Consider the following 96,496-nt stretch of genomic DNA (forward strand, 5'->3'; position numbering starts at 1 on the left):
TCGCGCGCCAGGCGCGTTTTCGCGCGCCCAGCTGAAATCGCGAGGGCCCGCCGCCCACGAGGCACTCGCCAGCACCCTCACTCCCCAACCTCGCTCCCCAACCATGCCCACTGTTCGATCGACATGGCGAGCTTTTCTCAAGATGTGCGCGCATTCATTCGACTCTCGATTCAGCAACGCACGCGGTCGCCTCGCTCGCGAAGTCGGGCGATCACCGGTACCAATGACGCTGCTCAACCGCCCGCGGCATCCGCTGGAAAGCCCTTCGAAATGAGCGGACCAATCGTTTCCCGTGCACAGTGTCCACGAGATGCTGAAAGAGAGTGACGTCACACCAACCATCACGGATGCTGCTCAGACGTCGGGACCCTTAGTGCACCGGATGAGACGGCCACACCGCACGATCAGTGCTGCTCCAACAACGCCTGCAGCTGTTCGACGATCAGGTCGGGACGAGAGATGAACGGATGGTGCCCGGTTGGCAGCTCGACAGAGCGTGTCGCCCGGTTCGCGTGGAAGCGTTGCAACTCCACCGACGTGCTGCGATCCTGCCCGCAGATGATGTACGTGGAATCGATCCCCTCCCAGCCGGCAGCACTCGTCGGGGTCATGAAGGCCCCGGCGGCCTGTGCCGTCACCCGCTCCCACGCCTGGCGCTGGGTCTGTTCGTCGGCGTCCTGAAGGAATCGAGCGCCGAACGAGGTTTCGTCGTAGCCAGACACGCTCAGCGTGCCGTCCCCATTGTCGCCAATGGACACCGGGTCGCTCTCACCGCTCATGAGCGCGCCCTGAGACTGTCCGATGTCGGGCAAATACGACGATACGTAGAGCAGGTGCGCAACCGCGGGATGCTGGCCTGCTTCGGCGATGACGGTGCCGCCGTAGGAGTGACCAACGACGATCGCGGAGTCGACATCGTCGAGTGCGCGGCGAAGGGCCAGTGCGTCAGCAACCAGGCCGCCGGAAACCTCCTCGGGCCCGGTCTCGCCACAGGAGGGCAGCAGAACGGCTCTGCTTTGGATTCCGGTGCGTTCCCGGAGCAGCTCCGCGGACCGCTGCCACCACCACTGCCCGTCACGCACTAAAGCACCGTGGACGAAGATCAGTTCCATTGAGGGTTCCTTCCGTTTCCGTGAACCGCACGCTCGTTCAGCCTGAGCGGAACGCTCTGATCGGGACGATGGCGCACGTTGACGGTATCGCTCCAGTGACAGTTACGTGAGAAATTCAGCTCACGGCAGCAAAAACTCATACTTCGCACGGGGCAATGGCGCTCGCGAAGCGGACAGCGAGCTACGGGCAGGTTTGCCAGAGCGGATGAGTCGCTCGCCGTGTACACCCGAAAGAGCGCCGAATCGGCGGCCCGGCTCAAAGCTCTCCGAGTTAGTCATTGCGCAGGGGCGACGAGGCTGTTAGTGTCGAACCGGTTCGATTCGAACCGGTTCGATAACTAGTCAACGGAGACCTTCATGGCGACAATCGGAGATGTAGCTCGCGCCGCGGGCGTGTCGCGGAGCACCGCGTCGTACGCGTTATCGGGCAAGCGTTCCATCTCCGCGGAAGTGCGCGCGAAAGTCGAACAGGCAGTTCGCAATTTGGGCTACACGCCGAACGCAGGAGCCAAGGCACTAGCGACCTCGCAGACGAAGGTGATCGGCCTGCTTGCTCGCTTTCTTGAGGATGAATTCGCTCCCGCGATGCTTCAGTACATCCTTGGAGTCACCAACCGTGCCCGTGAACGCGGATACGACACATTGCTTCTCACCGATGAAGACGGCGTCTCCGCGCTGAAGCGCATCTCAGATTCGCGGATGGTCGACGGCTTCATCCTGCTGAACGTCGCCGAAAATGACGACCGCCTCGGCATACTCCGCGATGCCGCCCAGCCTGGCTCCCTGGTGGGGCTCCCCGGCGATCCGACGGGCATCGACGCGTTCGACCTCGACTTCGTCGCTGCGGGACGTCTTATGGTCGAGACGCTGCAGGGTCTTGGCCACCGAAGCATGATCCTCGTCTCGCAACCTGAACATGTGCTCGAGCGCGGAGGAGCTTACGTCTGGCGTCTCGCAAACGCTGCGCAACAGCGCGCCGAGGAGCTCGGGGTGGAACTTCACCACCACTTTGCCTCGTCGAGTCAGCCGCAAATTGGGAGCGAACTTGCCGCACTGCTCGACGCCCATCCCTCCGCGACCGGCCTGCTCCTGAATAACGAGGCCGCAGCAGCTGCGCTGCCGAGCGTGCTCCAGGCTCGCGGTCTCTCCGCACCGGCCGACATCTCGGTCATCGGCCGCTATTCCGACGATTTCGCCCGCACGTTCTCGCTTCCATACTCAGCAATCGACAGCGCCGCCGACGAGCTCGGTCGCCGCGCGGTCGAGAGCCTGGTCTCACGCATCGAAGGCACTGCAGATGCGGAATCAACCGTCGTAGATCTGATCGCACCCAGGATCGACGATCGCGGCAGTACTGCGGTACCGCCAACCCGCCACTGACACACCAAGAGACCCGGGACCCCGGGCATGTTCAAGGAGGAACACATGATCACCAAGAAGCTTCGAGCGCCGATCGTCGTCGCCATCGCAGCACTCGCCGTCGGCACCCTCGCCGGCTGCTCTGGCTCGAACGGTGCCTCGTCAACCGACGCCGCCGGCACCTACTCCTGGTGGGACCCGTACCCCCAGCACGAAGAAGGCTCCGACTGGGCGAACCGCGTGCAAGCCTGTGGCACCGACGCCGGAGTCACGATCAAGCGCACTGCTTACGACACGACGTCCCTGACGAACCAGGCTCTCCTGTCCGCCCAAGAGGGCACGTCCCCCGACGTCATTCTCCTCGACAACCCAGCTGTCTCCACGTTGGCCGACACAGGGATGCTCACGACCACCGACGAGCTCGGGCTCGACACATCAGGAGTCGACGCGAACCTGCTCGCCGCAGGCGAACTCGATGATGAGGACTATGGCGTGCCTGTCGGGGCGAACACCCTCGCCTTGTACTACAACACCGACATCCTGACGGCTGCCGGCGTCGACCCTGCCTCAATTACCAGCTGGGCCTCGTTGACCGACGCCCTGGCCAAGGTGACGGCGGCCGGACACAAGGGCATCACCTTCGCGGGCATCAACACCGAAGAAGGATCCTTCCAGTTCCTCCCGTGGTTCTGGGGCGCCGGCGCCGACCTCACCGAGCTCGACTCGCCAGAGGCCGTCCAGGCACTCCAGTTATGGACCGACTGGGTGAACAAGGGCTACGCCCCGCAGTCTGTGATCGGCAACTCGCAGAACACCAGCTGGGAGGAGTTCATCACCGGTGACTTCGCATTCGCTGAGAACGGCACCTGGCAGGTCAACAGCGCCGCCGAGCAGTCCTTCCCCACCGGCGTCATCGAGCTGCCGGCAGTCGACTCCGGCGTAGCACCGGCCCCCACCGGAGGCGAATTCATCACTGCACCGGTGCAGAAGGACACCGCCCGCTATGAGACGACGAAGAAGATCATCGACTGCATGACGACGCCGGAAGGTTTCGTCGAGACGGCCAACACCTTCGCCTACTACATCCCGCCGACCAGCGAGGGTCAGGACCAGCTGCTCGAAGAGCACCCGGAACTCGGCACCTGGGTCTCGGCCGTGCAGGCCGCGAAGGGACGCACCAGCGACAACCTGGGCACCAACTACCCGCTGATCTCAGAGCAGCTCTGGACCGCCGTGCAGAGCGCGATCTCCGGGGCTTCCTCGCCGCAGGACGCGCTGGCCGCAGCTCAGCAAGCCGCATCCGCAGCGACCGACGGCAAGTGACCCGAGGTTCCGGGGCGGGCCTGCCCGCCCCGGAACCCCTGATGAAGGACATGTGATGACGATCTCAACGGCGCCGTTGGCGCCGCCGACACCCAAGCTGACCACAGTCCCCCGGCCCCCGGCACGGCGACGGCGGTCCGGGCTGAGCGGCTCCCGCTGGGTCGCGGCGGCCTTCGCCGCTCCCCTGCTGGTCTACCTGGCCGCGTTCTACGCGTATCCCCTGATCCGCAGCATCGACCTCAGCATCCATGACTACACCGTGCGCGCTTTCGTGCAGGGCAACGCGGAATTCGTGGGCTTGAAGAACTACATCGACGTCGTTTCGTCGCCGCTGTTCAGCCAGGCCCTCTGGAACACCGCGGTGTTCGTCGTGGGCTCGCTGATCTTCCAGTATGCGATCGGGCTGGCACTAGCCGTGTTCTTCCGCAACAACTTCCGGTTGAGCGGCATCCTGCGGGCCCTTTTTCTGGTGCCATGGCTGCTGCCGTTGATCGTCTCAGGGTCAACATGGGCGTGGATGCTCAACAGTGACAACGGCATCGTCAACTCGGTCCTGCATGCGTTCGGAATCGGCCAAATCAACTGGCTCACGTCGCCCGATACGTCGATGCTCGCCGTGGTCATCGCCAACATCTGGCTCGGCATCCCCTTCAACCTCGTCATCCTCTACTCCGGTCTGCAAAACATCTCCGGAGACGTGTACGAGGCGGCCTCCTTGGACGGCGCCGGCCCATGGCGGCAATTCTGGAGCATTACTTTTCCACTGCTGCGGCCGGTCTCTGCAATCACATTGCTCCTCGGGCTCGTCTACACCCTGAAGGTGGTCGACATCATCTGGATCATGACCAACGGCGGCCCCGCGAACTCCACCACTACGTTGGCGATCTGGTCGTATCGCGAAGCATTCGGCACCGGCCAGCCCGACCTCTCGCCGGCTGCCGCCGTCGGCAACATCCTCATCGTCATCGCGCTGATCTTCGGGTTCCTTTACCTGCGGATGCAGCGACGTCAGGAGAACTCATGACCGCCCGCCGATCGTGGTGGAAGACCGCCCTCGGAGTCGTCCTCACCGCCCTGATGCTCTTCCCCGTCTACTGGATGGTGAACGTCTCGTTCACCAAGACCCAGGACCTCAGGCTCAGTCCACCCCACCTCTTCCCGGTGGACCCGACCTTGGACGGATACACCGAGGTGCTTCGGCAGCAGCTGCCGAACCTCGGCACCAGCCTGCTCATCGCGTTAGGGTGCGTCGCGCTCACCGTGGTGATCGCGGCCCCGGCAGGCTATGCGATCGCTCTCCTGAACCTCCGAGGCGGGCGCACGCTGAACTTTGTGCTGCTCGTGGCGCAGATGATCCCTGGCGTGGTGATGGCCATGGGGTTCTATGCGATCTACGTACGGCTGGGTCTGCTCAACAGCATCGGCGGTCTCATACTGGCCGACTCAACCATCGCCATCCCGTTCGGGGTGCTGCTGTTCACCGCCTTCATGAGCGGCCTGCCCGGTGAGCTGCTGCAAGCGGCACGGATGGATGGCGCCGGCGCCTGGCGCACCTTCACGTCGATCGTGCTGCCGCTCAGCCGCAACTCGGCGTTGACGGTGGCGTTGTTCGCCTTCCTGTGGGCGTGGTCTGACTTCGTGTTCGCCTCGACCCTTGCGCGGAACTCGGTGTTGAAGCCGGTCACCCTCGGCATCTACTCCTACATCGGTAACAACACAACGCAATGGAACGCCATCATGGCCACAGCTGTGGTCGCCTCGATCCCGGCAGCGGTCCTGCTTATCGTCGCCCAGCGCTACGTCGCAGCCGGTGTCACCGCCGGCGCAGTGAAGGACTAAGAACGTGACTCTTCCTGCACCGAACGCCCTGTCGGCGTTTGCTCCCCGTCGGCCGACTGCTGTGCCCGTGGCACCGTCTGCAGGAGCACGCCATGGCGTGGGCGTCACCGATGTAAGCCTGAGCCCGGCCGGCTTCTGGGGCAGTCGGCAGAACGTCAACGCAGACGCCACCCTCGGGCACTGCCTCGAGTGGATGGAGCGCCTGGGGTGGATCGAGAACTTCGATCGCATCGCGCGCGGCGAGACCACGCGGGACAGGCCTGGATGGCAGTTCTCAGATTCGGAGATCTACAAACTTCTGGAGGGGATGGCCTGGGAGCTGGGCCGCAGCTACAACGCCGCACTGGCAGCGACTTTCGATGCACTGGTCGAGCGCATCGGCGCGGCGCAGGACGACGACGGCTACCTCAACACCGCTCACGGACATCCCGGGCTCCCGCCTCGCTATTCCGACCTGGCGATGGGTCACGAGCTTTACAACATCGGCCACCTGTTGCAAGCCGCCGTCGCACGGCTCCGCACCGGCCATGACGACCGGCTCGTGCACATCGCTCGGCGAGCGGCCGACCAGATCTGTGAAGAATTCGGAGCGACCGGCCGCGAAGCGGTCTGCGGTCACCCCGAGATAGAGGTGGCGCTCGTCGAGGCGGGGCGCGCATTCGGCGAGCACCGCTACCTCGAACAGGCACGCCTGTTCATCGAACGCCGGGGCCGCGGCACCCTGCCAGTGCGGCCGCTTCTGTCAGCGGAATACTTTCAGGACGACATCCCGGTGCGAAACGGCACCGTGCTGCGTGGGCACGCCGTCAGGGCCCTGTATCTCTCAGCCGGCGCTGTCGACGTGGCCACCGAGACCGGAGACGACGATTTGCTCGACGCCGTCGCACGACAGTGGGAACACACGGTCGCTCGACGCACCTACCTCACCGGCGGCATGGGCTCCCGGCATCAGGATGAAGGCTTCGGTGGCGACTGGGAGCTTCCCTCCGATCGCGCCTACTGCGAGACCTGCGCTGGCGTGGGATCGATCATGCTGGCCTGGCGGCTCTACCTGGCGACGGGAGATGTGCGCTATCCGGATCTCATCGAGCGAACCCTCTTCAATGTCGTCGCCACCTCGCCAAGTGAAGACGGCCGATCGTTCTTCTACGCCAACCCACTGCAACAACGGGAAGCCGGGGCTGCCGCGAGCGACGGCGTGAACAACCGGGCTGAGGGCGGGGTGCGGGCTCCCTGGTTCGACGTCTCCTGCTGTCCGACAAACGTCGCCCGCACTCTCGGTTCGCTCGGCTCCTATCTGGCATCCGTCGACGACGAGGGGATCGCAGTTCTCCAGTACGCGGCGGGCGAGATCCGCGCGGGCGCTTTCGTGCTCCAGATCGAGACTCTGTACCCCGACGCTGGGACGATCGCCGTGAGGGTGCTGGATGCCCCGTCGACCGAAGCACGACTCCGGCTGCGCATCCCCGGGTGGGCGGATGCCGCCACAGTGAGACTGAACGGCGGCGACCCGACGATCGCCACCCCCGGATGGGCAGACATCCGGCGGTCGTTCCAGAGCGGTGACCTGGTTACCCTCGAACTGCCTGTTGCCCCGCGGCTGACCTGGCCCGACCCGCGCATTGACGCCGTGCGCGGCACTGTCGCCGTCGAACGCGGGCCGCTCGTCCTGTGCCTGGAGTCGACGGATCTGCCCGCCGGCATCGACCTCGACCGAATACGGCTCGTTCCCGACGCGGGTCTGCGTGCACACGGCGACGGGGCACTGGCCCACGGCACACTCAGCGACGTGCCGGAAAGCTCCGAGCCCCTTCCTTACCGAGCCAATCGGCCACAGCCCGCTGAGCCGCGACCGATCGAACTTACCCTCGTGCCCTACCACCGCTGGGCGCAGCGCCGCCCATCCACGATGCGTATCTTCCTTCCGGTGACCGGCTGACACTCGCCGGCTCGACCCACGAGCGCCCCGCCACTCATCGCACTATCACGCAAAGGAGCATGACGATATGAGCCCCCATTCATCCACGGCACGAAGGGGACGCGGCTTAAGAGCCACTTCGGTCCTCACCGCCCTGGCGGCCACCATCGCGGGTGCGGCTATCAGCGCCCCCACCGCCCAAGCCGCCCCCACCGCAGCGAACACTCTGGTGGTGCACGCCGACCAGCCGTTCCGGCCGGCTACCCACATGGCATCGGGCAGCCTCTATGGCATCGCCGACGCCGATTCACCCTCCAGCGAGCTGATCTCGGCGATCAAACCGCACACCTTCATCCAGATGCCCTTCGGCGGCAAGCAGCAGCCCACAGGCGATATCGGCGACACCTGGCAGGTCGCGGCCGACCACGGCGCGAACGTTGTTATCCGACTCTCCGACTACTACGCCGGTTGGCCGTATCAATTTGATTGGGCAACCTGGGACCAGATGGTCACCGATCAAGTTCGTCAGGCCAAGGAATCTGGCATGACGAACCTCGCTGCCTGGGCGCCGTGGAATGAGTCGACCGGAACGTGGAACGCCGCGAAGAACGGATCGTTCGAAGACTTTTGGGTGCACACCTACCGACTCATCCGCAGCCTCGACCCCGACACTCCGATCCAGGGTCCGAGCTACTCTGACGACATTTCCGAAGCCCGGCAGTTCTTCACCGTGGCGAAAGCCACCGACACCATCCCCGACATCCTGGCGTGGCACGAGCTGATCCGATCGTCGAAAATCGTCGGCGACCTCGCGACGATCAATGGCATCCTGAGCGACTTGGGCATCGAGGAACGGCCGATCTCCATCGAGGAGTACGCAGCACCTGCGGAGGCCGGTATCCCCGGGGCGCTGATCGGCTACGTCGCAAAGTTCGAGCGGCTCGGCATCCACGACGCCGAACTGCCGTTCTGGAACCAGTCCGGCACGCTCGGCGACCTGCTGACGAAGCGCGACGGAGTTCCGAACGGCGCCTATTGGATGTACACCTGGTACGCCGATATGAGCGGCGATATGGTCACGACCACCCCGCCGGGGAACACCAGCTTCGACGCGGCCGCCTCCGTGTCAGACGACAAAAACCAAGTCGAGATCATCACCGGCGGCAACAGCGGCGCGACCGCCATCACCGTCGACGGGCTCGACACACTCCCGGTCGCCTCAAGCGGAAGCGTGAACGTCAAGCTGGAGTACACGCCAAGTTACGGTCGGACCGTCGCCGTCGACGGACCCATCACCGTCTCCACGACGACGTACACGGTCGGTGCCGACGGATCGATCAGCGTGCCGATCACAATGAACCCCGCGTACGGGTACCACATCGTCGTGACGCCTGCCAGCGGGTCCGACGACCTGAGCGGCGCCTACACCGTCACGAACGTGAACAGCGGCCTTGCACTGGACACCGCTGACGCGGCCCCGGCAGCGGGCACCCTGGTGAAACAGCACACTGCGGCGAGCAGCAGCAGCCAGACTTGGAAACTGGTCTCGGCCGGGTCGGGCCTGTACAAGATCGTGAACAGCTCCAGTGGGCTTGTTCTTGCCATGCAGACCGTCGACACAAAGAACAACACCAAGGTTGTGGTCGCTGCCGATGCCGGTACCGACGACCAGCTGTGGCAGCCGATTCCAGATGGGAAGGGCTCCTACCGGTTCGGCAACTACGCCACGGGCCGCGTGCTCGCGGTCGCGGGCATGAGCATTGACGACGGCGCACAGGTGGTGCAGTGGCTGGACGGGAACCCGTCGTCGAGCTGTACCGCCGCTGGGCCGCGCCAGCCAGGGAAGCTGGGGAATGCCGTGAATTTCTGCGGCACCAGCGCCTATGTGGCACTCCCCACCGGGGCCGTGAGCGGCCTGACGGGCGACTTCAGTGTGTCGACGTGGGTGAATCCCGCATCAAACGGCACCTGGCAACGCGTGTTCGACATCGGCACGGGCAGCCAGAAGAGCATGTTCCTGACCCTGAACGACGGGTCCAAAGTGCGCTTCGTCATCACGACCAACGGGGCAGGCGGCGAGCAGCGGCTCGTGAGCAGTTCGGGGAGCCTGCCGCTGAATCAGTGGTCTCTGGTCACCGTCACGGTGTCGGGCACGACGGGCAAGCTCTACGTGGGCAATCAGCTCGTGGCGACCAACACAAGCATGACCGTGCATCCGTCGGACTTCGGGCAGAGCACGCAGAACTATCTCGGCAAGTCGCAGTACTCGTCTGACCCTGCCTACAACGGCCTGATCGACGACTTCAACATCTACAACCGTGCCCTGTCCGCTGATGAGATTCTGAACCTCTCCACTGGCGTCGCAGGCACCGGCAACGTGGTGAAGTACAGCTTCGATGAGAACACCGGCGCCACCGTGCCGGACTCCTCCGGCACTGGCCGCAACGGGACGATCGTGAACGGAGACACTGCAGGCAGTGGCACCAACGCAACCACAACGTCGACGGACGCGCAGACCGCGGATCATTTCTGGAAGCTCTCCCCCGTGGTGATCGAGACGCCCGACATCGAGAAGCCGGATGCGGTTCTGGTAACACCCACCGCTGCCGGCCCGTTCTCATCGTTGGCGCTGCAGGTAGATGCCAGTGACGATCGCGGTCTGAAGCGGATTGTGGCGAACATCTACAAGGACGGCAAGCTCGTCAAGAGCACACAGTCCGCGGTCGCCGACGGGGCGCTCACCGGGTCCCACCAGTCGACGGTACAGCTGCCAGACGGCGCATACACGATCAAGTACAACGCCGAAGACCTGGCCGGCAACATCGCGCGGACGGGCACGTTCGCCGTGACTCTCGACGCCACGGCCCCGACCGCGACGGTCAAGACCGGAGACATGTTCACGCGCGGAGCAGACGGTGTCTACGACCTCGTCAGCTACAAGCTGAACGATGCCGGGCTGATCGACAAGGTGACCATCAACGGCGTCGTGAAGGATCTGACGGACAACGCCTGGTCTGACGTCAATTTCATCAAGCCGGGAGTGTTCGGTGCGGTCACGGGCGCCAACACGTTGGTCGTCTACGACGTGGCTGGAAATGCGACGACGATCCAGACCTCGCTGAACTGATCACCTGATCCCTGTGGCGCCCGGCTGTGGGTGCGGGCGCCACAGGGATCAACAACCACCAGGAGAAACACCCCATGACATCGCCCTCTGCATCCTTCTTCGACATCAGCGAGATGCCGTACAGCCGGCGTGGCTCATGGCTCGACATCTCGCCGGTCGTGGCGCTCCACACGGTGCGCGAGAGCCTGCACCTCGTCTCTCACCAGACCGGCATGCACGCGATCTTCGTCTTTGAGCCCCTGCACAACGGTGTGCCGGTCACGGCCAAGATTGAAGCGACGCCTTCGACCCTTCGATGGACCACGCCGACCGGCGTCATCGAAGCCGTCTTCGAGAACGAGAGCACCGTGCGACTGCGCGGTCGGACGTCGGAGCTGCGCATCGCGGACGCTGCGCCTGGGCTGACACCGTTCACCGGAACCTATTTCTTCACAGACCCGGTCGATGGCGCGGCGGTTTTCACCTCGTATGAGTCGGGCCGTCGGTACCGGGTCACGTCGCTGACCGGCACTCTTACCACCACCGGGACCGAACTCCTCGGAGCCGGCGAACGGTCGATCGTCGCACGCGGCGACGAATGGGAACTCGCTATCGAAGAATACGAGACCGCCAGAGCTCCCTATGTGCCCGCCTTCTCCTTCGACGATGTGGTCGCAGCAGTCGCCGCAGAATTCGACGAATACGTCGACCGCATTGCGCCGTGGAGGAGCGACCGCACCCCCGCTGCGTCGATGGCGTGTTATGTTCTCTGGTCAGCGACCGTCTCGCCGCGCGGGTTCCTCCAGCGCGAGTCGATTTTCATGTCGAAGCACTGGATGGACAAAGTGTGGAGCTGGGATCACTGCTTCAACGCGCTCGCCCTCGCGCCGGGGTTGCCCGAGGAAGCCCTCGATCAGTTTCTCGTCGTTTTCGACTTCCAAGACGCGGCCGGCGCGCTGCCAGACTCAGTCACGCACTCGGAGGTGCTCTACAACTACGTGAAGCCGCCCATCCACGGCTGGGCGTTCCGCCGACTCAGGGCCGCACTCGAGAGCCCGCTCAACGAGCAGGTGCTGAATGAGGTCTACGACTCGCTCGTACGGTGGACCCGGTTCTGGCTTGACCGCCGGCGCGTGCCCGGGCATCCGCTTGCCCACTACCATCACGGCAACGACAGCGGCTGGGACAACTCCACCACCTTCGACAACGACCGCGTGATCGAAGCCCCCGACCTCGCCGCCTTCCTCGTGGTGCAACTGGACGTGCTCGCCGAGCTTGCCGCCGAAATCGGCCGCACCGATGAGGTGCCGGAATGGCGGCGGGAGGGCCGCGCGATGCTGGACGCCTTGCTCGAGCTGTGGGACGGGGATACCTTCGTCGCCAAAGCGGCGACGGGCGGCCGCCCGAGCAAGAAGACATCGCTTCTAAACAACCTGCCGATCATCGCCGCCCCTCATCTTCCGGACATCACAAACAGCCTCATCACGGCCAGGATCTCGCGACACCTCACCAAATTCGGGCCCTCGACCCAACTCGTAGACAGCGACGAGTACGAGTCGGACGGCTACTGGCGCGGCCCCATTTGGGCACCATCGACGGCGCTCGTCGAAGACGGACTCCGTCGAGCCGGTCACAGCGAGCTCGCCGATCAGATCAGCGAACGGTTCCGCCGCCTCTGCGAGCGGTCTGGCTTTGCGGAGAACTTCGACGCTCTGACCGGCGAGGGCCTCCGCGACCGCGCCTACACCTGGACGGCGAGCTGCTATCTGATTCTCGGCCGGGAATTCGAGCAGCGCCGCCCGCCCGCACCCGCTCAAAGTTGAATGTGGCGACCGCGACCACCGTCATGCTGCTTTCTTTCTCAACCGCGTGTGAAGCGTCGACGAATAAGGTACGCCGCGGCGCCGAGGAGCAGAAGCACGACACCGGCAGCGAGGATGCCGCCAACCTCGGTTCCCGTTGCGGCGAGCGCCGATACCGCCGCTACCGACGTCGCGACCGCCGCCGTCGCGACAACCGCCGCCGGGTCAACCGGCGCCGTACCAACCGGCGCCGTCCCAACAGCGAAGGTGTTCGACGCTACAACCGCGTTGCCGGCGCTGTTGCCGGCAGAATCCGCCACACCCGTCAGGTTCACAGAGATCACGTTGCTCGTGGTGGCGGTGTTCGGGTCGGGCGTGAATGTAGCGGTGAAGGTGACCCCGCCATCGGTGGATGCCACAGGCGACAGCGTGCCGTTTGCCACAGTCACGTTGGCGTTCGAGAACCCGACGACCGCCCGCGAAAAGCGGAACGTGACGACCGAGGTCTCCCCCGCGCCGATCGCTGTGTTGGAGACCGTGATGACGAGAGTCAGTGGCGCCGCGGCCACGGTGTCGACCGCGTAGTTGTTCGAGTCAACTGTGCCGACGCCGGTGTTGCCGGCGAGGTCGCTCACACCGGCCAGAGCCAGCATGATGACGTTGGTTGCATCGGAGATGTCAGCCGTCGGGGTGAACGTGGCCGTCCAGGTGATGCCGCCGTCTGAGGAATTCACGGATGACAGGCCGCCGTTGGCCACGGTGAGGGCAACGTTGTCGAAGCCAACCACGGCCTCGGAGAAGGTGACCGTCACCGGCGAGGTCTCACCGGCGGCAAGCGAGGTGTCGGCCACCAGGACGACCACCGTCGGGCGCACGGTGTCAACTGAGTAGACGTTCGAGTCGGTCGCACCGGAGCCCGCATTGCCGGAGAGGCTCACGACCCGGGCAAGGTCAAGCGTGATCAGATTGGTGGAATCCTCTACGCCGCCATATGGGGTGAACGTGGCCGTCCACGTGATGCCGCCGTCGATGGACGTCACTGCGGACACGGTGCCGTTGGCCACGGCGAGGTCGGCGTTATCGAAGCTGGTGACAGCCTCGGAGAAGGTGACCGTGACGGGTGAGGTCTCGCCGATAATGAGGGAATCGTCAACCACGAGGATGCTCCCCGTGGGCCGCACGGTGTTGATCGTGTAGTTGCTGGAGCTGGTGGTGCCCGTGCCCGCGTTTCCGGCGCGGTCGGTCAGCGCTGCAACATTGACCGACACGCTGTTGGTTGCTTCACGAATCCCGGTCGTCGGCGTAAAAGTGCTGGTCCACGTGACACCGCCGTCAAGCGAGGTCACGTCGGAAAGGGTGCCGTTGGCAACGGTGAGGTCGGCGTTTGTGAACCCGGTGACGGCCTCGGAGAAGGTGAAAGTGAAGACCGAGGTCTCGCCGGCGGCGAGGCTGGCATCCGACATGCTGATGCTCACGGTCGGGGGAATGTGGTCGATCACGAAGTTGTTCGACGTGGTTGTGCCGGTGCCCGTGTTGCCAGACATGTCCACGACGCCGGTGGTGTCGAGGATGAGCTCGTTGGTGGTGCTGTTAAGACCGGCGGCCGGGGTGAAGGTGGCGGTCCAAGTGATGCCGTCACCCGCCGGGGCCAGCCCGGACAGGGTTCCACCGGTGACGGCGAGGGCGGCGGCGGTGAAACCGCTCACTACTTCGGAGAAGGTGATCGTCACGAGAGAGGTCTGGCCGATCCCGAGCGCGCTATTGGCCACCACGATGGTCGCCGTCGGGGGCAGAGTGTCGATCGCGTAATTGTTCGAGTCGGTCGAGCCGGAACCCGCATTACCGGCGATGTCCTCGACGCCAGCGAGGTTGAGCGTGATCACGTTGCTGGAGTCTTGCACGCTGGCACTGGGGGTGAACGTCGCCGTCCACGTAAGGCCGCCGTCCCAGGAGCTCACGGCGGACAAGGTGCCGTTCGCGACGGCGAGGTCGGAGTTGGTGAAGGCTTTGACAACCTCGGAGAACGTGATTGTGACGAGCGAGGTTTCCCCGACGAGGAGCACGGTGTCCGCAACGACGACGGACGCCGTCGGGCGCAGAGTATCAATCGCGTAATTGTTCGAGTCGGTCGAGCCGGAACCCGCATTACCGGCGATGTCCTCGACGCCAGCGAGGTTGAGCGTGATCACGTTGCTGGAGTCTTGCACGCTGGCACTGGGGGTGAACGTCGCCGTCCACGTAAGGCCGCCGTCCCAGGAGCTCACGGCGGACACGGTGCCGTTCGCGACGGCGAGGTCGGAGTTGGTGAAGGCTTTGACAACCTCGGAGAACGTGATTGTGACGAGCGAGGTTTCCCCGACGAGGAGCACGGTGTCCGCAACGACGACGGACGCTGTCGGCGCAGCGGCAAACGCGGCACCCGGCCAACCAAGTGTCAGAGCGAGTGCGGCGATGGCGGTGATTGCGATGGGGCGAAGGCGCACGTAGATATCCCTGTCTAGGAGGAGACGGGGACCGACAACATCGTCACCGCGAATAGTACTTATAGTATTGGTCGCCGCTCGCCCATCAGCACGTGAACGACGCGGCCGAAAAGTCGAAAAAGTCCGGTCTTTTCAGACACGAGCAGGACTACGACCATCTACATCCAGTCAATAGTGGTAGGCCGCAGAGCAGGTCTGCTGATTGGCGGTCTGGCCTCGCAGCCCTTCGATGACCTCGGGGGCGCCGTCCGCAGCAGGGTCAGTTGGCGCGGCATCGTCAAGAGGTGGGTCGCCGGCATCCGCTTCGGGAAGTGGTGCTTCGTCTATTGGGGCGGGCGGCACGACGGTCACTTCCGCTCCGAGAGCGCTGTCGTCCAGGCCGAATGGTTGGTCCGCCTGGATCTTCTCCATCAGCCGGTCGGCCAGTTCAGGATCGGGAATGACCTTGTTCTGGTCGTCAGGGTCGGTCATGTTCGGGAACTGAACGAAGACGAGCTTCTCCAAATCGAGATCCTTCAACGTCATCGCCATGCTGGCCATTCTGGTGAGGTCGGCCAGCGAGTCCGAGAGGCTGACATTCTCCGCCGCGGCGTTGGCGAGCTTCAGCACCTTCGACACGTCGGTCAACGTCTCGCTGCTTTTCATCACCCGCATCAGCGATGACATATAGGCCTGTTGCGACGAAATACGGGAGAGGTCGCTGCCATCTCCGACGCCTTTGCGAGAGCGCAGATACGACAACGCCTGCTGGCCAGACACATTGGTGACTCCGGCGGGAAGGTCGAGCCCCGACAGCGGGTCGTTGACGGCCTCGTCCAGGCAGATGGGCACGCCGCCGACCGCGTCGCTCATCGCCACCGTGCCCGCGAAAGTGAATGTGGCAGCGTACGGGATCGTGAGGCCGGTGAGCTCCTCGACGGTGGCGCGCACACAGCCCAACCCGCCCCGCTCGAAGGCCGAGTTCAGCGGCTGGGCGGACATCGCCCCAAACTCTTCGCCACTGGCAGGGTCGACGCATTCGGGATGAGGGATGACGAGATCGCGGGGCAGACTCAGGACGACAGCGCTCTTGTGATCGGCCGCGACGTGGAAAACCATGTTCACATCGTTCAGGATGGCGTCGCCGCGGTCGCCGTATTCTTCGCCTTGCTCCGTGGAGTTGTCGGCGCCGACCACAAGGACGCTGAAGCCGCCCTCAAACGCGCCCAGGGCAGGAAGCGGTTCATCGTTCCCGTTCGAGATATCGACCGCGTTGCTGGAAACGCTGGCTCCCAGCTGCCAGACCGCGAACGCTGCCACGCCCGCCCCACTCACCAGGATGACGGCTAGCGAGGCGGCAACAGTCTTCAGGGCCGGCAGGCCGATCGCTCGCCAGCGGGACAGAGGCCGCTGATGCCGCGGTGTGTGCACGGCTGGCGTGCCGGGGTTTGCTGTGCTGCGGTTCTGTGGGGCAGGGCTGGGTGCTGTCTTGACTCGTTGCCTCGTCATCACGCTCCTTTAACGCACACTCGCGATCGCACACAGGAGACTAACGTGCTGCTCGCACGAACATGTCGTAGTCCGTGCGGAGCGTCGGTTCTTCGCGAAGACGCTGGCCCTAGGTGGAATGCCCGCGGGCAGCGTGGTGTCAGTGGGCGTTCGACGGCGCCTTTCAACCGCGGACCCCGGCGCTTTGGCCGGGGTCCCTTTTATTGCGTCCCCTCGGGCTCTTTAGGTATCGCAGCCGATGCCGTCCTTGTCGCGGTCGAGTTTGGTGCTGTAACCCGGTTGTCCTGCGTAGAGCGGAGCCGCTCCCGCAGCGCGCACAGCGTCGCAGTTGGCGTAGTAGACCTCGACTGGTGCAGGTGCAGGAGCAGGAGCAGGTGCAGGAGCAGGGGCTGGTTCAGGAGCTGGAGCAGGGGCTGGTTCAGGAGCTGGAGCTGGCGCCGGTTCCTGAGGTGCAACAGCGACAACAGGAGCCGGTGCCGCAGCGAACGAGGAGGTCAGTGCCAACTCGTCCGGGCAGGAGCCGAGGATTCGGCCCATAGCGTCGTGCTCAGCCTGGGTGACCCACAGACCGTAAGTCGCTTTCACTGATACTTGGCGGGCGACATAGCCACAGCGGAACGCCTTGTTCGACGGCAACCATGTCGCCGTGTCTCCGTCGCCCTTTTGTGCGTTGGAGCTGCCATCGACAGCGAGGAGGTTAATAGGATCGTTTGCCAGCGAAACGCGCTGGGCTTGAGTGAGCTGCTGAGCGCCCGTCTGCCACGCATTCGACAGAGCTACTACGTGGTCGATCTGCACGAACGCTGACGTATCCTGACCTCGAACGAACGCGATCGAGCCGGCCGTGAATGGCGAGACAAGGTTGCCGGTCATTACTCGGCAGGATCCCGACTTGGTGATTACAGTCAGGTCTCGAGCGAGGATGTCGTTACGGGTGTCGCACCCGTTGCGATCAACGTCTATCCAGGCAGCGCCGAACATGCCGGTGCGGTCGTAGCCGGTCTTTGCGGCTTTGCCCTTGACGGGGAGAGTTGCAAGGAGAGCGAGCGCTGTCGTGTCGGTGATGCTTGTGTCAACGGCTACGACTGATGCGTTCTCCGCCGGCGCGGAGACGGTCGAAGGGTCAACCGGTGCTGCTTCGGAGAATTCCGGCGCGGGTGTTGTTGTCGGGGTCGGGGTTATTGTCGGGGTCGGGGTTGCACTGGATTGCGCGCTAGTGGCGGGCCGCTCAGCCACACGAGCTTCACTTCCACCAGTCGCCGCAGCGGCGACGCCACCTGAGATGAACAGGGCAAGACTGGCGACCAGCGCAATCGCAGCGGTCTTACGGGCTGGAATTGACGCCCCTGTCCGCCGGCCGGTGACTGTCACGTACACAGCCGTCACCAAACCGGCCATCCCAAGAATTACGAGAATCGCTGGGAAGCCGCCGACGATCGCGTACATCAGCGCGAAGAAAGCGACCAAGCCGCCAAGGATCCCGGTATTGAGAGTCGGCTTGAACCGTGCCAGCTTTGAGGTAGATACCTCAGGGAGCTGAGTCTTCGCTACCTGGTCTGTCCCGAGCATAAGGGCATCGAGCACGCTCTTCACTCGGGCACCCTCGCCGCGGGACATGCGGAAGTCGACGGCATTGCCTGAAGCAATCAACGACACTTTCGCCTTCAAGAACCCATCTGGCGAAGTCGTGACACTCGTCATGCTCGTGACGGGGATCGTCTCGGTCACGCTCTTGCCGCCCCTGATGCGAGCCACCAGCCCAGCTGCGGACTTCCCATCAGTTTTGTTCCGAGGCCGCGTCCACTCGATTCGATCCCGGAAAACGGAGACGGTGGCGTTCTTGTCGTCGATTCGAGCCGCAAGAATAAGGAATGGTGTTGTGTCGCTTGTTTGAGCCTTCATCGGCTCTCGTTGTTGCTCGTTAAAGTCAGTCATCTGATCCCCTATTTCACTGCACTCAGTCCCGAGTCCAGGTATGCCTCTTTGAACGTACTGGAGGCAGAGATAGGCCGAAGACCGGGCGCACCCCCCAGAAAGGGACGCAACCGACGCTGGTGTTGGGGCCGTTCGGCTCCTGGCTATTCGCGAACATCGAGTTGTTCAGCTGGCAACAGACCGACACGCCCAGTTCCCCGGTAACGCCTTTTTCTTGCTCTTCGCCGTGCTGGCTCTCGGCCGCCTGGGTGACCCCGCCAGACGCGCACCTCCCCCGGTGCGGTGCCCTACTCCTCGACTACGGGGATCGGTTCCTTCGGGAGCTTCCGCACCTTGGTGCGCCGACGACGGCGTTCGGGCACCATCGAGCGCATCTCGTCGAGCTTGCCGAAGCAGAGCAACCGGTCGCTGGCCTCAAGCACGAGGTCCCCCTTGGGGTTGGGCACGACCGCGGTCCCACGGTGCAGCGTCAGCACGGTGATGTCCCGCTCGCCCAATCCGGAGTCGGCCAACCGTTTTCCGACGAAATCGGCGTTGCTGTAGACGATGATCTCTGCGACGCCGTACCCCGTCGAGACGCTGAGCCGCTGGCGCACGTCGATCTCGGGGAAGCCGACCTGGTCGGCGATGTAGTCGATGATCGCACCGGCCACATCCAGGTTCGTTGCCCGCTCGATACCCTCGAGACCTGGCGACGAGTTGACCTCCATGATCAGGGGCCCATCGTTGCCCTCGAGCATGTCGACACCCGCCACGCGCAGGCCCATTATCTGGGCGGCTCGCACGGCAGCACGGGTGTACTCAGGGCTCAGCTCGACCGCCTCAACCGTACCGCCGCGGTGCACGTTCGAGCGGAACTCATCGCCGCTGGCCACCCGGCGCATCGCCGCCACCACGCGGTCCCCCACAACAAGGGCACGGATGTCGCGGCCGCGGCTCTCCGAGATAAAGCTCTGAATCAGTACGTTCTGCTTCGTCGAGTGCAGTGTCTCGATGATCGCCTCTGCGACCTTCACCTCAGGTGCGAGGATCACGCCAATGCCCTGGGTGCCCTCCAGCAGCTTGATGACTACGGGGGCACCGCCTACTCGTTCGATGGCCAGGCGAACATCCGCTCTGCTGTGTACGAATGCCGTCGCCGGCATGGCGATGTCGTGCCGGGACAGAATCTGGCTGGCCCGCAGCTTGTCGCGCGCGTTAGTGATGCCGTTCGCGGTGTTGGGTGTGTAGACATCCATCTGCTCGAACTGGCGAACGACGGCGGTGCCGAAGTAGGTGATCGAGTTGCCGATGCGGGGCAGGATGGCGTCGTAGTCCGACAACAGTCGACCGCGGTACTGCAGGTCAGGCTCTGCGCCAGACAGGTCGATCGCGAAACGCAGCGTGTTCAGCACCTTCACCTGGTGCCCGCGCTGCAATCCTGCCGCTTTGAGCCTCTGGGTCGAATACGACTGTGGGGCACGCGAGAGGATAGCCAATTTCATCGGTGGAACCTGCCAAGATAAGTGAGTGAGCGAACCGATCTATTCAACCACTATTGCGGGCTGGCGCGAGTGGATCGGCCTACCCGGTATCGGCGTGCCGTGGATCAAAGCGAAGTTCGACACTGGCGCACGCAGCTCGGCCCTGCACGCCTTCGACGTCGAGGAATTCACCCGCCCAGCCGATGTCGACAACGCAGGCGAAGCGGATGGCGCATCCGTCGACTGGGTGCGTTTTCGGGTGCGGCCCTGGCAGCGGTCAGAGAACGACGACGTCGTTGTCGAATGCCCGGTGCACGATCGACGCGTGGTGCGCAGTTCTTCTGGACACACCGAGGAGCGCATCGTCGTACTGCTCGACATCGAACTCTTCAATCGGACGATCACGGCCGAGACGACGCTGAGCAACCGCGACCAAATGGGCTTCCGGATGCTCATCGGCCGCGAGGCGCTGAGCCAGGGATTTTTGGTGGATGCCAGTAAGTCATTTCTCGGTGGGCGAGCGCCGAAAGAGGTCCGCCGCCACAATCGCGGGCGTTCCTGACCGTTGGGGCCCTTCCCCCTGTTCAGTTTTTCGCCCCCGAGACCAGGAACGGATGCGACCTGCTTCCATCAGCTTGACGTGACCGGTGAAGCCACCGCGGCTGAAGCACCACCCGTAGCTGACGCCGTAGTACGCCATGCACCATTTCACACCCCTGTTCTGATCGCCTCCTCCCCCAACTGCACCACCTCACGGATGCCGCTAGGGTCAGGTGTGCTCATCTTGGATATGGATATCGCCCAGTCAATGCTGTGGTTCTGGACGGCCTACGTTGTCGTCACCGCCGTCGGAATCGGCCACACGGTCTTCAACTGGAAGGTCCTCGGAATGAACGACGAGGGCGTCACAATCACGTCGGTGTACGACATCTCGTCGTACCGTCTTACGCTGCCGTGGCATCCGTTGTACAACATCCTGTTGTTCCCTCCGGCTGCGATTGCGTACTTCGCGATCGTGCGACCGGATGACGTCTGGGCTCACGCATGGACGTTGGCCATTGGCTGGGCGGTGCTCGCCATTGTCGTCGACGTGATCGGCTGGGTACTCATCCGGCACCCCTGGAGCATGACCTGGCATGGCATGTATGTGGCGTACCAGCCGTGGCTGACCCTCATTTATGCGGCGATCTTCGCCGCTCCCCTGCTGGCTGCGGTGCTTGTGTAGCAAGCCCCCGTTGGCGGATGCCGCCGCCTTGCGTCTGACTCCTGACGGTTGGGTGGCACCATCAGAAATTTAGTGACCGCCTCGGCGAGCGCGTAGCCTGCGTACGTGACCGACTTCCCGCAGCTCCCCGACAGCGCACTCGCGATGGACGCGTTGGAATTCGCATCGACGCTGGAACACCCTGCAATCTTGGCGCATAGCGTCCGGGTCTTCCTTCTCGGCCGGCTGATCGCTGACCGACGAGGGTTTCGCCAGGGGGCGGACTTCGACGCGGAGCTGTTCTTCGTTGCAAGCGTCTTCCACGACATCGGGACCACCGAGCGTTTCAATGGGCCGCAGCGGTTCGAGGTCGAAGGCGCCGATGCGGCTAGCGCCTTCTTGACCTCGCACGGGTTTTCCGGGTCTGACGTCGACGCGGTCTGGGAGGCGATCGCTCTGCACACATCGCCGGGAATCGCCGAACGGCGCGGACCACTAACCACACTCGTCCGCGCGGGCGTCCTGACGGACTTCACGACGCGGACGGAAGTACCCGACGATGCGGTTGCCGCCATAGAAGACGCCTACCCCCGCACTGCGATCGAAGAGGTTCTCGGCTCAGCAGTCGTGACTCAGTGCATCGCAAACCCAGCCAAGGCACCTGCCTCTTCATGGCCGGGAGATCTCTACCGCGCCCACTTGGCTGACCCGGCCCACCGTGGTGTCAATCCAGCCTTCTGACTCGGCGCCCGCGTTCCCGGCACCCCGGCTATCAGAGCGGGCACGATGCCCGACGAGCTATTTGCCTGACGCCGCTACGGCGTCGTTGGCGCCTGCCCGATTCCGAGCCAGCCGCCGGACGCGGCACCCGGTGCGCCCGTAGTACCGGCGCCGCCAGTCCCCTGCGACTTCATCGCCTTCAGTTGGCGCTCGATGTCGGATCGTGACGCCAACTCGGACAGCTGACGCTCGATGTCGGCATCCGGTGCCGCTGTCAGGTCCTGAAGGACGCCGCTCGACAGCAGCTCGTCAGTGGCCTGCGCGCGGGCCTGCATCTGGGCGACGCGATCACGGGCCCGATCGAGGCTGGCGCCGACCAACTTCGATATAGTTCGGGCAGATAAAGGCTGCTTTCCAGCATGTTGCCTGCACCTCATCGGAAATAGGGAGAATGTTGGCAATCAAACCAATCCATCGTGAACTGCGAACACTCGGTGAGCTAGTAGCTTCAGCTGTTTTGGACTGGCCGGTGTGGGCGCATCGCAAGGTCGAATCCTTGTCACTTATGGAGGGCGAGCGCGCTCGCCGACGTGTCTCAATCGACTGTTCACCTCTGCCAATCCCGTGGCCACGAAGCATGTCCAGGGTTCGCAGAGGGCAGCGTCGCGCCCGCCAAATCGTGCTCCCACTGACTCTGATGGCGAAGGGTGTGATGCGTGACCTCGACGTCACCGACCATCAGGGCTCCCCCCTACCGATCCTCGGCAGACGAGAAAACGCCTTGCTGGCGACTGCAGCGATGTATGTCTTGATCGACGCAGAGAGTGAAATTAGTAATCCAGAACGTCTCTGGGCCGACCTGCTCTACATCGCAGAGCAACCGGGCGACCTAGCTCTACCTGCTGCTCGACTCGTCACTACTCGAATGGCACTCAGCGAAATGGTAACGGCGGTGATCCTCGACCTCTCCGAGAGCTTTCTCCTCTGCGCCCTTGTTCCACGAGAGTTCGCTGGCACCCGCCGCGTGGTCAAGTATTCCTACCATTGGGAACAAGGTCATCGCGGAGGATTTTGGGGACGAATTCGCACAGTTTTGGCGGGGCTGGGATTTTGCTCAACGATGATTGCAATTGAAGTCAGCGGCGCCGACAACGTCGATAGTTATCATCTCGAGATTCCAGCGCCCGACGGCCTAACGGTCTCGGCTGTGAAACTCTCTGAGAAGTCGCTCAATAACAACAAGAACAAATCGAGACCGTCAGTTGTTGGCCATGCCCAAGCAAATTATCCGACCGGCAACATAAGCGGTGACGCAGCGAAAGCATATTTGCGACTCTCGTCCAGAGGGCTCCAACCGACGGTGAGTCTGTACTACCTCTTAGCGGTTGCTTTGCTCCTAACGCTCCTTCTGATGCCCGACACCATTGACGCCGCATCGAATCACTCAGATGCGGCGACGGCGCTCTTGGTGCTAGCCCCTGCGTTGTTATTCGGATTCGCCGCTCGCGGAGCCGAGAATGCCATCGTCTCGCAGCTCTTACTGCCGCTACGGACATTGTCAGCGATCCTCTCGCTCCTTTTTGTCGGTCTCGCAGGAGTGCTAATTGTCGCCGAAGGAGCTGACCTCGTTCGCTCATATGTTGCATTCGCATGCCTAGGAACTGCCGTCCTGACAGCAGTTCTTTTTGCCGGCTGGATCACAACTCTTATTGCAGTCAGGAGGCGATAATGCTGACCCTGATGCGTGGCATTTGCCAATTTGTCATTGCGACAGTGCATAATCAAGCTATGGAAAAGTCAACGAGCAAGCGCGGCGCGTTCTTGGTCGTAAAGTCTGCAGAAGGCAAGCGATCTACTTTGGTGCGCTCATTGCCCGCTCGAAAAGTTGAAGCCCAGCGCAATGCACTTGCTAGGGCTGGAATTAGAAGAATCCAGCCTGCGCTTCCTCGCTGAACCGCATTCGTAAGTTGCAACCGACCGTGAAACAGCAGATTCGGCGGCTCTTGCCTTTCGACCGCACCCTATCCCTGCCGTCCTCACACGTTGACGCATCGGCTACGGCGTCGTCGGCGCCTGCCCGATTCCGAGCCAGCCGCCGGACGCGGCACCCGGTGCGCCCGTAGTACTGGCGCCGCCAGTCCCCTGCGATTTCATTGCCTTCAGCTGGCGCTCGATGTCGGCTCGTGACGCCAACTCGGACAGCTGACGCTCGATGTCGGCATCCGGCGCCGCTGTCAGGTCTTGGAGGGCGCCGCTCGACAGCAGCTCGTCGGTGGCCTGCGCGCGGGCCTGCATCTGGGCAACGCGATCACGCGCCCGATCGAGGCTGGCACCCACATCGTTCATGTTCGCGCCGACCCCAGCAACAGCCTCGTTCGCCCGAACCTGAGCCTCGGAGGCGCTGTAGGTGGCCTTCATCGTCTCTTTCTCGACGCGGAACGCGGCAATCTGCTCGGCCAGCCGACGCTCCCGCTCCTGCAGCTGGGACATCTGCTTCTGCAGAGAACCGTGCTGCGCCTGCAGCGCCCCCACCTGGCCTTCGAGCGCGGCGCGGCGTTGAAGGGCCGTGCGGGCGAGATCCTCGCGCCCCTGCTCCATCGCTTCGATAGCCTGAGCGCCCAGGCGCCCGTAGCGCGCACCCATCTCCTCCCCCTGCAGCTCGATGCGCTTCTTCGCCGTTGCAACTTCGGCGACGGCCTGGCGCACCTGGTGGAGCAGCTTCACCTGTTGCTCGTAACTGTCATCGAGGGCGTCGCGCGGGTCCTCCATGCGGTTCAGCGCCTTGGAGGTCTTGGTGCGAAAGATGGTGCGCACCCGTGCGGTGTTGTCACTCATGACTGGACTCCTCTGGTCTGGAAGCGATCAGTTGATCGGTACTGGGTAGTGGTGTCGGGGCGGACGTCGCCGCCATTCAGGTGCGCCAACTCGATCAGTCCCTCGTGCAGGGCAGCCGTCTCCAAGTCGACCTCGGCATGCAGGGAAGAGAGCGCGGCGCCGTTGGGGTCGCCGAGTCCGTCGGCAACGGATGCCCGCAGCTTGCGAATCATGTCGGAGATCTGGTCGACCGCCAGGCCCGCTGCGGCCAGTTCATCGGTCAGTGCGGCGGCATCCGTCTCGCTCTCCATCAGGCGCAACTGTGCCCGCAGGGCGGTCCCCTCTGCCTCGATGCGCCGGAACAACCGGGGAAGGTCGCCGCGACGGCCGTTGCTGCGAACGGCGAGGTCGATCGCCGCCCGTCCGCTGTCGAGGGCCTCATTGAGCTGCATCTGCAGCGCGAAGACCTTGCGTCGTGGACCCCAGCTCCACTGCGCGCGACTCTTTAGAACCGCCCCGTTTATCGTGCGGCTTCGGCGGATGCGGCGATACAGCATCCGCACAATCAGGAAGAAGGTGAGCGCCGAGACGGCAATGATGACCGCGAAAGAAATCAGCACTCCGAACAGGATGTCCATGATTTCCTCCCGCACCGCGTCGCAAGCTTCGAGTCCATGAGTTGCACCTCCGTGTTGTCTCGCGCGCGACCCCAGTGTCGCAATCGCGATATATCTCAACTTACGCGTTCGGGAGCGCGAGCGAAAGGAGTCTCGACAGATCCTCAGTGATGAAGTAAGGGAGCAATGCTTGAGGCCGGCGGAGTTCTGTCGGACGGGCAAGCGCGCACTATTCGACGGCCGTGCTCACCGGCGTGCCATGCGACTCTGAGACGTCGCCGGCGGAGCGTTCATCAGCTGGACACTCAACACAATCACCGCGTTAGCTACTTGGTCACAGCTACGCAATATTTTCGATCTTGAGTTGCGCCGCCTTCCGCAGGTCGCAACTGCTACTACTCGCTCAGACAATCCAAAGCTGTACCCCAAGGAGAAGCAATGACCGCCGAGATCACCATGGCCGGCGCAGCACCGGAGTCGTCTCCGAAAACTCCTCATAGGTCGAGCGAGCGGCGCCCCGGTCACCTCTTATGGTGGGGAATCGGACTCGTCGCCACCGCGAGCGCCGTCGGAGCGATCTTGGCCTTGAGCTCAGGCATGCCGTTCTTTCAGCCCTTGGATGACGTGTGGCGTCGAGCGGTGGGTGAAAGCCCCGATAGCGGGCTGCATGAGACGATCGTGCCGCTGTTTCTTGAGCAGCTCGGGGCGCTTTGGGGCGGCCTGATCTTCCTAGTCATGCTCCCGATTGGTGGTGTCATAGCTCTGGTCAGCGGTGACACGACACTGTTTATGACAATCGCCAGCGGTCTTCCAGCGCACTGGGGAGCGCTGCTGATTGTCGCCATCATGTTTGCAGTCCCCCTGTTCATCGGCCGCTGGCGATCGACACTCTTCCTGCTTAGCTCGATTGTGATGGCCGGCGTGCTTCCACAGATCCTGAAGAATGTCGCAGACCGTCCCCGTCCAACCGAGGATCTAGCAGCCGGACTCTTCGGCCCGCTCGGTCAGATCGACCATGGCTCGTTTCCTTCTGGCCATGCGGCGATGGCCGGCGCAATAGCCGTCATGATCGTCGCGCTTGTTTCCTCCGCTCACCGCCTCGCTGGCAGGATCGGGACCATCATTGCGGTCATGCTCGTCCTTGGAATGATGTGGCAGCGAACACTGGTGAACGCTCACTGGCTATCCGACACCTTCTTTGGATCGCTTCTCGGCATCGGTGGCGGGCTTTTCGTGTGGTGGCTGTTCTGGCCTTTGCTTCAGCGCGACAAGATCCGGCCGATAGGGTTTCTCCGCTCACCGACGTTGGGACTTCAGCAGCCCCGTTGACGTTCTTGTAGATCGTGTTCCACGTCGTGAACCGACAAGTCGCCTCCTCCTCGAGTGTGAACCGCGTCTAGCTGCAACAAGTCATGAGGTTAGTGAACCTCGGCTGAGCAACGAGTAGGGCCAGCGACAACCCCTTCGGCAAAGCCAAGGTTAAGCAGTAGCCGGCTGCGTGGTGGAATACGCGCATTGTTTACGTTATCCCCGGCTCCTGCGAAAAATGTCAGCTCCCGTCACGACGGATGCAATTGCTCCAATGACCGTGAATGCGAATTTCAGCCGCCCAAAGTAACCGCCGAGCTAGCCGCGAGCCCTGCGACTCCCGTGGAGAACACAATGCACCGCGCTGGCGGGTTGGGGTGCTCGGTCGCGACGGCCAGGGCTGATCACCGCTCCATGACTTCACCACAGACGCCCGCTCGAGAACCTAGCGGAATAATCTTCCAGTTCTCAATGGCCAGCGGAACGTTTGTTCCATTTGGCACGCGGGACACCGCGTGGTAACCATCGATTCGTAGCTTGGCAAGCATGAAGAGCACGATCGAGCAGGCCGCGACCACCGGGGCCGTCGGCCGTGCCGCCGTCTCCATCGACGTTCTCGAAGTGCTTCGAGCGGCGCTGCCGAACCTCTCGGCCCGTAGCCGCCAGAGTGCGCAGTTCGTTCTTGAGTACCCCGATCGCGTCGTCGGGATGTCCGCCGCCCGCCTGGCCGCCGAGACCGGCACTTCGGTCGGCACTGTGGTGCGTCTCTGCCACCAGATCGGGCTGCCAGGCATCCAGGCGCTCAAGCTGCGCCTCGCCGCCCAACTCGGTCACGGCCGCGTTGCCGACCTATTGACGGACGACCGTGTGGGAACGGTGATCCTCGCGCACATCCTCGAGGACATCCGTCGCACCGCTCTCGCCGTCGACCATGCTGCGATCGAACGCGTCGCCGCTTCGCTGCGCGACGCAGATCGCGTATTGATCGTCTCCAGCGGAACGTCGCAGCCGCTGGCGATCGATTTCGGCAACTGGCTGAGTTCGGCAGGCCGCGCCGTCTCCTACCCGACCGATGGTCGGACGCAGGAGGCCGTCGCCCAGCAGCTCAGGGCGGGCGACTTCTGCTTCGCGATCAGCCACTCAGGGAGCACTGCCGCCACGATGCGTCCGGTGCAGATCGCCGCAGATCGGGGCGCGTTGACCGCCGCCCTGACGAGCTACTCCGGTGCGCCGCTCGCGCGCCTCGTGGACACGGTCGTCACCGCCGGCGCCGCGGGTGACGGCATCCGCGGCGAGGACATGGCCAGCCGCATGGTCCACCACGCAGTGCTGCAGGTGATCACTTCTCTTGTTTCCCCTTCGTCCACCATCCACCAGGTTCCACTTCAACCAAGGAGCAACTGATGTACAAACGAATTCTGCCAACCGCTGCCGCCCTCCTGCTCGCCACGGTGGCGCTCACCGGCTGCGGCGCAAGCGCCGCAGGTAACGACACGGCTGCGGCCGCGGGCGCGATGCCCGACAAGATCGTCATCTCCGCGATCCCGACCGAGGATCAGACGGCCCTCGATATTGAGAGCTCGGTGACGTTCAAGGTGCTTGAGCGCGAGTTGGGAATCCCGATCGAGTTCCACGAGGCCACCAGCTATGCCGCGACCATCGAGGCGCAGCGTGCAGACAAAGTCCAGATCGCGACGTACGGCGCTTTCTCGTACGTCCTCGCCGCGGACAGCGGAGTGGATCTCGACATCATCGGAACGCTGATCTCTGCCCCGGAGGCTGAACTCGGCTACTACTCGGTCGCCAGCGTGGCCGCCGGCTCCGGCATCAAATCGCTCGAGGATGTCGCCGGCAAGACCGTCTGCTTCGTCGATCCTGCATCCACCTCCGGTTATCTGTTCCCCTCCGCCGGCCTGCTCGACGTCGGCATCGACCCCGAGACCGACATCACCCCCGTGTTCGCCGGCGGCCACGACGCTTCGGTGCTCGCCCTGGCCGATGGGCAGTGCGAGGTGGCGTTCAGCACGGAGGGAATGGCCACCAAGCAACTGATTGAGTCCGGGCAGATCGCTCAGGGGCAGCTCACTCAGATCTGGAAGTCAGAGCTGATCACCCCTACGCCTGTCACGGTCAGCAAGAGTCTGCCCGCCGCCCTGCGTGAGCAGATCAAGACGATCTACCTCGAGCAGCTCAACGTCGACGCGTTGAAGGCCAGCGGCGACTGCGACGAGACCGCGGAAGACGGCTTCTGCGGCATCGGGGGCTGGGGCTATGTCGCCATCGACGATGCGGCCTACGACGGCGTACGCAAGGTGTGCGAGGTCACGAAGTCCGACGCCTGCGAGATTACCAACCTGTAAGCAGCGAACGATCACCCAGCCGAGCAGCACCAGAGGAGAACAGACATGACGCATACGCCTGGCGAGACCGCCATTCGGCTCCGCAACGTGACGAAGCAGTTCAATGAGGACGTCCGCGGCCTCGATGATGTCTCTTTCGAAGTGCCCAAGGGGCAGCGACTGGTGCTGCTCGGCAAATCCGGTTCGGGCAAGTCGACGATGCTGCGAAGCATGAACCGGCTTCAGCAGCCGACTACCGGGATCGTCGAGATCTACGGGCGCGACATCAACGCCGCCAGTCGGCGCGACCTGCGTCGCACCCGCAGGGAGATCGGCTTCATCTTTCAGAACTTCCATCTCGTCGGCAGCATCTCCGCCCTCGAGAACGTCTGCACCGGGTTCCTCGGTGGGCTCGTCGGACCCCGTTCCGGGCTCTGGATGTATCCGAAGTCGGATCGGCGCACGGCCCTCGAACTCCTGGATCGCGTTGGCCTCGCCGATCGCGCATTCCAGCGCACCGACACTCTCTCTGGCGGGCAGCAGCAGCGCGTCGCGATCGCCCGCGCGCTGGCGCAGCGCCCCTTGATCCTCCTTGCTGACGAACCCGTGGCATCTCTGGACCCCGATTCGAGTGCGGCGGTTCTCGACCTGCTCACCCGCATCAGCGACGAGGATCAGCTGACGGTGGTCTGCAGCCTGCACCAGGTCGAATACGCGCTCGCATTCGGCGAGCGGATCATCGGCCTGAAAGATGGTCGGGTCGTGTTCGACAAGAACACTGACGGGTTGAGCCGCGAAGAGGCGATGACGATCTATCGCGAGCCGATGAGCGCCACAGGTCTTCCCACCACGGCGCAGATCACGCAAGTGGCACAGCCCAATGCGGCAGCAGCGATCTGACCATGAGCACACTCCTTGAGCGCACCCCGGTCGGTTCGACCGGTGCGCAGCCTTCAATGCCCACGAAGCCGCCGATGTCGTGGAGCAAGCGCGGCCTCATCGTCGTGATGCTCGGCGTGCTCGGCCTGGGAATCTGGTCGACCGTCGAGCTGCGCATCAACATCGCCACCTTCATCGACGGCTGGGACAACGCCGTCGACTTCCTCAGCCGCACAGTGCCGCTGAAATTCCCCGAGCCGATGCGGATCGTGGAGATGATCGGGCAGACGGTTGCGATCGTCGTGCTCGCCACCGTTCTCGGGCTCGTGCTCAGCCTGCCGATCGCCTTCCTCGCGGCGAAGAACACCACCGTCAACCCGACGGTGCGCGCCGTCGCCCGGTCGCTGATCGTGCTCGAGCGCGCCGTGCCCGACTTCATCATCGCCATCTTCTTCGTGCGAGTGTTCGGCCTCGGAGCTCTCCCCGGCGTCCTTGCCCTCGGCATCGGGTCGATCGGTTTCATGGCGAAGCTCTTCGCGGATGCCATCGAAGAGGTCGACCCCGGACCCCGCGAGGCGCTGCGCGCCGCCGGCGCCGGGATCTTCCAGCAGATCGTTGGCGGGGTATTGCCGGGGCTTCGCCCCACGCTCGTCGCCACGACGCTGCACGCCTTCGACATCAACCTGCGCGGCTCGGTGATCCTCGGCTTCGTCGGCGTCGCCGGCATCGGGATGTACATCTCAGCGGCCCTCGACACGATGAACTACCGGCTCGGCCTCGGGCTGACACTGATCCTTCTGATCCTGTGTCTGCTCGCCGAACTCGTCTCCGGCCTCGTGCGCAAGGCCCAACTCGGACACCAGTCATCGTCGTCGCCGAAGTCGCGGCGCTGGCTCGCCGTATTCCTGCCGCATCTGCCGGAGAAGGGCTGGGCGAAAGGCAGGTCAACGCCGGCCGAGCGCCGCGCGGCTACTGCGGGGCGCATCTCGCCGCCCTGGAATCGCCAGCGCATCAATCGCACCCTGTGGACGGTCCTCGCCGTGCTGCTCGTCCTCGGCTCGGCGATGGCATCCGGCATCACGCTCGATCAGCTCACCGGCGGCCTCGCCAAGGCGCTCGCAACCATGGGGCTGTACTTCCCGCCGTCCGACGGTGGCATTCCCCTCAAGCTCCTGAACTCCATGGTCGAAACCGTGCAGATGGGGCTAGCCGGCACCGTCATCGGCCTCATCGTCGCGATCCCATTCGGTCTGCTCTCCGCACGCACGATCGCGCCGAACGACACGGTGGCCGCGATATTCCGTGGCATCGTCGTCACCATCCGCGCCATTCCCGGCATCATCGTCGGCATCTTCTTCGTGGTGATCACCGGTCTCGGTGCCACCGCCGGCGCCCTCGCGCTCGCAGTGGGAGCTATCGGGTTCTTCAGCAAGGTGATCGCCGATTCGCTTGAGGAGGTCGACGTACGTGTGGCGCACGCCATCCGCTCTTCTGGTGCCAGCAGCTCTCAGACCTTCTTCGCCGCCACACTGCGCCAGGTCGCACCGGCGTTGTCGGCCCACACGCTGCACCAGCTGGACTCCAACCTGCGAGCCGCAACCACCCTCGGTGTGATCGGTGCCGGCGGCATCGGCTTCTACATGATGAACGCCTCCCGCGTACTCGACTACGGCGTCGTCACCACCTGCCTCCTTCTTGTCGTGATCACCGTGCTGCTCTCCGAAGCACTCGCGGTGTGGGCGCGGCGCGAAATCCACTAACCCTGCTCCACACTCCTCGCGGAGAAGAAAGGTCGAAATGACAGACACACTCACGAGGTCGGAGATTGTCTCCGAGCTCAACATGGCGAATGCCGCCGAGGTGATCGCACTCTCTCACCTCTGTCTCGAAGACGATTCCGACGTCGTGGTCACCCGCCCCCCGGTCGTCGGCACCGTCGTCACGCAGGTGCGTGAGCCGATCGCCGAGGAGCGCTTCATCCTCGGTGACGTGATGGTCACGCAGTCCGAGGTGCGCCGTCGCGGCGTCGATGGCTGGACGATGCGGATGGGTTCTGACCGGCTCGCCGCGCTCGCCGCCGCGATCTGCGCGACCGAGTTCCACGCAGACGGCCCGCGCCGAGAAGAAGTCGTCGCGCTGTGCGAGAGCACCAGGGCTCGCCGCGTCGCCGCCCGCGCCGTCGAGTGGGAGCGACTTTCCCCATCCATCGTCGAGTTCGAGGAGATCCCGTGACCACCATCGACACCACTCTCGCCCCGGTTGTTGCAGACGAATGGCAGCAGCTGCGAGAGCTCACCCCCACTGCTTCACAGCAGGTGTTCCGCGGCATCATGAACGCCTTCGCCCGTCCAGGGACGGTGCATCGGCTTCCAACCGGTGAGCTGCCGGCCGGCGTCTCGGCCGCGATTCTGCCAATGCTCGCCCTCGCCGACATCATGACCCCGGTGAGCGCGCTGCGCGCGACCGAGGCAGGTTCGGGCACGCAGTCCGAACGCGGCTCTGTGCCCGACGAGGCGACGGATGCTGTGGCCGCGATCGCTCGCATCGTCGGTGCGCCGGTGACCGCGGCATCCACCGCGCGTTATGCGCTTGCACTCACCGAATCCACCGAGATGAACTTGCTGTCCCCCGGCACGCACTGGTCACCGGAAACCGCGGCCACGCTCGTGCAGCGCGTTGCCGCAATCCACACAGACGCAATCCACACAGACGCGATCCGCACCGACGATGTCACCTCTGGCTGGCGCCTCACCGGCCCCGGCATTCCCCCGCACTCCCCCGTCGAGATCGCCGTTGCCGGGCTCAGCACGCAGTTTGTCGCCGTGCGCGCCGCGCTCATCTCTGACTACCCGGCTGGCATCGACAGCATCCTCGTCACCGACGACGGAACGCTCATCGCCCTGCCGCGCACAACTCGAATCGAGGAGATCTGATGTACGCAGGAACGAACAAGGGTGGCACTGAGGCGATCATCGCCGCCGAGCGTCTCGTGCTCGAGCGTCGCGCGCAGCTCGACTCCGGACTGACCGCAGAGTCCGTCATCGCGAGCTTCCCGATGGCGATTGACCGCATCATGGGCGAAGGTGGGCTCTGGGACCCTGCCACCGCGGCCGCAGCCTTCCTGCAGGCCAGTGGCGACATCTCCGAGGCCGTGCATCTGATTCGCGCACACCGCTCGACGCTCCCGCGCCTCGCGCACAGCGACCCGCTGCGGCCGCGCGAGATGAAGCTCCTCCGCCGCGTCGTCTCGACGCAGCGCCAGCCAGACGGCCCGATATTGCTCGGGGAGACGGTCGACTACACCGCCCGCATCCTGCACGACGGCCCCGAACTGCCGCTGCCGATCGTCGAACCGCTCGACGACACGCCGCTGGAGCATCCGGCTGATGAACCGTTCCGGCGCTTCCGCGACTACCTCTTCGACATGGGTGTGCTGGTGGACCGCACGCTCGAATCCGACGAGGAGCCGTTCGACATCCAGATGGTCGCCGCCCGTCTGCCCGCGAAGCGGTCCGCAGTACTGTCAGCCTCCGCGCAGGCTGACAGCGGTGCGCTGATCAACATCTGGTACCAGTCGGTGCTCGGCCCTGACGACTACGCCGCTGAGCACGTGACGCTCGGCGAGGTGCGTCACGGCCGGCTGCCGTTGCGGGTCGCCGATCCGCACACCGGCGAGCTGGTGCAGATCGGCGAGCTGCGGGTCTCCGAGTGCGAGGCGGTCTCGCATCTCGGTTCGATTCGCGGTGAGGACCCGACCACCTACGACATCGGTTACGCGATGGCATTCGGGCACAACGAGCGCAAGGTCATCGCCGCCGCGAGCCTCGACGTCTCCATCGTGCGCTACTCGGGCATGGAGGCCGGCCGGCGCCTCGAGCAGGTCATGCTCTTCACCACCGATGGCCTTGCCGCGAGCGGATTCCTCGAACACCTGAAGCTGCCGCACTACGTCACCTTCCAGTCGATGCTGGATGCCTCGATCGCTGCTCGCGACGAACAGGGCGCTGCCCTCGAACGACTCCTCGCCTCGAACGGCGACGACCACGCATCCGATTGCGACTGCGAGAACCACCAGGAAGGAAACAGCTGATGACCATGCTGACCGAATCACGGGCAGGCGACGTGGAGGACTCGGGTGTCGCGGCATCCGCTGCCATGCTGACCGCGCTGCTGCCACCTGACCCGCATGCAGGACGCCCCATCGTGATGGACGAGCAGGCCAAGCGCGAGTCGCGCCGTGCTGTCATCGCGGGCATCTGTGTGCCCGGGTACATCGTTCCATTCGGCTCACGCGAGATGCCGGTCGCCCGCGGCTGGGGCTCTGGTGGACTGCAGGTCACGCTCGCCATCGGCGGCAGTGACGACAATGTCAAGGTCATCGACCAGGGCGATGAGGAAGGCGTCAACGCGGTGAACCTGCGCCGCCTGATCGTCGGCACGCTCGGCAGCGGGTCGACCGCGGACACCGACGAATCCACCATCGTGCAGTCCAGGCACCGCGTCCCAGAGGAACACATGGGCGCGCACCAGACGCTGGTGCTGCAGGTGCCCCAGTCAGAGCCGCTGCGCGCCGTTGAGAAGTCCGTCTTCGAATGCAAGCGTCGTCACGCTGAAGCGGACTACGCCAAGATGTGGGTCGCGCTCTACGAGCAGCTTGCGCTGACCGGTGTGATGGGTGCCGGGGCTGGTCACCCGGTGCTCGTGCATCACCGGCACCTGATGTCGCCGAGCCCGATCCCGCGCTGGGATATTCCGCGACTGCACCAGAGCGATCATCTGACACTCCTCAGCCACGGCCGTGACAAGAAGATCTACGCTGTGCCGCCGTACACCGACGTCGAGCCGCTGAGCTTCGACGATGTCCCGTTCGAAGTGGAGCACACCGAAGGAGTGCGCTGCGCGAAATGCGGCACGGAGGAATCGTTCATGGTCGAGACGAAGACCAACGAGTTCATCTGCTCCGACGTGCAGTTCTGCCTCAAGGTGCGTGCGGGGGTCGCCGATCTCGACGCCCACGAGCGCATCATCCCCCGTCAGTACTACCCAGATCCCGCGCTGCGCGTGCGTGCCAGGGCGAGCGTCGAGGTCGGCATGCCGAGCGCTCCCGCGAAGGGCCAGTCGGCCCCTGGGGAGGAATGGTCACTGAAGGTGGAGCGCCTCGGGAAGGTCTTCGCCGGCAGCCGCGCGTCCAGCGAGGTCATCGCTGCGGCTGACGTCTCCTTCGACGTCGCCCCCGGCGAGGCGCTCGGCGTGATCGGCGAATCCGGTTCAGGCAAGTCGACGGTGATGAAGTGCATCATCGGCGACGAGGCGGACGCCACCGGATCGGTGCGTATCGGAGCAGTGGGCGATGGGAAGATCAACCTCCTCGACCTCGACAGCTCTGCGCGCCGCCGACTGCGCACCAACACACTCAGCGTCGTCTACCAAGACCCCGCCATGGGGCTCGACCTGAACATCTCGGCGGGCGGCAACATCGCCGACGCCCTGATCGCGGCCGGGTGGCGCTCGTACCACGCGATCCGGGCCAGGGCCGCCGAGCTGCTCACCCGGGTCGACGTTCCGCTGGAGCGCATGGATGACGTGGTCGGCCAGTTCTCCGGCGGCATGCGCCAGCGTGTGCAGATCGCCAAAGCGCTGGCCACCGACCCGCAGGTGCTGCTGCTCGACGAGCCGACCACGGGACTGGACGCCTCGGTCGCCGCCGGAGTCCTCGATCTGCTGCGCGAACTGCTGAACGAGCGCGAGCTCGCCGTGGTCGTCGTCAGCCACGACTTCTCGGTGATCAAGGCGCTCACCGACCGTGCCGTCGTGATGCGTCAGGGGCACGTGATCGAGCAGGGCCTCACCGACCAGCTCCTCGCCGACCCGCACCACCCATACACCCAGCAGCTCGTCGCTGCCGCGCAGAGTTGAGAGGAATCATGAACACGAGCATCCAGAGGCCGATCCTTTCGGTTCGAGAGCTGACCAAGTCGTTCACCCTGCACGCGATCGACCGCACGGTCGCCTCGCTGCGATCGGTGTCGTTCGACCTCATGCCCGGCGAGCACCTCGCGCTCGCCGGGGCCAGCGGTGCGGGCAAGTCCAGCCTGCTGCGCTGCATCTACCGCAACTATCTTCCCGACTCTGGCACCGTCGTGCTGCACGACGGTGAGCAAGACTTCGAGCTCACGTCGCTCGATGACCGCGCGATGGCGCGGATCCGGGGTCGTGACTTCGGTTACGTGTCGCAATTCCTGAATGCCCCGCCACGGCAAGGGCCGCTCAAGCTCGTCGCGGCGGCTGCCCGTCGGCGCGGTCTGGATGATGCGGATGCCAGGGATGCCGCGGTCGGCTCACTGCGCAAGCTCGGGATCGAGGAGCGATTGTGGGATGTCGACTGTAGCGTGCTCTCCGGTGGTGAACGTCAACGGGTGAACCTGGCAGCGGGAACCGTCAGCCCACCGCGCCTACTGCTGCTCGACGAGCCGGTGTCCGCACTCGACCCGGCCAACCGCGTGCTCGCTCTCGAGGTGATCGAGGAACTCCGGCACCGGGATGTCAGCGTGCTGGCGGTGTACCACGACATGAACATCATTCGCCGGGTAGCCAACAGAGTGATCTACATGGAGGACGGCGCGATCACCGCGGACGGCGAGGTCGACGAGGTCTTGGATGCCGGGCACCGCGTACTCGAGGAGGTCTACGCATGAGCGGCGTCATCGCTGAGGCGCGGCTCGAGCCGACGGAGCACGCAACCGGAAATGCGCGCTGGGCGCTGGGCGCAAACCCGGCGAGCTACGTTCTCGGCGATGTCCGCGTCGTGCTGCCGAACAGGGTCACCGCCTCGGCGAGCGTCGTGGTCCAGGGCGGTCGCATCGTCGACGTCGTCGAGGGCGGCGCACTGCGGGCGGATGTCGCGGGCTCGGGGCTGCTGCTGATGCCCGGGCTCATCGACGTGCACAGCGACGCCCTCGAAAAGGAGCGGGTGCCGCGTCCGGCGGCGCCGCTGCCCCTGGACTTCGCGATGCGCTCATTCGATGCGAAGGTGGCGGCGGCTGGCATCACGACGGTGTTCCACGGTGCGGGCTTCCACAACAAGGTCGCCGACGGCGTGACGCGCACCCCGGTAACGGCGCTCGAAGTGTGCGTCGCGATCGACGCCTACCACAGCGACCGCGTCGACCACCGTGTGCTGCACCGCTTCGACGTGCGTGCGGCCGAGGGAGCAAAGCTGCTGCGCGCTCGCCTGGACGCACTGCCTGCAGATGCCGAACCGATCCTTCTCTCGCACGAGGATCACACACCCGGCCAGGGGCAGTACGCCGACGTCGATCACTTCATCGAGATGCTCGTCGCCGGCGGCGAAGACCGCGACGTCGTGAGGGAGAAGGTGGCCCAGCGCATCGCTGACGCCGAGCTCACCGATCCGATCCGCGACGAGAATCTGGCATGGGCCGGCAACCAGGCACGCCTTGGACGCGTCCGACTCGTCGGGCATGATTCCGACTCAGCCGCGGAGATCGATGCGCTCGTCGAGCGCGGGGGGTCGGTCGCCGAGTTCCCCACCACGATGGAGGCCGCACGGCGTGCGCGGGATTGGGGATTGGTCACGGTCGCTGGCGCCCCCAATGTGCTGCGAGGCAGCTCGCACTCTGGCAACGTCTCGGCGGCCGAACTCATCGCCGAGGGACTGGTCGACGCATTGGCGTCCGACTATCTGCCGAGCAGCCTGCTCACCAGCGCGATGCTGATCGCCCGAGACGGTCTGCTCGATCTTCCTGCAGCTGTCGCGTTGGTCACCTCGGGGGCCGCGAGAGCGGCTGGGCTATCCGACAGGGGCGCGATCACAGCGGGTGCGAGGGCTGACTTCGTGCTGGTCAATGATCGTGGGCCATGGCCGACCGTCGTGACGACATTCTCCGCACCGAGAGGCGTCGAATGCTGACCCCGGTGATGGGCGCCGAGGTGCGCCTCCCGAATGGCGTGGATCAGATCCTGGTCGACACCTGTCGAGCGGCGGCTCGTGCCGCCGCCGGCGCATGGACGAGCTTGAGTCGCGAGGAGCGTGCACGCGAGGTGCGGATGGGCGCAGACGGCACCCCGACGATGATGATCGATCAGCTCGTCGAGGATGCCATCCGCGAGGAGACCGATCGGCACCGCGTGAACCTGCTCAGTGAAGAGGTCGGGTTCATCGACCACGGCAGCGCGCGCACGCTCGTGGTCGATCCCCTGGACGGCTCAGCGAACGCCGCCGCCGGTGTTCCGCTGTCGTGTTTCTCGGCGGCCATTGTCGAGGACGGCGTTCCGGTAGAGGCGCTGAGCTTCTGGTTGGAGGGTGGCGCGGTGACGTGGGCCCGACGGGGAGAGGAGCCGGACTTCCGCACGTCACGCCGCACGGGCCTCACCGGGTCTGCGCTGTCGATGCTGCGCCCGAAGCTCGGTCCGCTCGGTGACAGCACGTCCGCCTGGCTCGACCTGTGCGAGGGTGCAGGTCGCATCCGCGTGTTGTCGTCGAGCTGCTTGGAGGCGATGCTTGTCGCCGACGGGTCGATCGATGCCTTCGCGGATCCCGGTTCGGACACGCATCGCATCGTCGACCTGGTCGCGGCGATGGTGCTCGTCCCCGCCGCTGGCGGATGGGTGCAGGACGCGTTCGGCCGCGAGCTGGAGATTTCTACCGATCTGACACTGCGCTACTCGGGCGTGGTGGCAGCATCCCGTGAGCTTGCCGACGAGATCAGCGAGGTGATCGCTGCCTGGGCCTCGATCCCCGTCATCGATTCCCCCAGTATTCCGACCGCCAACAACGAAGGGCTCTCATGAAACGTCGTCTCCTCCTCATCGGTCTCGACGGGCTGCGCGTAGACCGCGCGTTCGGCACGGGCCTCGCCCCCACCCTCGATGCGCTGGCCGCGCGTGGCAGCATGCAGGCGGCGAGCGTTGAGGGGCCCACGATTTCGGGCCCCAGCTGGGCCAGCATCCTCACCGGTGCCACCCACGAGCAGCATGGCGTGTTCGACAACTCGTTCCACGAACACCGAATCGAGCCGGATGGTGATCTGCTCAGTCGCGCGTGGCGAGCGGATGCCGCCACGAAGACCCTGTCCGTCACGAGCTGGCAGGGACTGGCGCACCCGGAGGGCCCTGGCCCGATCATCGCGAACCGGCCGGAACAGATCGCCTCCGGCATCCACCGGGTGATCCTCATCGAACCGGATGCCCCACGCGACGGCGCACTCGACGCGGAGGCATGCGAGCGCGCCATCACCGAACTCGACACGGACGTGCCCGACGTAGCCTTCGTGTACTTCGTGGACTGCGATGACGCGGGTCACACACACGGCGGTCTGCACCCCGAATACGATGAGGCGGTACGCGCGACCGATGCGAATGTCGCGCGAGTGCTCGACGTGATCCAGCGCCGTGCCTCTGAGTCAGGCGAAGAATGGATCGTGGCGATCACGACCGACCACGGACACACAGACGCCGGCGGCCACGGTGGCGACTCGGAAGTGGAGCGGCGCACGTTCCTGCTGGTGGATGCGATCGGCACCGACGCGGTCGACGTGCCTGCCGGCATCCGTCCTGTGGAGTTCTCGCCGTTCCTCTTGGCAGTCCGCTGACCCACGCAACCTCGGGCAACGAGTGACTCAGCCGGGCGAGACCCGCCGAGCCTACTTGTTGTGCCACTGAAAGCTTGTCACTCGTGTTTCTTGCCGCCGAGACCTGGCACCGACGTGACCTGTTTCATCCATGCCGCGATCTGGGTTTCGTCGAGGTCGTCCAGGGACGTGAGCTCCACGCCCCGAGTCGACTTGCCCATGCCCACCGGCGTCACCGGCGGAACCGGGTCGAGCGATGCACCATTGACGAACATGAGCTTCACGTGACTGGCGAAGCCTCCGCAACTGAAGCACCACCCGTCGCCGACGCCGTAGTACGCCATGCCCCACTTCACGGAGCGCTGGAGGCCGGGCAGCGTCTTGGCCGCGAGCGCGTCGACCGCCTCGGCGATACCGCGCTGCGGCTGCGGCAGGCTGGCGATGTAGGCGAAGACGGGCTGGTCGCCGACCGCTGCTTTCGCGGGACTTGCCCGGCCGGTCATGGCTTCCGGCAGCGTCCAGGCGGCATCGTCTTGTGCCGCGGCATCCGTCGCCGGTTTCTTGGCCTCGTTCTCGCCGCTCTCCCTGCTGTCCACGGTGGGATATTACTCCCGACGCGTCGCGAGCAGGGGTGGATGTCGAGGCACTCGACAGGCGACGCTGAGGACTGGTGGCCACTGACTGGTGGCGTTCATAACTCAGGCTATTGTCCCGGAGCCATTTCGACTGCCCTCTAATTCCGCGGAAGTATCGCGCGCGACGTCGCCGCCAGTGCTAAACAGCCGGAGTTATGGATACGGCGCGGCCATGCCTCGACACGGCTCGGAAGACTGCGGTCTCGCCAGCGCCGCCGCATCCGCGTAGCGTGGATGCACCGCAACAGTGCGAACGAGGAGGTTCCCATGGCCGAGCTCTCACCCATCCAGCCGTGTCTGTGGTTTGACGATCAGGCCCGCGAGGCGATGGAATACTACGTCGGCGTGTTCCCGAACTCCCGAATCCTTTCGATCGACGACTATCCCGACGAATCGCTCGACGAACATTTCGTCGGCATGACCGGCAAGGTGTTGAACGGCCAGTTCCGTCTGAACGGCGTGGACTTCGTCTGCCTCGACGGTGGGCCGGCCTTCACCTTCAGCGAATCGGTCTCATTCGTCGTGTCCTGCAAGGACCAGGAAGAAATCGACCACTACTGGTCGCGGCTCTCACACGTGCCCGAGTCGGAGCAGTGCGGGTGGTGCAAAGACAGGTTCGGGCTCAGCTGGCAGATCATCCCCGCGAACATGAGCGAGTTGATCCGTAGCCCGCAGCAGATTCAGGTGATGATGCAGCAGAAGAAGATCGTGATCGCCGAGCTCAGGAACGCTTGATCGGCGTCGCAGACGTTTGCAGCATCGGAGGCCCGATGACTGCTCACCCGAGACCGCGGGCTGCTCTTCCGCCGAACCGTGCACGACGGAGCGCTCATCCGCTCAGGCGACGTGGACGCGCAGCTGGATAACGACCTCAGCCGTTCGCCCCGCGGCTCGTGCCGCGGACACGGTGCCTGCGCTGCGGGGCGCTCCTCGCCGAGGTGCCCGCCGCAGAGGTCGCGGCCCAGCTTGAGCCAGGAAAACTTCGCACCTATCGCTCGTTTTAGCGGTGTACCGGTTGTGATCGGGTGTACTGGTGCGGCGCGCACAGCCAACGACTTGAGGCGCAGACACAGCCAGGGGCGAGGGCTCCCGCGTTGAGAGCGCCACCACCACCGGAACTAGTCAAACCGCCCCAGAAGCTAAAAATCGCCCCTGATTCTCATCAGGAGCGATTTCTTGTGGGCAGTTTGAACAAAGCGGTTCGCTGCCGCCGATTCTATCTGGTCGGTTCTGGTCGTTTTTCAGTCGCTGCGACGGCGGCTGGCGTCGTAGTCCGGCGCCGGGCGAACCCGAGTCGAAAACTGATCACCAGTATCCACAGCAGGACCAGCAGGAACGGCCAGAGGAAGCCATCCTCGCCAACAGAAAGCCCGGTTGCGGCGAGCACGACAATGTTCGTGGCGCCGATTGCGATGCCGACCCAACTCAGCACCCGTCCGAGCGTTCGGGTCACCAGCGCTGCGGCAGAAGCGAAGAGCGCAAACACTCCAAATGGCAAAAGTTGTACCAGGTGTCCGGATCCATCAACGTCTGTCAGGGCCCGGGCCAACTCCGGTGAGATATCGTCCCGAAGGACGAACACGGTAATCACCAGTGTGACAGATGTGAGATTCACAAAGATCGCGGCGATCCCTCCGATGAGCGCCGTAGTCGCGAACCACCCGGAGTCCCGCAGGCGCGAACACAGGTATCCAACGAAGATAATTAAAGCCAGCTGCGCGAGGATCAACACAGCAAACGCTACGTTGGTCCACGGGTTCTCGACAATCCTCTGCTGCTCATCCAGAATCCGCTGTCCGGGTGATCCCGCACCGGTGGAACCCTCACCCACTATCGCGCTGCCAATGAGAGCCAGCAGCACGTACGCCGCTCCGCTGAACGCTCCAACCCTATCCATGGCGTTCACGCGTCGCCGCCCCCCTGCTAGCCCTCGCTCGGCTCCACTAACGACCCCAACTCCATCCATAACAGCCACGGTGTGATCCGGGCGTTTGGTCGTAACTTTGCTCATGATGGCTCCTTCCGATGCACAGCACGTTACGGGTGTTGGGGATCCCAGCGGCATCGTGCTAGCCCGAGAGTCGTTGGAGGAATTCCGCAATTCATCTGGGGCAGATCCCCCGGACAGCCGCATGCGGTCGGGTCTATCATGGAGGTGCAATGGCCATGCGTGCGCGGTCCGACGAAACGCCCGGTCTCCCCGCGTGCGGGGGTGCGAGCGCTGCCGCTGTCGTGCGCCGCACTGGGGCGTGGGCGATCGTCGGGGCGAGCACCGTCTGCTGGGTGATCGTCATGGTGGTCGGCCTTCCGAGGTATCCGCTCTACCTGCTGCCGTGGATGCTCGTGTACGGGGCAGCGGTGGCCGTGGCCTTGGTAATCCTGATACGGATGCCGTGGCATCCGCTCGCTCTCTGGCTAGCCGTCGGGTCACTGATTACTGCGCAGGACGTTGTCCTCCCCGTGCTCGAAGTAGAACTCGCCTCCGCCGCACCCGCGACCTCGATCGCACTGTCGAACCTCGTAATGCAATGGATTTCGCTGCTGCCCGCCATCGGCATCGCCCACGTGCTTGGACTGTTCCCGGATGGTGAAGTGCATCGTCGCTCCGAACGAGCGACGCTGCGACTGACCTGGCTGATCCTGGTGATTCCAGTTGTGCTCCTTGCCTGCAGCCCGACCGTGGTTACCCCGTTGACCGTCGAGGGCAACGCGCCGATCGCGAACCCGTTCAAGATCCCTTTCGTGAACCTTGACGTGGGGGTGGTGACCGCGTTGCTTGACGTCTCGGCGCTGGCGGTCGTGCTCGCCGGCGCCGCGCTGCTCGTAGTGCGGTACCGATCTGCGGACGCACGGACGCGCCGGGCGATGCGGTGGCTACTCGCGCCGGTCGCGCTTCTGCCGATTCCGATCGTCGCACAAATCCTGCTCATCGGCGACGCCGACGTCATCATCTCGCTGTGTTGGGCGGCTGTCATCGTATGCTTCATGGTCGCGCCCGCCGTCGGTATTCTGCAGCCGTCAGGCCTGAACGCCGACCGGGTCGTCCGCCGCTCGATCGTGTACGGCTTGTTGTGGACATCGATCACCCTCGTCTACGTGATCGTCGCGGCGACCGTGGGCGCTGCTGCGGGAACGTTGCTGCCGGTTGGCTGGGCTGTCGCTATTGGACTGATTGTGGCCGTCGCCTTCCAGCCGGTGCGCACCCGGCTCGAAGGGCTTGCCGACCGCTGGGTGTTCGGGTCGAAGACGGACGCCGCCCAGCTGGTCGTGGGTCTCGGCGAATCACTGGCCGGCACCTATGACCTCGACACTCTGCTGCCGCGCATGCGCGCGACGCTTGAGGACGGCATGGGCCTTCGCTGGGTTCGCATCCGGCTCCTGCCAGGAGTGGGTGAGATCGAGCCGCCGAACGCCGACCAACAGTCGGTGCTGACCTTGCCGATCGAGGTGGATGGGGAGCGGATCGGTCTCATCGAGTGCGGTCCCAAACTGTCGGGGCACCTCAGCTCGGCGGATGCGGCCATTCTCGAAACGTTCGCACGACAGGCGGGGATGGCCGTGCGCAACGTGCGCCTGAAGGAGGACCTCGAGGATCAAACCGCCCTGCTGCGAAGCTCACGCGCGCGAATCGTGCATGCGCAGCAGCAGGAACGCCGTCGCATCGAGCGCAACATCCATGACGGCGTGCAGCAGGACCTCACGTCCCTCATCGGGCTGGCCGGACATGCGCGCTTGGAGTTCGAGCACGACCCCGCGGCAGTCGGGGATGACATCGAGGTGATGCAGGAGGGTCTGCGCCGTGTGCTCGCAGACCTTCGCGACTTCGCGCAGGGCATCCATCCGTCGGTGCTCAGCGACCGGGGCCTGCTGGTAGCGATCGAGACGCTCTCGGGTCGGCATCCCGTTCCCGTGTCCATCCGAGCGGATGCCTCGCTGCGTGCGTTGCGCCTACCCGACGAACTGGAGGGTGCCGCGTACTTCACGATCGCCGAGGCGTTCGCCAACACCCTCAAGCACGGCCGGGCCGACCGACTCGACGTCGAACTGAGCGAGAACGGTGACCGTCTCATCGTGCGTGTGAGTGACGACGGCACAGGATTCGACGCCGCTCGGGCACGGGGCTCGGGCTTGGCGAACCTCCGCGACCGGGTCGCCGCGGTCGGCGGTGCGCTCCAAATCGACACCTCGCCCGGTGCAGGGACGACCGTTATCGCCGAGTTCCCGCTTCCCGGCGAAAGGCGCGGTCAATGACCGGGCGGTTGCGCGTGGTCGTCGCCGACGATCACTACCTGGTGCGGGAGGGCGTGCGGCGCGCGCTCGTGAGCGACAGTTCGATCGATGTCATCGCCGTGGTCGGTGACGCTGCGGAACTTGAGCTTGTGGTCGACCGGGAACGACCGGATGTGGTGGTGACCGACATCCGGATGCCGCCTGGTCATAGCACGGAGGGTATCGAGGCCGCTCATCGCATCCGTGAGAGCCATCACGGCGTCGGCATCGTCGTGCTGTCGCAGTACAACGATGCCACCTACGCGCTGGACCTGCTCCGCAATGGCACAGCCGGGATGGCCTACTTGCTCAAGGAGCGCATCGGCGATCCGCGTGCGCTCCTTGAAGCGGTCAAGGAGGTCGCATCGGGAGGGTCGCGCATCGATCCCGACGTCGTGGCATCACTCGTCCATGCCGGGCGATCGTCGTCGCGACTGGCTGACCTCACCGAGCGGGAGCGGGACGTGCTGGCCCTCATGGCGCAAGGTCGCACCAACGCGGCGGTGGCCCAGGACCTGCACCTGTCCGAGTCGTCGATCGAGAAGTACGCCTCGTCGGTATTCGCCAAGCTCGGCCTGTCCGACGAGCGACACGTCCACAAGAGGGTCGCGGCCGTGCTGGCCTATTTGCAGGACCAGCAGAGCGCGCAGCCGTTGGACGGGTGACGAGAACCGGGACTTCCGTGCCACAAGCCGTCAGCATCGCTCAGGCGCCGAGACGCGCATCTGAAGCCCGATGCGACGAACCATTCAGCCAGTTGGCCCAGCGAGCGCTCATCTTGAGCAGGCACGATGTCGAGGTGACGCACGTCATCGTCGAGGTCGATCCTTCACTTCGGTCCCTGCTCCCGAGGCGAGACCGGGGAGACCGCGTCGTACGTGACGCTGCTCCCACAGAGACGGTGGCGCACGTCCTCCAGATCGTGGGCGTGCCGGTGACCGAAGTCGGGACCGCATCAGTGGACGGCCACCGGATCGGCCACGAGGCACTTCGTACGACGCACATCGGATCCTCGTCGACGCTCAACGTCGAAGCTCGGGAACGACCGCAGCCAAACTCCGGTCGCTTCCTGCTCGACGTGCACCTGGGCACGCTGGCGCGACGGATGCGGCTACTCGGCCTCGATGTGGCCTACGAACCTCAGAACGACGACTCCACCCTTGCCGTCCGTTCCGCCGCCGAGCAGCGTGAGTTGCTCACCCGAGACCGCGGACTGCTCTTCCGCAGAATCGTGCACGACGGTGCGCTCATCCGCTCAGGCGATGTGGATGCGCAGCTGGATGACGTCCTCAGTCGCTTCGCCCCGCGACTCGCGCCGTGGACGCGGTGCCTGCGCTGCGGGGCGCTCCTCGCTGAGGTGCCCGCCGCAGAGGTCGCGGCCCAGCTTGAGCCAGGGACCCTCCGCACCTATCGCTCGTTTTCACGGTGCACCAGTTGTGGGCGGGTGTACTGGCGCGGCGCGCACAGCCAACGACTTGAGGCGCTCGTGAGTCGGGCCACCAGACACGAGCCAGGGACGAGTTTCTCGCGGTAGCCACCAACATCGACGCATCGCGAGCCGCACGCATTTCCCCTAAACACCGAACGGCGCGTTCCTGGTGCAGCCGGTCCTTGCCGGACACGGGCCGACGTTGCTTGCCGGTCTGCATGAGCGCATCCAGCTCGAACTCGTGGACCGCCATGAGTTCCGGTCGGGGGCAGTCGCCCTGCGATACCGGCCCACGCAAGTGGCAGCTTGACGTGATTGTCCTGGCACGTTGGCTTGCTCAGTTGAGTAGCGAAACCGCCCGAGCAATGACTAGGGCGAGGAGGACGAATCCTCCGGCGGCTTCCAGGCCCATCATGACTTTTGCCCTGCCCGAGAGCGGCATGGTGTCAGTCGGGCTGAAGGCCATGGAATTAGACAAAGAGAAGTACAGGTAGTCGACGAACGACGCCACCCACCCTGTCCGCTGGGAGGACCGCGCCGCCACCTCGTCGATTGCATCGTGGTCTTCGTCCTGGGGGAACCGAAAGTCTGCCACCGGCATGTCTTTGCGGTCCGCGTGCCGGCGTGAAACCGGTCCGCCGCGATCCAGCTCCCAGAAGACCAAGGCGAACGAAATGATGTTCGTGACCCAGATCTGCAGGGCGGCAAGCAGGATGGTGGGTCCGTCGCCATTGCCGGAAGTGGTGAGCAGAATAATCAGCTGCACCAGAGCCACCCCGTTCGCCGCGACAAGAAGCAGCGCCTGCCCAGTGGCGAGGTTCTTTGACCACCGGGTTTCCTTCTTGAGCCGGTGGGGGTTCAGAAGCAGGAGCGGGATCAGCATAGCGAGGCCGACGAAGACCACCACGTACCGCAGTGCCGGAACGAAAGCACTGGGCAACGTGGCGTACAGACCAAGGGCGATCAACAGCCCGATGACCGCCGGCCAGCGGTGCTCCGCGCGCACTTCTGTATCGGAGCGCACTTCTGTTTCGGTCTGAGGCATTGCCTGAGTCTATTGGTCCCCAAGCAGCCGCTCCCGCCATGGCTCGAGCGACTGGCGCCCTGACAATTCAGCCGTATACAACGGAGCCGCTCGGCGACCCGGACCGCTCGAATAGAGGAAGATTGACGTCGTGAAGATTCTCTCGATTCAGTCCGCCGTCGCATATGGTCACGTTGGCAACTCGGCGGCGGTGTTCCCCCTCCAGCGCATCGGTGTCGAGGTGCTGCCGGTCAACACGGTGAACTTCTCCAATCACACGGGGTATGGCGCGTGGCGCGGATCCCTCATCGCCCCCGAGGATGTGCACGATGTGATCCTCGGTATCGAGGAACGTGGCGTGCTCCCCCAGATCGACGTGGTGCTCTCTGGGTACCAGGGCGGCACCGGAATCGGCGACGTCATCGTGGATGCGGTGCGCAGGGTGAAAGCGGCGAACCCCTCGGCCATCTACGCGTGTGACCCCGTAATGGGCAACGCAAAGTCCGGGTGCTTTGTGGCGCCCGAGATCCCCGACCTGCTGCGGGATCGCGTGGTCCCCGTGGCCGACATCATCACTCCGAACCAATTCGAGCTGGGGTTCCTCACCGGAACCGAGCCGACAACGGTGGCCTCAACACTCGACTCCGTCGACCTCGCCCGGGCGATGGGACCGAGCACCGTTCTCGTGACGAGCGTGGAGCGCCCCGACCGCGAGCCCGGCACCATCGAGATGCTCGCAGCGGATGCTGCGGGCGCGTGGATCGTGCAGACTCCCCATCTGCCTTTCAAAGCGAACGGCTCGGGTGACGTCACCGCGGCGCTCTTCTCGGCGCACTACCGCGCGACAGGTGACGCCGCTGCAGCGCTGGAACGGACCGCATCCAGCGTGTTCGACCTCATCGAGCTGACGCATCAATCGGGTGAGCGAGAACTGCAGCTCGTGCAGGCTCAAGACTTCTACGCTCACCCGCGGATGCAATTCACCGCGCAACGCGTGCGCTGAGAAATCAGTCCTCAGCTTGGGTAGCGCCTCAGGACTCTGAGGGCACCTTGGGCAGTTCGGCTCCGTAGTTCCACGACAAGATGGCCGGCTGCTCGCGGTAGTAGCTGAGCACGGAGACCGATCCAGCGTCCAGGGTGATTTGAGCACCGAATCGAGGGGCCAACCTGAGGTACACGGCTGTCAAAATGCGCAGGAAATGGCCGTGTGCGATCAGGGCGACATCTCCGTGCTCCAACGCGGGCAGCACACGCGTGAGCACCCGCGAAGCGCGGGCGGCGACCTCCTCGACCGTCTCACCGGGCGTGTCACCACGAATCACGCCGTGGGTGAATGCGCTCCAGTTGTAGCCGAGCTCGCTGCGGATTTCGCGGGTCGTCCGGCCCTCGTACCCGCCGTAGTCCCACTCAACGAGAAACGGGTCGACCTCGGCATCAAGGCCCGCGAGCTCAGCGGTGTGCCGCGCACGCTGCAGCGGCGAGGTCAGTACGAGCGAGAAATCGTATCCGGCCACGAGCCGGCCCGCGCCGCGGGCAAGGTCCTCTCCCCTGGCCGTGAGCGGGACATCCGTGAGCCCTGTGTGTTTTCCAGTCTTCGACCACTCCGTCTCTCCGTGGCGCAAGAGAATCAGCTTCCCTGTCGGGTTGTCCGGAGCGGGATGGTTGGGCAGCGGATCGATTATGGACATACGGCAACAGTAGTATCGCGCCCCCGATCCCAACCGAGAGATGGGACTGTCCGTTGAGCGTCCGGCATGGGGGCGTGACTTGACGGGGCTGTCAAACCCGTGGCTGCCGGGCCGCACTCGGCGTAGCGTGGGCGGAGGTGCCGCGTCCGCGGTTCCTCGTCGAAGGGTGGCCATGAACCTAGGGGCTTGGCACGACAGCACTCGCGGCACTCACAGCGCTCACAGCGCTCACAGCGCTCACAGCGATCCGAGTCGGCGCAGAGGCTCGATCTCTTCGCCCGCGCTCCGCGAGGCCGGAGGCGATGTGCGGTCTGCCGACGTCCCCTTCATCGGCCCCGTGGCCGCGCCCCGGATGCACGTGATGACGCTCAATGTGCGCCGACGAACGCATTGGCCCACCCGTGCCGCAGACCGATGGAGCACTCGGCGCCCGCTCCTGCACCGCGTGCTGGAGGCCGAGCGACCGACCATCCTGGGCCTGCAAGAAGTGCTGCCCGCACAGTCGGGCGATATTGACCGGATGCTCGGGCGGCGATACGCGACCGTGGGCAGCGGTCGAGGCGCGAACCACGATGGCGAGCGCTGCGAGATCCGATTCGACATCACACGCTTGCGCCTTCTCGGCTCGCGAACGTGGTGGCTCTCTGATCGCCCCGATGTGCCCGGCTCCCGCTCCTATGGGAACGTGTTGCCCCGGATCGCGGTGCAGGCAGAGCTGGAGGACAACGAGCTGGGCACGCGATTCCACGTCATCGTGACGCACCTCGACCACCTCTCCGGACGGTCGAGGCTGGCGTCGGCTCGCCACATCCACGGGGTCGCGAGCGCCCTCGACGGGCCCAACATCGTGATGGGCGACTTCAATGCCGGACCCTTCTCCGGCGTATCCCGCGAGCTGTGCGCAGATCGCCTTCTCTCCGACACGTGGCTCACGGCCTCCCGGCGGCTGAGCCCGGCGTGGGACACCTACTCGAATTACGGACCTCCTCGTCAGGGCGGCCGCCGTGTCGACTGGGTGCTCGTGAGCGCGAACGCCCGGGTGGAGGCCGCGGGGGTGAACGCCGTTCGGTTCGGTTCCGTAGCTGTCTCCGATCACGAACCGGTGCATGCGCTCATCCGCTGGGAGGCGAAGCCGTGAAGTTCGCTGCACGCCGTTCGGAGGGAGGAGCCGTGATCGAGACCTTTCTGCGACCACCCATGCTCCCCGGCGAATACCTCGCGGACGGCATCCGCATTCTCGTTGTGCTGAGCGTCGTCGGGGCCGGATGGGGATGGGGAGCGGTGCAGGTCGCGATCTTCATGCTTGCACTGCTGGGGGCGTTGGTGCCCCGGGCGCTCGGTGTGCGTTCCGCGGTCGACGTCGCCACCGGGCTCGTTGTGCTTGTCGCAGCGTGGAGCAACGTCTTTGACCTGTACACCGAGGTCTTCGGCTGGGACAAGCTCATCCATTTCCTCCTCATCGGGCTCCTGGCTACTCTGGCCACGATCACCGCGCAGCGCGGCGGGCTGCTCCCGGCCAGTCCCGGCCATCGCAGCGGGCTGGTCGTGGTCACGGTCGCATTCGGGGTGGCGGCGGGGGCGCTCTGGGAGGGGCTCGAATGGGCCGGCTACACTCTCGCAATCGCCCCTGTTTATGTCGGCTACAGCGACACGATCGGCGACCTTGCCGCCGATGCCCTTGGGGCACTCGCGGCGGGCCTGGCCCTACCGTTCCTTGCCGCGAATGGCGCCGCTCCCCCGGGAGCATCTGCTCTGGCCGATTCCGGCGCGGCCGTTGTCAAACGGCGCGAATTCACGTGACCGTCGGCATCTCGTGGGCCGGCGCCCCCACGTGCGGCCGCCCTCATGTCGATCCCTTTGCGGGCCGGGCCGTGGTGTGAGCCCTTTACCAGGGGACGGTGCCGTTGCGGTCGGTGTATGTCCCGGTGGGTGTTTCGGCGCCGAGGCCTTAATTCAGTCGTTGCCGAATGTCTCCGAAAGCCCTCGGATTCCCTTCAGCCGATGCAGCGTCAGCCGGCACCGGTGAATCCGAGCTGGAATTCCTCAGCGTTCGTTCTCGCCGGAGTTGCCGAGAAAACCGCTGAACAAGTGGCTTCCTTGACCCTCGCGGCTTGCGCGCTCGACTTCCATCGGGTCCGGGTCTGGGTCACCGTCGGATAGCGGAGCCAGCGCTTCTGGCTGTTCGACCGGCGTGCGGGATGCTTTGGCTTCTTTCTTCAGCCGTCGCTTCGCTGCCTTTTCGACGAGGACGGGAACGAAGTCACGGACCCGACCGTCATCCAATTGCCCGTGCTCATCTTGGACGACATCCGCTATGTGTTCGCGTTCTAAGCTCGGAAACCGTTGCGTCAGGCGGTCGATCACCTGGTCGATGGCCTGAGTTTCGTCTTGCTCGCTCATGAGGACATTCTTTAGCGCGAGTGCTCCCGCAGCAACGGTCTGAAGGTGAACTTTCGCTGTGTGTCGGGATCGAGTAGTGGAATCCCCTCGATCGCTCCTCCGGATGCGAACTAACGGAAGGGGACAGGGATGCTCGCCGCCCTGGCCCACTCAAAACGCACCTGCTGGCCTCCGCTTTCCTTCCGGACGCCAGCCTCCAGACGAACCACGCGTTGGGCCATGCTGGCCAAATCGGTTCCGACGATATCGAACTGGTACTTCCGCAGCCGTTCAGTCACGAGGACGGCCCCGACACCAGGGAAGATCACGAACATCTGGTCCGTGAACAAGAGAGTGTGTTCATAATGCCGGCGAAGGTTCCGACCCAATGCAGGGAAAGCGTAGAGCGACTCAAGCGGTCGCACGGTAACTGTCATAGCGATCATGGGCTCAGAGTCCGCCATCAAGGTAAGCACCAGGTTAACTCCGGATGGGTGTCTACTGGGAATCTAGACGACTGTACGCCCACCTGCCAGGCACGCCCTAAGCGCTTGACGACTTCGCCCGCGTTATCGCCCGACGCGACCGCTTCAGGCCACCGCGTACAGGCCCTCGAGTGCGCTGGTGATCGAGTCGAAGCTGCCAATCGGGTGCGTCTCGTCATTCCTCACCAAGTAGCCTCGTGGGGTGCGTTGGATGACGCCGGCCAGTTCATTGGTGACTTCATGCCGCACCTCCCACAGTGCGGGGCCCGCCACGACAACTGAGAACAGCTCTGCGTAGTTCATCGAAATCCCTCACTTGTTCGATTTCCCCAGCGGATGTCTTCCACAACACAAGCTTGATACCGGTTCGTGCGGGACGTGGTTGTCCGATGGAAGAACAACAGATGACGAGTGTCTGATTTAGACCACCGCAGATTCAACGATCGCCATCGTTGAAGTGTTCCAGCGGCGAAGTAGCTGAGGGGCCGCCGCGTTGTTCTCCAGACGGATTTCTGGGCGCCCCCGGTTGTTCGCTGAATGTCTCCGGTCGTTCACGAAGCGGATCTATCTTCAACCTGTTCCGCGTCTGCGGGAACAAAGAGACCCCAATGGAGAATCCGTGAACCCGTTTAGACCCCTCGGAGCCGTCGCTGCCGCGGCGATCATGGCGACGATGCTCGCTGTGGCGCCTGCTGCCGTCGCGTCTGGCCCCACCGTCGTCACCACGTATGACGAGCTTAAGGCCGCGGTCGCGGCGGCGACCGACCCGAGCGTGCCGACCGAGATCGTGCTGTCGGGCGATCTCGTGGCTGACGCGATCCTGAAAATCTCCGGCAATGTGGTGCTCGAGGCGGACCACCCGGTCACGCTCAACCTCGGGGCCTCCACGGTCGAAGTCGGTCCTGGCTCCGCCCTCACCATCGACGAGAACGTCACGATCTCGCAGCCCGAGGTGGGCAACACCCACCCCGTCCGCCTGCTCGACAACACCCACCTCACCGTGAAGGGTCGCATCCTAAGCGCCGCGACGGGCCGCAGCGTCTACACGGTCAACGCCGGGGGCGCGGGCACCCGGGTGGACGTTATCGGCGGAGAGGTCACGACCGTCAATGGCCGCGCCCTTTACAGCAACGACGCGGCGAATGTCTGGACCCTCGAGGGCGCCACGATCACGGCGACCGGCACGGGGGCCGCCACCTACCGTGGCTGGTACGTCGTCCGCGGCGACACCGCGATCACGGGATCGGTCGGCGGCGGTGCGCAGTACTACGACTTCCGTGGCTACCAAGTGGACGCCTCCCCGGCGCCCCGCGCCTTCGAGAGCGGCGACCTCGTCGCCCTTGCCGGCAGTGGTTCTTCGAAAGATAATGCGGTTGACGCGCAGCTCTTCTATACAACGGACGGTAGCGACCCGGCCAGTTCCGCCACGACGAAGCCCTACACCACGCCCTTCCCCATCGCGGTCGGCACCACGGTGACGGCGACCTTCATGAAGGACGGCTACCGCGGACAGAACGAGGCCTTCGTCTACGATCGCGACAACGACTCGGAGCCCGGCGCTCTCGCCTCGGTGCAGTCCTTCGCGCCCCTCACGGTGCCTGTCGGCACGCCCGTGGACGAGATTCCGCTCCCCGAGCTTGCAACCGCGACCCTGACCGACGCACGCACCAAGGTGCTCGCCATCGACTGGGACGATACGGCCGTCGACGCTTCGGTGGAGGGGACCGTCGAACTCACCGGAGCACTTGTCGTCACTCCCTCCCTCAGCAACCCGCAGAACATCGCGGCAAGCATCGTGCTGCACGTGGGCGAGTCGGCCATCTCGGAGTTCGCTCTCACGCGCGAGCCCCTTCTCACCGCTGGCAAGAGCAACACCCGCGCCGGCACCACTGTAGGCTCCTTCTCCGCCGAGGGCGGCGATAGCACCTCGTACGCCTACACCCTCACAGGTGGTGCGGATGACGCCTCCTTCACGATCGACGGAGGCCGCCTCGTGGCCGCGCAGGACCTTGCCGGACGCGTTTACACCGTCGAGGTGAAGGCCGCGAGCGGCCGTCAGGAGCTCACACGGTCCTTCACTCTCTCTGTCGCCCCCGAGGGCGAGCCGCTCGCGATCGCCGATCCCTATGAGGGCGTGGACTGGGAGACCGTGCAGCAGCTCAAGGCCTCGTTGCACAATCACACGGAGAACTCACGCCGCGAATGGCCGAACGAAGGCTCTACCGGCAACGTAGCCTCGCGCATCGGGGTCTACGAGGGTCTCGGCTACGGTGCCGTCGCGATCACCGATCACGACTTCGTGTCCTATCCCTGGGATAACTGGGGTCTCACACGCTCGCCGGTCATCGCCATCCCCGGCAACGAGGTAAGCAAGAACGCCCACATCCTGAGCTTCTTCTCCACCTACATGGACAGCCCAGGGCAGGGACCGAATCACACCGTGGGGATGGACCAGAATATCCAGAACACAGGCGCCCTCGGCGGCTTCCTCTACATCGCGCATCCCAGCCGTTCCGGCGGCGCGACGGAGGACCCGAACTACACTCAGAGCCTGCTCGAGGAATACCCGCAGGTGCGTGGCTTCGAGGTGCTCAATGCCGGTCAGTTCACGAACAATCACAGCGAGGAAATCTGGGACGACCTGCTCACCAAGATGATGCCCGAAAGGCCCATCTACGGCACGTCCTCGGACGACGCACACGGTGACAGTATGTCTGCCATCGGCACAGGATGGACCAACATCCTGGCCGCTGAGAAGGATCAAGCCTCGGTGCGCGACGCGCTCTTCAATGGGCAGACGTACTTCTCCACTTACCGTGTCGACCCGGCCAAGGATGACAATAAGCCCAACCCGGGCGTGCCCGCCCCCCGGATCGACAGCATCGATGTCAGGGGTAGCACGATCACGATTGCGGCGACCGGCGCGGAGGCAATCCAGTGGATCAGCGCCGGCGGCAAGGTCGTGGCGACCGGTCCGAGCATCGACGTGAACGACGTCGCCGGGGCCTCGAAGTACATCCGTGCCCGTCTCTACGGGGAAGGCATGCAGACGCAGACGCAGACGCAGCCCTTCGGCCTCTTCGAGCAGAGCACCCAGGACACGACTGACCCGGTCATCACCCTGAGTACGGAGCCTGCCACCACGGTCGAGCCTGGCGACGAGCTCGACGTGCCTGCGGCCTCAGCGATGGACGACCGGAGCGGTGCCCTCGCGGTGCCGTCCACGGTCATCACGCCCGAGGGCGACCGCGTGCTCGCGATCGACAACCGCTACACACCCGCTGAGGAGGGCGCATACACGATCGAGTACGCGGCGACGGACGCGGCGGGCAACCGTGCGATCGTCACGCGCACGGTGACGGTCTCGGACGAGCCCGGCGCTGGCGAGCCGGGTGATGGCGAACCGGGTGCTGGCGAACCGGGTGCTGGCGAACCCGGTGCCGGCGAACCCGGTGCCGGCGAGCCCGGTGCCGGCGAGCCGGGTGCTGGCGAGCCGGGTGCTGGCGAGCCGTCCATCCCGGCGGCACCCTCCGAGGACGACCTCACCGACACCAACCGCGGCGACGTGAGCGCTCCGGATAGCGTGCAGCTCGGCCAACCGTTCACGCTCGTCGTAGGCGAGGAGCACTCGGGCGACCCCGTGCGCGTGTTCGCCTTTTCGGAGCCGAAGCTCATCGGCGCTTTCACCGTGGCGGCGGCCGGTTCGCTGCGGATCGCTCTGCCGGAGAGTCTGTCCGTGGGCGAACACCGCATCGCCGTGCAGGCTGTGGACGGCACGATCATCGGCTGGACCGAGATCACCGCGACCGCTGCGGCCCCTTCAGGCAGCGGTGGACCCGGCGTCGGAAACGGCAACGCAGGAAGCGGAAGCGGATCTCAGGGTGACCTGGCCACCACGGGTGGTGAGCTGCCAGGCGGCGTGATGATCACGACCGTGCTGCTGCTCGCCCTCGGCGGCCTGTTCCTGTTGCGTGCGCGCCGCCGCGCTGCGCGCGACTGATCGCCTCGGCATCCTGACACCGGCCCGGTCGCTCCCGCAGAGCAGCCGGGCCAGGGAACCGGGCGGTTCGCTGACTCCGATTGCACTCGGTCAATTCGGGTCGACTTGTCGCCTTCAGCCAAACCTTCGCCGCTGGGGAGAACCCGAGCTCGGCGCGTCGCCATCTAAGCTTGACCTTCTGCCCACGGAAGGAATCTCAATGAGCATGGAAGGCGCGGCCTGGAGCTCGCTGCACAAGATCTCTAGCGCCCGGGACGGCAAGCACGGCTTCTCCCGTGAGTCCGTTCGGCGGATCCTGACGTTCGCGGTGCCCTACCGGTCGAAGCTGCTGACCTTCATCGCCCTCTCCACCGTGGGAGCTTTCCTCGCGGTCGCGACGCCGGTACTCGCCGGCCAGGTGGTCGACGTCATCGTCGCCCAGGGCGCGGTCACCACAATCGTTTGGCTCGCCGTCGTCATCGCCCTCGTGGCCGTGGCCGACGCCGCTGTGTCACTCCTGACGCGCTGGTACTCGGCGCGGATCGGCGAGGGCGTGATCCTGGACCTCCGCACCGCCGTCTTCAACCACGTGCAGAAGATGCCGATCGCGTTCTTCACCCGCACGCGGACGGGCGCCCTCGTCAGCCGCCTCAACAACGATGTGATCGGCGCTCAGCAGGCCTTCAGCGGCACGCTGTCCGGCGTGGTCACGAACCTCGTGGCGCTGATCCTCACCCTGATCGTCATGCTCAGCACGTCCTGGCTCGTGACGGTGCTCGCCGTGATCATGCTCCCCATCTTCCTGGTACCCGCGCGCCGCATGGGCAGCCGCCTCGCCGCGCTGCGCCGCGAGGCCGCCGATCACAATTCCGCCATGAGCACGCAGATGACCGAGCGCTTCTCGGCGCCCGGCGCCACCCTCGTCAAGCTGTTCGGCCGGCCCGACGAGGAGGCCGAGGAGTTCCGCGTCCGCGCCGCCCGTGTGCGCGACATCGGGGTCCGGACCGCGATGCTGCAGTTCGTCTTCTTCACCGCACTGATGCTCGTCTCCGCTCTCGCCCTCGCGCTCGTGTATGGGCTCGGCGGCTTCCTCGCACTCGCCGGCCAGCTGAATACCGGTGACGTGGTCACCCTGGCGCTCCTCCTCACCCGCCTCTACGCGCCGCTCACCAGCCTCGCAAACGCGCGGGTCGAGATCATGAGCGCGGTGGTCAGCTTCGAGCGCGTCTTCGAGGTGCTGGACCTCGACCCGCTCATCAAGGAGAAGTCCGACGCCGTCGCCGTCCCCGAAGGCCAGGTGGCCGTCGAGTTCGACAACGTCCGCTTCGCCTACCCGTCCGCGGACAAAGTGTCCCTCGCCTCCCTCGAGGAAGTTTCAACGCTAGACACCCGCGGCGGCGAGGAGGTGCTGCACGGCGTGTCCTTCAGGATCGAGCCGGGGCAGACCGTTGCTCTGGTTGGTACGTCCGGTGCCGGCAAGTCCACAATTGCGCAGCTCCTCTCGCGCCTGTATGACGTCGACAGCGGCGCCGTGCGCCTCGCGGGGACGGATGTCCGCGATGTCACGTTCGCCTCCATGCGGCACACCCTGGGCATGGTGACGCAGGACGGCCACCTGTTCCACGAGACCATCCTCTCCAATCTGCGCCTCGCGAGACCAGAGGCGTCCGACGACGAGGTGTGGGACGCCGTCCGCCGTGCGCGGCTCGAGCCGCTCATCCGGTCCCTGCCGGACCAGCTGGACACCATGGTGGGAGAGCGTGGCTACCGGCTGTCCGGGGGTGAGCGCCAGCGGATGACCATCGCGAGGCTCCTGCTCGCCCAGCCGCGCGTCGTCATCCTCGACGAGGCGACGGCGGCGCTGGACTCGACGTCTGAGGCCGCCGTCCAGGCGGCGCTCAGCGAGGCGCTCAAGGGACGGACAGCGATGGTGATCGCACACCGCCTCTCCACCATCCGCAGCGCGGACCTGATCCTCGTTGTTGAGGACGGCTCGATCGTGGAGCGCGGTACGCACGAGGAACTGCTCGCTGTGGGTGGGCGGTACGAAGAATTGCACCGGACCCAGTTCGCCGTGCAGAAGAATGTTGCGGCCGAGGAGGCAGCGCTGAGCGGGACCTAGTTGTACCCGGCTTCCGGCCCAAAACGCTTGCCTCGGCCAACGCTCGCAGAGCTTAGACTGCATTCAGGAGAACAGTTGACCGGTTGATCTTGGCTGCCCATTCAGTCCAGCATTCGGAACGTCGAGATTGCAGCTGTCGCTGCCCTCAACTACCTTGTGGATCACCCGCCTACTAGATCTCGCACCCGCACAGATACGGGACGTCTCCTTGAGCACAAATGCACGGGCTCGTGGCGCGGGCACTCGTAGTCGGTTGCGGGTGGAAAGCTGGCGTTTATGACATTTGGGGCAGAGGTAACGTGAGCTACGACAGCGGCGCCACCCGCTTGGCGCGAATGGCCGCACAGGTTCCGGGGTCAGTCCTCGGGGCAGCCTTGGGTCTATCCGTGGGAGGCCCTACTGGCGCGATACTGGGCGCGGTGAGTGGCACGATCTTGTCACAAGTAGGCGCTGACATTGCAGAAAGGACGCTGTCTCCTCGCCAAGAAATTCGTGTCGGGGCGGTATTCCTTTCAGCCGCATCGGCAATCACGGTAAAACAACTCGCAGGCCAAACCGTTCGTGACGACGGCTTCTTTGATGGGCCGTCCTCCAACGGCGCCGAATTTGTGGAAGGAGTACTGCTCGCGGCCATGGATGCGTACGAGGAACGAAAAGTGCCCTATCTGGGCAATCTCATTGCCAACGTCTCATTCGCCGAAGACGTTGACGCACCATCGGCGCATGCGGCATTGCGCCGGGCAAACGACCTCTCGTGGCTCGAGCTAAAGGTCCTCGGCGTATTTGACGACGGCGAGAACTTTCCAATGCCGGCTCGTCCCATCCCCAAATCTTCCGACTGGCCAACTTGGACCGTAGCCAACGCCTTACGAGAACTGATCGATCCTCCAAAGTCTCTGCTGACATATGCACGATCAACAAGTTTGCACGGCGCCCCAGGGTACGACCTAAATCTTGACGCGATCAGCATGCAATCAGGAGGCACACTGATTTGCGGACTCATGGAGCTCAGTACGATCCCGCAGTCCGACCGTCGCCCTATCTTCGAGTTGCTTTCTAGGTTCCAAGAACCCGAAGCCGCCCCTTAGGGAAAACGCTCGGCAGAGTTGCGAGGGATCAGGAGACAAGAACCTTTTCAGTGACGAAAGAGTGCTCGCCCGCCTCATCCTTCCAGTAGACCAGGGTTGGTGCGGCGACATCTTCGAGCTGTGGGTTGTCAAGCGCTTGCCGAGTCTGCTTCGCGGATTCGATGAGTGAGCTAAACCCTTCCATAATCTCCCGCTCACTCTCCATGGTCGACGTGTAAGCGGCGTTGAGCTTGGTAAGTTCCTTTTCCGCCGAAGCACCTTCTCCACCAAAGATGCCTGGGAGGTTCCGCTTCGCCCACTTCATGTCTTGCAGCTTGGCTTCGAGCTCACGAATCTCTAGCTTGAGAGAACGAGAACGCTCGAGCAGGTACTGCCAGAAGTTGACACCGTCATCAATTCTGGACTTTAGGTGGCTCATTGAGGAGTTGACGGACTTCGGGTTCTCCTGCATATCCACGCAAACGCGAAGGTAAGCGATGCGGAGGTCCAAGAAAGATCCGAGCATCGCACTGTACGCGTCATAGTTGGCCTGTTGTACCTCCCCTAGGTCCTCAACATTTGTCACACCCCGCGCCTCCACCAGCTGCCGAAACCGCGCTGCAAGAGCCCGCGCGTCACGTTCCGCAAGTGCCAGCCGTACGATCATGTCGTTAGAGAAGGAGCCCTCAAGCTCGTACTGCCGATACACTTCGTCGACAATCCAAGAGGAAGCAATGAGCTCACCCGCGTGGGTTGCTTCGATCCGGGCAATCGCTCTATCCAAAGTGCTCTTGATGATGTCGAGCTTCTGATCTACCTGTTTGAACTGCTGCATCATGACTGCCGTGTTGAGCGCTTGCATCGCGAGGATCGGGGCCACAATCGGCAAGGAACTCGCCACGGCAATAAACGGTGCCTGAGCAACGATTCCGCCTGCGCCCATCACGGCACTCCCGACGCCATTGCCCAACGTCATGAGCGTAGCCGGGTTGGCTGTTGCCATGAATAGTGAGGAGGAGAAGGCTGCAGACAATGCTGTGGCCCCTATCGCTGCCCCCGCGAAAGCAATCGACATCGCTCCCTGGCGAGACACCGACTTTGCGCCCCGAATATAGCTTCCAGTTGTCAGGTAGCCGTCTCTGAGGCTAGAAACCATTAGGTCGCGCAGATGGCCTTGAAACTCAAACACCGCTAGCTCAGAACCTTCAGCACCAAGACGCCGCACGGCGACCTCCTGAGCGGTGTCTTCTGCGGAAACAGCCATGGTTCTCCTTTTGTTTTTCAATCCACTCCGCGGCAGGTGCCAACCGGCACGAGCGTCAGGGATGAACAGAACATTACCGTTCGCACGGCAGAACTCCTTCAGCAGTTGCCCCATTTTTGTTGAGGCGAATACGGTGTCAGAACCCTTGTAGATCAGTGCAGAGACTGATGCCGGTTCGGCTCCGACATCCCACGGACCGACCGCTGATGCGTTGCTACTCGCGTTCACGGGTTCTCTCGCCCGTGAACGCGAGTCGCAATGATGGGTACGCTCGTTGAGGCGCGTTGCATTTCACGTGCCGCTCGGCGGGCAATGTCCCGCCGCGCTCAGCTCGAACGAGAAGGAAACACCGTGTCTGATCACGCAAGAATCAAAGGCCACACCGTGACCCGCACCGTGCACATCGAGGCCTCGCGCGCGAGCGTCTGGAAGGCGCTGACCGATCCAGAGGTGATGGCCAAGTGGTTCGGAGACAGTGTGGAGTTCGCCGCGCTCGAGCCCGGTGCTACGGGCAGCATTGACTGGGAGGGCTACGGCAGCTTCCCGATCGAAATCACCGAAGTGGTGCCCAACGACTCGTTCGGCTTCCGTTGGTCGGGAATCCCCGCCGAACAGCTCGACGAGTACTCGACGCATGTGCGCTTCACGATCTCCGATGCTGGCACCGGAACGGATGTCACGGTGATCGAATCGGGCTTCGACACACTCCCCGGCGGCACCCGCTACCGTCGCGCACGTCTTGAGCAGAACCGAGAGGGCTGGGACGTCGAACTCGACGAGCTCGCGCTCCTACTCGAGGGTGACACCCAGTAGTTCACGATTGCGGGGAGTCGCTCGACGAGTTGGCCACCTTGCTCCGTCGGTAGAGGAGCATTTGGCAGAGCGCGGATCGCCGCGTTCGAAAGGTGCGCGTGCAGATCGCGTACTGGTGTGCGCACAAGCCGATATCCCGGTTCGCGGCCCGAAGTTGGGATCTGGCGGAAATGGATGCTGCGGTGAAATGTTGCTCGTGCTCGATATCGGCGTGGCGTAGTCGAGCTTGGAGTGGGGCGGGTGCTGTTGTAGAAGATATCGATGTACTCGAAGATCGCGTTCGTCAATTCGAACCCGTGCTCAACTTCTTCTAGTTGAGCAGCTCGGTCTGCGTTGACGACCAGAACGACTCCATCGAGTTGTCGCAGCAGTCGCAGATCGTCCCGAAGGAGAGGCTATGGACGCCACAACTGGGGGCCGGCAGATGCATGGCGAGTCGCTAGAGTTCGAAGGATGGACTGGACCGATGCCGAACAACTCGGCAAGCTCTTCAACGCAATCGCACCGAACCTCACGGCAGGGTTACTGGCACTTTCCGGCGTTATCGCACTATTCGCTTTGCAGCAGCGAGCGCAGCGGAAGGCAAACCTCAATCACCGCCAAGACAAAGCCGTCGCCGTCTTGTTCGAAACGCTTACCGCAGCCCGAGACACATTCCTCGGCGACGCCAAGGCATCCCGCGAATCAGCCTCAAGGATGTTCGACTTGAGCTGGAAATTTCGGTGGGCTCTGGCCGAGAACGATGACGTCGGCAAATGGGCGATGACTACACTCGCGACGGCAATACTTTCCTTTGCTCCCGAATCCACCAAGGAAGAGCGACGTTCGACTATCGACCAAACGATGATTGATATATCGACGAAGCTGAGCGAATGGCGAGGCGGCAATCGAAAAAACAGCTGGTTCGCGAAGGAAAATGCGAAGGCCGAGCGCCAGCACACGAGACGTTCTTCGGGCAGGGTAGTCCGCTTTCAATGGCCGGTCCAGCGGATCGAGAAAACCTCAGTCTAGGTATGCCGCCAAGGGAGGCCGATCAACCAACAGGCGGGTGCACAGCCTCCGATGAAAAAACGCCGCGACGTCGACGATGCTCTTTGGCGTCATGCTCACCATCCTCGGTGCGCTCCTGCTGACGAGCTCTGCTTCGGAACTCGGCAACCCGTCAAATAGGTCAGCTCGACTAAGGACACTTCCCCGCGGACCATTTCGTCATTCAAACTATGTCGTCACTCGCGAATACACTCGCCCCATGGGACCCATCAACAATTTCGAATGCAGGCCAGCGCCGAGGTGGTTGAGGTGAACTTGCTCGACCGCATCGACCAACGCCTTTCCGATGTGCGTGCACGGATCAACCCGCACGATCTTGAAGACTGTGCGGCCTCCTTGCTCAGTCCAATCCACCCCGGACTCGTGCCAATCACCGGAGGCTCCGACTTCGGTCTTGACGCAGAGATCACCGAAGACTCGCGGATCACCGGTCTCATCATCACGTCTTCGCGGAGTTGGGACGGCGCGAAACGGAGCCTGCGAGACAGCCTGCGGTCGATGCGGAAGAACGAAGTCGTCGTCCAGCGTGTCATCGCGGTCAACCTCGCCGAGGCCAACAGGTCGAAGCGCGAGAAGCTCAGGAACATCGCGAAGGAGTTCGATTGCGAACTCGTGCAGGTCTACGACCGAGCATGGTTCGCTAACCAGTTCCGAGAGAACCCCGACTGGCGACGCAAAATCCTCAACATCGAGGGCGGACCGTTCAGCTTCTCGCGTCAACCGCGCGGAACACACCCCGACGAACGACAACTATCGACCATCGGGCGTGACACCCTCATCTACGAGGTGAACGAGTCCGACTCCGACGTGATCCTATTCGGAGTTCCAGGCGTCGGAAAGAGCCACGTAGCCAGCAAACTTGACGGTGCCCTGTTCCTCGAACGCCAACCAACCCCCGAACGATTACTCGATGACCTCATCGAAACCAAGCCCGCCTTGGTCGTGGTCGACGACTCCGGCGCCCGACTCCCAGACGTCGACCTGCTCACACAACTGCGGGACGCGGAGAAGCTCAACTACCGCATCGTCGCAACGTGCTGGCCGCACGAGACGGACCAGATCGCAGACCACCTCCAGAATTCGGTCCAGCTCGAGGTCGATCGCCTCACCCGAGAAGAGCTCGGAGCGATACTCCGCGAACGCGGCATCAGCCGGCTTTCGGTGATCGTGCACCTCCTCATACAAGCCGACGGCCGCCCAGCATGGGCGCTGAACCTTGCCGACCTCCTCATTCACGAAGATGACTGGAAGTCCGTATGGACCGGCAATGCGTTGCGAGACCAGATCTTCGCCTTCCTACGCATGTCCAACGCATCGGAAGATGCAGTCGATGTGCTCGGCACCCTGGCACTGCTCGGCCAGGTCAACGACGACCAGCTGCGCCGCCTGGCCGATCTCCTCCAGATCCGGCAACCCGAACTAATCCGACTCATCCGATCCGTCGCGATCGCCGGCCTAGTCGATGTTCAGGACAACAAGCACTTCAACCATGAGACCCAGCAGATTGAACGCACCCAGATCTACCGCGTACAACCGGACATCATCGCCGCAAACGTCGCATCCGAGGTCTACTTCTCCGGCGCCGCATCACCCGTCCGACTGCGCGACGTCCAAAACGCTTTCCCTGAGATGGCTCCGGACATAATGCAGATCCAGATCTATACGAAACTCCTCGGCGCAACGCACCCAAGAGTGCCGACCACCGGCGAACTCATAGCTGTGCTGCCCGACGCCGCGAAAGACGTCGAACTCTTACGAAGCTTCGGCCAACTCGGCCCCGAACAAGCGCAAACGGTCGTAGACATCCATTTAGCCCGCGTCACTGCGGCGTTCAATTCCAGATATCCCTCGACTGCCGAGAGCGAAGCGAAGCTCTTAGCGGCACGCGTCGCAGATGCAGTTAAACGTAACATCCCCGGCGTCATTGGCACCTTCGTCAAAGCGCTCTCCGTTCTTGAAGACGCGGGCCGCGATATCAAGCCGGCGGTAAAGGACCTTGTCGCAGAGGTCCGCGACGCGCGCAACGGCGACCAACCCGAGCTCGCCGATCTCTTGAAACTCGTCGAAGCACTCCGCACCGTGCCCGACGCCGACCTCACCGACACCGCCTGGGCAGCGCTCACCCGCGAAATCATAGCCCCCACGTTCGACGGCAACTACATGAGCCCCGAGGTCCTCCACCAGTTCATGTTGCAGTCGTTTACATGGGCCGCCACTCACATGGAAGCGCTATACGACGCCATTCAGCCCGCACTCGTAACTCGCACCCCCGGACTAACGCCCGCCGCCCAACTCACAATGATCGGCCTGCTCGACAAATGGGTGCGGATCGCGAATGGTTGGGACCTCCCGTTCGGCGGCAAGACCAACAACGCCCAAGTGCAGGCCGGCGAACGCATCGCGAAGAGCATTGCGAATACCCTTGCCCCGGGCATCACAACCCCTGGCGTCCGAGCCCGGTTCAACAAGTCGGCAAGCACCCTCAAGATCCGGCTCGATGAACCAGACAAGCTGTTCGCAACGCTCACGGGCGAACGCAAGCGCGTGACCGCCGACGAGAAGCGCAAGCGCCTGGCCGCCTACGAGGAAATCCGGCGCCTCGATGAAGACGCGCTCGACGAAGCCCTCGCACCATTCCAGCAACAGGCACCCGAAGTTCTCATGGACTGGTTGAACACCCACGAGCCCGAACTTGCGACCGTCGGGCAAACGAACACCGGGACCTGGCAAGTGTTCGCGCGTCTCGCTTACCGGCCGGACCCGGAACCAATCAAGTGGCTCACCGCGGCTATCGACCACGGCCTTGCAGGATCAGCTTCACCGCTCATCGACGTATGCGCCCGCACCGACCAGCTCTCCCCCGCGATCGCGGACCGACTACTCGCTGACCCAAAGGGCCGACATGGCGTCATCAGCGCTGTCATCGGCCAATCGGCGAACTCGGCCCTTGTCCAACGGCTAGTCGACCAACTCTCCCCCCATGACGTTCATCAGCTCGAGTCATCGTTTGCGTTCCATGACGCACCCCAATCAACCAGGCACGCGCTATTCACACACCCAAGCGATGAAATTCGCGGAACCGCAGCAGCGCTCTGGGCCGCTGAATGGGCCTACGACAACGACCCCACGCCGGATGACCCCGACTGGCTCAACGCCATGAGGTCCTACACCGTCCCTGAGAACAGCAGACACGACTACACCCACACCGAAGCGCTCAAGGCACTCGCAAAGGCATCACCCGAGGTCTTTATCGAGGTCTTTACCAAGCACGCCACGACCACGATGCGCAACAGTTACCGAGACCTCTACGAATGGGAAGAGCCGGTCGGGCTCCTCGCCCCCGCCGAACGGAACAAGCTTTGGCAGCAGGTCAAAGCAACTGAACTAGCGCACGAACTCTTTTGGGTCATCGCAGGTAAGGACATCGACTGGATCACCCAAACGGTCGGCGAACCCACTTTTAACATCTCCGTACGTGACCTCCTCGGCGCACTGCAGTTCTTCGAACACCGCTATCCACTCGACACCCTCGCCACCATGCTCCGACCCCTTAGCCCCGAGCCCGACGACCTCCTCCACACGCTTGAAGTAGGGTCCTCAATGGGTGAGGATCACGAACGGTACGCAGCAACACTCGACAATCTTCGAGACCTCGCCATCTCTGTCGACGAGGACATCGCCCGCCTGGGCCGACGCGGCATAGCGATCTACGAGCCGTTGCTCACAGAAGCCCTCGTCAAGGCACGACGGGCGGCTGTCCGCGGCATCTATGACTACTAGCGACAACAGTCGTCCGGTAGAAATGCATGGCGCGATTGTAGGAGAGCTTCGCCAGCTGCTTGATGAACTTGTCGCAGCAGGACATACCAATCTCGCGCACGGTGAGGTGCTCGAACGCCAGTGCGACAAGGGTGCGCATATTGCGCTCGTACAGGTTCCGGGTGGTCCGGGAGATCCGGCCCTCCAGGTCGATGTCCTCCAACTAGTGCATCACCAGGTCACTGAACAGGCTGTCGGGCGTGAGCGACGTGTCCGCCGGCTGGAACAGGTCCCGCTCGGCGAGCTTGGCCTTCAGCGCGTGCTCGGCGGCTTTGGCGGTGGCACCGCTGGCCTACACCAGACGCGCGCGGCCGTCCCAGTCGCGGTAGCGAGTCCTGGCCTCGTAGCGGCCGGCCGGCGTTTTGCGGGTGCTGATGTCGCCGAAGGTGCCCATGGTCAACCGGTGCCGGGCATCTCAGCTCACCGCCGATCGGGGCGCCCGGGCGGGTTGGAGGGCTCGCGCTGCTGGACGCGATCCAGGCCCGCACGTCGGACATGGCGAACTTCAGGTGCTTGCCGAACCGGTAGGCGTTGGGGCCTTTGCCGTGTACCCGACAGTCGTAGACCGTGGAGATCGGGATGCCCAGAAAGCAGACCAGCTCGGCCACATCCATCAGGAGCTCGAGCCCCCAGGAGTTGGTAGGAGCCTCGGGTGGGGTCGTCGTGGATGCTCATACCCGGCAGGTGCGCGCCACGATCCCAGACGATCGGCAGGGACCGAAACCGGCGTCGGCGCCCCGGACACAAGGGCCGGTTCAGCGGCTGAAAAGCGCTGAGAGTGATGGCGTAGTGATGACTTAATCAAATCTCTTAACCAAAAAGTCCCGGAAACCCTTGAGTTTCCGGGACATTTGGTGGACTGTTCGCGAAAGCCAGCAGGACGCAGAAGCCGGGTGTCTGAGAAAAACATTTTCCTCCGCCGACTGACACTTTTCCTCCACACCTGTTCCTCAGAGGAATGACGGCCCCGTTCCGGAGCTCAGACTCGCGACTTCCAGAGAACACTGGTTGATCTATTTTCGCTCTGGGATGTCGAGGGAAGTTCGTGGCGCTCACCTAAGGTGCCGACTTCATCGATAGCGTCGAGTCGTGGCCGACCTTCCTTCTCGTCAAGCACTCGACGCTCTCGTACTTCGATTCATCCAAGACAAGCGACACCCCGAACGCATCAACGTGCTCTCGGAATATCACCACGAATTCCTGATGCTATTCGGACTCATTCAACGCGTCCGTCGGCTGGCCCAGGCGTACCTGCGGCTACGTAAGCAGGGCTTCAGTTCCGAGGGTGAAGTCCTCGTCCGTGCCGCAATGGAACATGCAATCACAGCGCAGTACGCATATCTGACGCCCAATGGGATCGCGCGGCTAAACGTCACGCTCGGACAGGCACAGAAGAATTACGCAGCAGTACTCGCTGAGAGTTCGGCCAAACCCGAGATCCATGAGTGGGCCGCGGCCATGGAAGCCCCCAAGGGGGCCGCGTTGCCGCCGTTTTCCGGCGCAGGGATGATGGGCCAGCTCGACTCGATCAAGTTCTTGAAGACGACCTACAAGGTGCTTTCCCAGGTCGGACACGTTTCGCATGAATCTCAGCTCGACGCGATTATCGAAGTCGACGGCGAATACCACCTGGCCGCCGAGCCAGAGCCGTCATTTACGCATGAAGTGCTCTACGCGCTTGCCGGCTTCTGCCTCCTGTCAGATTGGGTTCTTGCGCGCCTCGAAGGCGACGAGGATGAGCTTGATCGGATCAAGCAGTTCGGCGTCCAGCTGCGTCTCCCCTGGCGGCTCGACGCCCACCTGCCCGCCGAGAAGCGCCGGTTCCCAGACGAAGACGAGTAAACCGAACGCGCGCGTGCCGAGGTGGGTTCGGCATCGTGCGTTGGCAGCCAATGCGACTGCCCAACATGGCACCGTGACCTTTAGACTCGAGCGGCGGCTGCGGGTTCCTGCCCCCTACTTCAACCCAAAGCGGCTCGATCGTTCACCGTTTCAGACGCCGTTTCCCCTTGGGCGGCAGTTCGTCGTAGTAGTCATAGTCCGCAGTTCGGCTCAACCCATACCCCCGCCAACTCGGCAGGTTCGGTTGTTCGAGCGCTTCATTCTGAGCTGAATCACAAGTTCCTCGACCGATGTTTCGACAGAGGTGCTGATTGCTGAAGATGGCCGCGGGCAACTTGGCCCTCCCGCTCACCGGAACCCGATAGCCTGTCCAGCGTCGATCCTGTGCAATGTGGCCGTCGCCCTGGACCAGGCTGCAGTAGCCGCAGTTCTGGGCAACATAAAATTTCTGCGCTTCTTTGGAGTAGCGCCGCTCAAAATACGTTGGCTTCGGCAGTCCACTCGCTTCGATCTGCGCAACTATGCGTGCTTGCAGCCTTTCCTCGACCCGCTCGGGAAGCCAGGGTTCATATTCGTGAAGCCAAATTTGAGCACTCTGGCCACATCGAGTCTCAATGTCGACGCTTGCAATCTGCCAATACGAAATCCATTTGTCGCACTTGTCACTCCAGCACTTTGCCATCGCAGTGAAGACGTAGGCGCTGGTAACGACGGGTTCGAGCTCTGGAGCCGTAACATGACTAAAGAGCAGATCAAGGCCGTGAGAAAGCGGAAGTGTCGTCTTCGGCTCCGCCAAATCCAGGGCGAGGTCAATAGTAATATTGTCGACGGTTCCTTTCAGGTGCTCGGCTCTCACGCCTTTCGATGAGTCGCGATTTCGAGGACCGACGAGCCACAATACTTCGAGACCTACTGCCTCATACCTCGAAGTGCGGCGAGCGAAATCGGCGTCACTTTGTCTAGACCATTGAGCTTCAACCGCGATGCGCCGACTGCCTTTGACAAGTAAAACGTCGATGATGAAAGACCGATCGTCTGCTGGAGATTCGACGATTGCTTCGAAGCCATGTGCCTCCCCTGCGGCAGCAATTAGTGCCTTTGTTTGAAGATGCTCTGGAGACTCAGGGCCGCCATCGTGCTTGGTACAAGCAGCTGACTTGTGCGCGAAAAACTGCAATCCGTTCGGCGAAGTCTTTGGGTATCCAGGTTCTCCGCAGACCATGGTGACGCCAGTGTCTCGGTATTTCTGCTTTAGGCTGATCCACTCTTCGTGGTCAAGCCGCCATGCTTCGACACGCTGACCTTTGTAGTGAGCGACGAGGGGCACGTGGCCGAGTCTAGTGAGGGGGCCCGACATTGGCGATTAGGGTGAATCGACGTGCGAGCTTCAGGAATTCGAATTCCTGCTGAATTTCGACGGGGCGAACCACTCCGCGGAGCAATCACGGATTCCGACCTGTCCTCCAAAGCACCCGCGGAGAAGGGACGCGTGGAACTCAGACGTTTCATTCCCCCGAACGAACCCCGCCCAACCGAACAAGTCGTATTCGAGCGGGCGCAGCAACCCAGTCGGCTGGAAGGCGCTTGCTAGTCGATTTGTGTGGTTAGTAAGTGCATCTCGAGCTCTTTGACCAGGTCCTCGCCCAGAATTTGAGTCGGACGATCGTCTCCGAATCGGCCTAAGACAGGCCCCAAAAAGGAAGTCGCACCGACGAGTGCTCTAGAACCGTCGACGACTAAGAAATGTGCATACCCTGGGACTCGCCACTGTATCGCCATTGGGTTTCTCGCCCGCTTTGCCAAATCGAACAGTCTTGCGTTGTTCTTTCTCATAAGCATCGTCTTGTCGTTGCCAACCACCTCGATCCATAGCGTCACGGACACTTGCTGTTCCAATAGCGACTCCACCAGGGAAACAACGGACATATCAAGCACAAAGTCGCGCGTATTCGGGACGGTCATATTTACGACATCGCGCGCGGCGGCGAGCCAATCCGCCAGAATCGCCCCCCGTTCCCGCGCATGGAGGCGCCGCACTGGAATCGTCTCAAGTTCTGCTTGAGCCTGCTGCAATTGGATCGCGCGAGAACTCGTCCGCCCAATGAGAGACGCCGTTTTCGACGCAACCACGTCATCCTGCTGGTCGTCAAATTCTGAATCGGAATCGCCGATTGCGTCCACCAGCGCGTCCACACGGTCATCGCTCACGCGCGCCGCGACGAGCGCCGGCACGAGTGTCCGGTCTATTCGGACGCGATCCTCCCTCACTCGTCCTGAGATCCTTAGCTCGTCAAGGAGACCCGAACCCAGAAACTCGAGTTCGTGAAGCTCACTCCGGCGTCCGTCAATCTCGATTGCCAGATAGAGCTCTGCCGCCTCGTCTTTAGACTCCAGCAGTCGGCCCACAGCGGCGGCAAATCTTTTTTCCGGCTGTTCCGCTAGCCCGATTACAGCCACTAGGTCAACTTGACCATGCGCATCATTCTCTCGCGCAAATGCGGCACGGAAAACGGAACCTTCTCCTTCCGCACGCTCTCGAGCAGCTTCGATCCTAGAGGGCAAGAGCACTGTTGTCAGCGGGTCAACTTCGCGAGCAGCGATCAACGCGACGGGCCTACCTGCGGTCACTTCTCCGGTCAAGGCATCAAAATTGAACTTCACAACCTCGTCTTTCGGGATGATCTCGACCAGATCCTCCAGAATCGCCTCTCCTTCGCCGCTTAGCATTACCGCCCCAATCTCGGCACCATCGTCTGCTCGCTGGAGCAAGCCCCGCTGGTACAAAGACGTCATGATTCCAATGAGTGCCTGCTCTGGAAGATTGAGGAACTGACCGACTTGAGCTGGAAGAGCTAAGCCCGCGTCAACTGAACGAAGAATGAACTCCTCAACCGTTGGGAGCGACTTACTTTCGATTACTCGGCAAAGCAGGCTCAGCCGCCAAGTCACCAGCCCGACAGGACGGGTAGAGAGCTCTCGGAATCCGTACTTGGATGGGCGCTCATTCATGCCGCTCATAGCTGCGCCTCCTTGATTGGAGCGGAGGTCCCGACCATGTGATCAAGAACCCGCCGTATTGCCGTCTTCTCCATTGCTCGCCTACGTACAAGCGACGCATCTCCTACGACTACAACTGCCAAACGGGCGCGGGAGAGTGCGACATTGAGCCGCTGAGGAAGTTTTAGAAATCCCACTTCGCTCTCAGGGTTACTTCGAGTGAGTGTCACGAATGCGATGTCCGCTTCCTGACCCTGGAACGAATCGATAGTCCCAACGCGGACGGTGAGTGACTTCCAATCTCCGCGGATAGGGGCAAGTATCTCGTGTAAGAGATGGACCTGCGCTTGATACCCACTCAACACGGCGATTTCCATCGTCTCCGAGGCGTTCGTCCTGTCCATCACTTTTGCTATTCGCGCTATCGACGAGCGGATTGCGAGGGCCTCCGCCCGGTTCTCCCAGCTGGTCCCGGCGGATGTCTCCGAGTGATTCTTGAGTCGCGACGTGTCCAGCCACGTGACCGGACCCCCCAGCGCAAGTTGAACTAACGGATGCACTTCAGGTTTACTCGACCGCAGTGCCCCATCGTAAAAGACACCACTAATCAGCTCACCGATTGAGTTTTGCATGCGGTGCTGATCCGTCAACGTCACGATGCAATGGTGATCCAGTTGATCCTTTAAGGTCGCGAACAAAGTTGACTTCAGATCAGTGGGTTCAAGCCGATAATTGGTCAGAACCTCTGGCCGCTTCAGAGCTTGTTCCACAAACGGCGGAAGTTGGCGATCGTCTCCCACCAACACCCATCGACGGGATGAAGCCATCGGAACCATTAACTCGGTTGCCGTAGCTTTCGATGCCTCGTCCACGATGCACAAATCGAACGTTACATCTTCAGCGCCGCGCGTACCGGTTAGAGCGACACAGGTCGAAGCGACCACTTGGGCCCGGGCCATCAATAGAATTCGGAAATCCGCTGTGAGTCCGAAACGCTCAATCCAGTCGCGATGTATCTGCGTGAGTTTGCCGTGTGTTTGTTCCCGCTTAGACATCCGCTCAACAGTCTCTGTAATGATTTGCTCGTCCGAAATCCCCGGTTCTAGGTCGAAACGATCTTGAAGTTGAGCCCTCGCGAAGCCAGCGAGTCTTGTTGCCTCCGCCAACCCGGAGTGCAGCAGAGCTAAGTCGCGCTCTGCTTCGTCGAGCGAGTTCAAGTCGTTGGCTTGAACTTCCAGTTCTGCGGCGATGGCGAGGCCCGAGTCCACAATGCTTCGTGCCAAGACGCTAATCTCATCCGCGCGGAGCGCCATAGCCGTCGCGTCCAATTTGGACATCGTGGTCAGAATATCCTCTGCCTGCTTGACAATAGCGTCCCGCTGCGCTCGGCCCTTATTGACGTAGGTTTCAGTGCTCGCGATCTGTTCGGCAATGCGCGTTCGTTCAAGAAGTGCGCCGTGAAGCGACGAAGTTGGCGTGACGGCATGATCGCCTCCGTTCACCGTAGGCAGATCTGCATCAGCAAGATAAGACGCCAAGAATCGCTCGCCCGCCGCGCTACTCTCGTCCTTCCATCCAGCCAGTTGGTTCTCTACCGACCAAGGTTCAGCAGACTTCCGCATGCGTACGGTGGAGCCAATTCTCAAGAACTTCGCTGACGGGCTGACGGCGTGAACTCGGTCCAGCGCATGGTCGAGTGCGAGGTGAGTTTGCGATGCAAGCAAAATTCGCATCGTGGGGTTCCGTTCAAGCTCCTGCGCGACGAGCTCAGCAATGAACGTAGTCTTCCCCGTTCCGGGGGGCCCCTGCACGAGCAATACATCTGAGGTACCGAGAGCAGCCGACACAGCGGCCTGCTTCGGCTCGTCTAACTGTGGATGGTAGAAGGTTGAAACACTGGCTGGCACCGGGATGACGGACGTTGACGGATCGGTAAGTATGTCCTTGAGATCTGGGCGTAATGATCGCCGCTCGAGGACCCGCTGGAGCGCTCGTTGCTCGCGGCGCAGCTTGGAAATTGCAAGTTCGGCGTCAATCTCGAGAGACCCGCGAAGGGGCAACGCCTTAGTGTCGCCACTCGTTACGTAGAGAACGACATCTCCATCTTGACTCGCTTCGATGTCGCCTCGGATAAAGCGCCTAGCGCCGCCTCGAATTAGCCGTTGCTCGCCTATGACTGGCTCGACGGAGTCTGAAACGGGGTGCAGGAATACCCGGCTGCCTGAAACCCTTGCGGATTCATAGCGAATTGCGCTGCTCGACAGCCGGGCGAGCTCTTCTTTCGCTCGGAGGATTTGGCGCCACATTTGAAATGCCGATGCCTCAGTCGTCCCTTGAGCGAGCTGTCTTTCCTTCGATTGTCTGTCAACACCTGAGATCAAGTCGGAAAGGGCAATGATCGCGGACGGCTTGTTTGTTGGATCGCTTTGCACCCAACGAATGGCCGGCGTCGACCAATCGCGCTGCGCCGTTTCTAGAACGTACTGTGGCACCCTCGCACAGTACTTCAGAAGGATTTTCCATGGGCGCCCCGTCTGAACGACCGCACTAAAGAGAGCCGTCTGCCCCGCGATCCGAAGTTCGCCCGCGAACTCCCCTTGCTGCACCACTTCAATTCGCGGCGACGGCCCAATATCCCGCAGAACATCGGCTGGGCTCGCACTTTCCGCGCCCAAGAAACGCGCGAACGTTTCCAAAACGGATGACGTGAAGTCGACGTGGACCGACGCCAGGGCGCCATGCGCCGGCACTACATCTAGCGCTTTGGTGAGAAGCACCAAGAGCATCGAGGCGCTCTGCGGACGAGCCGCAGGCGACTGAGACAAGCACTGACGCAGAACGTTCCTGACGTTGTCGGGAACGTCAATTCGCTCCAACTCGTCACCTGCCACCGCCGCAGTGGCGAGTGGTTTTCCTGAGATAGCGACAATTGCAAGAACCGCTACCGAAAATATGTCGTATGCCGTGCTTGGAGCAGCAGCTCCAGCCTCCGGCGGCGCGTAGGGCGCCGTCCCGAGCTGGCCCATCGTTCGGCCCGCATTGAATGCGTCAATCAAACGGATCGTGCCGAAGTCCGCGATCTTGGGTTCACCATCCGCACCAAGGAGAATATTCTCGGGCTTTAAGTCTCGATGAACATGACGAGAACGATGCAACGGTTCCAGACCGAGTAATACCGAGCGCAAGACGGGCCAAAACTCCGCCCACGCGATGCCCCTCCCCTCGTCGATGTACGTTCGCAAATCGCCTTCGCACCATTCGAAAACGAGGAACGGAATGTCGGACCCCTCGCCCGTATAACCCCAATCGATCAGCTCGACGAGATACTTGCTCTCAGAGAATGATTGATAAGCGTTAAGTTCGTTTGACCATGCTGTCGCCAAGATGCGATCATCGACGACCTGCGTCGGACTGAATATCTTGACAGCAACAGCTCGTCCGTCTTTGATATCCATGCCCCGATAGACCCGCGCATGGCCGCCCTCATACTCGGGGTCGTTAGGCACAGCGAACCGGTTTGCGATTATGGAATCGTTCACGTGAGCCCCAAATGGTCTATCGAACCGGTATTTTGTGTGCCACTTCACACGCTGCTGACCCTAGCGCAGCGAAGTTCCGAGCCAGTCGATCAACGCTCAGACAGGCCGAACGTGTCTCAACAACCAAGCCGCTCTGTAGGGGAGCAATGAATCGTCCTTGTTTCGCTGCCATCTTCTTCCCGATGAAAGGATTCTGACCTGCCAAGAAATACCCGACAGCGGTTCAAGCACGCTAGTAAGGAAGCAAGAGTCTCGACTAGCTCTGGCCCTCGCGTCGCAACTCGATATGGCCCCAGTACCGGCCATCTTGCATCCGTCGGAACAAGCTAACTGGCTCCCCGCTGTCGATGAGGTCCATTCGCTTGCCTTTGAAACGTAGAAGGACAGCCCCTTCGTAGTCGATCGCGGTATCGCCAACGTCGGGATCACCGTTCGCCTTCGCCCATTCCTTGGCGAATCGACTCATCGCGAGTTCGTCGCCTCCCCGAGGCCCCCACGCCGCCGCATCTAATGCAGCTTCGACAGTGCGCTCGATGGCACCGAGGAGCCGGAGAGTAGCCAGCGGTGAGAGGTGTGCTACACGATTGAGGAAGCTATCGTCGAAGAAGCCGAGTGGGGCGCGGTCGAGTACATGCACGCTTTCGCCGTAGCCGGCCGCCAGTTCTTCAGCGCTGGCCGGATCGTCACCGATGACCTTGAGCAGCCGCAATTCCAAAGCTTGGGCGTAGGTGGCGTCTCTGAAGTCTCCATAGCCATGCGCGTACATGTTGCGCAGTTCCGCAATCGCGTCCATCCCGAACCTGTCCAGGTCGAACGGACGCTTCAGCACCGAACTGAAGAAAGAATCAGCTGTCGGGCGCGTCCAAGCCTTTCCGTTAGTAAAGACGACTCCTTCGGCGTCAGAGAAGAAGGAGGCCGCAGCGCGGGCGATTGTCACCTCTGCTAGAGATATAGCGCGTGTGAGCGCCAAAAGACCAAGATGTTGGCTGACGTCGAAAGGGGTTGTGCCAAGTGCGTCTCCGGCGGCAGCCCAGACGTCCCCTTCGCCGCTGAACTCCGGGTCAAGATCTCCGCGGGCGTCCTCTGCGGCGGCCACGAACGCTTCCTCCGCGACGTTCAGAAACAGGCGGTGGAAGGCGACGATCTCTCTAAACTGACTGCCAAACGGGCGACGGATGTCATCCATCCTCCAGTACCACGGGCCGATTTCATCGTTCACGAGTGTGAGGTTAGCGTACCGCCGCAACCTATCTGTTATGCCTCGCGCCTATTCAATTTCTTCCATCGTCCGCCCCTCCTGGGCCCGCCCATGGCAACGCATCAAGTTGAGTGAGGCATGAGCGTAGTGCCGGCGGTCTGTGTCAACCCGCGTCTGTATTGCCAAATCGTTCCGAGAATTTCCCAATTTCATGTGCAGCCTTCGGAAAACCTCTATGGCTACCTCGCCGATCACGTCTCATATGACCGCTCCTCCAAGCCAAAAACTGACGATCGCCATGCACTCGCCCTGCGCCGAATCGCTGTTGCACAAGGCCCCGTGCAGCGGGCATTTCAGCGAGCGGGTCATACGGTCGCCACACTCCCCCCGCGGGACCTTGCTGCTCACCAACTTCAACATCCGCAAAATCGCCGCCTTCATGAGCGACAAAATCAAAGACGACGCCCGAAAAGACTCACTCGGCGAACCCGCCATCGCCATCATCCGGCGCCGTGACCGCGAATTCCACAACCCGCACACCGACACGTATCCGGCCGGCGTGCTCCGACCCGACAAAGCGAAACCCACACCCTCCGACGAAACCGGCGGCCCACCCACCCGGACCTAACCGCTCACGCGGTTCACCAACACCGCCCGAGAGGGCAACACCCCAGGCGCACCGAAGACATCGGCGCGCCTGAAAGCCGTTAACGAGCACGCGTTCACGCTGCGACGCTCCTCGCGAGACGACGCCGAACCCGAAAACGCGCCACAACGCCCCAGAAACCAAAAATCGCTCCTGATTTTCATCAGGAGCGATTTCTTTGCGACCGTTTCGCGAAGAGTTTCGCGAACGGCCCAAATGTCGGGCTGACAGGATTTGAACCTGCGACCCCCTGACCCCCAGTCAGGTGCGCTACCAAGCTGCGCTACAGCCCGTGGCCACTCCCAAACACGGTCCGGCGAACCGAACTGCATCTGCAAGAGACAACTCGAATAGCTTACCGCCTCCGCGGAGCACTTGTGGACACCTCGACCCAAATGACGCCCCGAAAGCACCTGTCACCACCAAATTCTTCCGCTTGCGTACCGCTCCCACTACCGTGGACGACATGCCAGCCCGCCCCGACATCACGGTCCGCTCCGCCGCCAACGTGCCCTGGGATGACATCCGCACCGTCTTCGGCACCCGCGGCGACCCGGCCGGATGCTGGTGCCAATATTTCAAATTGAACGGCGCCGAGTGGAAGGCCGCCACCCCGGAACAGTGCCGCGACGACCTGCGCGAGCAGATCGCATCCGCTGCGCCCTCCCCCGGCGTCGTCGCGTACCTCGGCGACGAGCCCGTCGGCTGGTGCGCCGTCGAACCCAAGGCGCACTACCCCCGCCTGCAACGCAGCCCCATCGCCACCGCCGGCAGGCCCGCGAGTGGCCCCACAGGCAGCACAGCCCGCACAAACAGCACAGCGAGCACAGCCAGCACAGCGACAGCGGATGCCGCATCCGTCTGGGCCATCACCTGCTTCGTGGTGCGCGTCGGCTTCCGCAAACGCGGCGTCGCCAGGGCGCTGCTCGACGGCGCGGTGCAACACGCGAACCGGCACGGCGCACGCCTCATCGAGGCCTACCCCATCGACACGACCGCCCGCCCGACGGTCTCAGCGGCCGATTTGTTCCACGGGCCGCTCTCCCTGTTCGAATCCTCAGGATTCACCGTGTCGGCCAGACCCACCCGCGATCGCGCCGTCGTCACCCTCGACCTCGCCTGAATCCTGGGGCATCATGGCTTAGGTGACTGGCCAACGGCCAGCACATGCCTTACAGAGCGGGCCGCACCACCACGTAGCACCGACCAGCACCGAGCAGCCCCCACGCACCGACATCGGCAGCCGACCCGCTCAACATCCGTTAGTCTGCGGAGGCGGCACTGGCAACACAGTGCCCGCTCATATCCGATTCATAGGAATCGCCCCTAGGTTTAATCGTGTGGCCAGCCTGGCTTGCATCTCAACAGCAAAGGAACTCATGTCTCAGAACTCATCCGTAGCAACGAAGATCAACATCCCCCTCATTGTGCTGTGGGTGGTCTCGATTGTTGCAGTCGTCGGCGGATACCTGCTCGTGACCACCTCCAACGCCTCGCAGGCCGACCTCTACACCGCCGGCACCGCTGACTACCCCGCTCTCTTCGCCTCGCAGTCTGGTGCCTCCATCGGCACCACGATCATCGGCGCTGGCGTCATCGGCATCCTCCTCGCTCTGGCCCTCCACGCGCGCAACGCCGCCGTGAAGGCAACCGCAGCGTCGACGTACGCTGTCGCACCCCACACGCACGACGACGACGAGGACTTCACCGTCGCCGAGGTCGAGGCCGCTGAGCGCACCGCGCCCGCTGCTGCCGTTCGCCCGGCCACCGTTGCTGACGCTCCGGTCGTTGCAGACGCTCCCGTCATCTCGACGGATGCCCACGCCGCACCGAAGATCGACGACGCACCCAAGAACTAATTCTCGTTCTCTGAACGGGCCGACAACCGCTGAGGTTGTCGGCCCGTTTTGTGTTTGGCCGGGGGCGGGCAGTTCAGACGGCGGGCGTCAGCCGAGCGGACAGCAGCATGGTGAACGACTCGCCACTCGCCAGGACGGCCACAGCGCGACGTGCGGCGCCTGCAGACGCCGGAGGGCCACATCCGCTTCAACAACCGCCCTGAGCCCCCACTGAGCGGCGCCACGGAGTAGCCTGATCGGCACAGTGCACTCCCGCAGAGAAAGCAGGCGCCATGGACGACGTATCAGGCCGGCTCAGGTTCGACCACTCCGCCATCACCACCTACGAGGCCCGCCGTGCGGAGGGCAAGGCCGCCCGCAAGACAATGCGGCGATCAGCACACTCCGTCTATACGAGTAAGAGCGGCCGCGACCCGCTCGGCGTGCTCAAGACCCAGAACGCGTCCCGACTCCCCTGGCTCGTCCCACTCCGCCTCGAACGGATGCTGCAAAACCCGTTCGCCTTCTATCGCGGCTCTGCTGCGCTGCAAGCCGCAGACCTGGCCGGTGCGCCAACGACCGACGCCGGCGTCGTGCTCTGCGGCGACGCGCACATCGCCAACTTCGGCCTCTTCGCCTCCCCCCAGCGCACCATGGTCTTCGACCTCAACGACTTCGACGAGGCCGCATTCGGCCCGTGGGAGTGGGACGTCAAACGCCTCGTCACCAGCGTCGTCATCGCCGGCCGTCACAAGGGCTTCTCCAAGAAGAAGGTCCGCGCCGCCGCGCTGAATGCTGCCGCGTCGTACCGCACCTCCATCAAAGAGATGATGCAGCTCGACGCGTTGGAGCGCTACTACCGGCGCGCAGAGGTGCGTCTGGGCGTCTCACGTTTCGGCAAGCGCACCCAGAAAATCATCGACGCGGCCATCAAATCGTCTGAGAATCGAACATCCGCTCGCGTGCTCAACAAGATCACGGTGCGCGCCGACGACGGCACGGTCTCGATCGTCGAACAGCCGCCCACCCTCACTCACTTGCCAGAGGAGATCGAAGACCTGGTCGCCGACCTCGTCGAGACCTACCGGCATTCCGCGTCACCGGATATCGCTTTTCTCCTGTCGCAGTACACCGTGACGGATGCCGTTCGCCGCGTCGTCGGCGTCGGTAGCGTTGGCACCCGCTGCTTCATCGTGGTGCTGACCGGTCCGCGCGGCGAATCGCTGATTCTCCAGGTGAAAGAGGCCGGGCACTCCGTGCTGAACGAGTTCGGCGGCATCGAACCCGTCGAGATCTCCCACGGCGCTGACACCTTCAGCGAGGACCACGGGTTTCGGGTGGTCTCCAACCAGCGCATCCTGCAGGCTGTCTCCGACCCGTTCCTTGGGTATTTCAGCGCGGAAGACATGGGGTTCTACGTGCGGCAGTTCCGCGACCGGAACGTGTCGGTCGACATCGATGCCCTCACGTACGGCCAGTTCTTGGATTACGTCGACGCCTGCGGCCAGCTGCTGGCCCGTGCCCACTCGCAGAGTCCCAACGGCGCGTTCATCACCGGCTACCTCGGGTCGTCCGACGTATTCGACACAGCGATCGCCGAATGGGCCGATGCGTATGCCGACCAGTCGTATTCCGACTACATCGCCTTGCGGGAAGCGGTGGAGTCCGGCGAGTTCAGCACGAAGGTACGGGCGCCGGCCAAGAACGCCGGGGCCACGGTCGGGAAGATGACCGCGGAGGAAGTGACGCGCATCACGGAGGCAGCGGCGAGCTGACCCTTCCGCCCCACTCGTTGATTGAGGAACGAGCGCCAGCGAGTGTCTCGAAATCCAGCGAGCCGACCTCTGAACTGCGGAGCGTCTGTAGATCGGCCCGCGAGATTTCGAGACGGCCTGGCGGCCTCCTCAATCAACGAGAGGGGCACCAACGACGAAGCGGCCGCCGACCCGAAGGTCGACGGCCGCTCTGTACGGGCCTGCTAGGAGCGCTTGCGCTTCTCGCGCACGCGCATGCTGAGGTTGATCGGGGTTCCTTCGAAGCCCCAGATCTCGCGCAGACGACGCTGGATGTAGCGACGGTAGCCCGCGTCGAGGAATCCGGTGGTGAACACCACGAATGTCGGCGGACGGCTCGAGGCCTGGGTACCGAACAGGATGCGCGGCTGCTTGCCACCGCGAACGGGGTGCGGGTGCGCCGCAGCCAGCTCGGCGAGGAAGGCGTTGAACTTGCCGGTGGGGATGCGGGTGTCCCACGACTCGAGCGCGAGCTCGAGGGCCGGAACCAGCTTCTCCATGTGGCGACCGGTACGAGCGGAGATGTTCACGCGCGGGGCCCAGGCCACGTGGGCCAGGTCCTGCTCGATTTCACGCTCGAGGTAGCGACGACGGTCGTCATCGATCTGGTCCCACTTGTTGAACGCGAGTACGAGCGCACGGCCCGACTCGAGAACGAGGTCGATGATGCGCACGTCCTGCTCGGAGATGACCTCGGTCACGTCGATGAGCACGACGGCAACTTCGGCCTTTTCCAGCGCGGCGCTGGTGCGAAGAGATGCGTAGAAGTCGGCGCCCTGTGCGAGGTGCACGCGACGACGGATGCCGGCGGTGTCGACGAAACGCCACACCTTGCCGCCAAGTTCAACCTGCTCATCAACCGGGTCACGCGTGGTGCCGGCGAGCTCGTTGACAACAACGCGCTCTTCGCCGACGAGCTTGTTCAGCAGGCTGGACTTGCCGACGTTCGGGCGACCGAGCAGGGCGACGCGACGCGGGCCGCCGACTTCCTGCTTGGCGACGGTGGAGATCAGCGGCAGAACCAGCAGGATTGCATCCAGCAGGTCGGCAACGCCGCGGCCGTGCAGGGCAGACACCGGGTACGGCTGGCCGAGGCCAAGCGACCACAGGTTCGCCGCTTCGGGCTCCTGGCGGATGTCGTCAACCTTGTTGGCGACGAGGAAGACGGGCTTGCCACTCTTCCGCAGCATCCGCACGACTGCTTCATCGGTCGAGGTCGGGCCGACGTTGGAGTCGACGACGAACATGACGACGTCGGAGAGGTCGATAGCGATCTCGGCCTGCAGGGCGACGGATGCGTCGATGCCCTTGGCATCTGGCTCCCAGCCGCCGGTGTCGACGACGCTGAAGCGGCGCTCGTTCCACTCCCCCTTGTACGTCACGCGGTCGCGCGTCACGCCGGGGGTGTCTTCGACCACGGCTTCGCGGCGACCGAGGATACGGTTCACCAGCGCGGACTTGCCCACGTTCGGGCGTCCGACGATGGCGATGACCGGCAGGGCCGGCAGGTACTGAATGGCGTCGGGATCTTCCGTCGACAGGTCGAGTACGTCGAAGTCTTCTTCGTCGAGTTCGTAGTCGTCAAGCCCGGTACGGAGAGCTGCTGCTCGCTGTACGGCCAGGTCTTCGTCGAGGTCGGTCAGACGCGAGACCATCCCCGAATCGAGCTCGGGGATCTGGTCGTCGTCGTTGAAGGCTGAGTCTTTGGAGACTGAGTCGTTAGTCATGCGAGTTCCTCGCGGTTACGTGTGGTGATGACATCGATAACCGCGTCAACGGTCTGCTCGAAGTCGAGATGGGTGGAGTCGACGGTGGTCACACCGTCTGCGGCGCTCATGAAATCGACTACTTGAGAGTCGGCGCGATCCCTCGATCGCAGTTGCTCCGCCACGGTTTTAGCCGATTGGGTCGATATTTCTGCAGAGCGCCTAGTCATTCTAGCCTCTTCAGATGCGGTAAGCAGGATTCGCACCGGAGCCTCAGGCACAACCACCGTGGTGATGTCCCTGCCCTCGATCACAATTCCGGGCTTCGTGCTCCCCAGAGCGAGGCTGCGGAAGATTTCCGTGAGGTGGGCGCGCACCTCAGGGACACGTGCGATTGCACTAACGGATGCCGACACCCGCGGCTCCCTGATGGCCTCCGTCACGTCGGTGTCTCCCACGCGCACGAAGTACTCGTCTGGATCAGTGCCGATGGCGTAGTCGAAGTCGTCGAGCGCGGCGACGACGGCTGCGGCATCGTCGGTGTCGACGCCACGGTCAAGCATCAGCCAGGCCAAGGCCCGGTAGGCGGCACCGGTGTCGAGGTAGTCGAAGCCGAGTTTGCGAGCGGTGGCCTTGCTGACGCTGGACTTGCCGCTGCCGGCCGGACCGTCGATCGCGACGACGACGGGTGCCGTCGCATCCGTGGTATCGGAATCAATCGGCACGTGTAGTGAGTGTCTGCCCATGCGGCTAACCTGCAATCCGCCAGCCGCGTGCGACCAGCTCTTCGGTGAGGCGGGCGACCGCCTCGGGGAGTACTGAAATTTCTACCAGGCCGATCTGCGCGCCAGGCGAGTGCTCGAGACGGAGGTCTTCGAGGTTCACCCCGACTTCGCCGATCTCCTGCAGGAGTCTGGCCAACTGGCCGGGGGTGTCATCGATCATCACGGTCATCGACGCGAAGCGGCGGTCTTGGCCGTGCTTGCCGGGCAACCGGGACACACCGTCGTTGCCGCCGGCGATCTCCTCGGCGATCTTGCGCCGGGCACCGGGAGCGGTGGGGTCTTCGATGGCCGCGATGAAACGGTCGAGGTCGTCGCGGTATGCCACCAGAATGTCGCGCACGGGAGCCGCGTTGGCGCCCAGGATCTGCACCCACAGCTCAGGGTCGCTGGCCGCGATGCGCGTGACATCGCGCACACCCTGCCCTGCGAGGTTGAGCGCGGCGTGCGGGCCGTCGATCAGGCGCCGGGCCATCAGGCTCGAGATCACCTGGGGTACGTGGGAGACCAGGGCGACGCTCGCGTCGTGCTCTTCCGGCGTCATCTCAACGAGGATGGCGCCGAGGTCGAGGATCAGATCGTCGATGGCGTTGGCGCGCTGGTAGCTGATGGCGTCGTGCGCGGCGACGACCCACGGGCGGCCGACGAACAGGTCGGCGCGGCCGGAGAGCGGGCCGCCGCGTTCGCGCCCGGCCAGCGGGTGCGAACCGATGTAGCGCGACAGGTCGGCGCCGAGCGCGCGCAATTCGGCCAGGGGTGCCAGCTTGACGCTGGCGACATCCGTCACGATCGCGTCGGGGAAGGCCGCCAGCTCGGCGGCAACCACCTGGGCGGTGACATCCGGCGGCACACAGACGACGATGAGCTGCGGGGCGTCGCCATCAGCTGGCACCCGGCCGGCGCCGTAGTCGACGGCGATGCTCACGTGGGTCGGCGACGCGTCGGCCAGGATCACGTCGATGCCGCGATTGCGGAGGCCGAGGCCGATGCTGGTGCCCAGCAATCCGACGCCGACGACGCGAACCGGTCCGACCAGGCGACTCTCAACCACGTACCGGCTCCTGCCTTCTGCTTGCCAACGGTTCTTGCGTACTGCGGGGTGATGCGAGGGCTGATGCCCTACTTGGTGGTCTCTGGGTCCGCAGAGCTCGGGGTGCGCGAGACCGTGAGCAGCTGGCCGAGTTCTACCTTAGTAAGGTCGCGAACGTCGCCCACCTTGAGGGTGCCGAGGTGCAGCGGGCCGAACTGGCGGCGCACGAGGTCGACCACGGGGTGACCGACGGCATCCAGCATCCGTCGCACAATGCGGTTGCGTCCGGAGTGCAGCGTGATCTCGACCAGGCTGTAGCCGTCGCCGCCCTGGCCGGAGAGCACGCGTGCCTTGTCGGCCTTGATGGGGCCGTCTTCAAGTTCGATGCCGGCCTGCAGCTTCGCGATGGTTTGGGCGCTGACGCGACCCTCAACCTTGGCGATGTAGGTCTTCAGCACGCCGAACGACGGGTGTGCGAGCACGTGCGCGAGGTCGCCGTCGTTGGTCAGGATGAGCAGGCCGCTTGTCATGGCGTCGAGGCGGCCGACGTTGAAGAGGCGTTCCTCATACTTGTCGGTGAATTCGCGGAGGTCGGGGCGACCGCTCTCGTCCTGCATCGACGACACGACGCCGACGGGCTTGTTGAGCATGACGTAGCGGCGGGTGGTGTCCAGCTGCACGGCGATGTTGTCAACGGCGACCTGGTCGGTCTCCGGGTGAATGCGACGGCCGAGCTCAGTGACGACCTTGCCGTTCACGCGCACACGGCCGGCCGTGATCAGGTCTTCTGACACGCGACGCGAGGCAACACCGGCGGATGCCATGACCTTCTGCAGGCGCACGCCGTCTTCGGCGGCTTCCGGGTTCGTCGGTCCGTAGCCGTCGCCTGCGGCGTTGCTGGTGTTGTCTGTCATTTCATATCCTCAAATCCGTCTGCACCGTCCGAGAGGAGCGGCGAAATAGGGGGCAGCTCGTCGAGCGAGTTGATCCCGAGCTGCGTGAGCAGCAAGTCTGTGGTGGCGTAATTGATCGCACCGGTCTCACTATCGGTGAATGCTTCGGTGATCAATCCGCGGCCGAGTAGGGTCCGCACGACCGAGTCGACGTTAACTGCACGAATCGACGCTACCGCGCCCCGGCTGATGGGTTGCTTATAGGCGATCACCGCAAGAGTCTCCAGCGCCGCCTGTGACAGCTTGCTCGGGTTCTGCGTGAGCACGAAATCGGTGACGACAGTGTCGTACTCCGGCCGCACGTAGATGCGCCAGCCGCCGGCGACCTCGCGCAGTTCGAAACCGCGGCGCACCGTCGGCACGCCGTCGGTCACGCTCAGGCCGTCGAAGTCGGCGGCAATGCGCCCGATGGCCGCCCGCACCGCTTTCAACGGCTGGTCGAGTGCCGTCGCCAGGTGTATGAGGCTCTGCGGCTCGTCGGCCACCATCAGGATCGCTTCGAGCTGGCGCTCGAGGTCGAGGTCGAGGGCGGAGCGGTCTGGAGTCGAGGAATCTGGCGTGGCGGCATCCGCTGCGGTGTGGTCAGTCAGTGACGTGTCAGTTGTCATAGTCGGCTCCGAGATTGGATAGGTCTTCGTCTGACCAGGATTCAGCGCTCCAGCGCAGGGTGAGCTCGCCGAGCGGCTCGAGCTGTTCGAACGAGATGGCTGAGCGGCGGTAGAGCTCGAGCACGGCCAGGAACCGGGCGATCACGACGCCTTTCTCCTCGATGCCTGCGATGAGGCGGCGGAATGAGATCGGCTCGCCTGAGCGCAGGATCGCCACGACGTGCGCGGCCTGCTCACGGATGCTCACCAGCGGCGCATGCAGGTGGTCGAGGCCAACGGTGGGGATCTCCCGCGGTGTCATAGCGATCGTGGCGAGCACGGCGAAGTCGGCAGCCGAGAGCGTCCAGACGAGTTCGGGCGTCTGCTGGCGGAACTTCTCTTCGAGGCGCACAGAGCGCACGTGCCTCGCCGACTCGGTTTCCAGACGTTCGACGAACCAGGCGGATGCCAGTTTGAAGGCCCGATACTGCAACAGTCGGGCGAACAGCAGGTCGCGGGCTTCGAGCAGCGCAACGTCTTCGGCGTCGACGAGCTCGCCCTGCGGCAGCAGGCCGGCGACCTTCAGGTCGAGCAGGGTGGCGGCGATGACGAGGAATTCGGTGGCCTGGTCGAGCTCTTTCTCCGAGTCGAGGCCGCGCAGGTAGGAGATGAACTCGTCGGTCACCGTGCTGAGCGAGACCTCGGTGATGTCGAGCTCATGCTTGCCGATGAGCGACAGCAGGAGGTCGAACGGTCCCTCGAAGTTGCTGAGCGCGACCGAGAATGTGGTGGGTGCCGTGTTTTCCGGCTGATCACTCGCGTGATCAGTGAGCTGGTCGAACTCGCCGGCCGCGCTAGGCGACTGCGCCACGGGCGATCAGTTCCCGCGCCATCTGCCGGTAAGCCTTGGCCGCGGCGTGCTCTGGCGCGAATTCGGTGATCGGAACGCCGACGACACTGGCATCCGGGAACTTCACGGTGCGGCCGATGACCGTCTCGAGCACGCTGTCGCCGAAGGCATCGACGACGCGCTCCAGCACCTCACGGGAGTGCAGGGTGCGCGAGTCGTACATGGTGGCCAGGATTCCGTCGAGCTCGATGGCGGGGTTCAGGCGGTCCCGAACCTTGTCGATGGTCTCGATGAGCAGTGCGACGCCGCGCAGCGCGAAGAACTCGCACTCCAGTGGGATGAGCACGCCGTGGCTGGCGGTCAGCGCGTTGACGGTGAGGATGCCGAGCGACGGCTGGCAGTCGATGAGGATGACGTCGTAATCTGCCGACACCTTGCGCAGCACGCGCGAGAGGATCTGCTCACGGGCGACCTCGTTGACGAGGTGCACTTCAGCGGCGGACAGGTCGATGTTGGCCGGGATCAGGTCGAGGCCCTCAACACTGGTGTGCTGGATGGCTTCGTGCGGGTCCTTCGATCCGCTCAGCAGCAGGTCGTAAATGGTGGTGACGTCGTGCGTCGGCACCCCAAGGCCTGCGGAGAGTGCGCCCTGCGGGTCGAAGTCGATGACGAGCACGCGGCGGCCGTATCCGGCCAGCGCTGCACCGAAGTTGATGGTGGTGGTGGTCTTGCCGACGCCACCCTTCTGGTTGCAGAGGGAGATGATGCGGGCGGGACCGTGGCTGTTGAGTGGAGCGGGGACCGCGAAATCCTGAACTGGTCGCCCGGTGGGACCGACAATTACGTCGTCGAAACCGGGGAGTAGGTCACCCTGCTTTTTCGCCACTGAGATGTCCTCATTCCGTCCTGCGCCCATCACTTCGTTGAGTCTAGCGAGCCTGCGGCCCCTGATCGGTGCGCATCGCCGCAGCGGCGCCGATCTAACTCCCCTCCCCGGTGGTCGAGGAGGCCGGCATCCGGTGGTCGAGGAGGCCGGCCACGGCCGTCTCGAGACCTCCCCCGGCCGTCGCGCGGGTCGTGCGCAGCGTCGCGGGTGTTGCAACATGCGCGTCGCTGCGTTCACACCGCGTGGCTCGCTCCCCCGGTGGTCGAGGAGGCCGGTCACGGCCGTCTCGAGACCTCCCTGGCGCTCCACTCATCCAGCGGATGGGTTTCGAGACGCGTCCTCGTTCCTCGGGCGCTCCTCAACCTACGGGGCAGGTGGGTGGGTGCGCGAGCGCTAGGCGCGGGCGCGCGGATGCGCCGTCGTGTACATGTCGCGCAGGGTGTCTGCGGTCACCAGGGTGTAGATCTGCGTGGTCGCCACCGACGAGTGGCCGAGGAGTTCCTGCACCACGCGCACATCCGCTCCCCCGGCCAGCAGGTGCGTGGCGAACGAGTGCCGCAGCGTGTGCGGTGACACCTCGATGTCGAGCGCTGCCCGTTCTGCGGCGGCCTTGATGATCAGCCAGGCGTTCTGCCGGCTCACCCGCTGGCCGCGCAGCCCGAGGAAGAGGGCCGGCGTTGACTTGCCCCGCACGGAGAACAGCGGCCGTGCCCGCACGAGGTACGCGTCGATTGCCGTCTGGGCGAAGCTGCCGACCGGCACGATCCGCTGCTTGTCGCCCTTACCGGTCAGTCGCACCACGTCGCCGTCGATCACATCGTCGACGTTGAGGTTCACGACCTCAGACACCCGGGCGCCCGTCGCATAGAGCAGCTCGAGCAGCGCCTTGTCGCGCAGTTGCTGCGGATCGTCGCCGTCCGTTGCCGCGAGCAGCCGCCCGACCTGTTCGATGCTGATCGCCTTGGGGAGGCGGGACGCGAGCTTGGGGGGTCGAGTGTCGCGGGCGACATCCGTTTCAACCACGCCCTCGTCGAGCAGGAAACGGTGCAGGCCACGCACCGTCGAGAGCACGCGGGCGATAGACGACGCCGTCAGCGGCGACTCCTCGCGGGTGCCGAGGTAGCGCACGAACTCCGACACGTCGTTCGACGAGATCTCTGCTGGGTTGTCGCACTCACGGTCGGCGAGCCACCCCGCGTAGATCACCAGGTCGCGGCGATACGCGGCGACCGTATTCTTCGACAGTCCGCGCTCCACCGAGACGTGCCGCAGATACAGATCCACGGCCGCCTCGATGATCATGAGCGGTCGGCTGAATCGGGTGTGGCCCAGTGCGACGGATGCCGCGGCCACGGCTCATCCGCCGGCGCCAGCGTCGACCAGCCGCGCGACCTTGAGGCCTGGGCGGCCAGCACCGACAGCACGAGCGACGGGTTCTGCACCCGACGCGCGAGCACGGCGTCGACGCACTCGTCGAGGGGAACCCAGCGCAGCTGGATATCCGCTTCCTCTTCTGTACGGTCAAACGCCTCTGCGGTGGCACTCAGGCCGCGCGCGAGGTAAATACGGATCGCTTCGGTGCTGCCCCCAGGCGACGTGTAGAACTCGGTGAGCACGTTCCACTCCGTGGCAACGAGGTCGGCCTCTTCGGCAAGCTCGCGCTTGGCCGCAACCAGCGGATGCTCGTCGGCGAGATCCAGCAGACCGGCCGGGATCTCCCACTCGCGAGCACGCACCGGATGCCGGTACTGGTTGATCAGCAGGGCGCGATCGTTCTCGTCGATGGCCAGGACAGCAACCGCGCCGGTGTGATCGACGTACTCGCGCACAATCGGTTCACCGTTGTAGTCGAAGGTGTCGGTGCGGACGTCCCACACCTTTCCTTTGAAGGTGATCGAGCTGGCAGACACGTGCGCGAACGCGGGCGTGTCTGCCAGAAGCTCGGAGCCGGAGCCGGCCGACGCGAAGTCGGCCGGTGTCGGGAGGTTAGGCATCCGCCTTGACTTCGAACAGGCGGCTGGCCTGCTGGCGGTCAAGAGCCGCGCCGATCAGGCCGCGGAACAGCGGGTTGGCGTCGTTCGGGCGTGAGCGCAGTTCGGGGTGCGCCTGCGTTCCGACGTAGAACGGGTGCTGGTCGCGCGTCAGTTCGACGTACTCGACGAGGGCGCCGTCTGGCGAGGTTCCGGAGAACCACAGACCGGCTTCGGCGATCTGGTCGCGGTAGCGGTTGTTGACCTCGTAGCGGTGACGGTGACGCTCAGACGCCTCAGTGGCGCCGTAGATCTCCGACACCAGCGAACCTGGGGCGAGGGCGGCCGGGTAGAGGCCGAGGCGCATGGTGCCGCCCAGGTCGCCGCCGGCGATGATCTCGACCTGCTCTTCCATCGTCGCGATGACGGGGAACTCGGTGTCTTCGTCGAACTCGCTCGAAGATGCCCCGGGCAGTCCAGCCTTGTTGCGGGCGTACTCGATGACCATGCACTGCAGGCCGAGGCACAGGCCGAGCGTCGGGATGCCGTTTTCACGGGCGAACCGCAGGGCGCCGAGCTTGCCTTCGATGCCGCGCACGCCGAATCCGCCTGGGACGCAGATGCCGTCGAGCTCGGCGAGCATGCGTGCAGCGCCTTCTTCGGTTTCGCACTCGTCGGAGGGGATCCAGTGGATCTTGACCTTGCTCTGGTGGGCGAACCCACCGGCGCGCAGCGCTTCGGTGACCGACAGGTAGGCGTCTGGCAGGTCGATGTACTTGCCGACGAGGCCGATGTTCACCTCGAACTTGGGATCGTGCACGGCGTCGAGCACCGGCTGCCAGCCGGCCCAGTCCACGTCGTCAGCGAGCAGCCCGAGGGTTTCGATGATGTAGGCGTCGAGACCCTGCTCGTGCAGTGTCGTCGGGATGTCGTAGATCGACGGCAGGTCGACACAGTTGACGACGGCGGATTCTTCGACGTCGCACATCAGCGCGATCTTGCGCTTGTTCGACTCGGAGACCGGGCGGTCGCTGCGGAGCACGAGCGCGTCTGGCTGGATACCGAGCGAGCGGAGGGCAGCGACAGAGTGCTGCGTCGGCTTGGTCTTCTGCTCACCGGATGCGTTCATGAACGGCACCAGGGACACGTGTACGAAGAACACGTTCTTGCGTCCGAGCTCGTGGCGCACCTGACGGGCTGCTTCGATGAACGGCTGCGATTCGATGTCACCAACGGTGCCACCGACCTCGGTGATGATGACGTCTGGGCGCGGTTCGTCGCTGGCCTGCAGGCGCATGCGGCGCTTGATCTCGTCGGTGATGTGCGGGATGACCTGCACGGTGTCACCGAGGTATTCGCCGCGACGTTCCTTGGCGATGACCTGCGAGTAGATCTGGCCGGTCGTGACGTTGGCCGCCTGGTTGAGGTTGATGTTGAGGAAACGCTCGTAGTGGCCGATGTCGAGGTCGGTCTCCGCGCCGTCGTCCGTCACAAAGACTTCACCGTGCTGGAACGGGTTCATCGTTCCAGGGTCGACGTTCAGATAGGGATCGAGCTTCTGCATGACAACGCGCAGTCCGCGTGCCGTGAGGAGATTGCCGAGGCTTGCCGCCGTCAGGCCTTTGCCCAATGAAGAAACGACACCACCGGTCACGAAAATGTGCTTGGTAATGCCGTCTGAGTTGTCCGCGTTAGAAATGTTCACCACGGGCTTCAATCCTATCAGTTCGTGTGGGCAAGGGAGATCAGTTCGCGAGCATGTTCGAGCCCACTCGCCGAATCGGGAAGCCCCGAAAGCAGCCGTGCCATCTCTGCAGCCCGCTCGTCACCATGCAATTGGCGGACACTGCTGGCGGTGACGGCTCCGTCGCTGTCTTTCACCACGCTCAGGTGATTGCCAGCGAATGCCGCGACCTGGGCGAGGTGGGTGACCACGATGACCTGGGCCGTTTCGGCCAGCTTCGCCAGGCGTCGCCCGATCTCGATGGCTGCAGCCCCGCCGACTCCGGCATCCACTTCGTCGAAGACGAATGTCGGAACAGGATCTGTCGCGTTGATGACCACTTCGATCGCCAGCATGACCCTGGAGAGTTCACCACCCGATGCCCCGCGCGCCAGGGGACGCGGCTCTGCACCAGCGTGTGGCTGCAGCAGGATCTTGACGCTGTCGCGCCCGGTTGCCGTGAATTCGTCGAGCCGGTCGACCAGCACGACGATGGAGGCATCCGGCATGGCCAGCGCCGCCAGTTCCGTCGTCACAGCGGAGGCCAGCGCGGTGGCTGCGGCTTCACGGAACGCGGTGATCTGGTCGGCGAGTCCGTCGACGATCAAGAAATCGGATGCCGTCTGCTCTGTCAGCTGGTCGATGCGGTCTGAGTCGCCGTCCAGTTCAACGAGGCGCGCACTGCCGGTGTCGAGGAACTCGATGGCTTCGTCGAGCCCGCCGGCGAACTTGCGGGCCAGCGCGGTGAGGTCGGCGCGACGTTCCTGCACGATCTCGAGTTCTCGAGAGCCGTCGGCGTCGAGGCCGGCCAGGTAGCTGGAGAGCTGCGCGGCGATGTCGGCCACGAGGAAGCCGGCGTTGGCGATGGCCTCGACGATGGGCGGCAGCTCACTGTCGTGGCTGGCCGCGCGTTCGAGTTGGCGACGGGCGGTGTCGAGCAGCGCGACGGCATCCGGCGCGTCGTCTGGATTCTCCTCAGCGGAGAGCAGTTCCCTGGACTGGGCAGCGGCGACGCGCAGCTCTTCGAGGTTGCCGAGCCGCTCTGCACGCTCGGCGAGTTCGGTTTCCTCGCCGGACTGCGGCGCGATGGTCTCCACCTCTGCGATGGCGACGCGCAGCTGTTCGGCCTCGGCGGCCCGCTGGTCGCGCTCGAGGATGAGACGTTCGAGCTCGTTCTGGTTGGCGAGCCAGCGCGTGTGGGCGTGGTGGTAGTCGGTGAGCGCTGCGGCGAGGTCTGGGCCGGCGAACCGGTCGAGGGCGTCGCGTTGCGCGGTCTGGGAGCGCAGTCGAATCTGGTCTGACTGCCCGTGCACGACGACGAGTTCGCCGCCGAGGTCGCTGAGCACGCTGGCCGGGGCACTGCGTCCGCCGACCACGGCGCGGCTGCGACCCTCAAGCGAAACGGATCGCCCCAGGATGAGCTCAGGGCCGTCGAGGTCTCCCCCGGCGTCGCGGACACGCTCCGCGACGGGACCGTTCGGATCGACGATCCAGCGGCCCTCCACCCAGCTCTGCGCTTGTCCCTGGCGCACGCGCCCGGCATCCGCTCTCTCGCCGAGCAGCAGCCCGAGCGCGGTGACGACCATGGTCTTCCCAGCGCCGGTTTCGCCCGTGACAGCGGTGAAGCCAGGGCCAAGCGGCAGGGTCGCTTCGGCAATGACGCCGAGGTCCCTGATGGTGAGTTCCTCAATCACGCGATCTCACTCATCTCGCTCACGGCCAACAGGCCCCCTCCAGCCGGTGACCGGCAGATTGAATTTATTGACCAAACGGTCGGTGAACGGGCCGCTGTGCAAGCGCGCCAGCCGCACCGGAATCGGTGAGCGGCGAACAATCACGCGCGCGCCCTTCGGCAACTCATACGGGCGGCGGCCGTCAGCCCACAGGATCGCTGTCCCGTCATTGCGGCCCAGCACTTCGACGGCCAGCGACGACTCAGGGCCGACGACGAGCGGCCGGGCGAACAGCGCGTGGGCGCTGAGCGGCACGAGCAGCATGGCGTCAAGGCTCGGCCAGACCACGGGTCCGCCTGCCGAGAAGGAGTACGCGGTGGAACCCGTCGGCGTCGACATGACGACCCCGTCGCAGCCGAAGGACGACAGCGGGCGTCCGTCGACCTCGATGACGACTTCGAGCATCCGCTCTCTGCTGGCCTTCTCGACGGTGGCCTCGTTCAGGGCCCAGGTTTCGTAGACGACTTCGCTGTCGATCTTGACCCGCACCGAAATGGTCATGCGCTCTTCGACGAGGTAGTCGCGGGCGAGCACCCGGCGAACGGCGTCACCGAGGTCGTCGCGTTCGCTCTCTGCGAGGAAGCCGACGTGGCCGAGGTTGACGCCGAGCAGCGGAACGCTGGAGCCGCGCACCATTTCTGCGGCGCGCAGGATGGTGCCGTCTCCCCCGAGCACGATGGCCAGTTCGAGGTCGGTCACGGCGATTCCCGGCTGGGCGCTCGTGCCGAACGTCGCCAGGGAGTCGGCGAGGCTCGGGGTCGAGCGCAGCAGGTCTTCGCGCTCGTCGGCGGCCAGCACAGGCATGGCTCCGGCGGCGACAAGCTGCTCGCACACGGTGACGGCTGCCTCAAGGGAATCAGCCCTGCCGGTGTGCGCGACAACAAGAATCATGCGTGGCGCTGCTGTCATCTCGTCACGCTCCTACAAGTGCGGTTATGCGGTCAAGCCATTCTGTCGGATTGCTGCCCGCTGTGCTGGACAACCAGCACAGATATTCGTGGTTTCCTGCTCCCCCGGCGATCGGCGACTCAATCAGCCCGTTGGTGCGGAGCCCGAGGTCCCATGCTGCCCACAACACGTTCGCGATCGCCTCTGAGCGGAGCGCTGGGTTGTGCACGATTCCTTCTCGAATGCTCTCCTTGCCCACCTCGAATTGCGGCTTGATGAGCAACACGAAGTCGGCGCCCTCTGCAGCGGTGGCCACGAGGGCCGGGAGCACGGTGGTCAGTGAAATGAACGACAGGTCGCCGACGACGAGGTCTGGCCGTGTGGTGACACCGGATGCCCCCGCAATGGTTTCAGGGGTCGCATACCGCAGGTTGAATCCCTCGACGAGAATCAGCCGCGGTTCGATCGCGAGAGTGGGAGACAGCTGGCCGTGTCCGACGTCGACGGCGATCACCGTCGCCGCATCGCGTTCGAGCAGCACCTGGCTGAAGCCGCCTGTTGAGGCGCCGGCGTCGAGCACCGTGCGCCCGGCGACGGGCACCTCGAATGCGTCGAGGGCGGCGATCAGCTTGTGCGCGCCGCGGCTCACGTAGTGGTCGGTCGCCGCGACGTGCAGCAGCTGCCCGTCCTTCACGGGGAAGGAGGCCTTGACGACCGGATTGCCGTCAACGGTCACCAGGCCATCGGCGATCAGCTTGGCGGCGACGGTGCGCGACCTGGCAAGACCGCTGCTTGCCAGCGCCGCGTCGAGACGCTGGGTAGCGGGACGCGCCGGAGCGGCATCCTGAATATCAGAGTCGGCGGGGGTTGAACTGTCGGGCGTGTTGCCGTTGGGCGTACGTGGCACGTCACTCATGCCGTGGCCGACCGTGGCACGTCAGAACCTTCGAGCGCGCCCTGAAGCTGATCGTGCAGCTGCGCGTAGGCGGCCGCACGGGTTTCGAGCGGCTGGGCCTCGATGGCGGCTAGCTGGGCTGTTGTCGGTTCTGTCGCGACATCGGTGGAAGCATCTGTGGAAGTCACAGGCCTAGGTTACCGCCAGAGGCTGAGTCGTTCGGGTACGTTCAGCCCGTAGATCGGTCGACCGGATGCCCAAATCACCGCACACGCAGCGCGCAGCAGGTTGATTCCACCGTCGCCCTCCGCCACGATCTCAACGTCGTTCCCCGAGATCGCCACGCGCGCACCGGCCACGGTGGCCGACGACTTGTCCTTGGAGAAAACGGTCTCCGGGTACGGTTCGTGCAGCTCACGGAGATCGGACAGGATGAACGTCGGCCGTGACTTCGCATCGGCGGCCAGCGTGTGCTTGGCCTTGTCGATGCCGGTCAACACGAGCACAGACGGGATCCCGGCGCGGTTGGCGCCGAGGATGTCGGTGTCGAGCCGGTCGCCGATGAACAGCGGGTTCGTCGTATCGAAGCGCTTGATGGCCTCTTCGAAAATGGCGACCTCCGGCTTGCCTGCCACGATGGGCAGGCGTCCGACGGCCGTGTGCACAGCGGACACGAGCGTGCCGTTGCCGGGGGCAATGCCCCTGGCCACCGGAATCGTCCAGTCGGTGTTGGTGGCAATCCACGGAATGCCGCCGCCCTCGACCTCGCTGTGCAGCGCGAACGATGCTTCAGCGAGCTGGGCCCAGCCGATGTCGGGCGAGAAGCCCTGAATGACGGCGGCCGGCTTATCGTCGGCGGAGCGCGTGACGGTGAAACCCGCCTTCTCCACCTCGACGACGAGGCCTTCGCCGCCGACGACCAGGATCGTTGACCCGGCCGGCGCCTGCTCAGCGAGCAGGCGCACGGCGGCCTGCGGTGAGGTCACCACGTCCCGAGCTGCGACCTTCAGGCCGAGCTCGGTGAGGTGATCAGCCACTGACTGGTCGGTACGCGATGCGTTGTTGGTGATGTACCCAACTCGGATACTCTCCGCGGCACGATTCAGGCTCTCTACGGCGAACGGGATGGCCGCGGGACCCGCGTACACCACACCATCCAGGTCGGCCAGAACCGTATCGATGCCGTCAAGCGGCGTCCGCGTGCTAATTTTCCGGCCCAGCCTGAGCATCCCGCTCCTCATCGCCTTCGTCGGTCTCGTCGGCAGCGTCGGCGGAATCCGTCGAAACCTCGTCGGCGGCCTCGGCCACGTCGTCAGCCTCGTCAGCCTCGTCATCCGATGCGTCGTCGCTCAGCACGACTGCCACGTCGTCGTCGCCATCTTCTTCGTCGATTTCGACGATCTCGATGGTCTCGTCGTCATCCATGTGGGACAGGGCGGCGTCAGCGCGAGCGGCAAGCTGGTGCCACTTCTCTGCTTCGTCGGTGCGGCCGAGTTCTTCAAGCACCTCGGCGTACGCCAGGAACAGCTCGGGGCTGTACGAGAACGCCTTGCTGGCGTCGAGCTGCGGAATCTCCAGCTCGAGCAGCGCGGCCTCTGGCTGGTTCAGGTCGAGGCGGGCACCAGACATGGCGATCGCCAGCGACACCTGAACGGCGGCGGGCAGGGTGGAGCGTTCGACCGAGCGGCCGAGCTCGAGGGCGCGGTCCGGACGTCCGACGCCACGTTCGCTGTCCACCATCAGCGCAAGCTGGTCGTTGGAACCAGAGATGCGGCGGTAGGTGCGCAGCTCGCGCAGCGCGAGGGCGAAGTCGCCCACGGAGTACGCGGTGATCGCGAGGCTTTCACGCACGACGGCGATACGACCGGCACGACGGGCAGCGGATGTCGCGTGCTTGTGTGCTTCCTCTGGGTCGGTCTCAATCAGGCGGGCGGCCATGGCCAGGTGCTTCGCCACGAACTCGGCGTTGTCCTTGGTGAGGGTCTTCAGCTCGTTGCGGGCGATGCGGTCGAGGTCCTTGTCGGACACGTCGTCGGGAAGCTCAGGGTCGTCGTGACGTGAGCGAACCGGGCGCAGCTCGTGCTGCATCCGCTGCTCGTCGGTCATTTCTTCCTGGTACTGGGCCTCACGAGCTTCACGGTCGTTACGGGCCGGAGCGCCGTCGCGGGTCCAGAGCTTCTGCTCGCCGTCGCGGGGAGCTGAGTCACGGCGCGGACGGTCTGACCGCACGTTCTCCTTGTCCCAGGGCTTGCGGGCACCATCACGGCTCGGGCGATCTACGCCGCCACGGTACGAGGAGTGTTCCTTACGGTCGCCGTCCTTGTCCCAGGGCTTACGCTCGCCATCGCGAGGTGCGCCGGAGCGAGGTGCGCTCGAGCGGTCGGAGTTGCCCCGGTACGGAGCGCGTTCGCCATCCTTGGCCCACGGCTTGCGCTCACCGTCACGAGGCGCGCTCGAGCGGTCTGAGCTGCCACGGTAGGGAGGACGCTCGCCATCACGGGCCGGACGATCGGAGTTGCCACGGTATGGAGCGCGTTCGCCATCCTTGGCCCACGGCTTGCGCTCACCATCACGAGGAGCGCTCGTGCGGTCTGAGTTGCCACGGTAGGGAGCGCGTTCGCCATCCTTCGCCCATGGCTTGCGCTCACCGTCACGAGGCGCGCTGGAACGAGGAGCACTCGATCGGTCAGAGGTACCGCGGTACGGAGGACGCTCGCCATCACGGGCCGGGCGATCGGAGTTGCCACGGTACGGGGCACGCTCACCATCACGGGTCGGACGATCAGAGTTGCCACGGTACGGGGCGCGTTCGCCGTCCTTGGCCCACGGCTTACGCTCACCGTCACGAGGCGCGCTCGTGCGGTCAGAGTTGCCACGGTAGGGAGGACGTTCACCATCACGGGCCGGACGGTCAGAGTTGCCACGGTACGGGGCACGCTCGCCATCGCGCGGGGCGCCGGAGCGGGGTGCGCTTGATGAGCGGTCGGAGTTGCCACGGTAGGGAGCACGCTCACCATCACGGGCCGGGCGATCGGAGTTACCGCGGTACGGAGCACCGCCTGAGCGACCTGCGCCGCCCTGTGCGCCCCTCGAACGGTCGTCACGGCCTGCGCCGGACGAGCGTTCATCCCGGCTGCCGCCGCGTGGGTCGTTGCCGTTGGATCCTGAAGGGCTCACTGTATCTCCTGTGTAATTTGTGGTGCCGTACTGTGTTGCTCTTCTAGCGTACGGCTTAACGCAAAATGGCCACCCGTAGGGTGGCCATTTCACATTTTTCTAAGTTAAGTCCGGCGGTGTCCTACTCTCCCACAGGGTCTC

General features: G+C 63.9%; 78 protein-coding genes and 1 tRNA gene. 42 read left to right on the plus strand and 37 right to left on the minus strand.

What is annotated here, in order from left to right; all coding sequences use genetic code 11:
- Window positions 1–404: 404 nt before the first annotated feature.
- Window positions 405–1,112, minus strand: a complete 708-nt coding sequence (locus AC25Z0_RS16855) for an alpha/beta hydrolase (protein WP_488133929.1) — start codon at window positions 1,110–1,112, stop codon at window positions 405–407.
- 357 nt (window positions 1,113–1,469) lie between these two features.
- Here AC25Z0_RS16855 and AC25Z0_RS16860 point away from each other — a divergent pair, with 357 nt between their 5' ends.
- From AC25Z0_RS16860 to AC25Z0_RS16890, 7 genes are all read left to right on the plus strand, one after another.
- Window positions 1,470–2,492: a LacI family DNA-binding transcriptional regulator gene (locus AC25Z0_RS16860; RefSeq protein WP_488121343.1), complete on the plus strand. Its 1,023-nt coding sequence runs from the start codon at window positions 1,470–1,472 to the stop codon at window positions 2,490–2,492.
- Window positions 2,493–2,537: 45 nt separating this feature from the next.
- Complete coding sequence (locus AC25Z0_RS16865) at window positions 2,538–3,794, plus strand: sugar ABC transporter substrate-binding protein (RefSeq protein WP_488121342.1); 1,257 nt, start codon at window positions 2,538–2,540, stop codon at window positions 3,792–3,794.
- Window positions 3,795–3,849: 55 nt separating this feature from the next.
- Window positions 3,850–4,818, plus strand: coding sequence for a carbohydrate ABC transporter permease (locus AC25Z0_RS16870; RefSeq protein WP_488121341.1), 969 nt, complete (start codon window positions 3,850–3,852; stop codon window positions 4,816–4,818).
- Window positions 4,815–5,633, plus strand: coding sequence for a carbohydrate ABC transporter permease (locus AC25Z0_RS16875; RefSeq protein ID WP_488133930.1), 819 nt, complete (start codon window positions 4,815–4,817; stop codon window positions 5,631–5,633). The genes AC25Z0_RS16870 and AC25Z0_RS16875 overlap by 4 nt, the downstream gene beginning before the upstream one ends.
- 4 nt (window positions 5,634–5,637) lie before the next feature.
- Window positions 5,638–7,572 carry a glycoside hydrolase family 127 protein gene (locus AC25Z0_RS16880; protein WP_488121339.1) on the plus strand — a complete coding sequence of 645 codons (1,935 nt, stop codon included), beginning with the start codon at window positions 5,638–5,640 and terminating at the stop codon, window positions 7,570–7,572.
- A 67-nt stretch (window positions 7,573–7,639) separates the two neighbouring features.
- Entirely contained in the window at window positions 7,640–10,678 is a 3,039-nt protein-coding gene (locus AC25Z0_RS16885; RefSeq protein ID WP_488133931.1) for a LamG-like jellyroll fold domain-containing protein, read from the plus strand.
- A gap of 74 nt (window positions 10,679–10,752) precedes the next feature.
- Window positions 10,753–12,480 carry an amylo-alpha-1,6-glucosidase gene (locus AC25Z0_RS16890; RefSeq protein ID WP_488133932.1) on the plus strand — a complete coding sequence of 576 codons (1,728 nt, stop codon included), beginning with the start codon at window positions 10,753–10,755 and terminating at the stop codon, window positions 12,478–12,480.
- 38 nt (window positions 12,481–12,518) lie between these two features.
- On the opposite strand, the gene AC25Z0_RS16895 is transcribed toward AC25Z0_RS16890, so the two are convergent.
- The 4 genes from AC25Z0_RS16895 to AC25Z0_RS16910 form a co-directional block, all read right to left on the minus strand.
- Window positions 12,519–14,942: an Ig-like domain-containing protein gene (locus AC25Z0_RS16895; protein ID WP_488133933.1), complete on the minus strand. Its 2,424-nt coding sequence runs from the start codon at window positions 14,940–14,942 to the stop codon at window positions 12,519–12,521.
- A gap of 168 nt (window positions 14,943–15,110) precedes the next feature.
- Window positions 15,111–16,430, minus strand: coding sequence for an LCP family protein (locus AC25Z0_RS16900; RefSeq protein ID WP_488133934.1), 1,320 nt, complete (start codon window positions 16,428–16,430; stop codon window positions 15,111–15,113).
- A gap of 222 nt (window positions 16,431–16,652) precedes the next feature.
- Window positions 16,653–18,365 carry a GmrSD restriction endonuclease domain-containing protein gene (locus AC25Z0_RS16905; RefSeq protein ID WP_488133935.1) on the minus strand — a complete coding sequence of 571 codons (1,713 nt, stop codon included), beginning with the start codon at window positions 18,363–18,365 and terminating at the stop codon, window positions 16,653–16,655.
- Between the two features lie 287 nt (window positions 18,366–18,652).
- On the minus strand, window positions 18,653–19,849 hold the full coding sequence (locus tag AC25Z0_RS16910) for a RimK family alpha-L-glutamate ligase (protein ID WP_488133936.1): 1,197 nt from the start codon (window positions 19,847–19,849) through the stop codon (window positions 18,653–18,655).
- A 25-nt stretch (window positions 19,850–19,874) separates the two neighbouring features.
- Between AC25Z0_RS16910 and AC25Z0_RS16915 the strand changes: the two genes are divergently transcribed.
- The 3 genes from AC25Z0_RS16915 to AC25Z0_RS16925 all read left to right on the plus strand — a co-directional run bounded on the left by AC25Z0_RS16915 (window position 19,875) and on the right by AC25Z0_RS16925 (window position 21,773).
- On the plus strand, window positions 19,875–20,390 hold the full coding sequence (locus AC25Z0_RS16915; protein ID WP_488121333.1) for an ATP-dependent zinc protease family protein: 516 nt from the start codon (window positions 19,875–19,877) through the stop codon (window positions 20,388–20,390).
- 213 nt (window positions 20,391–20,603) lie between these two features.
- The gene (locus AC25Z0_RS16920) at window positions 20,604–21,053 is read left to right on the plus strand and encodes a hypothetical protein (protein ID WP_488133937.1); all 450 of its coding nucleotides are present in this window, start codon (window positions 20,604–20,606) and stop codon (window positions 21,051–21,053) included.
- 105 nt (window positions 21,054–21,158) lie between these two features.
- Window positions 21,159–21,773 (plus strand): HD domain-containing protein, encoded by a 615-nt coding sequence (locus AC25Z0_RS16925; RefSeq protein ID WP_488133938.1) that lies wholly within the window; start codon window positions 21,159–21,161, stop codon window positions 21,771–21,773.
- 74 nt (window positions 21,774–21,847) lie between these two features.
- On the opposite strand, the gene AC25Z0_RS16930 is transcribed toward AC25Z0_RS16925, so the two are convergent.
- A complete protein-coding gene (locus AC25Z0_RS16930; protein WP_488133939.1) occupies window positions 21,848–22,132 on the minus strand; it encodes a PspA/IM30 family protein in 285 nt (94 codons plus the stop codon).
- A gap of 317 nt (window positions 22,133–22,449) precedes the next feature.
- Between AC25Z0_RS16930 and AC25Z0_RS16935 the strand changes: the two genes are divergently transcribed.
- Window positions 22,450–23,481, plus strand: coding sequence for a hypothetical protein (locus tag AC25Z0_RS16935; RefSeq protein ID WP_488133940.1), 1,032 nt, complete (start codon window positions 22,450–22,452; stop codon window positions 23,479–23,481).
- Between the two features lie 326 nt (window positions 23,482–23,807).
- On the opposite strand, the gene AC25Z0_RS16940 is transcribed toward AC25Z0_RS16935, so the two are convergent.
- Both AC25Z0_RS16940 and AC25Z0_RS16945 read right to left on the minus strand, forming a co-directional pair.
- Complete coding sequence (locus AC25Z0_RS16940; protein WP_488133941.1) at window positions 23,808–24,587, minus strand: PspA/IM30 family protein; 780 nt, start codon at window positions 24,585–24,587, stop codon at window positions 23,808–23,810.
- Window positions 24,584–25,204, minus strand: coding sequence for a hypothetical protein (locus AC25Z0_RS16945; protein ID WP_488133942.1), 621 nt, complete (start codon window positions 25,202–25,204; stop codon window positions 24,584–24,586). Before AC25Z0_RS16945 ends, AC25Z0_RS16940 begins: the two co-directional genes overlap by 4 nt.
- A 417-nt stretch (window positions 25,205–25,621) precedes the next feature.
- Here AC25Z0_RS16945 and AC25Z0_RS16950 point away from each other — a divergent pair, with 417 nt between their 5' ends.
- From AC25Z0_RS16950 to AC25Z0_RS17010, 13 genes are all read left to right on the plus strand, one after another.
- Window positions 25,622–26,512, plus strand: coding sequence for a phosphatase PAP2 family protein (locus AC25Z0_RS16950; RefSeq protein ID WP_488121324.1), 891 nt, complete (start codon window positions 25,622–25,624; stop codon window positions 26,510–26,512).
- Between the two features lie 525 nt (window positions 26,513–27,037).
- Window positions 27,038–27,895, plus strand: a complete 858-nt coding sequence (locus tag AC25Z0_RS16955; protein WP_488121323.1) for a MurR/RpiR family transcriptional regulator — start codon at window positions 27,038–27,040, stop codon at window positions 27,893–27,895.
- On the plus strand, window positions 27,895–28,851 hold the full coding sequence (locus tag AC25Z0_RS16960; RefSeq protein ID WP_488133943.1) for a phosphate/phosphite/phosphonate ABC transporter substrate-binding protein: 957 nt from the start codon (window positions 27,895–27,897) through the stop codon (window positions 28,849–28,851). Before AC25Z0_RS16955 ends, AC25Z0_RS16960 begins: the two co-directional genes overlap by 1 nt.
- Window positions 28,852–28,896: 45 nt before the next feature.
- Window positions 28,897–29,730, plus strand: coding sequence for a phosphonate ABC transporter ATP-binding protein (phnC, locus tag AC25Z0_RS16965; RefSeq protein WP_488133944.1), 834 nt, complete (start codon window positions 28,897–28,899; stop codon window positions 29,728–29,730).
- A 2-nt stretch (window positions 29,731–29,732) separates the two neighbouring features.
- The gene (gene phnE / locus AC25Z0_RS16970) at window positions 29,733–31,469 is read left to right on the plus strand and encodes a phosphonate ABC transporter, permease protein PhnE (RefSeq protein ID WP_488133945.1); all 1,737 of its coding nucleotides are present in this window, start codon (window positions 29,733–29,735) and stop codon (window positions 31,467–31,469) included.
- 37 nt (window positions 31,470–31,506) lie between these two features.
- Complete coding sequence (locus AC25Z0_RS16975) at window positions 31,507–31,941, plus strand: phosphonate C-P lyase system protein PhnG (RefSeq protein ID WP_488133946.1); 435 nt, start codon at window positions 31,507–31,509, stop codon at window positions 31,939–31,941.
- The gene (gene phnH, locus AC25Z0_RS16980) at window positions 31,938–32,642 is read left to right on the plus strand and encodes a phosphonate C-P lyase system protein PhnH (RefSeq protein WP_488133947.1); all 705 of its coding nucleotides are present in this window, start codon (window positions 31,938–31,940) and stop codon (window positions 32,640–32,642) included. Before AC25Z0_RS16975 ends, phnH begins: the two co-directional genes overlap by 4 nt.
- Window positions 32,642–33,799, plus strand: coding sequence for a carbon-phosphorus lyase complex subunit PhnI (locus AC25Z0_RS16985; protein WP_488133948.1), 1,158 nt, complete (start codon window positions 32,642–32,644; stop codon window positions 33,797–33,799). The genes phnH and AC25Z0_RS16985 overlap by 1 nt, the downstream gene beginning before the upstream one ends.
- Window positions 33,799–35,625, plus strand: coding sequence for an alpha-D-ribose 1-methylphosphonate 5-phosphate C-P-lyase PhnJ (locus tag AC25Z0_RS16990; protein WP_488121316.1), 1,827 nt, complete (start codon window positions 33,799–33,801; stop codon window positions 35,623–35,625). Before AC25Z0_RS16985 ends, AC25Z0_RS16990 begins: the two co-directional genes overlap by 1 nt.
- Window positions 35,626–35,633: 8 nt before the next feature.
- The gene (locus tag AC25Z0_RS16995; protein ID WP_488121315.1) at window positions 35,634–36,404 is read left to right on the plus strand and encodes an ATP-binding cassette domain-containing protein; all 771 of its coding nucleotides are present in this window, start codon (window positions 35,634–35,636) and stop codon (window positions 36,402–36,404) included.
- Window positions 36,401–37,639 (plus strand): alpha-D-ribose 1-methylphosphonate 5-triphosphate diphosphatase, encoded by a 1,239-nt coding sequence (locus AC25Z0_RS17000; protein WP_488133949.1) that lies wholly within the window; start codon window positions 36,401–36,403, stop codon window positions 37,637–37,639. The genes AC25Z0_RS16995 and AC25Z0_RS17000 overlap by 4 nt, the downstream gene beginning before the upstream one ends.
- Window positions 37,588–38,520 carry an inositol monophosphatase family protein gene (locus tag AC25Z0_RS17005; protein WP_488133950.1) on the plus strand — a complete coding sequence of 311 codons (933 nt, stop codon included), beginning with the start codon at window positions 37,588–37,590 and terminating at the stop codon, window positions 38,518–38,520. Before AC25Z0_RS17000 ends, AC25Z0_RS17005 begins: the two co-directional genes overlap by 52 nt.
- Window positions 38,517–39,320 (plus strand): alkaline phosphatase family protein, encoded by an 804-nt coding sequence (locus tag AC25Z0_RS17010; protein WP_488133951.1) that lies wholly within the window; start codon window positions 38,517–38,519, stop codon window positions 39,318–39,320. Before AC25Z0_RS17005 ends, AC25Z0_RS17010 begins: the two co-directional genes overlap by 4 nt.
- Window positions 39,321–39,397: 77 nt before the next feature.
- Here AC25Z0_RS17010 and AC25Z0_RS17015 read toward each other — a convergent pair whose 3' ends face one another.
- Window positions 39,398–39,895: a DUF1801 domain-containing protein gene (locus tag AC25Z0_RS17015; protein WP_488133952.1), complete on the minus strand. Its 498-nt coding sequence runs from the start codon at window positions 39,893–39,895 to the stop codon at window positions 39,398–39,400.
- Window positions 39,896–40,201: 306 nt separating this feature from the next.
- On the opposite strand from AC25Z0_RS17015, the gene AC25Z0_RS17020 reads away from it, so the two are divergent.
- On the plus strand, window positions 40,202–40,669 hold the full coding sequence (locus AC25Z0_RS17020; RefSeq protein WP_488133953.1) for a VOC family protein: 468 nt from the start codon (window positions 40,202–40,204) through the stop codon (window positions 40,667–40,669).
- Between the two features lie 481 nt (window positions 40,670–41,150).
- On the opposite strand, the gene AC25Z0_RS17025 is transcribed toward AC25Z0_RS17020, so the two are convergent.
- Window positions 41,151–41,831 carry a hypothetical protein gene (locus AC25Z0_RS17025; RefSeq protein ID WP_488133954.1) on the minus strand — a complete coding sequence of 227 codons (681 nt, stop codon included), beginning with the start codon at window positions 41,829–41,831 and terminating at the stop codon, window positions 41,151–41,153.
- A gap of 269 nt (window positions 41,832–42,100) precedes the next feature.
- Here AC25Z0_RS17025 and AC25Z0_RS17030 point away from each other — a divergent pair, with 269 nt between their 5' ends.
- The 3 genes from AC25Z0_RS17030 (at window position 42,101) to AC25Z0_RS17040 (ending at window position 45,737) form a co-directional block, all read left to right on the plus strand.
- Window positions 42,101–44,185: a GAF domain-containing sensor histidine kinase gene (locus AC25Z0_RS17030; protein WP_488133955.1), complete on the plus strand. Its 2,085-nt coding sequence runs from the start codon at window positions 42,101–42,103 to the stop codon at window positions 44,183–44,185.
- Complete coding sequence (locus AC25Z0_RS17035) at window positions 44,182–44,868, plus strand: response regulator transcription factor (RefSeq protein ID WP_488133956.1); 687 nt, start codon at window positions 44,182–44,184, stop codon at window positions 44,866–44,868. The genes AC25Z0_RS17030 and AC25Z0_RS17035 overlap by 4 nt, the downstream gene beginning before the upstream one ends.
- Before the next feature lie 113 nt (window positions 44,869–44,981).
- Window positions 44,982–45,737: a Mut7-C RNAse domain-containing protein gene (locus tag AC25Z0_RS17040; protein ID WP_488133957.1), complete on the plus strand. Its 756-nt coding sequence runs from the start codon at window positions 44,982–44,984 to the stop codon at window positions 45,735–45,737.
- A gap of 232 nt (window positions 45,738–45,969) precedes the next feature.
- On the opposite strand, the gene AC25Z0_RS17045 is transcribed toward AC25Z0_RS17040, so the two are convergent.
- Window positions 45,970–46,677 carry a hypothetical protein gene (locus AC25Z0_RS17045; protein ID WP_488121305.1) on the minus strand — a complete coding sequence of 236 codons (708 nt, stop codon included), beginning with the start codon at window positions 46,675–46,677 and terminating at the stop codon, window positions 45,970–45,972.
- Window positions 46,678–46,807: 130 nt separating this feature from the next.
- Here AC25Z0_RS17045 and pdxY point away from each other — a divergent pair, with 130 nt between their 5' ends.
- Window positions 46,808–47,659, plus strand: a complete 852-nt coding sequence (gene pdxY, locus AC25Z0_RS17050) for a pyridoxal kinase PdxY (RefSeq protein ID WP_488133958.1) — start codon at window positions 46,808–46,810, stop codon at window positions 47,657–47,659.
- Between the two features lie 28 nt (window positions 47,660–47,687).
- Here the strand turns inward: pdxY and AC25Z0_RS17055 are convergent, their stop codons facing one another.
- Window positions 47,688–48,344, minus strand: coding sequence for a histidine phosphatase family protein (locus tag AC25Z0_RS17055; RefSeq protein ID WP_488133959.1), 657 nt, complete (start codon window positions 48,342–48,344; stop codon window positions 47,688–47,690).
- Between the two features lie 304 nt (window positions 48,345–48,648).
- On the opposite strand from AC25Z0_RS17055, the gene AC25Z0_RS17060 reads away from it, so the two are divergent.
- Both AC25Z0_RS17060 and AC25Z0_RS17065 read left to right on the plus strand, forming a co-directional pair.
- Window positions 48,649–49,482 (plus strand): endonuclease/exonuclease/phosphatase family protein, encoded by an 834-nt coding sequence (locus AC25Z0_RS17060; protein ID WP_488133960.1) that lies wholly within the window; start codon window positions 48,649–48,651, stop codon window positions 49,480–49,482.
- Between the two features lie 32 nt (window positions 49,483–49,514).
- Complete coding sequence (locus tag AC25Z0_RS17065) at window positions 49,515–50,144, plus strand: DUF2238 domain-containing protein (RefSeq protein ID WP_488133961.1); 630 nt, start codon at window positions 49,515–49,517, stop codon at window positions 50,142–50,144.
- Between the two features lie 243 nt (window positions 50,145–50,387).
- Here the strand turns inward: AC25Z0_RS17065 and AC25Z0_RS17070 are convergent, their stop codons facing one another.
- From AC25Z0_RS17070 to AC25Z0_RS17080, 3 genes are all read right to left on the minus strand, one after another.
- Window positions 50,388–50,744: a three-helix bundle dimerization domain-containing protein gene (locus tag AC25Z0_RS17070; RefSeq protein ID WP_488133962.1), complete on the minus strand. Its 357-nt coding sequence runs from the start codon at window positions 50,742–50,744 to the stop codon at window positions 50,388–50,390.
- Between the two features lie 110 nt (window positions 50,745–50,854).
- Window positions 50,855–51,073 (minus strand): hypothetical protein, encoded by a 219-nt coding sequence (locus tag AC25Z0_RS17075; protein ID WP_488133963.1) that lies wholly within the window; start codon window positions 51,071–51,073, stop codon window positions 50,855–50,857.
- 240 nt (window positions 51,074–51,313) lie between these two features.
- A complete protein-coding gene (locus tag AC25Z0_RS17080) occupies window positions 51,314–51,511 on the minus strand; it encodes a hypothetical protein (protein WP_488133964.1) in 198 nt (65 codons plus the stop codon).
- Between the two features lie 316 nt (window positions 51,512–51,827).
- Between AC25Z0_RS17080 and AC25Z0_RS17085 the strand changes: the two genes are divergently transcribed.
- From AC25Z0_RS17085 to AC25Z0_RS17095, 3 genes are all read left to right on the plus strand, one after another.
- The gene (locus tag AC25Z0_RS17085) at window positions 51,828–55,208 is read left to right on the plus strand and encodes an immunoglobulin-like domain-containing protein (RefSeq protein ID WP_488133965.1); all 3,381 of its coding nucleotides are present in this window, start codon (window positions 51,828–51,830) and stop codon (window positions 55,206–55,208) included.
- A 199-nt stretch (window positions 55,209–55,407) separates the two neighbouring features.
- The gene (locus AC25Z0_RS17090) at window positions 55,408–57,309 is read left to right on the plus strand and encodes an ABC transporter ATP-binding protein (protein ID WP_488133966.1); all 1,902 of its coding nucleotides are present in this window, start codon (window positions 55,408–55,410) and stop codon (window positions 57,307–57,309) included.
- 419 nt (window positions 57,310–57,728) lie between these two features.
- A complete protein-coding gene (locus AC25Z0_RS17095; RefSeq protein ID WP_488133967.1) occupies window positions 57,729–58,397 on the plus strand; it encodes a hypothetical protein in 669 nt (222 codons plus the stop codon).
- Between the two features lie 28 nt (window positions 58,398–58,425).
- Here the strand turns inward: AC25Z0_RS17095 and AC25Z0_RS17100 are convergent, their stop codons facing one another.
- Window positions 58,426–59,868, minus strand: coding sequence for a hypothetical protein (locus AC25Z0_RS17100; RefSeq protein ID WP_488133968.1), 1,443 nt, complete (start codon window positions 59,866–59,868; stop codon window positions 58,426–58,428).
- A gap of 123 nt (window positions 59,869–59,991) precedes the next feature.
- Between AC25Z0_RS17100 and AC25Z0_RS17105 the strand changes: the two genes are divergently transcribed.
- The 4 genes from AC25Z0_RS17105 to AC25Z0_RS17120 all read left to right on the plus strand — a co-directional run bounded on the left by AC25Z0_RS17105 (window position 59,992) and on the right by AC25Z0_RS17120 (window position 67,164).
- Window positions 59,992–60,453: an SRPBCC domain-containing protein gene (locus AC25Z0_RS17105; protein ID WP_488133969.1), complete on the plus strand. Its 462-nt coding sequence runs from the start codon at window positions 59,992–59,994 to the stop codon at window positions 60,451–60,453.
- Window positions 60,454–60,906: 453 nt separating this feature from the next.
- A complete protein-coding gene (locus tag AC25Z0_RS17110; RefSeq protein WP_488133970.1) occupies window positions 60,907–61,464 on the plus strand; it encodes a hypothetical protein in 558 nt (185 codons plus the stop codon).
- 261 nt (window positions 61,465–61,725) lie between these two features.
- The gene (locus tag AC25Z0_RS17115) at window positions 61,726–65,283 is read left to right on the plus strand and encodes a hypothetical protein (RefSeq protein WP_488133971.1); all 3,558 of its coding nucleotides are present in this window, start codon (window positions 61,726–61,728) and stop codon (window positions 65,281–65,283) included.
- Window positions 65,284–66,411: 1,128 nt separating this feature from the next.
- Window positions 66,412–67,164 carry a hypothetical protein gene (locus AC25Z0_RS17120; protein WP_488133972.1) on the plus strand — a complete coding sequence of 251 codons (753 nt, stop codon included), beginning with the start codon at window positions 66,412–66,414 and terminating at the stop codon, window positions 67,162–67,164.
- Between the two features lie 142 nt (window positions 67,165–67,306).
- Here the strand turns inward: AC25Z0_RS17120 and AC25Z0_RS17125 are convergent, their stop codons facing one another.
- The 4 genes from AC25Z0_RS17125 to AC25Z0_RS17140 all read right to left on the minus strand — a co-directional run bounded on the left by AC25Z0_RS17125 (window position 67,307) and on the right by AC25Z0_RS17140 (window position 74,919).
- Window positions 67,307–68,491, minus strand: a complete 1,185-nt coding sequence (locus tag AC25Z0_RS17125) for a competence protein CoiA (RefSeq protein ID WP_488133973.1) — start codon at window positions 68,489–68,491, stop codon at window positions 67,307–67,309.
- A gap of 260 nt (window positions 68,492–68,751) precedes the next feature.
- Window positions 68,752–70,182, minus strand: coding sequence for a DEAD/DEAH box helicase (locus tag AC25Z0_RS17130; RefSeq protein WP_488133974.1), 1,431 nt, complete (start codon window positions 70,180–70,182; stop codon window positions 68,752–68,754).
- On the minus strand, window positions 70,179–73,700 hold the full coding sequence (locus tag AC25Z0_RS17135; protein ID WP_488133975.1) for an AAA domain-containing protein: 3,522 nt from the start codon (window positions 73,698–73,700) through the stop codon (window positions 70,179–70,181). The genes AC25Z0_RS17130 and AC25Z0_RS17135 overlap by 4 nt, the downstream gene beginning before the upstream one ends.
- A gap of 256 nt (window positions 73,701–73,956) precedes the next feature.
- Window positions 73,957–74,919 (minus strand): hypothetical protein, encoded by a 963-nt coding sequence (locus AC25Z0_RS17140; protein WP_488133976.1) that lies wholly within the window; start codon window positions 74,917–74,919, stop codon window positions 73,957–73,959.
- Between the two features lie 214 nt (window positions 74,920–75,133).
- On the opposite strand from AC25Z0_RS17140, the gene AC25Z0_RS17145 reads away from it, so the two are divergent.
- The gene (locus AC25Z0_RS17145) at window positions 75,134–75,526 is read left to right on the plus strand and encodes a hypothetical protein (RefSeq protein ID WP_488133977.1); all 393 of its coding nucleotides are present in this window, start codon (window positions 75,134–75,136) and stop codon (window positions 75,524–75,526) included.
- A 237-nt stretch (window positions 75,527–75,763) separates the two neighbouring features.
- On the opposite strand, the gene AC25Z0_RS17150 is transcribed toward AC25Z0_RS17145, so the two are convergent.
- A tRNA-Pro gene (locus AC25Z0_RS17150) sits at window positions 75,764–75,837 on the minus strand.
- Between the two features lie 173 nt (window positions 75,838–76,010).
- On the opposite strand from AC25Z0_RS17150, the gene AC25Z0_RS17155 reads away from it, so the two are divergent.
- The 3 genes from AC25Z0_RS17155 (at window position 76,011) to AC25Z0_RS17165 (ending at window position 79,157) form a co-directional block, all read left to right on the plus strand.
- Entirely contained in the window at window positions 76,011–76,667 is a 657-nt protein-coding gene (locus tag AC25Z0_RS17155) for a GNAT family N-acetyltransferase (protein ID WP_488133978.1), read from the plus strand.
- A gap of 256 nt (window positions 76,668–76,923) precedes the next feature.
- A complete protein-coding gene (locus AC25Z0_RS17160; RefSeq protein ID WP_488121280.1) occupies window positions 76,924–77,403 on the plus strand; it encodes a hypothetical protein in 480 nt (159 codons plus the stop codon).
- Between the two features lie 272 nt (window positions 77,404–77,675).
- Entirely contained in the window at window positions 77,676–79,157 is a 1,482-nt protein-coding gene (locus tag AC25Z0_RS17165; RefSeq protein WP_488133979.1) for a DUF2252 domain-containing protein, read from the plus strand.
- A gap of 203 nt (window positions 79,158–79,360) precedes the next feature.
- Here AC25Z0_RS17165 and der read toward each other — a convergent pair whose 3' ends face one another.
- The 16 genes from der to AC25Z0_RS17245 all read right to left on the minus strand — a co-directional run bounded on the left by der (window position 79,361) and on the right by AC25Z0_RS17245 (window position 96,355).
- Window positions 79,361–80,830, minus strand: a complete 1,470-nt coding sequence (der, locus tag AC25Z0_RS17170; protein WP_488133992.1) for a ribosome biogenesis GTPase Der — start codon at window positions 80,828–80,830, stop codon at window positions 79,361–79,363.
- Window positions 80,831–80,898: 68 nt separating this feature from the next.
- Window positions 80,899–81,606 carry a (d)CMP kinase gene (gene cmk, locus AC25Z0_RS17175; RefSeq protein ID WP_488133980.1) on the minus strand — a complete coding sequence of 236 codons (708 nt, stop codon included), beginning with the start codon at window positions 81,604–81,606 and terminating at the stop codon, window positions 80,899–80,901.
- Between the two features lie 25 nt (window positions 81,607–81,631).
- Window positions 81,632–82,714: a prephenate dehydrogenase gene (locus AC25Z0_RS17180; protein WP_488133981.1), complete on the minus strand. Its 1,083-nt coding sequence runs from the start codon at window positions 82,712–82,714 to the stop codon at window positions 81,632–81,634.
- A 68-nt stretch (window positions 82,715–82,782) separates the two neighbouring features.
- Entirely contained in the window at window positions 82,783–83,607 is an 825-nt protein-coding gene (locus AC25Z0_RS17185) for a pseudouridine synthase (protein ID WP_488133982.1), read from the minus strand.
- Window positions 83,604–84,254, minus strand: a complete 651-nt coding sequence (scpB, locus tag AC25Z0_RS17190) for an SMC-Scp complex subunit ScpB (RefSeq protein ID WP_488133983.1) — start codon at window positions 84,252–84,254, stop codon at window positions 83,604–83,606. Before scpB ends, AC25Z0_RS17185 begins: the two co-directional genes overlap by 4 nt.
- Window positions 84,244–85,104 carry a segregation and condensation protein A gene (locus AC25Z0_RS17195; protein ID WP_488133984.1) on the minus strand — a complete coding sequence of 287 codons (861 nt, stop codon included), beginning with the start codon at window positions 85,102–85,104 and terminating at the stop codon, window positions 84,244–84,246. Before AC25Z0_RS17195 ends, scpB begins: the two co-directional genes overlap by 11 nt.
- Complete coding sequence (locus AC25Z0_RS17200; protein ID WP_488133993.1) at window positions 85,088–85,999, minus strand: ParA family protein; 912 nt, start codon at window positions 85,997–85,999, stop codon at window positions 85,088–85,090. Before AC25Z0_RS17200 ends, AC25Z0_RS17195 begins: the two co-directional genes overlap by 17 nt.
- 363 nt (window positions 86,000–86,362) lie before the next feature.
- Complete coding sequence (gene xerD / locus AC25Z0_RS17205) at window positions 86,363–87,271, minus strand: site-specific tyrosine recombinase XerD (protein ID WP_488133994.1); 909 nt, start codon at window positions 87,269–87,271, stop codon at window positions 86,363–86,365.
- The gene (locus AC25Z0_RS17210; protein ID WP_488133985.1) at window positions 87,268–87,963 is read right to left on the minus strand and encodes an NUDIX domain-containing protein; all 696 of its coding nucleotides are present in this window, start codon (window positions 87,961–87,963) and stop codon (window positions 87,268–87,270) included. The genes xerD and AC25Z0_RS17210 overlap by 4 nt, the downstream gene beginning before the upstream one ends.
- Window positions 87,956–89,644, minus strand: coding sequence for a CTP synthase (gene pyrG / locus AC25Z0_RS17215; RefSeq protein ID WP_488121469.1), 1,689 nt, complete (start codon window positions 89,642–89,644; stop codon window positions 87,956–87,958). The genes AC25Z0_RS17210 and pyrG overlap by 8 nt, the downstream gene beginning before the upstream one ends.
- Window positions 89,645–89,661: 17 nt before the next feature.
- A complete protein-coding gene (gene recN, locus AC25Z0_RS17220) occupies window positions 89,662–91,356 on the minus strand; it encodes a DNA repair protein RecN (RefSeq protein ID WP_488133986.1) in 1,695 nt (564 codons plus the stop codon).
- Window positions 91,357–91,362: 6 nt separating this feature from the next.
- On the minus strand, window positions 91,363–92,304 hold the full coding sequence (locus AC25Z0_RS17225) for an NAD kinase (RefSeq protein WP_488133987.1): 942 nt from the start codon (window positions 92,302–92,304) through the stop codon (window positions 91,363–91,365).
- A 4-nt stretch (window positions 92,305–92,308) separates the two neighbouring features.
- Window positions 92,309–93,199, minus strand: coding sequence for a TlyA family RNA methyltransferase (locus AC25Z0_RS17230; protein ID WP_488133988.1), 891 nt, complete (start codon window positions 93,197–93,199; stop codon window positions 92,309–92,311).
- Window positions 93,196–93,366, minus strand: coding sequence for a hypothetical protein (locus AC25Z0_RS17235; RefSeq protein WP_488133989.1), 171 nt, complete (start codon window positions 93,364–93,366; stop codon window positions 93,196–93,198). Before AC25Z0_RS17235 ends, AC25Z0_RS17230 begins: the two co-directional genes overlap by 4 nt.
- A 9-nt stretch (window positions 93,367–93,375) precedes the next feature.
- Window positions 93,376–94,407: an HAD-IIA family hydrolase gene (locus tag AC25Z0_RS17240; protein WP_488133990.1), complete on the minus strand. Its 1,032-nt coding sequence runs from the start codon at window positions 94,405–94,407 to the stop codon at window positions 93,376–93,378.
- Window positions 94,382–96,355: a tetratricopeptide repeat protein gene (locus AC25Z0_RS17245; RefSeq protein ID WP_488133991.1), complete on the minus strand. Its 1,974-nt coding sequence runs from the start codon at window positions 96,353–96,355 to the stop codon at window positions 94,382–94,384. Before AC25Z0_RS17245 ends, AC25Z0_RS17240 begins: the two co-directional genes overlap by 26 nt.
- Between the last annotated feature and the right edge of the window lie 141 nt (window positions 96,356–96,496).

It is taken from the genome of Leifsonia sp. Y862, from assembly GCF_057669585.1.

Excerpts from the sequence above, each read along its gene's own strand:
- AC25Z0_RS17200 (WP_488133993.1), bottom strand. The coding sequence starts at position 85,999 with ATGGGCGCAGGACGGAATGAGGACATCTCAGTGGCGAAAAAGCAGGGT.
- AC25Z0_RS17055 (WP_488133959.1), bottom strand. The coding sequence starts at position 48,344 with ATGTCCATAATCGATCCGCTGCCCAACCATCCCGCTCCGGACAACCCG.
- AC25Z0_RS16870 (WP_488121341.1), top strand. The coding sequence starts at position 3,850 with ATGACGATCTCAACGGCGCCGTTGGCGCCGCCGACACCCAAGCTGACC.
- AC25Z0_RS16985 (WP_488133948.1), top strand. The coding sequence starts at position 32,642 with ATGTACGCAGGAACGAACAAGGGTGGCACTGAGGCGATCATCGCCGCC.
- AC25Z0_RS16910 (WP_488133936.1), bottom strand. The coding sequence starts at position 19,849 with ATGAAATTGGCTATCCTCTCGCGTGCCCCACAGTCGTATTCGACCCAG.
- der (WP_488133992.1), bottom strand. The coding sequence starts at position 80,830 with ATGGTCTCGCGTCTGACCGACCTCGACGAAGACCTGGCCGTACAGCGA.
- AC25Z0_RS16945 (WP_488133942.1), bottom strand. The coding sequence starts at position 25,204 with ATGGACATCCTGTTCGGAGTGCTGATTTCTTTCGCGGTCATCATTGCC.
- AC25Z0_RS17110 (WP_488133970.1), top strand. The coding sequence starts at position 60,907 with ATGGACTGGACCGATGCCGAACAACTCGGCAAGCTCTTCAACGCAATC.
- AC25Z0_RS17005 (WP_488133950.1), top strand. The coding sequence starts at position 37,588 with ATGGCCGACCGTCGTGACGACATTCTCCGCACCGAGAGGCGTCGAATG.
- phnE (WP_488133945.1), top strand. The coding sequence starts at position 29,733 with ATGAGCACACTCCTTGAGCGCACCCCGGTCGGTTCGACCGGTGCGCAG.
- AC25Z0_RS17115 (WP_488133971.1), top strand. The coding sequence starts at position 61,726 with ATGCAGGCCAGCGCCGAGGTGGTTGAGGTGAACTTGCTCGACCGCATC.
- AC25Z0_RS16995 (WP_488121315.1), top strand. The coding sequence starts at position 35,634 with ATGAACACGAGCATCCAGAGGCCGATCCTTTCGGTTCGAGAGCTGACC.
- AC25Z0_RS17185 (WP_488133982.1), bottom strand. The coding sequence starts at position 83,607 with ATGACAGACAACACCAGCAACGCCGCAGGCGACGGCTACGGACCGACG.
- AC25Z0_RS16865 (WP_488121342.1), top strand. The coding sequence starts at position 2,538 with ATGATCACCAAGAAGCTTCGAGCGCCGATCGTCGTCGCCATCGCAGCA.
- AC25Z0_RS17160 (WP_488121280.1), top strand. The coding sequence starts at position 76,924 with ATGTCTCAGAACTCATCCGTAGCAACGAAGATCAACATCCCCCTCATT.
- AC25Z0_RS17145 (WP_488133977.1), top strand. The coding sequence starts at position 75,134 with ATGGCTACCTCGCCGATCACGTCTCATATGACCGCTCCTCCAAGCCAA.
- AC25Z0_RS17240 (WP_488133990.1), bottom strand. The coding sequence starts at position 94,407 with ATGCTCAGGCTGGGCCGGAAAATTAGCACGCGGACGCCGCTTGACGGC.
- AC25Z0_RS17210 (WP_488133985.1), bottom strand. The coding sequence starts at position 87,963 with ATGCCTAACCTCCCGACACCGGCCGACTTCGCGTCGGCCGGCTCCGGC.
- AC25Z0_RS17080 (WP_488133964.1), bottom strand. The coding sequence starts at position 51,511 with ATGAACTACGCAGAGCTGTTCTCAGTTGTCGTGGCGGGCCCCGCACTG.
- AC25Z0_RS16975 (WP_488133946.1), top strand. The coding sequence starts at position 31,507 with ATGACAGACACACTCACGAGGTCGGAGATTGTCTCCGAGCTCAACATG.
- AC25Z0_RS16990 (WP_488121316.1), top strand. The coding sequence starts at position 33,799 with ATGACCATGCTGACCGAATCACGGGCAGGCGACGTGGAGGACTCGGGT.
- AC25Z0_RS16885 (WP_488133931.1), top strand. The coding sequence starts at position 7,640 with ATGAGCCCCCATTCATCCACGGCACGAAGGGGACGCGGCTTAAGAGCC.
- AC25Z0_RS16875 (WP_488133930.1), top strand. The coding sequence starts at position 4,815 with ATGACCGCCCGCCGATCGTGGTGGAAGACCGCCCTCGGAGTCGTCCTC.
- AC25Z0_RS17020 (WP_488133953.1), top strand. The coding sequence starts at position 40,202 with ATGGCCGAGCTCTCACCCATCCAGCCGTGTCTGTGGTTTGACGATCAG.
- AC25Z0_RS17025 (WP_488133954.1), bottom strand. The coding sequence starts at position 41,831 with ATGGATAGGGTTGGAGCGTTCAGCGGAGCGGCGTACGTGCTGCTGGCT.
- AC25Z0_RS17000 (WP_488133949.1), top strand. The coding sequence starts at position 36,401 with ATGAGCGGCGTCATCGCTGAGGCGCGGCTCGAGCCGACGGAGCACGCA.
- AC25Z0_RS16900 (WP_488133934.1), bottom strand. The coding sequence starts at position 16,430 with ATGACGAGGCAACGAGTCAAGACAGCACCCAGCCCTGCCCCACAGAAC.
- AC25Z0_RS16905 (WP_488133935.1), bottom strand. The coding sequence starts at position 18,365 with ATGACTGACTTTAACGAGCAACAACGAGAGCCGATGAAGGCTCAAACA.
- AC25Z0_RS17010 (WP_488133951.1), top strand. The coding sequence starts at position 38,517 with ATGAAACGTCGTCTCCTCCTCATCGGTCTCGACGGGCTGCGCGTAGAC.
- AC25Z0_RS16960 (WP_488133943.1), top strand. The coding sequence starts at position 27,895 with ATGTACAAACGAATTCTGCCAACCGCTGCCGCCCTCCTGCTCGCCACG.
- AC25Z0_RS17155 (WP_488133978.1), top strand. The coding sequence starts at position 76,011 with ATGCCAGCCCGCCCCGACATCACGGTCCGCTCCGCCGCCAACGTGCCC.
- AC25Z0_RS16890 (WP_488133932.1), top strand. The coding sequence starts at position 10,753 with ATGACATCGCCCTCTGCATCCTTCTTCGACATCAGCGAGATGCCGTAC.
- AC25Z0_RS17070 (WP_488133962.1), bottom strand. The coding sequence starts at position 50,744 with ATGAGCGAGCAAGACGAAACTCAGGCCATCGACCAGGTGATCGACCGC.
- AC25Z0_RS17165 (WP_488133979.1), top strand. The coding sequence starts at position 77,676 with ATGGACGACGTATCAGGCCGGCTCAGGTTCGACCACTCCGCCATCACC.
- AC25Z0_RS17230 (WP_488133988.1), bottom strand. The coding sequence starts at position 93,199 with ATGAGTGACGTGCCACGTACGCCCAACGGCAACACGCCCGACAGTTCA.
- AC25Z0_RS17030 (WP_488133955.1), top strand. The coding sequence starts at position 42,101 with ATGCGTGCGCGGTCCGACGAAACGCCCGGTCTCCCCGCGTGCGGGGGT.
- AC25Z0_RS17225 (WP_488133987.1), bottom strand. The coding sequence starts at position 92,304 with ATGACAGCAGCGCCACGCATGATTCTTGTTGTCGCGCACACCGGCAGG.
- AC25Z0_RS17035 (WP_488133956.1), top strand. The coding sequence starts at position 44,182 with ATGACCGGGCGGTTGCGCGTGGTCGTCGCCGACGATCACTACCTGGTG.
- phnC (WP_488133944.1), top strand. The coding sequence starts at position 28,897 with ATGACGCATACGCCTGGCGAGACCGCCATTCGGCTCCGCAACGTGACG.
- AC25Z0_RS16940 (WP_488133941.1), bottom strand. The coding sequence starts at position 24,587 with ATGAGTGACAACACCGCACGGGTGCGCACCATCTTTCGCACCAAGACC.
- AC25Z0_RS16950 (WP_488121324.1), top strand. The coding sequence starts at position 25,622 with ATGACCGCCGAGATCACCATGGCCGGCGCAGCACCGGAGTCGTCTCCG.
- AC25Z0_RS16860 (WP_488121343.1), top strand. The coding sequence starts at position 1,470 with ATGGCGACAATCGGAGATGTAGCTCGCGCCGCGGGCGTGTCGCGGAGC.
- AC25Z0_RS16855 (WP_488133929.1), bottom strand. The coding sequence starts at position 1,112 with ATGGAACTGATCTTCGTCCACGGTGCTTTAGTGCGTGACGGGCAGTGG.
- AC25Z0_RS17090 (WP_488133966.1), top strand. The coding sequence starts at position 55,408 with ATGAGCATGGAAGGCGCGGCCTGGAGCTCGCTGCACAAGATCTCTAGC.
- AC25Z0_RS17045 (WP_488121305.1), bottom strand. The coding sequence starts at position 46,677 with ATGCCTCAGACCGAAACAGAAGTGCGCTCCGATACAGAAGTGCGCGCG.
- AC25Z0_RS16935 (WP_488133940.1), top strand. The coding sequence starts at position 22,450 with ATGGCGAAGGGTGTGATGCGTGACCTCGACGTCACCGACCATCAGGGC.
- scpB (WP_488133983.1), bottom strand. The coding sequence starts at position 84,254 with ATGACAACTGACACGTCACTGACTGACCACACCGCAGCGGATGCCGCC.
- AC25Z0_RS16955 (WP_488121323.1), top strand. The coding sequence starts at position 27,038 with ATGAAGAGCACGATCGAGCAGGCCGCGACCACCGGGGCCGTCGGCCGT.
- AC25Z0_RS17130 (WP_488133974.1), bottom strand. The coding sequence starts at position 70,182 with ATGAGCGGCATGAATGAGCGCCCATCCAAGTACGGATTCCGAGAGCTC.
- xerD (WP_488133994.1), bottom strand. The coding sequence starts at position 87,271 with ATGATCATCGAGGCGGCCGTGGATCTGTATCTGCGGCACGTCTCGGTG.